Below are 86,038 nucleotides of genomic sequence, written 5' to 3'. Positions count from 1 at the left end.
CAGGGAGCAATGTGAGGCCACGCTTTACGGAGAGCAATGTAAAGCCACGTTCTCAGCGGCTGGTGGGGCTCTCATCACCGGCGTCGGACAGATCCGCTGCCGGACTCGCGCCCCGCTGCCGGTCGGCTTCGAAAGACAGAGCACGGGTGGCCCGTGCGGTGACCTCAGGCGCCACCGGTTTGCGTGCCACTGCCTCTGCTTCGGCGACCGCCTGGGCCACCTTCGGATCCGACGCGAGCGAGAACCAGTCTTCGGTCTCGGATTCGTCGATCGCCGACGGCTCGTCGGCAGTCGGCTCGTAGCGGAACACACCGTCGTCGCCTTGTGCGCCGAACGATTTGGCGAAGCCCTGGAGCGCCGAGCCGAAGTCCGACGGCACCACCCACACCTTGCTGCCCTCGCCCTTCGCCATCTCGGGCAACTGCTGCAGGTACTGGTAGGCCAACAATTCGGGCGTGGGTTTGGCGGCCTTGACCGCCGCAAAAGTCTTCTCGATCGCCTTGGCCTCACCTTGCGCCTTGAGGTACGACGCGGCTCGTTCGCCCTGCGCGCGCAAGATCGTCGACTGCCGATCGGCTTCGGCGCCGAGGATCGCGGCTTGCTTGGCGCCCTCGGCCGCGAGGATCTGACTCTGCTTGTTGCCCTCGGCGGTCTTGATGGCCGACTCACGCTGTCCCTCCGCGGAGAGAATGGTCGCGCGCTTCTCCCGGTCGGCCTTCATCTGCTTCTCCATCGATTCCTGGATCGACGGCGGCGGCATGATGCTCTTCAGCTCGACACGGGCCACACGCAATCCCCAGCGTCCGGTGGCCTCGTCGAGCACACCGCGCAGTTGGCCGTTGATGGAGTCGCGGGAGGTGAGGGTTTCCTCGAGCGTCATACCGCCGACGACATTGCGCAGCGTGGTGATGGTCAATTGCTCCACACCTGCGATGTAGTCGTCGATCTCGTAGACCGCCGACCGTGGATTGGTCACCTGGAAGTAGACGACGGTGTCGATGGACAGCGTGAGGTTGTCCTCGGTGATCACCGGTTGCGGGGGGAACGACACGACGCGTTCGCGGATGTCCACTCGGGCGCGGATGCGGTCGATGAAGGGCAGCAGCAGGGTCAGCTGACCCGAGACGGTACGGGTGTAGCGACCGAGTCGTTCGATGACCGCGGCCTCGGCCTGCGGAATGAGGGCCACCGACTTCGCGAGCACCACCACCACGAGCAGTACCAGCACGGCGACCACGATCAGTCCGATGTACTCCATGAGCTACGTCAACCCTTCCATCCGGTCAGCCCTTCCATACGACTGCGGTTGCACCGTCGATCTGCACCACGGTGACCTCGATACCCGGTTCGATGACCTCGCCGGGATCGAGGGTCCGCGCCGACCACACGTCACCGCCGATCTTGACCCGGCCGTCGTGTTCGTCCACCCGTTCGGTGACAACCGCGTGCCGCCCCTCGAGGGCTTCGGTGTTGGTGAGCACCGAGGGCCGATTGAGCATGTGCCGCCGGGCAACCGGGCGAACCACGCCGAGCAACAGCACCGAGGTGACCGCGAACACGACACCGTCCACCCAGATCGGTGTGTCCAGCGCGAAGCTCACACCCGCCGTCGCCAATGCACCCCCACCGAGCATGAGCAGGACCAGATCGCCGACGAACATCTCGGCGATCACGAGGAGCATCGCGGCCACCAACCACAGCAGTGCGGTCATGTCTCCAGTGTGCCAGAGACCACAGGCGGCGCGTTTCGCCCGAATCGGGCAGCGGTCACTGATCCCCGTCGGCGGCGGTGACGAAGTCGATGAGCTCTTCGACTGAGCGCAGAAGTTCGACCTCCAGATCGCGATAGTCGTTGACACCGGCCAGTACCCGACGCCATCCGTCCTGCGGAGTACCCCACCTCAACTGGCTGCAGATGCCTGTCTTCCAGTCGATTCCGCGCGGGATCTGCGGCCAGGCCTCGATGCGTACCGACGCCGGCTTCACCGCCTCCCACACGTCGATGAACGGATGCCCACACACCAACACGTGCTCGCCGACGGCACCGGTCAACCGCATCTCCTTGGATCCCGCGACCAGGTGATCGACGAGCACGCCCGCACGGCGATGCGGTGCCGGCCCGAACTCGGCGAGCACTCCGGCGAGATTGTCGAGACCGTCGAGACTCTCCACGACGACACCCTCGGCGCGCAGGTCGTCGCCCCAGACCCGCTCGAGCAGCGTCGCGTCGTGCACCCCCTCGACGAATATCCGACTGGCCCGTGCCGTCCTGGCCCGGGTGCGTGGCGCTGACCGTGACCCCGACGCGGTGGTGGACGAGACCTGCGGTCCCCGGGTACGCGGGCGCACCAGGGTCACCGGCCGACCGTCGATCAGGAATGCGGCGGGATGCATGAGGAACACCCGGGTGATGCCATGGCGGTCCTCCAACCGCACGAGATCACCGGAGTAACTCTTCTCCAGGCCGACGACAGCACCACAGAATCCGGTCGCCGCGTCCTCGACGACCAGATCGCGCTCGGCGGCGACCTCCGGTGCACGAGGTTTGGCGCGGCGGGGGTTCGCCAGCACATCACGTCCGTATCGGTCTTCGCTCACGATGAGCCACCGTAGAACCCCGCGCCGCCGATTCGGCGCGGGCACGCCGAGTCGGCTGCCAACCCGTGACTCACCTATCGTGGAGAAGCCATGACCAGTACCGACCTCATCACCTCCGGACCACCCGCGTGGCCCGGCTGTGCGCTGGGAACGTGGGCCGCGGCGTGGTTGGCGGGTCGCTGCGCGCCCGACGACGTGACCGACACCCTGAGCGAGTTCGCCGACCGGCACGACGTCGTCCGCACCGCCGACACCAACGGGCCCGACGAACACGCCCGTCTCGGACTCCTCGCCCTGCTCCGTGCCGGCCAGGGACTGTCGGTGCGGCTGCCGACGGCCGGTGATCCGCAAGGCCTGCCGCCGGGTCCGGCCACCGCCGCGGCGCTGATCGCCGGGGAGATTCTGTTGGTGGAGGAACAATCCGACGGCACCACCCTCGGCCTGGTACCGACCTTGGTCGGCGAGACGTGTCGATGGTCGGCGCACCGGTACGACCGCCCGGTGGCGGTCGCCGCGTCGAACTCGTTGGGCCAGATCGAATACGACCTGCGAGAGGCTGTCCGGGAGACCGCCGACATCGTGGGCACGCTGGGCAGCAGCGGAATCCGGATGAATCCGTCCGCACTGCGCTCGGCCCTGGCCATGCTCACTGCGCGCCACCAGATCACGCTGCCACCCCACGACGACGCGCGGGCCGGTAGGGTGATCGACTCGGCGGCGCGTGTGGAGGCAATCGTCACCCTCGCCGGCGCGCAGGCACCGACATTCGGGATGACCGCGGGACACGTCGAACTCGCCGACGCCCGCCTACGCCGACTCGGTGCGCTGGCGCGGTCCGCCCGTGCGACGGCGGTCAATCAGGTGATCGCCGAGTATCGCCGGCCGAAGTAGGCTCCACTGCGCCAGGCGCGGCGGACGGTCGTGACACCGGCACGCAGCACTCGGAGCGGCATGTTCGGCCGTTGTCGGCACACCCCAGCGCCGTCAAATCCCCACCGCCGTCGGCGTAGTCGGCCACCAGATCGGCGATCATCTCGATGAAGCGCGGGTCGGTGCCGACAGTGTCGGCACGGACGTAATCCAAGCCCAGCTCGCGCGCCTTCTCGGCAGCCTCGTTGTCGAGATCCCAGACCACCTCCAGGTGATCCGAGACGAAACCCACCGGCTGCACGACGACCTGCCGAACACCTTGGGCCCGAAGACTTTCCAGGTGGTCGCAGATATCCGGTTCGAGCCAGGGCACCTGCGGTGGGCCCGAACGCGACTGCCATACCTGATCGAAGTCACGGTAGCCGGCTCGGGTGGCCACCGCGCGTGCGGCGGCCGCGACCTGACGCGAGTACAGCCCTCCCCCGTCCGCGGCCGGGCCGGCCGCGCGGTCCGCGGACAACGGAATCGAGTGCGCTGTGAACACCAGTCGCGGTGCGACGTCGGCGGCCGACAGCTCTCCACGTGCTCGTCCGATCGCGTCTGCAGCGGCCGCGATCATCGCCTCGGCATCCCAGTATTGCGGGATCTTGCGCAGCAGGATCGGGTCGTCGTCGATACTCGCGGGCACGCGCTGCCCGAGAGCGGCGAGCGCACGCGCGATGTCCTCGTGATACTGACGGCACCCGGAGTACCCGGCCCATGCCGACGTGGGGAAGACCAGCACCCGGCGATGACCGTCGCGATAGATCTTCTCGACGGTGTCCTCGGCCAACGGATGCCAATTGCGATTGCCGAAGTACACGGGCAGGCCAATGCCGCGTGCGGTAAACACCGCGCGCAGGGCGTCGATCATCTCGAGATTGAGCCGATTGATCGGCGACACCCCACCGAAGTGCAGGTAGTGTTCGGCCACCGCCTCGAGACGTTCGGGCGGCACGCCCCGGCCCCGGGTGACGTTCTCCAGGAACGGCATCACGTCCTCGGGTCCGTTCGGTCCCCCGAAACTGAGGAACAGGACGGCGTCGAAAGCCTCTCCGGAATCGCTCACTGTGCCGAAAAGTTCTCCGGGAACCAGGTGTTGTGGCTGGCGCCGCCGTCGACGTAGACGATCGAGCCAGTGGTGGCCGGTAGCCAGTCCGACAGCAGCGCGCACACGGACTTCGCGACCACGGTCGGATCCTCGACGTCCCAGCCGATCGGCGAGGCACCGTCCCAGTAGGTGTTGAGCATGTTGAGCTGTTTCGCGTCGTCGGTGGCAGTGCCCGCGATGGCCTTCGCCGCCAACGTCTTGATCGGCCCGGCCGCAACGAGATTCGATCGGATCCGCTTGGCGGTGCCCACTTCCCGGGCAACATAGCGGTTCACCGATTCCAGTGCGGCCTTGGCCACGCCCATCCAGTTGTAATACGGCAGGGCGGTGCGTGGATCGAAGTCCATACCGACGATGGAGCCGCCCTCGTTCATCACCGGTAGCACGGCGCGGGCCAGCGAGGCGTAGCTCCACGCGGAGATCTCGAATGCCTTGGCGGCGTCAGGTCCCGGACCCTCCAGGAACGGCTTGGCATCCGGCCCCATCAGCGTGCGGGGGGCGAACGCGATGGAGTGCATCACGCCGTCCACACCTTCGGGGGCATGTTCACCGATGCGGTCGGCGAGCGCGGCCAGGTCGTCCTCGCTGGTGATGTCGAGGCCGATGGCCGGCGGCACCTCCTGCGGCAGGCGCTTGGCGATCCGGTCGATCAACCGCAACCGCTCGGGAATACCGGTGATGATGACCTTCGCACCCTGCTCCTGAGCCATCGCGGCAGCGTGGAAGGCGATCGAGGCATCGGTGATGATGCCGGTGATGAGGACGGTCTTGCCGTCGAGAATTCCGGTCACGGTTCGCTCCTGAATCTGAGGTGGTGGGTTCGGCGTGCCATCGATGTCAGTTGCCCATGCCCATGCCGCCGTCGACGGGCAGCACGGCGCCGGTGATGTAACCACCTTCGTCGGAGGCGAGGAAGCTGATCGCGGCGGCGACGTCTTCGGGTTTGCCGGTCCGGCCCAGCGGGATGGCCTGCTTGGCCATCTCCACGTAGCGGTCCTCCATCGCAGCGGTCATGTCGGTGTCGATGAAGCCGGGGGCGACGACGTTGGCGGTGATGTTGCGTGAACCCACCTCGCGGGCGATCGACCGTGCCAGCCCGATCAGTCCGGCTTTCGAGGCAGCGTAATTGGCCTGTCCCGGAATGCCCGAGGTCGCGACGACCGAGCCGAGGAAGATCATCCGGCCCCACTTGGCGCGCTGCATGCCCTTCGTCGCGCGTTTGGCGCAGCGGAATGCACCGGTGAGGTTCGCGTCGACAACCTTTTCGAAGGACTCCTCCGACAGTCGCATCAGCAGCATGTTGTCGGTGATCCCTGCGTTGGCGACCAGCACCTCCACCGGACCCTGATGCTCGGCGACCTCGTCGAACGCCCGTTCGACCGATGCGTTGTCGGTGACGTCGCACTGCACTGCGAACAACCCGTCGGGGGCACCGGAGCCGCGATGGGTGACCGCCACCTTGTGTCCGTCGGCGGCCAGGCGCCGCGCCACGGCGAGGCCGATGCCGCGATTACCACCGGTCACCAGGACCGAGCGAGAGACCTGCTGAGCTTCGTTGCTGTCTGCCATGTGGGCCAACTTATCCGTTCGTGCTCTGCGCCAGAGGCGGTGGGATGGGTTTGATCGGTCGCGCGGCTCAGGGCAGGCGTCGGTTGATGGCCAGCGCGGCGAACGCCGAGAGCAGCGCCAACAACGTACCGGCGATCAGCCATGGCCGGGAGTTGTCCCCACGGCGTTTCTCGTAACCGATCTGCTGCTGCAGGGTCTCGTAGACCTTGTTGAGCTCGTCGAGGCTGGCCGCGGTGAAGAACTGACCACTCGAGAGGTTCGCGATCTTGCGCAGCGAATCGTCGTCGACGGGCACCGGCACCTGATCACCTTCGAGGTCAACCGTTCCGGTCATCGTGCCGAAGGAGATCGTCGAGATCGGAATCTTCTCCTCTTTCGCCTTGCGCGCGGCGGTGAATGCGCCACGCGGATCGTCCGGGTCGTCCGGGACGGTTTCCTTTCCATCCGAGAGCAGCACGATCCGTGCGGGCGGCGCCGCCTCGTCCCCACCGAGCACCGCGTTGAGGGTCTTGATCTGCTGGATGGCCGCGAAGATCCCCTCCCCTGTCGCCGTGCGGTCGTCGAGCCGCAGTTTGTCGACCGCAGCCTTGGTGGCGTTGTGGTCAGGCGTCGGCGACACCAGGGTCGACGCGGTACCGGCGTAGGAGATGAGACCGAGGTTGATGCCGTCGGTCAGTTCGTCGGCGAAGGTGCGCGCCGCGTCCTGCGCAGCGCGGATACGCGACGGCGCGACATCGGTCGCGTTCATCGATCGCGACACGTCCATCACCAGGATCACCGTCGCCTTGTTCCGCGGCACGCGTCGGTCGGCCTGAGGCGCGGCCACTGCGACCACGAGCAGGGTGAGCGCCACCAAGAGCAGCGCGATGGGAACGTGGCGCCAGCGGTTGCGCTGCGCCGGCGCGACCTGATTGAGCAGGTCCAGATTGGCGAACTTCAGCGCACGCTTGCGCCGCAGCCGCTGAACGTAGATGTAGGCGGCGGCCAGCCCGGCCACGACGAGCAGCAACAGGAGCCACCACGGGCTCGCGAGAATCGACACCCGCTCACCCGACCCCGGCGGCCAGGCCGCGCCGACGCTGCGCGACGAATTTGACGGTGTCGGTGATCCAGTCCCGGTCGGTCTGCAGACTCAGCACCGGCCCGCCGCAGCTGCGGACCGTTCGATGCACCTTCAGTTGGTGATCGCGGGCCGCGGCAGCGAAGTCACGTCGCACCGCGGGGGTGACCGTGATGTCGCGCACCTCGCCGGACTCCGCGTCGGCCAAACTCACCTCACCGACGTCGGGCAGCGTCAGATCACGCGGGTCGAGGACCTCGACCGCGAGCAGTTCGTGATGGGCACCGATGGCCCGCAACGACCGCTCCCAGTCGATCGGGCCGAGGAAGTCACTGACGACGACCGCGAGACCTCGTCGACGTTGCGGTCGGCGAAGCGCCTCGATACCGGCGTGCAGGTCGCCCCGCACGCCGCTCGACGCCCGCGTGGTGGTCGCGAGCGCCTTGAGTAGATTCTGCGCGTGCGCCCGGCCGGCGCGGGCCGGTATCCGCACCACCTGATCGCCGGTCACGACGATTGCACCGTGCCGGTTGCCGCCGCCCGAGGTGAGGTGGACGATGGCTGCCGCGGCCGCGACCGCGAGGTCGCGCTTGGTGCAGTTGACTGTGCCGAAATCGAGGCTTGCCGACGCATCGACCACCAGCCATGTCTCGAGCTCACGGTCGGCGATCATCTGTCGTACGTGTGGCTGGGTGGTCCGCGCGGTCACCGACCATTCCATCCGTCGGATGTCGTCGCCGGGCTGATAGGCCCGCGCCTCGCCGGGTTCAGAACCCGGGCCGGGGATCAGACCTAGGTGTTCGCCCTGCAGGACGCCGTCCAGTTTGCGCCGCACGGTCAGCTCGAGCGTCTTGAGCGCAGCGGTCAGCTGCGGTTCGGACAGCAGGCCGGCACCGAGCGACGGCAGATCGCTATTGGCCGGCATACCGTGGCGTCTGGTTCACCGTCGCGCCGTTCGGGTGACCCGGATGCTGTTGTGGCCCAGGGGTAGTCGGATGTTGTCCCGGCGCCGGACCGGTGTTGACCGGTTGTGCGCCGACCTGTGGCAGTCCCACTGTCTGCAACACCCGGGTGATCACCTGATCGGCATCGACCTCGTCGGCGAGCGCGTCGTAGCTCAGCACAAGTCGATGCCGGAGCACATCGGGCACGATTTCGACGACGTCCTGCGGGATCACGTAGTCGCGGCCGCGGACCAGGGCCAGCGCGCGGGCGGCGGCGACGATACCCAGAGTCGCGCGCGGCGATGCCCCGTAGGACAGCCACGCCGCGACGTCACTCAGGCCCAACTCGGCGGGACGGCGAGTGGCGTTGATGACCCGGACGACGTAGTCGACGAGGGCGTGATGAACGAAGACGTTCGCCGCCGTGCGCTGCAGCCGGATCATCGCCTCCGGGTCGAGGACCTGCGATGCCGACGGCGGCACGTTGCCCATCCGGTAGACGATCTCGCGCTCTTCCTCGACCGACGGGTAGTCGACGAGGACCTTGAACAGGAAGCGATCGCGTTGTGCCTCGGGCAGCGGGTAGACGCCTTCGTTCTCGATGGGGTTCTGGGTGGCCATCACCAGGAACGGATCCGGCATCGGGTACGTGGTGCCGCCGATGGACACATGCCGTTCGGCCATCACCTCGAGCAGCGCGGACTGCACTTTGGCGGGGGCTCGGTTGATCTCGTCGGCGAGCAGGAAGTTGGCCACCACGGGACCGAGTTCGGTGTCGAACTCCTCTTTGCCCTGCCGGTAGATTCGCGTGCCGATGAGGTCGGTGGGGACCAGGTCCGGCGTGAACTGAACGCGGGAGAAGGTGCCACCCACCACGGTCGCGAACGTCTCCACCGCGAGGGTCTTGGCGACGCCCGGCACACCTTCGAGAAGGATGTGTCCGCGTGCCAGCAAGCCGACGAGGATGCGTTCGACGAGCTGATCCTGCCCGACGATGACCCGCTTCACCTCGTAGATCGCGCGTTCGAGCAGCTTGACGTCACTGTCGGACAACATGACCGATCCGTCGGGGCCGACTCCGCCCGCGGAATCGGCCGGGGGTTGCGATGAGGTCAACCGGTACTCCTGTTCCATCTGCGTGCGCAATCTCGGGTCACGTGCGCCGTGCCTCAGTAGGACCTGCCCCGTCCGGGCGGCCTGTCGGTGCCAGCGTAGTCGCGTTGGCTGAACTGCGGCCAAGAAGGTGCCGCGACCGGCAGCGTCGATTCAGAGCAGGCGAACGACGTTGGGCATCGCTCCCGCGGTGCGCAGCGGCGAGACCTTGACGACACTGCCCGACTGCGGCGCCTCGATCATCTTGTTGTCGCCGAGGTACAACGCGACGTGCTGGCTGGCGTTCGGGCCGTAGAAGATCATGTCGCCGCGTTGCATCTGCGACAGCGGGAACTGTGGACCGGAGGTGTACTGGTAGCCGGTGTAGTGCGGCAGTTCGATGCCCACGCCCGCGAAGGCGTAGATCATCAGTCCCGAGCAGTCGTACCCGATCTTGTTGTAGTCGCCGTAGCTGTCGGCGACACCCCCGTCACGGATGCCCCGGGTGGGACCGTTGGCGTCGCCGCCACCCCACGCATATGGCACGTTGAGCTGCGAGAGCGCCCGATTCACGACGATCTCGATGGCCTGGGGACCGCGGAGACCGGGCCTTACCATGCCGCCGCCGCCACCGGACGAACTGCCGAACAGCGAACCCAGGCTGCCGTTGCCGATCACCGAGCTCAGCGAGTCGGGGCCGCTACCGGTCATGTCGGAACCGCCGATGCCGAGCTCGTCGAGGAGTTCTGAATGCGGCATCTGCTGTTGCCCGACGAGTTCGGCCAGCACCTTCTGACCGACATCGAGAGCGAGTTTGGCCGCAGCCGTGGCCGCCACGGCCAAGGCCTGGTTGTCGCCGCCGGGCTCCGCGGGCGCGCCGGGCGCCGCGGGTGTCTGCGGCGAATCGGGGAAGAGGTTCTGCAAGAGCTCGCCGGCCGTGGGGCCCTCGACCGTACGTCGCGGCGCGACACCCCGGATCTTGTCGAGCGACTGCTGGACCTTGTCGCGCTTCTGGATGAGGGCGGACCGACGCTGCTGCTCCGAGGCGACCGCCGAACGCGCCTGGCTGACCGCGGCGAGCGCGTCGTCCTTGCGGTTGGCTGCGCTCTGGGTGGCGAATGCTGCCTGGCGTTGCGTCGCCTGGACCGCGGAGACCCGGTTGGCCTGTTGGTTTCGGGCCACCTCGAGCCGCTCGATGGTGTCGCGCTGCTGCTTGCCGAGTCGGTCGATGACGGTCATCCGGTCCAGTACGGCGCCGGGGTTGTCCGATGAGACGTACTCGGCCATGGAACTGCGAGCACTCCCCTGCCGGTAGACGTCGCGCGCGAACTCGTCGAAGGCCTTCTGCGCCTCGGCGACCTTGCGCCGCGCGTCGGAAAGGGAACGTTTCGCCGACTTCGCGGCGACACTCGCCAAGTGTTCGGCGGCCACGGAGTTCTGGTAGTCCACCAGTGCGCGATTGACGTTTTCCTGACGGACTGCGACCGCGTTGTCGAGATCGGCCAGATTCTGGTTCGCCTTGGCGATTTGATTGATCAGACCGGAGACCTGCGATTGTGCTCCGGTTTTCGGCGCTGCCTGGGCCTGTCCGGCTCCTACGAACCCGAGCACCGTGATGGCCAGCAATGCGCCGACCCGGGCCGCAATCGCGCGTCGGCGGGACCGTTGCGCTCGCGGCGCCGGTGACCCACCGCGCGCCACGCCGGTAGTAGCTCGCCTCACCAGTTCTCCCTCGTCGTTCGCGGCTTACCCGCCACAGCGGATGCGACCTCGCGGTCCGCGCGCTGTGAAGTGATGGGTGCCTGCCCGATCCCGACCCGCCTCGCGACGTGCACCATGCACCACTCGTGGTGCCCTCCATCACTTGGGCACCACTCGTGACAACAGAACCGTACGTCACATCGAACACATCGGAAAACAGCAGTCACGAATTACATTGGCGTGATTACCAGGCAAAATGCCGTGAACTGCCGAAAGGGCGCCGATCGACAAAGGTCTCGAATCGGCAACGAAGAGCGCATCCGGGCGTGCCGCCTACAACTGATGCGGGCGAAGCGATGTATGGGCTACCTCTCCACCGAAATGGACGCGCGTCTGCGACGGAGTGGGCCGACGCGGTCGCGTCAGGGTAGGTCGCGCGAGAGGTCGGTGGTGCCGGACGCCTGCGCGGTCGATTCCACCGGTGCCGCACCCTCGCCACCGGCTCCCCGGCGGTCCGCACGGGTCGATCGCAGCCGGGCGATGGCCGCCCCGGCCACCACGATGACGATGAGCAGCAGGCTGATGACCGTCCAGTTCAGAGACGGCTCGTTCATCTGATCCCACATCTGACGCGCGGCGAGTGGCGGATCGGTCAGGGTCAGATTGTCGGTCGCTTCTTCCTGCTGGACGCGACTGAAGTGCGGCGAAGCACTGCCCACCGATTGTGGACCGAGCACGATGACGGTCCCACCGACGTCGGCTTGGAGATCGGTGGCGATATCGCGGTAGTACTCGAACTTTAGGGGCCGATCGATCACCACGAAGCTGACCTCTTGCCCATCGGCCTGAGCCTCGGCGACCACTGCGCGCAGGCCGGCGACCTGGCCGGCCGGCGCGGCGACGCCGTCTTCCTGGATGTCGCGCAGGATCGCGGGCATGTCCACGCTCTCGGGAATGACCGAGGGCGCCATCACACCCATCGGCGGCAGGGCCAAGACATGCTGCGTCGTCGCATCCGGACTCATCTGGCCATCCTCACATCTCTGGGCACCTGAGGGTCGCACACCGCGACACGCAAGGCATCAGCTCGCCGGCAAGGTTTCGCGAGCATTAAATTCGCACGCACAGCGGTGGCCCACCAAACCTCCTGCAGCACCGTACGACAGAATGGGATGGTCCGGAGAATCCCGGGTCGGCTTCGCGCGCCCCGATCCGACACGAGGCGAGCGAGGCTGTTTGTTAACAGTACGTGCGTACTGTTAACATCGGAACTGTCGCCACCTGCCGACGAACAGCGTCAACGCTGGTCGGACATCGGGCGGTGGCAGCCAACGCAGCGAGGTCACACGTTGCTGTAACCACCGACGCAGCCCGTCGGATGAGCAGGCCGGCGCAGCCCGCCGGCACGTTGAGGAGAGTGGACAAGACGTGAGTATCGATTCCTTTGGCGCCAAGGGCACCCTCGAGGTGGGCGACAATTCATACGAGATCTACCGACTGAATGCCGTCGAGGGCACCGGCAAGCTTCCTTATGCGCTCAAGGTCCTCGCCGAAAACCTGCTACGCACCGAAGACGGTGCCAACATCACCTCCGAACACATCGAGGCGATCGCGAACTGGGATCCGAACGCCGATCCGAGCATCGAGATCCAGTTCACCCCGGCCCGCGTGATCATGCAGGACTTCACCGGCGTGCCGTGCATCGTCGACCTCGCGACCATGCGCGATGCCGTCAAGCAGCTCGGTGGGGATCCGGACAAGGTCAATCCACTCGCCCCCGCCGAGATGGTCATCGACCACTCCGTGATCATCGAGGCCTTCGGCAACGCACAGGCCTTCGAACGCAACGTCGAGATCGAATACCAGCGCAACGAAGAGCGCTACAAGTTCCTGCGGTGGGGCCAGGGCGCCTTCGACGACTTCCGCGTCGTCCCGCCGGGCACCGGCATCGTCCATCAGGTCAACATCGAGCACCTTGCCCGGTCGGTCATGGTGCGCGACGGTGTCGCCTACCCCGACACCTGCATCGGCACCGACTCGCACACCACCATGGAGAACGGGCTCGGCGTGCTCGGCTGGGGCGTCGGCGGCATCGAGGCCGAGGCCGCGATGCTGGGCCAGCCCGTGTCGATGCTGATCCCGCGCGTGGTCGGCTTCAAGCTGACCGGCGCCACCAAGCCGGGTGTCACCGCCACCGACGTGGTACTCACCATCACCGACATGCTGCGTAAGCACGGCGTGGTCGGCAAGTTCGTCGAGTTCTACGGCAACGGCGTCGCCGAGGTGCCGCTGGCCAACCGCGCCACCATCGGCAACATGAGCCCCGAGTTCGGCTCCACCTGCGCGATGTTCCCGATCGACTCCGAGACCGTCAACTATCTCAAGCTGACCGGTCGCTCGCAGGAGACCCTGGACCTCGTCGAGGCCTACGCCAAGGAACAGGGCATGTGGCTGGAAAAGGACGCGGAAGAGGCCCAGTACTCCGAGTACATGGAGCTCGACCTGTCGACGGTCGTCCCGTCCATCGCCGGCCCGAAGCGCCCGCAGGACCGCATCGAGCTCTGGGACGCCAAGAATGCGTTCCGCAAGGACATCCACAACTACGTCGAAGAGGGCAACACCCCTGCCCACAATGGTGTCGACGAGGCCAACGAGGAGAGCTTCCCCGCCTCCGACGCACCGTCGGTGAGCCCCGACGCGGCCAAGCTGTCCTTCGCCGACGACGACGAACCCGCCCACAACGCGTCGAAGGGCGCCGAGGGTCGCCCGTCGAAGCCGGTCAAGGTCTCCTCGCCCGAGCGCGGCGACATGGTTCTCGATCACGGCATCGTCACGATCGCGTCCATCACCAGCTGCACCAACACCTCGAACCCGTCGGTGATGCTGGGCGCCGGACTGCTCGCCAAGAAGGCCGTCGAGAAGGGATTGACCGCCAAGCCGTGGGTCAAGACCTCCATGGCCCCGGGGTCGCAGGTCGTGACCGGGTACTACGACAAGGCCGGCCTCTGGCCCTACCTGGAGAAGCTGGGCTTCTTCCTCGTCGGCTACGGCTGCACCACCTGCATCGGCAACTCGGGTCCGCTGCCCGAAGAGATCAGCAAGGCGATCAACGACAACGATCTGACGGCGACCGCGGTGCTCTCGGGTAACCGCAACTTCGAGGGTCGCATCAACCCCGATGTGAAGATGAACTACTTGGCGTCGCCGCCGCTGGTCATCGCCTACGCGCTGGCCGGCACGATGGACTTCGACTTCGAGACCGACCCGCTGGGCACCGACGCCGACGGCAACGACGTCTTCCTCAAGGACATCTGGCCGTCCAACGAGGAGATCTCGCAGACGATCGCGTCGTCGATCTCGGCCGAGCAGTACGCGGCGGACTACGCCGATGTTTTCAAGGGCGACGAGCGCTGGCAGAACCTGCCGACGCCGGACGGCAAGGTCTTCGAGTGGGACGACGAGTCGACCTACGTCCGTAAGCCTCCGTACTTCGACGGCATGCAGACCGAGCCGGAGCCGGTCGCCGACATCTCCGGCGCGCGCGTGCTGGCGAAGCTGGGCGACTCGGTCACCACCGACCACATCTCCCCCGCGTCGACCATCAAGCCGGGAACGCCTGCTGCGCAGTACCTCGACTCACACGGTGTGGCACGCAAGGACTACAACTCGCTGGGCGCCCGTCGCGGCAACCACGAAGTGATGATCCGCTCGACGTTCGGCAACATCCGGCTGGCCAACCAGCTGGTCGACGTCACCGGTGGCTACACCCGCGACTTCACCCAGGACGGCGGCCCGCAGTCGTTCATCTACGACGCGGCGCAGAACTACGCCGCAGCCGGCACCCCGCTGGTCGTGCTGGGCGGCAAAGAGTACGGCACCGGGTCGTCGCGTGACTGGGCCGCCAAGGGCACGAGGCTGCTGGGCGTCAAGGCGGTCATCACCGAGAGCTTCGAGCGCATCCACCGCTCCAACCTCATCGGTATGGGTGTCATCCCGCTGCAGTTCCCCGAGGGTGAGTCGCACAAGTCGCTGGGACTCGACGGCACCGAGACCTTCGACATCACCGGCATCGAGCAGCTCAACTCCGGTACGACGCCGGAGACCGTGCACGTCACCGCCACCAAGGAGGACGGCGCGAAGGTCGAGTTCGACGCCAAGGTGCGCATCGACACCCCCGGTGAGGCCGACTACTACCGCAACGGAGGCATCCTGCAGTTCGTGCTGCGCAACATGATCAAGAGCTGATCACCTCAGCCCTTGACCACGACAGCATGAACACGACAGGGAGCACGAGAAGTGCCCAAGGTCAGTGATGACCGGCTGGCCGCGCGCCGTCGAGAGATTCTCGACGGCGCGCGGCACTGCTTCGCCGAATACGGTTATGACGGCGCGACCGTCAAACGCATCGAAGAGTCCACCGGGCTGTCCCGGGGCGCGATCTTCCACCATTTCCGCGACAAGGAAGCGCTGTTCCTCGCCCTTGCCCAGGAGGACGCCGAGCGGATGGCCGATGTCGCGGCCGAACAGGGTCTGGTACAGGTCATGCGCGACATGCTCGCGCGTCCGCAGGATTTCGACTGGCTCGGCACGCGACTGGAGATCGCCCGTAAACTGCGCACCGACTCGTCGTTTCGTTCCACCTGGCTTGCGTTCTCGGGTGACGTGGAGGCCGCGACGCTGCGGCGTCTCGAACGGGGACGACAAGCAGGCAGACTCCGCGATGATGTCGACACCGACGTCCTGGTGAAGTATCTCGACCTCGTTCTCGACGGTCTGATCACCAGACTGGCCACCGGGCAACCGACCGACGATCTGCACGCTGTGCTCGACCTCGTCGAGGAATCGGTGCGCACGAAACGCTGACACTCCGGGCCCGGAGGCGAGCGCGATTTCGGCGTCGAAGGTCCGGCCAGGCCCGTAGAATTGCTCGGGTGGACCGTGCGGCGGCCGGGCGCACACCGATCACATGCAGAGCGCTGATTCGGGGCTCTGCGGGTTTCGGCGCGCTCGGTGCCCTCGCTGCCGTCACATCCCGCACCTCGGCTGCCCAGCCGGCCTCGGCCATCGTGATCGGCAGCGGCTTCGGCGGTGCGGTCGCCGCATTGCGACTCGGCCGTGCCGGCATCCGCACAACCGTCCTCGAACGCGGCAGGCGCTGGCCGATTCGCGCAGACGGCAACACTTTCGCCACCTTCACCAGTCCGGACAAGCGGGCCGCGTGGTTCAGCCCGACCGCCGGGATCTCCGGCCTCCTGCAGATACCCGTCGAGCCGTATCCCGGTGTGCTTGAGAAGATCCAGGGCAACGGGATCGAGGCGGTGTACGGTGCCGGTGTCGGCGGCGGTTCGCTGGTGTTCGGCGCGTTCGCGGCGCAGCCCGACAAGCCCGATTTCGACATGGTCTTTCCCGGTGGCACGGACTACGACGAACTGGCACGGACGTACTATCCGCGGGCGCGGCAGATGATTCGGGCCGCGCCGCTAAGTCCGGACATCCTGGCTCATCCGAATTACGTGGGTGCTCGATCCTGGATCCGGACGGTTGCCCGATATGGCGTGGCGCCGAGCTTCATCGACTATTCGGTGAACTGGGACATCGTCCGCAGCGAACTCGCCGGAACGGCCCCGCCCGGGATCAGCAACGGCGATCTGTCCTATGGCGTCAACAGCGGCGCGAAGACATCCGTGGATCACAACTACCTGCCCGCCGCCGAGGCGACCGGGCACGTCACCATCAAACCCATGCACGAGGTCTTCGAGATCCGACCTCGCAGTCGGCGGCCCGGCTTCGTCGTGCGGGCCCGACTCATCGACGAGCGCCGCACCACGCTGCGGATCGTGACGATGGAGTCCGACTATCTGTTCATGGCGGCCGGCTCATTCCACACGACATCGCTGCTCGTGCGGGCGCGTGCGCTCGGACACCTGCCGCGTCTGTCCCCACACATCGGCGACGGCTTCGGCGCCAACGGAGACTTCGTGGTCCTGCGCACCGCCTTGCGTGACCCCTACGGGCCGATCCAGGGCGGGCCCGGTTACGGGCGAATTCGCGACGATCAGCTCTCGGGCGGACCGGCCGCAATCGTCTATCAGGCCAGTCCCTTCCCGTCGCCGCTGGGCGGGGTCGCGACCACCCACCTGATCCAGGTCCACACCGATGAGCGCGGGAGCATCGATTTCGACCACGCGACCGGCCAGACACGTCTGACGTATCCCTTCGCCGAGGGGACCAGCGTCCTCGACCGACGCGCGTCCGCGTTCGCCGGGCATTTCCATCGCATGACCGAGACGCGACACGGACACCCGCGCAATGGCATCCCGGTGTACAGCCGCGCATCCGGGTTCGGCTCGGGAAGCACCTATCACGGCCTCGGTGGGGTCGTGATCGACCGTGCCGCACGGTCAGACGGATCGGTGATCGGCTATGACAACCTCTATGTCGTGGACGGATCCTTCGCGCCGGGCGCCGTGGGTCTGGTCAACCCGTCGCTGACCATTCTGGCCCTGGCCGAACGCACGATGGACAGGTTCGTCGCCACCCTCTGACAATCGAGGTTCGATCGGGTGGGGTACTGTGATGCACGACACCCCGATCGATCGTTCGGTAACAGTCGACACAGATGTGCAGAGTCGTCCCTTCGTCAGAGGAGTACCACGTGTTCCCCGGAGTCTTCGCCGCTTCCACCCCGGACAAGCCCGCCGTCATTCGCGCCTCCACCGGCGAACAACTCACCTATCGCCAACTCGACGACAACTCCACGCGCCTCGCCAATCACCTGGAATCGCTCGGCCTACGGCCTGGCGACACCGTCGCGATGATCTCGCAAAACGACCTGCACATGTTCGAGGTCTATTGGGCGGCGCTGCGTAGTGGCCTGTATGTGACCGCGATCAACCACCACCTGACCGCCGGGGAGACGAACTACATCCTCGGCGACTGCAACGCCAAGGTGGTTTTCGCCGGCGCGTCAGTGGCCGATGCGGTCGCCGAGAGCGACCAGATCCCAGCGCTGGCCGAGCCCGGTCATCGTCTCGCCTGGGGCGGCGAGATCGCCGGATTCGAATCGTATGATGCCGCGCTCACCACCGCTTCCGATGCCCCGCGCACCGATCAGCCCCGCGGCACCGACATGCTGTACTCGTCCGGGACCACAGGCCGTCCCAAGGGAATTCAGACTCCGTTGCCCCAAGGACAGGTCGACGAGATCCCCGATACCTACACGGCGATCTTCGCCCCGATGTACGGCTACGACGACAACGCCGTCTACCTCTCCCCTGCACCGCTGTATCACGCTGCGCCACTGCGCTACTGCGGAATGACCAACTCGGTCGGCGGGACGGTCGTGTTCCTCGACCGGTTCGACCCCGAGACCGCCCTGAGCGCCATCGAGAAGTTCCGGATCACGCACAGTCAATGGGTACCGACGATGTTCATCCGGATGCTCAAGCTGCCGGCGGATGTCCGCGAGAAGTACGACGTGAGCAGCATCAAGCTCGCCATCCACGCGGCCGCCCCGTGCCCGGTCGACGTCAAGCGCGCGATGATCGAGTGGTGGGGTCCGGTCATCCACGAGTATTACGCCTCCACCGAGGCCGCCGGCGCCACCTTCATCGGACCGCAGGAGGCGCTTGATCATCCCGGCTCGGTCGGCAAGCCGCTGCTGGGTGTGGTGCACATCTGCGACGAGGCCGGCAACGACCTACCCACCGGCGAGGTCGGCCTCGTCTACTTCGAACGCGACGAACCCGCCTTCGAATACCACAACGACCCGGAGAAGACCCGCAGCGCACAACATCCCGAGCACGCGAACTGGGCGAACACTGGCGACATGGGATACGTCGACGGCGAGGGCTATCTGTACCTCACCGACCGCAAGGCGTTCATGATCATCTCCGGCGGGGTCAACATCTATCCGCAGGAAGCGGAGAACGTTCTGGTCAATCACCCCGCCGTGTTCGACGTCGGAGTGATCGGGGTCCCCGACGAGGAGCTCGGCGAAGTCGCGAAGGCCTGTGTCCAACCCGCACCGGGCTACGCGCCATCGCCGGAGCTCGCCGATGAACTGCTCGACTACACCAAGGAGTCGATCGCGGCGTACAAGGCGCCTCGTTCGGTGGACTTCGTCGACGACCTGCCGCGCACACCCACCGGCAAACTGGTGAAAGGTGAACTGCGCAAGCAATATTGGCCCGAGAAGGTGCACTGACGGACAGCTGATCTGGTAGTACGAACCGTGCGGGAACCGCCGGTTCGTACTACGAGATCGCGTGGGTCAGGCGAGTTCGATGAGCTCCTGGTATTCGTCGGACCAGTGGTCCTCGGTGCCGTCCGGCAACAGGATCACGCGCTGCGGGTCCAGTGCGGCCGCGGCGCCGGGGTCGTGGGTCACCAGCACCACCGCACCGGTGTAGCTGCGCAGCGCATCGAGCACCTGTTCACGGGAGATCGGATCGAGGTTGTTGGTCGGTTCGTCGAGTAACAGGACATTCGCCGACGAGGAGACCAACCCGGCCAGGGTCAGTCGTGTCTTCTCGCCGCCGGACAGCGTGCCGGCCGGCTGGTCGAGTTGCGCGCCGCTGAACATGAAGGCGCCCAGTAGACCTCGAAGATCCTGCTCGCCCGCGTCCGGTGCGGCATGGCGGATGTTCTCCCAGACCGTCGCCATGTCGTCAAGAGTGTCGTGCTCCTGCGCGAAGTAGCCGATCTTGAGCCCGTAGCCGGGTTCGATCGAGCCGATGTCAGATTTCTCGACCCCCGCCAGGAGCTTGAGCAGGGTGGTCTTGCCCGCACCGTTGAGGCCGAGCACAACCACCCGGCTGCCCTTGTCGATCGCCAGGTCGACGCCGGTGAAGATCTCGAGCGACCCATAGGTTTTCGTCAAACCGCTGGCCATGAGCGGAGTCTTGCCGCAGGTGGCCGGTTCCGGGAACCGGATGCGTGCGGTGCGGTCGGACACGCGTTCCTCGTCGAGCGAGTCGAGCATGCGATCGGCGCGTTTGAGCATGTTCTGTGCGGCGGTGGCCTTGGTCGCCTTGGCGCCGAGTTTGGCCGCCTGCGCGCGCAACGCGCCGGCCTTCTTCTCCGCGTTGGCACGTTCGCGCTTGCGTCGTTGTTCGTCGGTGGCACGCGCGTCGAGGTAGCGTTTCCAGCCCATGTTGTAGACGTCTGCCTCACCGCGGACGGCGTCGAGGAACCACACTCGGTTCACGACGTCGGCCAACAGCTCCACGTCGTGGCTGATCACGACAAGGCCGCCCTCGTGGTTCTGCAGGAAGCCCCGTAACCAGGCGATCGAATCGGCGTCGAGGTGGTTGGTCGGCTCATCCAGCAACAGGGTGGTGTCAGACTTGCCGGCGTCATCGGAGGCGGCGAACAGGATGCGCGCCAGCTCGATACGACGTCGCTGACCTCCGGAGAGCGTGCCGAGCGGCTGACCCAGAACCCGGTCCGGCAAACCGAGGCTGTGGCAGATCCGGGCCGCATCCGATTCGGCCACGTAACCGCCCAGGGCGGCGAACCGCTCCTCGAGCTGCCCGTACTTATGCACCGCCTTGTCACGCACGCGGTCATCGGCCGCCTCGGCCATCAGCGCTTGCTGCTTCTCCATCTGACGCAGGATGGCGTCGAGTCCGCGGGCCGAGAGCACCCGGTCCTTGGCGAGGACGTCGAGATCGCCCTCCTTGGGGTCCTGCGGGAGATATCCGAGGTCGCCGCTGCGCAGCACGCTGCCCGCATACGGCTCGGTCTCACCGGCCAGGATGCGCAGGGTGGTCGTCTTGCCGGCCCCGTTTCGGCCGACGAGACCGATACGGTCGCCGGGCTGAATGCGCAGCGCATCGCCGGGCGCCGCCAACAGTGTCCGCGCGCCCGCTCGAACTTCCAGGTCAGTCGCGGTGATCACGGCGAACCAGTCTACCTGCGCAGCGGCTCAGACCTATCCGGCCGACTCTGCCCGAACGATCGATCGGCCCGATACGGTGAGTGCGTGAGTGAACCGCAACGCACCTCGACCATGATCAACGCCCCTGGCGACCTGACCGGAAAGTGCGCCGTGGTGACCGGCGCCAGCCGTGGTATCGGGCTGGCCATCGCCACCGAACTGGCACGATGCGGAGCTTCGGTGGTGATCACCGCACGCAAACCGGATCCGTTGGCCGCCGCCGCCGAGGATATCCGGGCCGCCGTGGCCGGTGCCACCATCGTCACGTCCCCCGGCAATGCCGGTGACGAATCTCACCGCGCCGAGGCGATCGCCGCTGCAGTCGAACTCGGTGGTGTGGACATTCTGGTGAACAACACCGGCATCAACCCGATCATGGGCCCCCTGATGGACGCCGATCTCAGCGCCGTCCGCAAGATCTTCGATGTCAACGTCGCCGGCACCCTCGGATTCATCCAGGAGGCCTATCGCGCCGGGATGCGCGAGCACGGCGGGTCCATCGTCAACATCTCCTCGGTGGCCGGACTGCGGTCGACCGGCGCGATCGCCGCCTACGGGGCGTCGAAGGCGGCGTTGATCCGGTTGACCGAAGAACTCGCGTGGGAACTGGGGCCCGGGATCCGGGTGAACGCGATCGCCCCATCGGTGGTGCGGACGACCTTCGCTTCCGGACTGATCGCCGGTGACAACGAGGCGCGCATCGCCGCCGGCTACCCGATGGCCCGTATCGGCGAACCCGTGGACGTGGCCCGCGCGGCCGCATTTCTCGCAGGCGACGCATCGGCCTGGATCACCGGAGAGACCATTCGCGTGGACGGCGGCATGATGGCCACCGGCGGCGCGTGAGGATGTGACAACGCACGTCGCAGTCCTCGGTGCAGGACCCTCGGGCCGCGGCCTCGCCCATCGACTCCTCGTGGCCGGCCTCGACGTCACGGTGGTGGAGGCCCACCCGAGCCGGCCGTGGTTGGCGACCTATGCCTGCTGGAGCGACGAACTCCCGGCCTGGCTGGACCCGTCCACGATCGCCGCCCAGGTGAGTGCTGTCGGAGTGATCGGCCACACCGCAACCGAACTCGCTCGCGGATACAGCGTGTTCCACACCGCCGCGCTGCAGCGCAAGCTCACGCTCGACGACGCGCGGGTGGTCGGCGGACGCGTCGCAGACGTCGATGGTGGGCGCATCCGCCTCACCGACGGAACAACTGTCACTGCCGACGTGGTGGTCGACTGTCGCGGATCGTCGGCGCGCCACGCGCCGCGCCAGACGGCTTTCGGCATCGTCGTCGACGCGGCCACCGCGCGCCGCCATCTCGACAGCGCCGACGCCGTTCTGATGGATTGGCGTGCCACCGAGCGTGATCCGGGTGCCCTGCCGTCATTCCTGTACGCCATCCCGCTCGGTGATGACGAGTTTCTCCTCGAGGAGACGTGCCTGGCCGGTCGGCCCGCACTGTCGCTCGACGTGCTCGAGCATCGTCTGCGCAGTCGTCTCCGGGGCACCCCAACCGGCGTCCGACGAACCGAGCGGGTGTCGTTTCCGTTGACGGCGACGTCCGGACGACCCTGGCGACCCCGGCCGTTGCGCCACGGAGCCGCCGGTGGCCTCCTGCATCCCACCACCGGATACAGCGTCGCGTCGGCACTGTGCGAGGCCGATCGGCTGGTCGGGGCGATCTCCGCCGGCCGCGACCCGGCGTCGACCCTGTGGCCTCGGAGCGCACGGGCGGTGTACCGCCTCCGCTTGCGGGGGCTCGCCGTGCTGCTCCGACTCGACGCCGAGGAGACCATCGGCTTCTTCGACGCCTTCTTCGCCATGCCGTTGACCGCCCAACGCAGCTATCTCAGCGACCGTGGCGACCTGTCCGGGACCCTGGCCGCCATGGCGCGAGTGTTCGCCGGTCTCGACATGTCCGTGCGAGCCGACGTCGCCCGAGGGTGTCTGGACCGGCCACCACCGTCCGGCGACGTCCCCGATTGAGCTGCTGCCCGACCATCGCCTACTCTAGGTTAGCCTTGCCTTGCCTAATTGAGGTTTCTCAAGGTGACCAAGGTTTCGTTGGACGTTCAGAGGAGACGGTCGGTGACCAGTTCTGCCACCGGTGTACACAGTCCCGCTCGATCCGGCCCGGTCTCGATCTGCGCGGTGATCTGCTGCTACACGACCGACCGGTGGTCGGTGGCCACTCGCGGCATTGACGCGGTGGCGCGACAGCTCGCGCCGACCGATCGGCTGCTCATCGTGGTCGACCACAATGCGGCTCTGCGCCGGCGATTCCTCGACCACGTCGACGAACAGCGGCCGGTAGGCGTTGCGACCGATCAGATCGTCGTGGTGGACAACGCAGGTGAGACTGGTTTGTCCGGCGCGCGCAACACCGGACTGGCCAACGCCACCGAGGACGTGCTCGTCTTCCTCGACGACGACGCGATCGTCCGACCGGGCGGGCTCGACGAGGTACGGATCGCGTTCACCGATGCCGCGACCGTGGCGATCGGCGGTGGCGTCCACCCCGCGTGGGACGGTCGGGCCCCGAGGTGGTTTCCCCGTGAGTTCGGCTGGGTGATCGGATGCGACTATCGCGGAATCGCGGCCGACGGCGGCGAGATCCGTAACCCGATCGGTGCCGCGATGGCGGTTCGACGTGCCGCACTCGAGACGATCGGGGGCTTCGCCACCGAACTGGGGCGAGTCGGCACGATCCCGGCCGGCTGCGAGGAGACGCTGATGGGAATCGAGTTGCGCCGGGCCTACCCCGACGGCCGGATACTGCGACGGGTCGCTTTCGCGGTCGACCATCACGTGCCTGCGCAGCGTGCCGACCTACGCTACTTCCTGTCCCGCTGTCGTCACGAAGGCCAGTCGAAGGCGCTGCTGAGTCGCATCGCCGGACCATCGCAGGCGCTGTCCGCCGAGATCAGGTTCGTGGCGGCGACGGTGACCACCGCAGTCGCCCGATACACCGCCCGGTTCTTCCACGGTGACCGCAGCGCCGCAGCGCGCCTGGCCGTTATGGTCCTCGGCGTGGCCGTGACCGCGATCGGCACACTGATCGGATCGCTTCGCGGCGCCCCGTCGGCTGCCCGGCCCTCGGTTCCCGGAAGGTCACACACCCCGGTGACCGCCGACGATCTGGTGTCGATCGTGATCCCGTCGGTCGGCCGAGACCTGTTGCCGCTCACGGTGCACGCGCTGCTGGCACAGGAGAGCCCGAACATCGAGGTGATCGTGGTGGACAATCGTCCCGCGCGGGGTGACGCCCGCGCGCTGGTCAGCGCGATCACCGACGGTCGGTTACGCGTCGTCGACCAGCCCCGCGCTGGTGTGTCCGCCGCCCGCAACGCCGGCATCGCGGCGGCGTCCGGGCGCATCATCGCCTTCACCGACGACGACGCGATCCCCGATCCCGACTGGGTGACACGGATTCTCGACACCTTCGCCGCCGACTCCACCGGCAGCCTGGGCGCGGTCAGTGGTCGCGTGTTCAGCACCGAACAGACGACCGAGATCCAGGGATGGTTCGAGGCCACCGGAATGTTCGACAAGGGCCCCACCGCCACCGTCTGGTCGATGGCGCCGCAGCCCGCCCACCGGGTGCTCGGCGAACAGGGGCCCACCGGGGTCTTCTTCCCTTACGTGGCGGGGCAATTCGGCTCCGGCAACAACATGGCGTTCACCGCGGAAGCGCTGTCACGCATCGGTGGGTTCGACGAACGACTGGGAACCGGGACGCCCTCGCGTGGGGGTGAGGATCTCGATGGCTTTCGCTCGGCGATCCTCGCCGGATGGACAGTCTGCTATCGCCCGGAGATGATCGTGCGTCATCATCATCGCGACACGATGGCGGATTTGCGTGCCCAGTGCTACGGCTACGGCACCGGCATGGCCGCGTCGTTGGCCAAGGTACTCGGCTCGCGTCATGCGCTCGGCGTGCTTCGGTGCCTACCGCTGGGGCTCTGGTTGTTGTTCGCACCGGGGTCGACGCGCAACGAGATCTTCCCGGACGCCTGGCCTCGGCACCTGCGCGCTCTCGAACAGCTCGGATACCTCACCGGTCCATGGCTGTTCGTGCGTACGCATCTGCAGCTGCGTCGACGCACCGTGGCCGGCCCGAGGAGGCGGCAGTCGTGACCACCACCGTCGCCGAGCCGGTCGGTACGCATACGAACGCCGAGTCGACCGCCTACGGGTGGTCTCCGCGCGTGGGGTTGTATTCCGCTGCTCTGCTGGGTCTCTCGCTGCTGCTGATCACGCTGTGGCAGTCGGTCATGCCCGATACCGCGCCGCCCACGGCAGTCCGGGTGGTGCTTGTCGTCGCCGGGGTGATGTTCCTGCCGGGTATTCCCGTGGTGATCGCGCTGCGGATCCCGGGGCGGGCCTTGAGCACGGTCTTGGCTGTGTCGGTGTCCGTGTCGATCAATGCGCTCGCCGCACAGGTGAGCATCGTCGCCGAGGCGTGGAACCCGCTGCGCACCCAGAGCATCGTCGTGATCCTGGGCCTGGTGGCGTGCGCCGTCGCCTTCCGTACGGTCCCGGCGCGTACCTCGAGCGGTCCGATCGGGTTCGCCCGTCACCGGTGGACGGGCCGACGAGGATGCGAACTGCTCGCACTCGCCGTCGCGGTGGTGATGTTCGTCGCCGCGGCGCGCAGCATCGATGTCCTCGACGCCGGCCACTACGGCGTCATCGCCCTGGTGGGCCCCTGGTACATCGTCGGCATAGCCATCGTCGCCGGCGTCCTCGTGTCGGCGTTGCGAGCCCGGCGTCTCGACACGGTCGTGCTCGGCGCGCTCACCACCGTGATCATCCTCTTCAACACCATGCTGGTGGGACTGGCCACCGGCCAGACCTCGATCCCGACGTCCTTCGTGCACCGTGGATTCATCTCGATCCTCGCCGAGTCGCATCACCTGCCCAGCCAGATCGACGCGCGGTTCAGTTGGGCCGGGTTCTTTGCGCTGAGCGCCGGAATCCAGGACCTCACCGGATTGTCCGACGTGACCGCGTTGATGATGTGGGCGCCTCTGGTCTCCGGGATCGTGTTGTCGTTCGGGCTCTATGCCATCGCCATCGCGATCACCGGTCGCGCACGCCTCGCGTGGCTGGCGGTGTTCCTGTACCACGCCACCAACTGGTACCAGCAGGACTACTTCGCCCCGCAGGCGATGGCGATGATCGGCTACACCGCGATCATCGCGACACTGTTCTGGCAGCTACGCCGCGCCCCACTGCCACCGCTGACCGGTGACACGCGCGGACAACGCATCCGACAGGCGATCTCCCGCACCCCCGGCCGCGTCCCCGGCTTCGGTCCCGGACGCACACTCGCCGTGGGCGCCGTCGTGCTGGTGATCATCACGGCGAACACCGTGACCCACCAGATCACACCGATGCTGACCGTGCTGGCACTCGCCGCCTTCGCGCTCACCGGGGCCACCCGGTACCGAACACTCTGGCTGGCAGCGGGTCTCATCTTCGCGGCGTGGTTCACCTACGGCGCGACGGACTACTGGTTCGGGCATCTGCCATCGGTGGTCAGCGAGATCGGTCAGGTCGGGCAATCGGTGAACGCGGGCGTCGGTGATCGCCTCAACGGAGATCCCACCTACCAGCGGATGCAGTACCTGAGGATGGCGGCCTCCGGCGGTTTCGTGCTGCTGGGGCTGGTGGGGTGGAGTCTGTGGCGTGGCAGACGGTCCTGGGCGGTGGGCGGCATGGTGTGCGCGTCGCCGTTCGTCCTCGTCTTCCTGCAGAGCTACGGCGGCGAGATGATCCTGCGTGCCTTCCTGCTCGCCTCCCCCACCGTGGCCCCGTTCGCCGCACTCGCGCTGGCCCTCCTCGCGCCCCGGCTGCGCCGGATGTTAGCACCCGCAGTCGTGGTCGGCGCGATGGTCCTCGTGACCCTGCTGGGTGTGCTGGAGACGACCAATCGCGGACTCAACACCGCTTTCGAGGCCACCACCCGCGACGAGGTGGCCGTGACAGACGCGTTCATCGCCGCCGCGCCACCCGATGCGCGGGTGTTGAGTTTCGGCTACGCACCGCAGAGCGTCGGGGTGCGCCGCACACTCGACCCGGCCGGCCCACAGTTGTTCACCGTCGACAGCTACGACTGTCTCGACGATCTGGCGAGGTGCGCCGACGAACACGGTCCCGACTACCTCTACATTCCCAATCAGGGACTGCAGATGATCGCCTTGCAGTACGGCGTGCCACTGGCCGAGGTACACGATGAGATCGACGCGATCCTGGCGTCCGGCACCTATGTCACCGACGTCGACACCGACTCGGTGACGATTCTGCGGCGCGTCACCGAACCGTCGATCGACTACTCCGGAGTACTCGGGCCCAACTATCGACGGGATCTGCCATGAACGTCTCGATCGTGTTCTTCATCACCTGCGGACTGCTCCTGTTGTGCGGGGACCTGCTGCGCGAGTTGACCGTCGCCTCGACCGGAACGATCGGGCGGCAGGCGTCGGCGCACCGCTTGACCGCGGTGCTGGCCATCTGCACGGTGGCCACCGCCTACGTCACGCTCATGCGGTTGGCCGAGGCCCTGTGAGGGTGGGCCCTGTGAGGGTGGGCGCGGTGAGGGTCGGCGCGGTGAGGGTGGGCGCGTCACGTCGCCTGCTCAGTACCGCACTGGTCCCGCTCGTCGCCATGGTGTCCGCCTGCACCGCGGCATCGGGGTCCGCCGATGAAGCAGCGACCACCGGTGGCGCAGCCTGTCCGCAGCCCGATGCGGTGAATGCAACGGCACCGGCACCATCGGCGGCGGGACCTGCGTGGGAACAGGTCTTCGTCGACGACTTCGATCGGTGTTCGCTCGGCGAACAGTGGGGTACCTATGCGGGCAGCCCGGGCGGCAATCCCGTGGGGACATGGGACGAGTCGATGGTCACGCTGGCCGACGGCACGCTTCGGCTCGCCGGCCAACGGACACCCACCGGATGGGTGACCGGCGGTGTCTCCAATTATCCGGTGACCCAGACCTATGGGCGGTGGGAGGTGCGCATGCGCGCCGATCCCAGCGCCGACCTGTCCTACCACCTACTCCTGTGGCCGCAGAACGAGCAGTGGCCGCCGGAGATCGACTTCGCCGAATCGGTGTCGGCGATGCGCGACGAGATGTCGGCGTTCGTGCACTGGCAGAGCGCGGGCCAGAACCGAAAGGCCAACGCCGACATCGCGGGTCGCTTCATCGACTGGCACACGGTCGGGGTCGAGTGGCTGCCGGGCCTGATCCGCTACCTGCTCGACGGCCAGGTGTGGGCCGAGGTGCGTTCGGCCGACATGGTTCCGAACACGCCCATGTGGCTCGGCATGCAAGTCGAGGCAGGTGCCTGCGAGCGGCGCCTGGACTGGGGTATGACGCCGTGCGGCGATGATGAACCGAGGCCGCAGAGCGCGGATCTCGAGGTGGACTGGGTCAGTGTGTACCGACCGAGCGCAGAGTTCGCCTCGGCCGCCGAGGGCTACTTCAGCCCCACCCCCGGTGCGATACAGATCGGCGAGTGAGTCACCCCGGATATCGCCGCGGTGGCCGATCGAGCAGGGCGCGGGCCACGGGAATGGCCACCAGCACGGTGGTGATCGCCTCGGCCACGATCATGGCCCATCCCGCGCCGGCCAGTCCGTCCCGGGAGATCCACAGCGCACAGAGGGTGAGCATCACGACGGCATTGAGCGACTGGACCAGCAGTGCGGGAAGCAGTCTGCGCCGCATCCGGCAGATCGCGGTGAACGCCAGTCCGGCCACGGCGCAGGGAATCGCGATCGCAGCCAACCGCATCAGCGGTGTCCCCGCATCACTGTAACCGGGCCCTGCGAGTCGCAGGAGCAGCGGCCCGACGGTCAGCAAACCGAGCGACGCGACCCCCGCCACCACCGCCAGGATCGCTACGAAACGTCTCGTCAACGACACCACGTCCTCGGGCGCCGCGCTGACCGCGGCAACATAGGGTCCCATCAGCATCGTCATCAGCACCAACACGGCACTCACCAGCGACCATACGATCGCGAAATAGGCGTTGGACTCGGCGCCGAGAAGTCCGATCACCACCGGCGGCAACAGCAGCGGCGTCAGCGAACTCGCGACGTAGATGCCGTAGTTGCCGGCGATGAAGCGCCACTGCTGCGACCACGGGGGCAGATCCACGTCGACGGCCGCGGGTGTGCGCGCCGCCTGCACCAACGCGCGGCGTGCCACCACCCACAGAGCACCGCTCAACAAGGCTGCGGTCACCACCCAACCGAGAATCATGCCCAGACGTCCGGCCACCGCCGCCACACCCGCCGCCACAAGGAGTTTCAGGACGGCGTGGGCGATGTTCTTGCGCGCCGCCCAATCGGCGCGTTGCATCGCGATCGAGATGTGGTCGAGCAGCGCGAACCCCGACAGCACCACCACCACAACCGGAAACAGTGCCATCTGCGCCGGCGAGGCGAACATCTCTGAAGTGGGGCCGACGAGCAGGAAGCCGAGTCCGAGCAGAGCTCCCACCGAGGCGCCGACGGCGAGTCCTCGGATGGGGAGCCGCACGCTGCGAGCGCCCGCGATCGGCAGGAACCGCTCGAAATACGCGCCCAACCCGAGATTCCCGAAGGCCGACAACATCGTCGCGGTGGTGATGACCGCTGCCGCAGCGCCGACCTCGCCGGGCGGGTAGAGACGGCCCATCACGATCCAGTAGACGAGCCCGACCCCCGCGGTGACGACGCCGGAGATCGCGAGCGCCAGGGAGTTCCGCTCGATTCCGGGTGCCACCGACGTCCGCGACCCCATTGCTTCCCCATTTCGTGTAGGAGATCCCACAGCGCAGCTACCGAGCCGCCCCGCTCCGACAGGTAACAGTAGGCTAACCTAACCAATGTCTCGCACGTACCTCGCCGCGAGCACGAACAGGGGGTCCAGTCCGGTGACACCACAAGCAGTCCTGAGCGACAGGTTCGCTGCTGTGGTGTCCGCACACGCCGACCGCACGGCGGTGCACACCGGGCAGGCCTTGATCACCTACGCGGAACTGGGACGGCAGGTCGCACAGCGCAGCGACCGGATCGGCGGGGCCGACGACCCGCGGCCGCTGGCGGTGCGTCTCGACGGGTCCGGCGACGCGGTGGCCGCACTGATCGCCGCGCTGCTGTCGGGCCGTCCGGTGGTTCCCGTCGACGCCGCCCTGCCATCCGAGCGGGTGCGCGCCATGGTCGGCGCGGTGCACGCGCGTGCGTTCCCGGGCTGCGATCTCCCGGGCTGCGACCTCCCGGCTGCGGCGACCGCCGCCGGGCCACCGCCCCCGACCGTGCGGATACCGCCGTCGTGCCTGGTGATCGCGTTCACCTCGGGTAGCACGGGTCGGCCGAAGGCCGTCTTGCATCCGGCTGCATTGTGGCTCAACCAGATCGAGGAACTCGGTGAGGAACTCGGCCTGGGCCCCGACCACCGGGCCGCTCAGGCCCTGCCGGTCGGATACGGCGGCGGGCTCGACATCACCCTGGGCGCCCTCTTCAACGGTGCGACGCTGCACCTGGTGGAACCCCGCCTCGACGGCGTCGACGCGGCAGTGCGGGCGCTGCGGCACCACGCGCCGGACTCTCTGCACCTGAGTCCGGCCCTCCTCCGTGCGATCTGCGGCGCACCCGACGCCCATGCGGCACTACACGCTGTGGGTGTGGTCGCCACCTGCGGCGAAGCCGTCCACTCGGCGGATGTGCGGGCGCTACGCGCACTCGCCCCCTCGGCGACGTTCATCAATAGATCGGGTTCTTCGGAGACCGGGAACCTCACCTTCAACGTGGTTCCGCCCGCATGCCCGCTGCCGGACGGGATGCTCAGCGCCGGCCGACCGGCGCGGCACAAGCAGATCCGCATCGTCGACGACGCCGGAACCACGTTACCCGACGGCGAGATCGGGCACGTCCATGTCACTTCGGCCCACATCGCGTCGGGCTACGTCGTCGACGGCCGGGTAGAGCTCTTCGAATCCGCTGCTGACGGGCGCCGCGACCACAGACTGGGTGACCGGGGTCGCTTCCACGATGGCGAGCTGCATCTCGTGGGCCGCACCGACGACACCATCAAGATCCGCGGCTACCGCGTGGACATCGCCGAGATCACCTCGGCCGCGATGGCCGTCGCGGGCATCGACGATGCGGTCGTCACGATCACCACGACGCGGGGACGTCCCGAGATCGTGGCCCATCTGGCCCCGACTCCGGGCAGGCGGCCTCCCGCGGTCGCCGACGTCCGTGCCGCGCTGGGCACGGTGCTGCCGACCTGGATGCAGCCGACCCATCTCATCATGGTTGCGGCACTGCCCCGCACCAGCAGCGGCAAGGTCGACCGCACCGCCCTGCCCGACCCGGTCGATCGTGCGCCGCGGGTGGCGCCGAGAAGTGTGACGGAGGGTCTGCTGGCGCCGATCTGGGCGGATCTGTTGTCGGTGAGCGATATCGGCGCCGACGACGACTTCACGTCTCTCGGCGGTGACTCGTTGACCGCTGTCGAACTGATCCGGCGGATCGAGGACACCTTCGGCGTCCGGATCTCCCCGTCGACCGTTGTCAGCGCCGGCACCCTGGCCGCGCTGGCCACGCGCATCGATGGACAAGCCGACCATGCCGGCGCCGGAGTTGTTGCCGAACTCCCGTCCGTGGACGACAACTTCATTCGATGGGCCGGGCGACCGCTGGTCTTCGCGTTCGCCGGCGCCGGCGAAGCTGCGCTCGCGTTCGCACCGCTGTCGCGTCGGATGCGGGGATACCGAGTGATCGGATTACAGGCGCATGCCCTGGAGCGCCGCGGACTGCCCGATTGGACCATCACTCGCGCGGCCCGTCGGTGCGTCGACCACATCACCGCGATCGACCCGACCGGACCGTATCAGTTCGTCGGACACTCCCTCGGCGGCGTGATCGCCATGGAGGCCGCGCGCATCCTGGCCCGATCCGGCCGAGAGGTCAGTCACATCGTCTGCCTCGACACCATTCTCACCGGTCCGCTGGGCACCCGCAGCAGTGTCGCGTTGACCGACTGCACCGCGTCGGCGGCGCACGCGGCGCAGTCGCGCGCCCCGGCCCGGCGCACCGAGTTGTGGCGCACCCGCATGGCTCTGTTGACCGCCGGGTGGTGGCGGCGACCAACCGAAGCACAGTGGGCGCTGTTCCACGAGCTCGGCCGCCGTTCGGCGATGCTGCATCGACTGCGGCCCTATCCCGGTGCCCTCACCGCCGTGCTGGCCGAGGACAATCCGGATCTCGCGGAGTGGTGGTATTCGGTGGCACCCGAGTGCCGCGCGGTCCACCGCGTCGGCGGCGATCACAACGGCATGCTGCGCTCACCGCATGTCGATCGCACCGCCGACCTCGTCCGATCCGCATTGTCGGGAGTGCCGGTGTGAGCGCACGATTCGCCGCACACATCATGGCGCACGACAAACCTCAGCTGCTCGGCGCTCTCGTCGAGTCGTTGCACCACGCCCGCATCGACGTCTACATCCACATCGATGCAGGTGTGGCGCAACCGATGTTCGTCGATGCGCTACCCCGCGGGATCACCGCACACTTCGTGCCGCACCACCGACGGGTACGGGTCCGGTGGGGCGGGCTGAGTCAACTGCGCGCCACCTTCGCACTGCTCGACCAAGCCCGAGCCAACGGCGGCCGCTATCACCGGCATTCACTTCTGTCCGGGACCGACGTGCTGCTGCGCGACCTGCCCGAACTGATCGACCTGTGGTCCGGCGACGACGAACTGATCCGGGTCGACCGACGGATCGACAGCCCCGATCAGCCGATGGCGCAGAAGATCACCACGTACCACTTCCCCGACCATCCCCTGCTCGACCGGCTTCGGCTCTCCGGCCGGATACCACGCAGGACGGACATCACCCTGCCGATCTTCCAGGGATCGCAATGGTGGTCGCTCACCGATGACGCGGTCGCCGCAGCCCGCAAGGTGATCGACGATCACCCGAAGTGGCTGCGACGCCACCGCTTCTCGCACTGTCCCGACGAATTCGTGATCCACTCGGCGCTGATGGCGACCCGCTACCGGGAAATGATCGCGCAGGAGTACTCCGCGCTCACCGAGTGTCCTGATCACACGGTGCACGGTCAGCATTTCATCGACTGGTCGGATCCGACGGCACTGCGACCGCCCGAGCTGACCGCCGAATCGCTTGCGCGCGCACGCGCCGGTCCGGCCATGTTCGCCCGCAAGGCCGGCGCCGACTGGACCTGGCGGATGGCACCCACATGCTGAACCGTTCCACCAACACCGCCAACCGGGTCACCGCCAACCGATTGGTGGTCAACGCCGGTGCGCTGATGATCTCGTCGCTGGCGACCGGGCTGCTGGGCCTCGTCTACTGGGTTGTCGCGGGGCGATGTTTTCCCGCGGCGGCAGTCGGCCAGGCCTCTGCGGTGGTCAGCACCGCCACCGCGTTGGCATCGCTGTCATGTCTGTCGCTCGGTGGCGCCTTCCAACGGTTCCTGCCCATCGCCGGCGACCGGTCGGCGAGGTTGGTGGCCGGCGGCTACGCGATCGTCTGCACCGCCGCGGTGGTCTTGGGCACCGGATTCGTGCTGACGGGATTCGGCGACCGCATCCTGCTGACCACCGTCGAGAGGGCCACGTTTCCTCTGGTGGTGATCGTGTTCGCCCTCTACGCGCTCACCGATCCGATCCTGACCGGCCTACGGCGCGCACCAGCCGTGGCCACCAAGAACATCACGTTGTCGGTGATCAAGATCGTCCCGTTGTTCCTACTGGCCGGCAGCGGTTCGGCACTGTCGATCACCGGATCGTGGACGGTGCTGGCCGCCGTCATCACCACCGCCTTCGTGTTCCACGCGGTGCGTCACGCAGCCGCCCGGCGCGGCGAGAGGGGCGACCAGCTCCCGCCCGCCCGCGAGATGCTCGCCTTTCAAGGCGCCTTCTTCACCATGACCCTGGTCAGTTCCACCACGCCGTTGGTGGTGCCGTTGATCGTCGTGCACGAGTTGGGCACCACCGCCAATGCCTACTTCAACCTCGCGTGGACGATGTGTACGGCTGCCGGGCTGCTGCGCAGCGCGGTCGGTTCCGCGTTCGTAGTGGAAGCGTCCCAACCCTCTGCGGATCGTCCGGCGCTGCTTCGTCATCTGCGACGCATGCTGACCGGCGTCACCGCGCTGACCGTTGTCGGCGTGGCCATCGGCGGACCCATCGTCCTGCTCCTCGCCGGCCGCGAGTACGTCGAGTCCGCCGGCTGGTTGATGGTGATCATGGCAGGCACCGCGGTCGTGGAGACGGTGGTGCTCACCTACTTCCTCATCGCGCAGTTGCAGCGGCGAATGCGGCTGATGCTGATCACGCAGATCGTGATGGTGATCGTCACCGTTGGCGGAGCATTCGTCCTGATCGGACCTCTCGGCCTGACCGGGGTCGGGCTTGCCTCGCTGTCATCGGCCACCGTGGCGTTGGCGCTCGTCGCACGGCCCCTCGCACGCGGCGTTCGGGAGATGGCGGGCGAACCGTCACCGGTCGCACCGGCCCGCCCGCTGGTGGGGTGAGCAGGCTCAGCAAGCCGCGGTCAGTCCTTGACGGCGTTCAACGTTGCCTCGACCACCCGGCGCCCGCCGAACCGAGCCGTTTCCATGCCCGGCCGGCGACGAAGGGCGGCGGCCGCTGCAGCCGCCGTCGACATGGTGGTCCGGATCACCGGTGCGGGGGCCGGCCACATCAACTGGCGGATGGTGGCCTCCGACACCGGCCGCCTCCCCGTCCGCTCGGCGTATGCGGCGGCCACCCGGAGATGAGTCGCCCGCTGGATCTCGGCGTGCCGTGCACTGACCTGCGCGCTGTGTGTGCGATACCGGTAGCCGACCATCGGGAGGTTGCCGAGTTCACCATGCTCGGCCAGCCGGGAGAAGAACTCGTAATCCTCGGCGTGCGGATACTTGGGGTCGAAGCGTAAGCCGTTCCGGGCGAGTACTTTCCGACGCATCATCACCGACGCGCCGCAGTGACAACTCGCCAGCAGCAGCCGCTCCCGACAAGCCCGATCGCCACGGGGCATGCGCACCCGACCGGTCATCGTCCCGAACATCTCGTAGTCCGTACCGCACACGACCGCTGTCGGTCGTTCCTCGAGCCAGCGCACTTGTGCCGTCAGTCGTCCCGGGACGGACAGATCATCGGCATCCATCCGAGCCAGGTACGCGCCACGCGCCTCGTCCAACCCGGTGTTCAGGGCCGCGATCAGCCCGGAGTTCGGCTGACGCACCACCCTGATGCGCGGATCGCCCAGCGCTGCGAGTTCATCCATCCCGGCGTCGGTCGACCCGTCGTCGACGACCAACAGTTCGAGGTCGATGTGATCTCCGGCCATCACCGAACGAGCCGCATCAGCGATGTAGCCCGCCGCGTTGTACACCGGCATCAGGATGGTGATCAGCGGTATCCGTGTCGGCGCCATTGCCCATCCGCTCCATCCGACGACCCGTTGAGACAACCAACTTAGGTTAGCCTAATAGCCTCTGGCGGCGGCAGGCGGGAGCACCCCTGGGTCAGCCGAGGATGTCAGTGTCGTTGGCCCGGTGTCACCGGCGCGATGGCCTCGGTTTCGTCGCTGACGGTGTCGTGGCTGGTGGCCGGGTAGTCGTCATCGCCCTCATCGACCTCCATCGACTGCTCGATGAGATCGGCGTCATCGGCAGACGGGATCGGATCGTTGACGGTCATCGCGCACCTCTTTCGAAACTCGCGTTGGTCCGTACGTCTCCCAGCGTAGCAACGCCCACCGCGCCCATCGACCCGTCAACGGCGACGCAGGATGGCCGAGTACATGCCGGGGAGGTACTTGACCAGCCCGGCGAACACCATTTCCCGGTAGTGCCTGCCCTGCCACAGTATCGGGATGTCCCGGAGCGCGATCCGGGTGCGCACCTGGCTGATGGCGGTGTGCTGCAGACCCGATCGTGTCCCCTGGGCGTGCTGGTCACGCATGGCCAGATGTGCGACCGAGGTCAGGACCTCCCGATACCGGAATCCAGTGAACTCGCGGCGCCAATCGTGCTCGAGCGATGACTCGCACAACAGCTTGCGGATGTCGTCTTCGACGGTGAACAGGTCGAGGGTCGCCGGCGACAAGGTGGTCGAGATCGAACCCTCCCGATAGAGGTAGTGGTACAAGGGTCGATCGACCATCGCCACGCGTCGTGACGACAGCGCAATGCGCACACTGGTACCGATGTCTTCGTAGGCTTGGCCCTCCGCCCAAGGACGTGCACCGAGCACCTCCCGGCGAAACATCTTGGTGCATGCATATCCCTTGGCGCCGCCACTGATCAGCTCGCGTGCGTAGTGCGTTCCGGTGACCACGGGCGCCCGAACATGCTCCTCGTCGATCTGCAGCGTGTTCCCTGCTTCATCGACACGCCGCGTGCGGGTGACCGCGAAATCTGCGTCTGCGGCCTCGAGTGCGTCGACGAGTGTTTCGACGAACTCGGCGTCGACCTGGTCGTCGCTGTCGAGGAACCACACGAGGTCGGTGGTCAGCGCGGCCAGACCTGTGTTACGTGCGGCGCCGAGCCCTTTGTTGTGCGGCTGCGTGAGGAGGATGTAGGAACGCCCCTGTCCATCGAGGGTGGCGGTGGCGATGCCGACCGAGTCATCATCGCCACGATCGTCGACGAGAACAATCTCATCGATCGGCCGGGTCTGGGCGAGCACGGATTCCAGACACCCCCGAACGTAGGGCGCGCACCGATAGAGCGGGATCACGACGCCAACGGTCGGCATTCGACACCCCCATCACCGAAGACCGGACGATCTGGGATTAGGCTACCCTAATCTTGCGTTCCGCTTCCGGCCGGGCCCCTGTCAGCGCTCGCGTAGCGTACGCCAGCGCAACACCAGGGCATCGACGTCGACGGTGTGCGCGGTCACCAGCGTCGGAAGTCCGGCCCGACTGCTCAGATGGGCTTCGCGCACACGACGATTGAAATCGATCAGGATCTCCCGCACCGCGACCTCGTCGGCGATGTGGCGCAGCGACTCCGGAAAGCCCTGCGCCTCTTTTCTCAGTTGCAGTGGCATCGGGAGCAATGCCGAGGAGTCCAGATTCTCGTCCCGGATCTTGCGTTTGACCCACCAGTCGGGGTCGTCGGCGTCACTGAGATCGAGGGGCTTGCCCATACCGTCCAGGTTGTCGAACTCGCCACGTTCGGTCGCCTCCCGGATCATCTTCTCCACGCGTGACTCGTAGACGGGCGGTTTCCAGCGCCGCACGCGCCGAAACCGCCCGTCCGATGCCGCATGCTCATCCGACGGTTCACCCACGTGTGCAGTTCTACACCGCGCATCGACCCGGGGCGTCCCCACGACCGAGAATGCCCTCGTCGACGCGTGCATCTGCCGGTAGGTCACCGGCCACCCGCGCCACGAGCCCGTGTCGGTTCGGGCATCCCGTCTTCGCAAGAATCGCTTTCACGTGATCGTTGACGGTGTGCTCGGACACCGATAATTCCTGCGCGATCGCGTGAGTGTCCGCGCCGCGCAGCACCGATTCGAGCACGTCGACCTCGCGGCGGGTGAGACCGTGTACCCGACCGAACACCTCACGCCGATCGGTGAATCCGGATGGTTCGATCGTGACGGCGATGTCGCGCTCGTCGACGGGTGCCGGGCCCGTCATCCGATCGGCCTGAAGCGTGAGCCAGCCCAACCCGGCGATGTGCACCCGCGCACGGGACGGCCGGGCGTCGACACCGCGCTCGCGCGCAACCAGTTGCGCAGCAACGTTGTAGGCAGCTGCAGGAATGGCCGGCACATCCGGCGGCGCACCGTCGGGACCGGGATCGGGAGGATTTAGCCGATACAACTGTCGCCCCGCTTCCGCGGTCTGCCCGCGGACCGACAAGTCCGGCGCCAGCACGAGTACCGACGGACCAGCACGTGCACCGTCGACGCGGTCCCCGAAGCATCGGGCCTGACACCCGCGCAGCGCGTGTGTCACGGCGGACCGGATCTGCGCGAGGAGCTCCAGATCGGCATCGTCGAACGCTCGGCGGCCGTTCGATCGCCAGAGATCGAGCCATCCCCAATACCCGTGTTTGTCGGCGAAGACCACCGAGGCGATGTCGACGACGCCGAGCTTCGCCAATTCCGTTCGCCACAGTTGCGACCCGGCGAGCTCGGATTCGGTTGCCGCAGAGAGCCTTCCGACCTGCCGGGGGGACGACGTCAACGCCGTCCAGCGGTTGGCGGTGGCGAGATAGCGTGCGGTGATGAGCGCCGGAAGCCGGTGCCACGGCAAACCGGGAATCGCGGCCAACGGTGATGTCCCGACGCTGGTCTGTGGATCGGTGAGCAGCCATACGTAGCCGTCGAAGGCGAACTCGTCACGCAGGTGCTCGAGGACTGCCAATCGCAGTCCTTTCGCGTCCTGGCGCCGGGAGCAGGTTCGTTCCACCCGCGCCACGAGATCGGCACGCATGATCTCACCCTATCCTGCCGGCGACCGGGCGAAGATCCCCAGAGTTGGGGATGGTGGCACCGCAGACCAGGGCTCTACGTTGAGGTCACACGGACACCACAACAACAGGGAGAGAGTCATGTTCGCACTGCATGTCGCCACCGTGACCGACGACTACGGCCGCTGGCACGACGCGTTCGCACAGGCCGAAGGGTTCCGCGCGGGCGCGGGAGTCACCGCATACCGAGTCACGCGGAACCTCGACGATCCGACAAAGGTCTACGTCGACCTCGACTTCTGCGCGAAAGAGCAGGCCGAGCACTTCATCGGCGTACTGCAGAACATCTGGGACAGCAATCGATCACGATGTGTGGCACGCGGCCATGACCGGCCACAGGTGCGCGAGATCCTCGACGTCCACCAGTATGCTTCGTCGCAGCATCGCTGACAGCTATACCGTGAAGCCGAGCGCCCGCAGTTGTTCGCGGCCGTCATCGGTGATCTTGTCCGGACCCCACGGCGGGATCCAGACCCAGTTGATCTCCAGGTCGGTGCACAACCCGCTGCTGACGAGTGCTCCGCGCGACTGATCCTCGATCACATCGGTCAGCGGGCACGCTGCCGAGGTGAGGGTCATGTCGATCTTGGCCACCGCCTCGTCGGTGACCTCGATGCCGTACACCAGACCGAGATCGACGACGTTGATACCGAGTTCCGGGTCGACGACGTCGCGCATCGCCTCTTCGACATCCTCGAGTTGAGGCAGCGACGTGTTCGGCGCCTCAGGCTGTGCTGTTTCGGGCGCCTCCGGCGCGGTGATTTCCTCGCTCATGCTGACTCCTTTGCGTCGACCGTTTGTGACAACGCGTCTTTGAACGCCATCCATCCCAACAGCGCACACTTCACCCGCGCTGGATACTTGCTGACACCAGCGAACGCGATGCCGTCGCCGATCAGATCTTCGTTTCCTTCATCGGCACCCCGCGAGGTCATCATCGAGTTGAACGACTCGACGGTGGCCAGTGCGTCGTCCACCGACTCCCCGACCAGCTGGTCGTAGAGCACCGAGGTGGAAGCCTGTGAAATCGAACAGCCCTGACCGTCGTAGGAGATGTCCTCGATCGTTGTGTTGTCCGCCGAGACCGCGACGCGCAGGGTCACCTCGTCGCCGCAGGTCGGGTTGACGTGGTGCACCTCGGCACCGAATGGCTCACGCAGGCCACGACCGTGCGGATGTTTGTAGTGATCCAGGATCACCTCCTGGTACATCTGCTCCATCCGCATCAGCGCACTCCGAAGAAGCTCTGGGCCTTGACGATCGCGTCGACCAGCGCGTCGACCTCGGCGGTGGTGTTGTACGCGGCGAACGATGCCCGAGCGGTCGCGGCCACACCGAAACGTCGATGCAACGGCCAGGCGCAATGATGTCCCACGCGAATCGCCACACCCTCGTCGTCGAGGATCTGCCCGAGATCGTGTGCATGCACACCCTCGGTCAAAAACGCGACAGCACCGCCGCGATCAGTGGCCGTCTGTGGGCCGATGATGCGTAGCCCATCGATTGTGCCGAGGCGTTCCAGGGCGTACACGGTGAGTCGATGCTCGTGGGCCGCGATCGCATCCATGCCGATCTGGTTCAGATACTTGACGGCTGCCCCCAGCCCCACCACCTGCGAGGTCATCGGCACGCCGGCCTCGAAGCGCTGCGGTGCCGGCGCATACGTCGAGGTCTCCATCGTGACCAACTCGATCATCGAACCGCCGGTGACGAAAGGTGGCAGGGACTCGAGCAGTTCCGGCTTGCCGTAGAGCACTCCCACGCCCGACGGGCCGAACATCTTGTGTCCGGAGAACGCAGCGAAATCGACGTCGAGCGCCGTGAAATCCACCGGTGCATGCGGCACCGACTGGCACGCGTCGAGCACCACCCGGGCGCCCACCGCCCGTGCGCGCCGGACGAGTTCGTCAACGTCGGACACTGCCCCGGTGACATTGGACTGGTGGGTGAAGGAGACGATCTTGACGGTCTCGTCGAGCTCCAGCGAGTCCAGGTCGATACGTCCGTCGTCGGTTACGCCGTACCACTTGAGGGTGGCTCCGGTCCTGCGGCACAGCTCTTGCCACGGGACGAGGTTGGCGTGATGCTCGAGCTCGGTGATGACCACGGTGTCCCCGGCACCCAGGCGCCGCCCGCCCAGCAGGGCGGCTGACCGGTCGTCGGAGAGTGTGTAGGCGACGAGGTTGATGGCCTCGGTCGCGTTCTTGGTGAACACGATCGTCTCCGAGGTCGCACCAACGAACTCGGCGATCGCGGCACGTGCATCCTCGTAGGCGTCGGTGGCCTCCTCAGCCAGCTGATGCGCCCCGCGATGAACAGCAGCGTTGTGTGTGGTGAGGAAGTCGCGTTCGGCGTCGAGCACCTGGACCGGGCGCTGCGATGTCGCGCCGGAATCCAGGTACACCAACCGTTTCCCGTCGCGAACCGTGCGCGCCAGGATAGGGAAGTCGGCCCTCAGACGGTCCACATCGATAGGCTGCGACGCCACCACATCCGGTGAGATCGTCACGTCTGCACCTCCTTCGACTGGGCTCAGCCCGCGGCAGCTGCCGAGGTGAACCGCACGTAGCCGTTCTCTTCGAGTTCGTCGGCGAGTTCGGGACCGGCCGACTCGACCACGCGACCGTTGACGAACACGTGGACGAAGTCCGGCTTGATGTAGCGCAGGATGCGCGTGTAGTGGGTGATCAGCAGGATGCCGCCGTGTTCGGTGGCCTTGTAACGGTTGACACCCTCGCTCACCACGCGCAACGCGTCGACGTCGAGTCCCGAGTCGGTCTCGTCGAGGATCGCGATCTTCGGCTTGAGCAGATCGAGCTGCAGGATCTCGTGACGCTTTTTCTCACCACCGGAGAAGCCCTCGTTGACGCTGCGCTCGCCGAACGACGGATCGATCTCCAGCGCGCTCATCGCCTCCTTGGTCTCCTTGACCCAGTGGCGCAGCTTCGGGGCCTCACCTCGTACCGAGGTGGCCGCCGTGCGCAGGAAGTTCGACATCGACACGCCGGGCACCTCGACCGGGTACTGCATGGCCAGGAAGAGACCGGCGCGGGCCCGCTCGTCGACGCTCATCTCTAGGACGTCCTCGCCGTCGAGGGTGATCGACCCCTGGGTCACCTGATACTTCGGGTGTCCGGCGATGGCGTAGGACAGCGTCGACTTCCCCGAACCATTGGGTCCCATGATCGCGTGCGTCTGATCGGACGACACGGTGAGGTCGACACCCTTGAGGATGTGGATGGGTTCGGCGTCGGTGTCGCTCTGCGCGACGTCGACGTGCAGGTCACGAATTTCCAGTGTGGTCATGTGGTGTGTTTCTTTCTAGGGCTGGTGATCTCGATCTCGATACGTCCTCGGCTAGCGCCTCGGACTACTCGATCAGCGGGTGGTGTCTCGGGTGGTGCCTCGGACTACTCGATCAGCGGGTGGCGTCTCGGGCTACTCGATCAGCGGAGGTACGGGTCAGGCGCCGGCGAGTTCGAGTTCTTCTTCGATCGCGGCTTCGAGCCGTTCGCGCAGGTCCGGGACGCCGATCTTGGCGATGACCTCGCGGAAGAAGCCCCGGATCACCAGGCGACGCGCCTGATCCTCGGGGATGCCGCGGGCCTGCAGATAGAACAGCTGTTCGTCGTCGAAACGTCCGGTGGCGCTGGCATGTCCGGCGCCGACGATCTCTCCGGTCTCGATCTCGAGGTTCGGCACCGAGTCGGCGCGGGCGTTATCTGTCAGCACCAGGTTGCGGTTGAGCTCGAAGGTGTCGGTGCCCTCGGCTTCCGCACGGATCAGGACGTCACCGATCCACACGGTGTGGGCTTCGCGGGTGCGATCGCCGGTCGTATCACCTTGCAGCGCACCCTTGTACACCACATTCGAGCGGCAGTGCGGCTGACTGTGGTCGACGAGTAGACGCTGCTCGAGGTGCTGGCCGGCGTCGGCGAAGTAGAGCCCCCACAGTTCGACGTCGCCACCTGGTGCGTCGTAGTGCACCACCGGCGAGAGCCGGACCAGGTTGCCACCGAGGCTGACGGCGAAATGACGAATCGTCGAGTCACGACCCGCACGCACATGGTGGGCGGCGACGTGCACGGCATCGTCGGCCCAGTCGTGCACGTTCACCACGGTCAACGATGCCTGGTCGCCAACGACGAACTCGACGTTCTCCGCGTAGGTGCCGCTGCCCTTCTGGTCGAGGACCACCACGGCGCGGGCGAACGGTTCGAGCCGGATCTGGATGTGACCGAAGGCCACCTCGTCGACGCCCGGCCCGGTCACGGTCAGCGTGATCGGGTCGGTGTGATCGACCTCTTTGCCGACGGTGACCACGGTGGCCTGAGTGAACGACGTGTACGCCTGCGCTGCGATGCGATCGAACGGGACGCCGCCGTCGCCGAGCCGCGCGTCGTCGCGCCCTACGGTCTGCACCGAGGCGCCGTCACCGGCGCCCTCGACCGTGACCTGCGCTTCGGCGGTGCGGGTGGCCTTGCCGTCGTGCAGTCCGCGCAGGCGGCGGAACGGCGTGAACCGCCAGACCTCTTCGCGCGGGCTCGGGATCTCGAAAGCGTCGACGTCGAACGAGGTGAACATCTCACCTTTGTTGACGGCCGTCGTGGTCAGTCCGGGGGTGCCGGCAGTGCTGTTGGTTGCCGGGCTGCCGGTCGTCGGAATAGTCGGATCGGCCATCAGCCGACGGCTCCTTCCATCTGCAGTTCGATGAGGCGGTTGAGTTCGAGGGCGTACTCCATCGGGAGTTCCTTGGCGATCGGCTCGACGAATCCGCGCACCACCATGGCCATCGCCTCGTCCTCGGTGAGGCCACGGCTCATGAGGTAGAAGAGCTGATCGTCGCTCACCTTGGAGACGGTGGCCTCGTGACCCATGGTCACGTCGTCCTCACGGATGTCGACGTACGGGTAGGTGTCGCTGCGGGAGATCGTGTCGACCAGCAGCGCATCGCATTTCACCGTGGACCGACTGCCGTGTGCACCGTTGTTGACCTTGATCAGGCCGCGGTACGAGGCTCGCCCGCCGCCGCGCGCAACGGACTTGGAAACGATGTTGCTCGACGTGTTCGGGGCCAGATGCACCATCTTGGAGCCGGTGTCCTGATGCTGCCCCTCACCGGCGAACGCGACCGAGAGGACCTCGCCCTTGGCGTGCTCACCGGTCAGCCACACGGCCGGGTACTTCATGGTGACCTTGGACCCGATGTTGCCGTCGATCCACTCCATGGTGGCGCCGGCCTCGGCCTTGGCACGCTTGGTGACCAGGTTGTAGACATTGTTCGACCAGTTCTGGATGGTCGTGTAGCGGCAGCGTCCGCCCTTCTTCACAATGATTTCGACGACCGCCGAGTGCAGCGAGTCGGTCTTGTAGATCGGCGCGGTGCAACCCTCGACGTAGTGCACGTAGGCACCCTCGTCGACGATGATCAGCGTCCGCTCGAACTGCCCCATGTTCTCGGTGTTGATGCGGAAGTACGCCTGCAGCGGGATGTCGACGTGCACGCCCGGCGGCACATAGATGAACGAACCACCCGACCACACCGCGGTGTTGAGCGCGGAGAACTTGTTGTCCCCGGCCGGGATGACCGAGCCGAAGTACTCCTGGAAGATCTCCGGATGCTCACGCAGCCCGGTGTCGGTGTCCATGAAGATGACGCCCTGCTCCTCCAGGTCCTCGCGGATCTGGTGGTAGACCACCTCCGACTCGTACTGGGCGGCGACGCCAGCGACCAGACGCTGCTTCTCGGCCTCCGGGATGCCCAGCTTGTCGTAGGTGTTCTTGATGTCCTCGGGCAGGTCGTCCCAGCTCGCCGCCTGCTTCTCCGTGGAGCGGACGAAGTACTTGATGTTGTCGAAGTCGATCCCGTCGAGGTCGCCACCCCAGTGCGGCATCGGCTTGCGATCGAAGATGCGCAGCGCCTTGAGTCGCTGCTCGAGCATCCACTCCGGCTCGTTCTTCTTGCCGGAGATGTCGGCGACGACGGCATCGGACAAGCCGCGCTGCGCGCTGGCGCCGGCGACATCCGAGTCGGCCCAGCCGTAGCCGTAGTTGCCGAGCGACGCGATGGTCTCCTCTTGGGTCAGCGGAGCAGGCTTCGTCGGTGTTCCGGTATCGGTTGCGGTCGGGTCGGTCACTGTCATCGCGAGGCCTTTCGACTCGTCTTCTGTGTTCGAGCGGATGCGGGCTGTGCATCACTCGCTTGCGTCGTGGTGGTCCCGGACGGGACCTGGGCACTCTCCGGCGGAGGGTGCAGCGGCACGTGGGTGGTGCACGCGCAGTCGCCGTTGGCGATGGTCGCCAGACGTTGCACGTGCGTGCCGAGGAGTTCGGTGAACACCGCGGTCTCGGCTTCACACAGTTCGGGGAACTCGGTGGCGACATGTGCGACCGGGCAGTGATGCTGGCAGATCTGCATCCCGGTACCCACCTGACGCGTGTTGGCCGAGAACCCGGCGCTGGTGAGCGCGTCGGCGATCTCGTTGACCGTGTCCGCGACCGAACCGGATTCCTGCGCGGGCACGACGTCGGCCACGATCTCCTCCACACGATCGCGCGCGAACTCCTCGACCGCGGCCTCGCCGCCGACGGCGCGCAGTCGGCGCATCGCCGCACCCGCGAGATCGTCGTAGGCGTGCCGCAACTTGCCCCGGCCGGTGGCCGTGAGCTGGAACCACTTGGCCGGTCTTCCCCGGCCGCGGTGAGCTCGGCCGAAGCCCGACGACGAGGTCTCGACGTCACCGGCGTCGGCGAGCGCCTCCAGATGGCGGCGCACACCGGCAGCGCTTATCCCCAACCGATCGGCGATCTCCGAAGCGGTCAAGGGTCCGTCTTCGACCAGCAGTGACACCACCGCAGCACGGGTCTGGCCATCGGGATGACCGAGGCCGGCCGCTCCCCCGTCCACGGGGGCGGCATGCGCTGCTGATCGCAGCGTCGTATCGCTCCGCATGGTTTTCACAACACAAGTGTGACGTAATTGCTTCCCCGGTGCCAGCAAGGGTCGCCTTAGTGTGGTGAATCCGACCGGTTCGCGCCCCGTCTGTCTGTGGCGGATCCGCCGCGACCACCCGGGGCATTAGAGTCGTCGGCGTGCCAGACACCACAGTGACGGGTGGTCGGGCCCGTTCGCTGGGTCCGCGCCTGCGGGGGGCAGTGGACTACCTCGGCCTGCGCCGGTCCCGCCCCCGCCGAGACAACGGCGCCGCCGATGACGCCACCGAACGGCGCGGCGACTACGGCAGGACGGTCGCCCGGCTCCACGACGACGAGCGCGAAGTCGGCCCGCTCAACGAAGCGGAGAACCGTCGGCTGCTGCGCATCAAGCTGTTCGGCGCCACCGGGTCGGTTCTGCTGCTGATCGGTTCGCTCGGCACGGGCGCGATTCCCGTGCTGCAGAACCCGGTGGCCGGTATGCGGGTGCTCTCGCTGCCCTCCCGCATGTGGAGCACGGCGCTGACCTTGTCGATCGGCGGCACCATCATGCTCGTGGTGGCATGGCTGCTGATCGGCCGATTCGCCGTCGGACGGTTCGGTGTGGAGGTCCTGCACGGACGCAGCCCCGACCGTCGGATGACCCGCCGACAAGCCGACCGCACCCTGATGCTGTGGATCGCGCCGATCATCGTCGCACCGCCACTGCTGTCCAAGGACATCTACTCGTATCTGGCACAGAGCGCGATCGCGTTCCGAGGGATGGACCCCTACGTGATCAGCCCGGTGCGCGGCCTCGGGGTCGACCACGTACTGACGCGGTCGGTGCCCAACCTGTGGCGCGACACCCCGGCCCCCTATGGCCCCCTGTTCCTCTGGCTCGGCAAGGGCATCACCGCTGTGACCGGGGAGAACATCACGGCTGCGATCTTTTTGCATCGGCTGCTGGCGTTGGTGGGCATCGCGCTGATCGTGTGGGCACTGCCTCGGCTGGCCCGCCGCTGCGGGGTGTCCTCGGTGGCCGCGCTGTGGCTCGGTGCGATGAACCCGTTGCTGATCCTGCATCTCGTCGGCGGCATCCACAACGAAGCCCTGATGCTCGGCATGATGCTGGTGGGTCTCGAACTGTGCTTCCGCGCCATCTACGGCAGCGATCGATTACGCAGACCCGGGTCGATCTGGCCATCGTCGGCGGGTTGGATCCTGATCGCCGGCACCGCGGTGATCTCCGCGTCGGCCATGGTGAAGGTGACGTCGATGCTGGCGCTCGGGTTCGTCGGCATCGCGCTCGCCCAACGCTGGGGCGCGTACCTGCCCGCGCTGCGTCACGCACCGGTGCGCCAGTGGTGGGATCGATCGCGTCGATCCATCGCCGCGCTCGCTGCTTCGGCGGCCACCCTGGCCGGTGTGCTGGTGACGGTGATGGTGGGCATCTGCGTCGGTACCGGCCTCGGGTTCGGCTGGACCAGCACCCTGTCCACCGGCGACGTGGTGCGTTCCTGGATGTCGATGCCGACCTTGCTGTCGGTCACCACCGGCCGGCTCGGCGTCGCATTGGGTCTCGGCGATCAGACGCAGGCGATCCTGGAGGTCGGTCGACCGTTGGGCCAACTGATCGCCGCGGTGTTCATCGTCCGATGGATGCTCGCCTGCCTCGGCGGACGGCTGCATCCACTCGGCGCACTCGGTGTGTCAATGGCCACAGTGGTCGTCTTCTTCCCGTTCGTGCAGGCCTGGTATCTCCTGTGGGCGGTCATCCCACTGGCAGCGTGGGCGACCCGCCCGTGGTTCCGCATCTCCACCATCGCGGTATCGGCGATCATCGCCATCGTGGTGATGCCCACCAGCTCCAACACCAGCGGAGTGGTTCTGGCACAAGGACTTCTCGCCGGCGTGATCATGGTCGCGGTGATGACCGCCTTGTTCTTCGAGGATCTGCCGATCCAGCGCTGGTGGCGGGCGCGGCGCGGCGCCCACCGCGACCGGGAGTCGGCACGAGACGATGCGCACACCGGCTGAACCGACGCGATTCCTCGGTTCGACGCAATTTTTGGCCGACGGCCCCCTCCGCATACTCTGGCGGGTGTGCACGGCACGACGATGCGGGAGCGGTACCACGGCGATGATCGGCGAGATGAGCAACGGTCGGCCGACGGTCGCCCGATGAACACCGATCGCGCCGCGAGGACCACACCGGCTCTGCACGTCACCGGCCTGGTCAAGAGATACGGCACGCACACCGCGGTCGACGGCCTCGACCTCCACCTCGCGCCCGGCTCGATCCTCGCGCTGCTCGGGCCGAACGGTGCCGGGAAAACCACCACCGTCGAGGTCTGCGAGGGCTTTCTGACCGCCGACGCCGGCTCCGTCCGAGTGCTGGGCCTCGACCCCATCGAGAACAACGATGAACTGCGGCGGCGCATCGGCGTCATGTTGCAGGGCGGTGGCGCGTACCCGGGCGCGCGGGCCGAGGAGATGCTCCGACTCTGCGCGTCCTACAGCGCCGACCCCGTCGATCCCGGCTGGTTGCTGGACGTGCTGGGTCTCGCCGATTGCGCGCGGACACCATTTCGTCGACTCTCCGGTGGCCAGCAACAACGGCTGTCACTGGCGTGCGCGATCGTCGGACGACCGGAGTTGGTCTTCCTGGACGAACCGACCGCGGGCCTCGACGCCCACGCCCGGATCCTGGTGTGGGAACTGATCGATCGCCTGCGCAGCGATGGGGTGGCGGTGCTGTTGACCACACATCTGATGGATGAGGCCGAGGAGCTCGCCGACGACGTGGTGATCATCGACCACGGTCGGGTGGTCGCCGCCGGGACACCTGCCGACCTCACCAGCCGCGGCGCCGAGAACGAATTGCGATTCTCCGCACCCCGCGGCCTCGACGTCTCACTTCTGCTGCTGGCATTGCCCGAGGGCTATCGCTGTACGGAGACGGCGCCGGGCAGCTATCTGGTCCGGGGGCCGGTGAGTCCGCAGGTCCTGGCGACCGTCACCGCGTGGTTCGCGAAGATCGATGTGCTCGCCACCGATCTGCGGGTGGAGACCCGCAGCCTGTCGGACGTGTTCCTCGACCTGACCGGGCGGGCGCTGCGCTCATGACCACCGCCGCCAATCGGTTCGCCCCCGGCACGTTCGCACCTCGCCCACGCGCGTCATCGCTGCCGACGATCCTCGTCGCGCAGTCGCGGATGGAACTGAAGCTGCTGCTGCGTAACGGCGAGCAATTGCTGCTCACCATGTTCATCCCGATCACGCTGCTGGTCGGTCTGTGCCTGCTGCCGTTGGACACTGACCTCGGCGCGTCGACGGCCGAACGGGCGACCACGTTCGTCCCGGCCATCATGACGGTCGCGGTGATGTCGACGGCCTTCACCGGCCAGGCGATCGCACTGGGCTTCGACCGGCGGTACGGCGCACTCAAACGACTGGGCGCCACACCGATCCCCCGCTGGGGCGTCATCGCGGGCAAGTCGATCGCGGTCGTGCTCGTGGTCGCCCTGCAGGCCGTCATCCTCGGGGCCATCGGTCTCGCGTTCGGCTGGCGACCATCGGCGCTCGGCATCGTCCTCGGAGCGCTTGTCATCGCGGTCGGGACCATCACCTTCTCGGCGCTCGGCCTGCTGCTGGGCGGCACACTGAAGGCCGAGGTCGTGCTGGCGCTGGGCAACCTGCTGTGGTTCGCGATGGTCGGTGTCGGCAGCTTGGTGGTGATGGGTGATCGGGTTCCCGACGCGATGCAGTGGATCGCCCGCGCCGTCCCATCCGGCGCGCTGACCGAAGCCCTCGGCCAGGCGACCGCGGGTTCGATCGATTTCTTCGGCATAGGTGTATTGCTCGCATGGGCGGCGGTGGCCGCTGTGCTCGCGGTGAGGTGGTTCCGGTTCGAATGACAACGTCCAACACGCGGTCGGCCGGATCGGCCGCCGATCCTTCGACAACCGAGACATCGGCGACCGAGACGTCGGCATCGACATCCGACCGGCCCGGCAGGTTCACGCGGGTTCCGGGCTTCGGGCGCCCGACCGCTCGTTTCGTGTGGCTGTGGAGCATCGCACTGCTGGTCGCGAATGTCGGGATCGTCGCGACCGGCGGCGCCGTCCGACTGACCGGTTCCGGACTCGGATGTCCCACCTGGCCGCGCTGTACCGACGATTCGTTCGTACCCCACGGCGCATTGGGCATGCACGGGGTGATCGAGTTCGGCAATCGCATGCTCACCTGGGTACTGGTGGTGATCGCGATCGCCACCTTCACCGCTGTGTACCGATACGCCCGCTCCGAGCGCCGCGACCGCTGGCTCGCCGCACTCCTCGCCCTCGGCATCCCTTTTCAGGGCGTCATCGGCGGGATCACCGTGCTGACCCAGCTGAACCCCTGGGTCGTCTCGCTGCACTTCGTGTTGTCGATGGTGCTGGTGTCCGGTGCGACAGTGCTCGTGTACCGGATGCGTCCGCGGACCGCTGCAACACCGGTCGCCGACCTCGCGTCACGTCTGGGGCATCGGCTCGCGTGGCTGCAATATCTCGTGGTGTGGGTGGTCATCTATCTCGGCACCGTGGTCACCGGTTCCGGTCCGCATGCAGGTGATGCCGACGCCCCCCGTAACGGGTTGGCACCCGACAACGCCACCCAGCTACACGCCGACGGGGTCTTCGTACTCATCGGTCTTGCCGTGGCGCTCGCGGTGGTCACCCACCTGATGCGCCAACCCGAACGCCGAACGGCCGATGTGGTGCTCGGATTGATCACCCTGCAGGGTGTGCTGGGTGTCGTCCAGTACAACACCGGTCTGCCGATCGCCCTGGTGATCGCGCACATGACGGTGAGCGCGTTGCTGCTCATCGCCGCCACGTGGATGATCCTGCGGTTCGGCGACCGTCCACGGCCGGTGGACCGGGAATCGGTGCACGACGACGGGGAGGTGTCGGCCACCGCCGGCACCCTGCGGGCCGAGCGTCTCCGCTAGAGCGCCCGCAAGGCCCGCGCCGGAACGCAGACCGCGAACCTCACAGAATCGCCCGATTACGCGGCTTCGGGAAGCGCTTCTGGTTGGCCACCCAACCCGCCATCTTCGTGTAGTGCGACGGTGAGACATTCGCCGCCGACGTGAGGTCACGGTCCCACTCTGCGGTCTCGAGACCGTCCACCGCCGCAACCACGGCGTGGGCCACGGCCATGTCGGACACCACTCGGTCGCCGAGGATGCCTCCGCTCTCACCGACCAGCGTGATGCGTACCCCGGCTGCTCCGATCGGCTGCAGAACCACCTTCGCCGAACCCCCCTCGCGTTCGACGAAGCCCTTGATGGACGCGACGACGTCGTTCGGCACCTCGACGGCGGGGGCGGAGGCGTCGACGGAATCGGTTGCGGGCTGATCGCTCATGGTGCTTGAGCATACCGGTGCCCACCCGCCGTGATGTCGACCCACCGGTGGCCGGCACGCTGCGCATGGCACGCGCGATCACCTCTCGGCCGATGGGGTACAACGGTGCCATGCGTGCAATCCAGGTGGTCCGCCACGGCGGCCCCGACGTCCTCGATTTCGGCACCGTCGATGACCCCATACCCGCACCGGGAGAGGTCATCGTGCGCACCGCCGCGGTCGGGGTCAACTTCATCGACACCTACCTGCGCCGCGGCCTCTACCCGTCGGTGCCGCCGTATGTGCCCGGCACGGAGGGCGCCGGCGAGGTGACCGCGGTCGGCGCCGACGTCGACGATGTGGTCGTCGGACAACGGGTGTGCTGGGTCGACGCGCCGGGCAGCTATGCCGAACTGGTCGCGGTGCCCGCCGCCCGCGCTGTGCCGATCCCGGACGGGGTGGCCGACGATGTCGCCGGATCGGCCATGCTCCGCGGACTCACCGCGCACTACCTACTCGACGGGAGTGCTCGACCGGCCACGGGTGAGACCGTGCTGATCCATGCCGGCGCCGGCGGAGTCGGTCTGATCCTGACGCAGATGGCCAAGCGTCGTGGCCTGCGGGTGATCACGACAGTGTCCTCGGACGACAAGGAGACCCTCTCCCGAGCGGCAGGCGCCGATCACGTGGTGCGATACGGCGACGCGCTGGCCGAGGAAGTTCGGTCACTCACCGACGGCCGCGGGGTGTCGGTGGCCTATGACGGTGTGGGGGCCGACACCTTCGAACAATCGCTGGCATCGACCGCGGTACGCGGCATCATCGTGCTCTTCGGCGCGGCGTCCGGACCGGTTCCTCCGTTTGATCTGCAGCGTCTGAATCCGGCCGGTTCGCTGTCGGTCACCCGGCCGACCCTGGGGCATTTCATAGCCGACACCGAAGAACTGCGTTGGCGCGCCGGCGAGTTCCTGGGTGCTGTCGCAGACGGTGACATCGACATCAGGGTGGGACAGCGCCATCGCCTCGCCGACGCCGCCGAGGCACACCGGGCGCTGGAGTCACGCCTGACCACGGGAACGACCGTGCTGATCCCGGGCTGACCCCGGTCTGGGCGTCACCGCCCGGCGACTGATGCCGACCGGCGAGGATGCGGAGGGGTCAGAAGTAGCTGGTGATCAGCGGCAGGTTCACCACCGCATCGATGGCGAGACCGCAGAACAGGATGGCGAGATACTCGTTGGATTGCAGGAAGATCTTCAATGGCGCCACTTCGGCACCGGCCCGGGTCTCCTTGTACAGCTTGTGCACACGGCTGGCAAACCAGCCGCCGGAGAGCACCGCGACCGCAGCGTAGATCCAACTCGTGCCGGCGATCAGCGCAAGCGAACTGAGCACCGTCGCCCAGGTGTAGAGGACCATCTGGCGGGTGACGCGCTCCTCGGTGGCGATCACCGGCAGCATCGGCACGCCGGCCGCCCGGTAATCCTCCTTGTAGCGCATCGCCAGCGCCCAGGTGTGTGGCGGTGTCCAGAAGAAGATCACCAAGAACAGCACGATCGGCTGCCAGCCGATGGATCCGGTCACCGCTGCCCAGCCGACGAGGGTCGGCATACATCCGGCGGCCCCGCCCCACACCACGTTCTGCCAGGTGCGACGCTTGAGGATCATCGTGTAGACGCCTACGTAGAACGCGATGGTCGCGGTGACCAGCAGCGCACTGAGCAGATTCGCCGCCGACCACAGCACCGCAAACGACGCGATCCACAGCACGATGCCGAAGATCAGCGCGTTGCGCGTGGTCACGGCGTGACGCGCCAGCGGCCGGCGCGCGGTGCGCTTCATCTTCTGGTCGATGTCGGCGTCGGCCACCATGTTCAGGGTGTTGGCACTGCCCGCGCCGAGCCAGCCGCCCAAGAGGGTGGCGGCGATCAACGCGATGTCGACGTGGCCACGGTCGGCCTGCAGCATCACCGGGATCGTGGCCACCAACAGAAGCTCGATGACCCGCGGTTTGGTGAGCGCGACGTAGGCGAGCACCGTCGCCTTCGACCGGGCCAAGAACGAGTCCCCCGCGGCGGCTGGTGCCGGCGCGACCGACCCATGGGACCCGCGGGATGCAGCGGACAGATCTCCGCTCACACGTTCCCCAATCCTCACGGCCTCTCCTCGTCTGCCCCGACGACGTCGGAGCACGGCGGATTCGGATACTTCGGCGCGGAACTCGACGAGGGGCTACTACAGAGCATGGTAGACGGTGGGTCGGGCGATCGAAGAATCGCCTCCCGGGTCCATTCGGGTCACTCGACGCGCAGTCGCACAGCGAGGGCGACTAGGCTTGACGACGTGGCTGCCGTACTCGCGGCCGGTGTGGTTGCACCCCGCCATCGTGGCGACGTCGCCGACAGGGCGATGGTCGTGCGAATCACACCGTCGAGCACCTTGTGGACTTGTACATACTGTTGATGGCAGGACCAGACAACCTGCGATCGGATCGCACCGACTAGGCACAGGAGACACCACGACCGTGGCGCTGACAGATGACATTCGCGCGTTGACCCAGCCGGCTTACCCCGACGATTGGACCGACGTGGACACCCGCGCGGTCGACACCGTGCGGGTACTGGCCGCCGACGCCGTCCAGAAATGCGGAAGTGGCCATCCCGGCACCGCGATGAGTCTCGCTCCCCTGGCCTACACGCTGTTCCAGCGTGTGATGCGCCACGACCCCGCCGACACCGCGTGGGTCGGGCGCGACCGTTTCGTGCTGTCGTGCGGGCACTCGAGCCTCACCCTCTACATCCAGCTCTACCTCGGTGGCTTCGGCCTCGAACTCGCCGACCTCGAGGCGCTGCGCACCTTCAAGTCCAAGACCCCGGGACACCCGGAGTTCCGGCACACCCGTGGCGTGGAGATCACCACCGGACCGCTCGGACAGGGCTTGGCGTCGGCGGTGGGCATGGCGATGGCCGCCCGCCGCGAACGGGGCCTGTTCGATCCGGAGCCGGCGTGGGGTGAGAGCCCGTTCGATCACTACATCTATGTGGTGGCCTCCGACGGCGACATCGAGGAGGGCGTCACTTCCGAGGCGTCGTCGCTGGCGGGTACCCAACAACTGGGGAACCTGATCCTGTTCTACGACGACAACGAGATCTCGATCGAACACGGCACCAGCATCGCGCTCTCCGAGGACACCGCCAAGCGCTACGAGGCATACGGCTGGCACGTCCAGGTCGTCGAGGGCGGCGAGGACGTGGTCGCCATCGAGGCCGCGGTAGCCGAGGCCAAATCGGTCACCGATCGACCGTCGATCATCCTGCTGCGCACCATCATCGGCTACCCGGCACCCACCAAGATGAACACCGGTGGCGTGCACGGCTCGGCATTGGGCGCCGATGAGGTTGCGGCGACCAAGAAGATCCTGGGTTTCGACCCCGACAAGTCCTTCGAGGTGAGCGACGAGGTCATCTCGCACACCCGCGGTCTCGTCGACCGCGGTCGGACGGCGCACCAGGAATGGGAGTCGTCGTTCAACGCGTGGGTCGAACGCGAACCGGCGCGCAAGGAGCTGTTCGATCGGGTCAGCCAGGACCGGCTACCCGCCGGCTGGTCCGACGTGCTGCCCAGCTGGGAGCCCGGCGGCTCGGTCGCCACCCGATCCGCATCCGGTGACGTGCTCAACGCCGTTGCCCCCGTACTGCCCGAGCTGTGGGGCGGTTCGGCCGACCTCGCCGGCAGCAACAACACGACCATGAAGGGCGCGAAGTCCTTCGGTCCCGAATCGATCTCCAACGCCGACTGGGACGCCGAGCCCTACGGGCGGACGCTGCATTTCGGCATCCGCGAGCACGCCATGGGTTCGATCCTGTCCGGCATCGTGCTGCATGGACCGACCCGCGCCTACGGTGGCACCTTCCTGCAGTTCAGTGACTACATGCGTCCGGCGGTCCGGTTGGCCTCGCTGATGGACATCGATCCGATCTATGTGTGGACCCACGATTCCATCGGGCTCGGCGAGGACGGACCCACCCACCAGCCGATCGAACACCTGTCGGCCCTGCGCGCCATCCCGAATCTCAGCGTGGTCCGTCCGGCCGATGCGAACGAGACCGCGTTCGCGTGGAAGACGGTGCTGGAAAAGTCCAGCAGCAGCGGACCGGTCGGTCTGTGCCTGACCCGCCAGAAGGTCGGGGTGTTGGAGAACACCTCGGCCCAGGGCGTGGAGAAGGGCGGCTACGTCCTCGTCGAGGCATCCACACCCGTCCCCGACGTGATCCTCATCGCCACCGGCTCGGAGGTCGAGATCGCCGTCGCCGCCGGCCAGAAGCTGGAGGCGCAGGGCATCGGCGCACGGGTCGTATCCATGCCATGCGTCGAGTGGTTCGAAAGCCAGGACCAGAACTACCGCGATCAGGTACTGCCGCCGACAGTGAAAGCCCGCGTCTCCGTCGAGGCGGGTATCGCCATGTCGTGGCACAAGATCGTCGGCGGCTTCGGCGAATGCGTTTCACTCGAGCACTACGGGGAATCCGCCGACTACCAGACGCTGTACACCGAGTTCGGCATCACACCCGACGCCACCGTCGCCGCCGCACAACGCTCGATCGCCAACGTGAAGGGATAGCAGCATGACGCAGAACGCAAAGCTGGCAGAACTGTCCGAGGCCGGCGTCTCGGTCTGGCTCGACGACCTGTCGCGAGAACTGATCTCCTCCGGTGGCCTCAAGGAACTGGTCGAGACCAAATCCGTCGTCGGAGTCACCACGAATCCATCCATCTTCCAGGCGGCCCTGTCGAAGGGAACCGCCTACGACGGCCAGGTCAACGAGCTGGCCGCGCGCGGAGCCGACGTCGACGCGACGATCCGGACCGTCACCACCGACGACGTACGCAACGCCTGCGACGTGCTCGCACCGGTGTTCGAGGAGTCCGACGGCGTCGACGGGCGCGTGTCGATCGAAGTGGATCCGCGACTGGCCCACGAAACCGACGCCACCGTCGCACAGGCCGTCGAACTGTGGAAGATCGTCGATCGGCCGAACCTGCTGATCAAGATCCCCGCCACCAAGGCGGGGCTGCCCGCGATCACCCGTACGCTGGCCGAGGGCATCAGCGTGAACGTGACGCTGATCTTCTCGGTGGAGCGGTACAAGGAGGTGATGGACGCCTACCTGGACGGCCTCGACGCGGCCGCCGCTGCGGGCCATGACCTCTCGACCATCCATTCGGTGGCCTCGTTCTTCGTCTCGCGGGTCGACACCGAGGTCGACAAGCGTCTCGATGCCATCGGTACCCCGGCCGCGACCGACCTCAAGGGCAAAGCCGCACTGGCCAACGCACGACTCGCCTATCAGGCCTATCAGGAGGTCTTCGAGGTCGAGTCCCGCTTCCCCGACCTTCTCGCGCAGGGCGCCCGCCCACAGCGTGCCCTGTGGGCGTCGACCGGGGTGAAGAATCCCGACTACCCCGACACCCTGTATGTCAGCGAACTCGTCGCCCCCAACACGGTGAACACCATGCCGGGCAAGACGATGGATGCGTTCGCCGATCACGGCTGGGTCAACACCGGATCCATCGTCGGCCTGGCGAACGAGTCGCAAGAGGTCTTCGACAGTCTCGCCGCTGTCGGCATCGACGTCGCCGACGTCTTCAAGGTCCTCGAGGACGAGGGCGTGGAGAAGTTCGAGGTGTCGTGGAACGAATTGCTCGACGCCACCGCCGAGCAGCTCACGGCCGCGAAGGGCTGACCCCGAGTGCCCGGCGGCGGTACCACCTGGAACAACCCGCTCCGCGATCCCCGGGACAAGCGGCTGCCACGGATCGCGGGCCCGTGCAGCCTGATCATCTTTGGCGTGACGGGCGACCTCGCCCGCAAGAAGTTGATGCCGGCGGTCTACGACCTGGCCAATCGCGGTCTGCTACCGCCGTCGTTCGCGCTCGTCGGTTTCGCTCGTCGCGACTGGGACGACGAGGACTTCGCCAAGGTCGTCCACGATGCGGTGCGCGACCACGCACGCACGGGGTTCCGCGAGGAGGTGTGGGAGCGACTCGCCGAAGGCTTCCGGTTCGTCCAGGGCGCCTTCGACGACGACAGCGCGTTCGACCGGCTCAAGGAAACCCTGGAGGGGCTCGACAAGGAACGCGGCACCGACGGCAACCACGCCTTCTATCTGTCGATCCCGCCCAAGGCGTTCCCCACCGTCTGCGAGCAGCTGGACCGCAGCGGTCTGGCCAAGGAAGACGGCGACCACTGGCGCCGCGTCGTGATCGAGAAGCCGTTCGGGCACAACCTGGAATCGGCCAAGGAACTCAACGCGATCGTCAACGGGGTGTTCCCCGAGTCGTCGGTCTTCCGGATCGACCACTATCTCGGCAAGGAGACGGTGCAGAACATCTTGGCGTTGCGCTTCGCCAACCAGATGTTCGATCCGCTGTGGAGTTCGCATTACGTCGATCACGTGCAGATCACCATGGCCGAGGACATCGGACTCGGCGGCCGGGCCGGCTACTACGACGGTATCGGCGCAGCACGTGATGTGATCCAGAATCATCTGCTGCAACTGATGGCGCTGGTCGCCATGGAGGAACCGATCTCCTTCGAACCCAAACAGCTGCAGGACGAGAAGATCAAGGTGCTCGCGGCGACCCGCAACATCGAACCGCTCGACGAAAACACCGCGCGAGGGCAGTACGGCGGTGGCTGGCAGGGCAGCCAGAAGGTGCCGGGACTGCTCGATGAGGAGGGCTTCGCGAAGGACTCGACCACCGAGACCTTCGCCGCGATCGCCCTCGAGGTGGACTCCCGACGCTGGGCCGGTGTCCCGTTCTACCTGCGCACCGGCAAACGCCTCGGACGCCGCGTCACCGAGATCGCACTCGTGTTCAAACGGGCTCCCCATCTGCCGTTCGACAAGACCATGACCGAGGAACTCAGCCAGAACGCGCTGGTCATCCGAGTACAGCCGGACGAAGGGATCACCCTTCGGTTCGGGTCCAAGGTGCCGGCGTCGAGCATGGAGGTCCGCGACGTCAACATGGACTTCAGCTACGGCACCGCGTTCACCGAGGCGTCGCCGGAGGCCTACGAGCGACTGATCTTGGACGTGTTGCTCGGTGAGCCGTCGCTCTTCCCGGTCAACGAAGAAGTCGAACTCTCCTGGAAAATACTCGACCCGGTCATAGAACACTGGGCCGAGTCCGGCACGCCCGACACCTACGAGTCGGGGACCTGGGGCCCGGCGTCCGCCGACGAGATGATGTCGCGCGTCGGCCGAACCTGGCGCCGACCATGACCGCGACGCCCGTGCATCCGCCGGTAGACCAACGACAGAATGGCTGACGATGATCGTCGAGTTGCCCAACACCTCCACCACCGATGTCGCGAAGAAAATCGTCGAAGTCCGGGAGGCCGGCGGCGCCATCAGTCTCGGTCGCGTGCTCACGCTGGTCGTGTGTGCCGAACACGGCGAACCCACCGAAGGTGCCATCGAGGCCGCGATCGGTGCCAGCAGTGAGCATCCGAGCCGAGTGATCGTGGTGACCCGCGGCGATCGCTCTGCCGACTCCCGGCTCGATGCCGAGATTCGGGTGGGTGGCGACGCCGGGGCGTCGGAAGTGGTGCTGCTCTCGCTACAGGGTGAACTCGCCGATCACCCGCGCTCGGTGGTCACCCCGTTCCTGTTGCCCGACACACCGGTTGTCGTGTGGTGGCCCGGCGAGGCGCCCACTGCGCCGGCATCCGATCCGATGGGTTCACTCGGGCGCCGTCGCATCCTCGACGCCAACCGGTGTGCCAATCCCAAGACGGTGCTTGCCCGGCGGTTGGCCACGTACTCGCCGGGTGACACCGATCTCGCCTGGACGCAGATCACGCATTGGCGGGCCCTGCTGGCCTCGGCAGCGGATCGACCGCCGCACACGCCGCTCACCGAGGTCGTGGTGGCAGGCCCCGCCGACTCCCCCGGCATCGACCTGCTCGCGGGCTGGCTACGGTCGGCGCTGTCGGTGCCGACCCGGCGGAGCGTGGGAAGCTTCGAGGTCCGTCTGATGCGCGAAGACGGCCCGACCGTCCTCTCGCTCGACATGAACAACAACGCTGTGCTGAGCATGCCGGGCAAACCCGACGGGCGCGTCGCGATGACCCGCCGCGAACTGCCTCTTCTGCTGGCCGAGGAACTACGTCGCCTCGACACCGACGACGTCTACGCACTGGCACTGCAGGGTGTGGTGGACGTGGAGTTCGAAGGACAGGCGGTCGCCTAATGATTCCGGAAACCCTGGTGTTCGACGACAAGAGCGACCTGGTCGCGACCGCGTCCAGTCGATTCGTGGATCTGGTCACCAAGGCCCAGGCCGACCACGGTGTCGCCTCGGTCGTGTTGACCGGCGGCAGCAACGGGATAGCGATCCTGCGTGCGTTGGCGGCCGACAGCGGTGACGTCGACTGGTCACGGATCGAGTTGTTCTGGGGCGACGACCGATTCGTGCCCGCCGACGACCCGGAGCGCAACTACGGACAGGCGCGCGAGGCGTTGCTCGATCATGTTCCGGTCGACCCGGCGCGAGTGCACGCCATGGCACCGTCGGATGGCGAGTTCGGCGATGACATCGAGGCCGCCGCCGCCTCGTATGCATCGGTGTTGACGCGGACCAGTGCCGGCCGTGTGCCGCATTTCGATCTGCACCTGCTCGGGATGGGCGGTGAGGGTCACATCAACTCGCTGTTCCCGCACACCGCGGCCACCGCCGAGACCGAGAAGACCGTTGTCGCCGTGGAAGACTCGCCCAAGCCGCCACCCCGACGCATCACCCTGACGCTCCCCGTGGTCAACCGCAGCAAGGCGGTGTGGTTCCTGGTTGCCGGCGAGGACAAGGCCGAGGCGGTCGCGGCAGCCCACACCGGCGCGCACGCAGCCGACTGGCCCTGCGCCGGTGCGCACGGAACCGACGAGACGGTCTGGTTCCTGGATCGTCCCGCCGCGTCGCGCCTCTGAGGCGGTCGTCGTCGGGCCATGCTCTTCGCATGGACCAACTGGGCGGCCGGCGGGTACACGTCGTCAGGCCCCGGTCACGTCACGAAGCGATGAGCGGCGTTGCCGGTGAGCCCAGGTGAGACACCCTCGCACAACCGAATCGAGTGATCGTAGAACTCCTCGTCGAGGGGTAGGAATCCGATCGGTTCCTCGTCGGCAACACTGCGAAGTCTGTCGGCCAGCTCGCGTTCGACCCCTTCGATGGTGGACGCATTCACGTCGCGCGCCTGGGTGATGAGATGCGGACGGAGTGCGGACATCCCGGTGTACCAGAGGGTTCCGTGCAGCGTAGGCCACAGCACGTCCTCGATGTCGCCGCTGATCCCGCGCGGGCCGAGGCTACCGGGACGGTCGCCGGCGGTGACGATCGTCAGCGCACGTCGTCCGACCAACCCGCCGTCGCCGTACTTTCGGGCTCTCCCCGTGGCCGGATCCATCACGTCGTAGGCGAAACCGCGCTCGAAGACCCGGTCGATCCATCCCTTCATGATCGCCGGCATGCCGTACCACCAGAGCGGGAACTGCAGCACGACGAGGTCGGCATCGGCCAGTTTGCGCTGTTCGGTTTCGACGTCGGCCCCGCCCTCCTCGCGCAGAACCGGATCCCAGTCCATCGCGTAGAGATCGGATTCGGTCACCTGCCACCCCTCGGCGTGCAGAGCCCGTACACCGAATTGATGGAGATGGCAGTTGAGAGACCCGCGATCGGGATGTGCACTCACCCACAAAGCCTTCATGCCGGGTGCAACACGGACAACCGACTGCCGCATTCCGCGCGAGGGAACCGCCTGCGCCGGTCGGGGCGCCCAGTCAACAAGAATCAGTGCCCAATCGACGGGAAAGGCGCCCAGTCGACGGGCCGGGGACTAGCCCGAGTTGCGTAGGGCGGTGGCGAGGCCGTTCATCGTCAGCTGGATCCCGCGGCGTATCCGTGGCTCGTCGTCACCGGCACGGAACCGGCGCAGCAGCTCGATCTGCAACAAGTTGAGCGGCTCCAGATACGGGAACCGGTTGTACACCGAGCGTTTCAGCGCCGAGTTGTCCGACAGCAGGTCCTCGGTACCGGTGATCTTCGCGCACATCGCGATGGTGCGTTCGTGTTCGTCGACGATCATCCCGAACACCGTGTCGCGTAGGTCCTCGTCCTCGACGAGCTGGGCGTAGCGGTGCGCCAGTCCCATATCGGACTTCGCGAGCACCTGCGCCATATTGGATATGACGGTGCGGAAAAACGGCCAGGTCTCGTAGTAGCGGCGCAAGGTTTCCAAACGCTTCTCGTCGTCGCCCACCCATTGTTCGAAGGCAGAACCGGTGCCGTACCACCCGGGCAGCATCACCCGCGATTGCGTCCAGGACAGCACCCACGGGATGGCCCGCAGATCGGAGATCTTCTCGGTCTGCTTACGCGACGCCGGCCGGCTGCCGATGTTCAGCGCGCCGATCTCCGACAACGGTGTCGACGTGGTGAAGTACTCCACGAAGCCGGGCGTCTCGTGAACCAACTTGCTGTAGGCGGAACGTGCGAGGGCCGCGATCTCGTCCATGTTGCTGTAGACGTCCTCGGATTCGTCGCCGAGTCCTTCCACATCGAGCAGCGACGACTCTATGGTCGCTGCCAGCAAGGTCTCCAGATTTCGTTCGGCCAGGACGGGTTCGGCGTACTTGGCCGCGATGATCTCGCCCTGCTCGGTGATTCGCAGAGAACCCTGCACGGCTCCGGGCGGTTGCGCGAGGATGGCGTCGTAACTCGGGCCACCACCGCGCCCGACGGTGCCACCACGTCCGTGGAACAGTCGCAGTCGGATTCCGGCCTTCTCGGCCGCCTCCACCAGGTCGAGTTCGCCGCGGTACAACGCCCAGTTCGCGGCCATGTACCCGCCGTCCTTGTTCGAGTCGGAGTAGCCGAGCATCACCTCCTGCATACCGGCCTGACCTTCGACGAGGTCGCGATAGAGGGGGATGTCGAGTGCCGCCAGTAGTGTCTCGGCCCCTTGCTGCAGATCCTCGATGGTCTCGAACAGCGGCACGATACGCACCGACGACGACAGCTTTCCGGTCTCCGGATCCAGATCGATCAATCCGGCTTCCTTCAGCAGGATCATCGGCTCGAGCATGTCGCTCACCGACGTACACATGCTGATGACGTAGTTCGGCACCGACTCGGGGCCGAACATATTGACGGCCTTGGCGGCTGCCCGCACGATGTCGAGTTCCTTGGTCGCGAGCTCGCTGAGCTCCGCGTCCAGTCGGGTGAGCGGACGTCGTGCGGTGAGCTCGCGTGTCAGGATCTCCACCCGTTGCGCCTCGTCGAGTGAGGCATAGTCCGGGTGCACGCCGGCCCATGCGAGCAACTCGGCAACGACCTCTTCGTGCATGTCGGAGTTCTGCCGCATGTCCAGGCCGGATAGGTTGAAACCGAAGGTACGGACCGCTTCTCGCAGCATGAGCAGGCGGTCGTCGGCGATGATGTCGTCGTGGGTGGATCGCAGCGCGGCGTCCACGATGTCCAGCTCGGCGAGCAGTTCGTCTGCGTCGGAATACGGCTCGGCCCCGTCGAGCTCGAAGAGATCCGATGCCTTCATGACCTCCTCACCGAACATGTGGACCGCGGTGGCCACGAGACGAGATCGGATCTTGCCCAAGGCGAGTCGGAACGGCTCGTCGGCTGCGGGATCGGCCCGGTCGACTCCCCCGAGTTCATAAATCCGGTCGTCGGGCGACATGAGGCGCGTCGACATGCTCAGTTCTTCGGCCAACAGGCGCAGTTCCGACAAGTGGTGACCGATGGCCGTACGCGCCGCGAGGGTGGTGGCCATCTCCACGATCTCCCCGGTGACGAAGGGATTGCCGTCGCGGTCGCCACCGATCCAGGAACCCATCCGCAGCATCGGATCGTCGTCGAGCCCGGCGTCGGGGTACGCGCTGCGCAGCGCCGCACGGACACCTGTGTTGATCTTGGGTACCACCTCGAAGAAGGAGGCGTCGTAATACCGCAGGCCGGAGCGGATCTCGTCCTTGATGTTGAGTCGCTCGAGACGGATCAGCGCCGTCTGCCACAGGGTCAGGATCTGCCGGCGGAGGCCTTCGAGCACCTCGGCCTCTTCGGCCGGCGTCAGTTCTGTCCGGCTGCGGAAACGCATGAGTTCGGTGATGCGGTTCTGAGCTTCGAACACGGTGCGGCGGCGCGTCTCGGTCGGATGAGCGGTGATGACCGGCACCACCGTCGCGTCCGCCAGCGCCTTGCCCACCTGAGCATCGGTCAGCCCGGCTTCGGCCAGCTTTGCGTAGGTTGCCGCCAGGGTGCTGTCCTGGGGCGGATCGCCCGCTCGCACATGGATGGCGCGCCGCCGTTCGCGGTGGATGTCCTCGGCGAGATTGGCCAGCAGGGCGAAGTTGCAGAACGCACGGATCACGGGCATGGCAACCGACAGGTCGACATCGGCGAACATGTCGGCGAGGGTGTCGCGATCGATCTCCGCGCGACGGATGCGGAATGCGGCGATCCGCGCGTTCTCGACCAGATCGAAGACCTCGTCGCCCGAGTGTTCGCGAACCATGTCACCCAGCAGGCCGCCGAGCAGGCGGATGTCCTCACGCAGTGGCTCGGTGAGAGCGCGGCCCTCGTCGTCGATGATGATGTGGTCGGCGATTGTCATCGTGGGACGCCACGCAGGCGCTCCGGCGGACCGAGTGGACTCAGACGAGATCGATTCGCTCATGAGGTCAGTATCCCGGTATTCACACGGTGCGTCATCTCGGGGCGCGTCGGGGCGCGTCGGCCCGGCGGCCGGTATCGGGCACCGTGGCGGGCGCGGTCAGCGCGAAAACGGCGACCCATACCTCCGCACTGATGCGGAAAGGCAGGGTCGCCGAATGTTTCGACGTCTGATCGTCAGGAAAGTTTGATGTCGACTCCGATGCCGATGATGAAGATGAACCAGATGATGCCGACGAAGACGGTCAGCCGATCCAGGTTGCGCTCGACGACGCTCGAACCGGACAGACTCGACTGCACACCGCCACCGAACAGCGACGACAAGCCACCGCCCTTACCGCGGTGCAGCAACACCAGCACCACCATCAACACGCTGGTGATGACCAATCCGATGTCGAGTGCGAGCTTCACGTGTAGTCAGTCCTGTTCGGTCGGTGCAAAGCAACTGTGGCAGGTCGCGCGGAGCGTCGAACTCCGCACAACCTGCCACAGTCTACGCGCTCGTCGCCGGTGCTCAGAGAATGGGGTGACGGGGGTCAGCGGAACCAAACCCCTGCCGCCCTCAGGAGGCCCGGAGCTTGCGAGCAGGAGCCGTCACGGCAGTGGCCCGCCGGCCGCGATGGCCGACAATGTCGCGAACTCGTCGGATTTCAGCGACGCACCGCCGACGAGGGCTCCGTCGACATCGGTCTGGCCGACGATGTCGCCGACGTTCTTCGCGTTCACCGAGCCGCCGTACAGCACCCGAACCGAATCTGCGGTCGCATCGTCCGAGATTTCGGCGAGTGCACCCCGCACGGCCGAACACACCTCCTGGGCGTCCTGCGCGCTGGCCACTCGCCCCGTGCCGATGGCCCACACCGGCTCGTACGCGATGACCACCTTGCCGACCTCCTCGGCCGACAAACCCGCCAACGACCCCTTGAGTTGGGTGACGTTGTATGCGACGTGTTCGCCCGCCTCCCGGATGTCGAGACCCTCACCGATGCACACGATCGGCGTCAGGCCGTGCTTGAGCGCCGCCTTGGTCTTGGCCAGGACGACCTCGTCGGTCTCGGCATGCATGGTGCGACGCTCGGAGTGTCCGACGACGACATAGGTGCACCCCAGCTTGGCCAGGAAGGCACCGCTGATCTCACCGGTAAACGCCCCCGAATCGTGTGCCGACAGATCCTGCGCACCATAGGTGAGCAGCAACTTGTCGCCGTCCACGACGGTCTGGACGCTCCGGATGTCGGTGAACGGCGGGATGACCGTCACATCGACCTTGTCGAAGTACTTCGCGGGCAAGGCGAACGCGATCTTCTGGACGAGCGCGATGGCCTCCAGATGATTCAGGTTCATCTTCCAGTTGCCCGCAATGAGCGGTGTACGCGCCATCAGCTCTCCAGCACTTTCAGTCCGGGCAGCTCCTTGCCCTCGAGATACTCCAGGGATGCCCCGCCACCGGTCGAGATGTGCGAGAAATCGCTGTCGGGCAGACCCAGGGTGCGCACGGCGGCCGCCGAGTCGCCGCCGCCGACGACCGTGAACGCGCCGCCCTTGGTGGTCACCGCGATCGCTTCGGCGACCCCGCGGGTACCCGATGCGAACTTCTCGAACTCGAACACGCCCGAAGGCCCGTTCCAGAACACCGTCTCGGCTCCGGAGAGGACCGCGGTGAAACGTTTGACCGATTCGGGCCCGATGTCCAGACCCATCCACCCCTCTGGGATCTCCGTTACGGAGACCGTCTTCGCCTCGGCGTCGGCGGCGAACTTGTCGGCCACCACCACGTCGACCGGCAGCCGAATCACGTCACCGAACTGCTCGAGCAGGCCCTTGCAGGTGTCGATCTGATCTTCCTGCAGCAGCGAGTTGCCCACCGAGTGTCCCTGCGCGGCAAGGAAGGTGAACGCCATGCCGCCACCGATGACCAGGGTGTCGACCTTCGGGGCCAGCGCTTCGATAACGCCGAGCTTGTCCGACACCTTCGACCCGCCCAGGACGACCGCATACGGCCGCGCCACCTCGTGGGTCAGCTTCGACAACACGTCTACCTCGGCCGCCACGAGTTTGCCGGCGTAGTGCGGCAGGAGCTTCGCGACGTCGTACACCGACGCCTGCTTGCGATGCACCACACCGAAGCCATCGGAGACGAAGGCACCGTCGTCGCCGACCAACTCGACGAGCGCCTTGGCCAGCGCTTCCCGTTCGGTCTCGTCCTTGGAGGTCTCGCGCGGATCGAAACGCACGTTCTCCAGCAGCAGGACATCGCCGTCGGTGAGGCCTTCGGCCCGGGCGAGCGCATCGGTTCCGACCACGTCGCCGGCCAACTGCACGTTGCGGCCGAGTTCAGCGCCGAGTCGCTCGGCCACCGGGGCCAGCGAGAACTTCGGATCCGGTTCGCCCTTCGGACGACCGAGATGCGCGGTGATGATGACCTTTGCACCGGCATCGACCAGCGCCGACAAGGTCGGCAGGGAGGCCAGGATGCGGCCCGGGTCGGTGATCGTGGTTCCGTCGAGCGGAACGTTGAAATCCGACCGGACCAGCACTCCCCGACCCGAAACGCCTTCTTCCAGAAGGTCTTTCAGTGTGGGTACGCCCATGGTGGCGTTGCTCCTAGTGACTCGAGGGCGATTACAGCGACTTGCTGACGAGACCGGTCAGGTCAACCAGGCGGTTGGAGTAGCCCCACTCGTTGTCGTACCAGGAGACAGCCTTGACCTGATTGCCGATGACCTTGGTGAGGCCGGCGTCGTAGAGCGACGAGTGCGGATCGGTGACGATGTCGCTGGAGACGATCGGCGCGTCGTAGTACTTCAGGATGCCCTTGAGCGGTCCCTCGGCAGCAGCCTTCATCGCAGCGTTGATCTCGTCGGCGGTCGCGGACTTCTCCAGGATCGCGGTGAGGTCGGTGACCGAGCCGGTCGGGATCGGCACGCGCAGGGCGTAACCGTCGAGCTTGCCGAGCAGTTCGGGCAGCACCAGGCCGATGGCCTTGGCCGCACCGGTGGAGGTCGGGACCACGTTCAGCGCGGCGGCGCGGGCGCGGCGCAAATCCTTGTGCGGGCCGTCCTGCAGGTTCTGGTCCTGGGTGTAGGCGTGCACGGTGGTCATCAGGCCGGAGACGATGCCGAACTCGTCGTTGAGCACCTTGGCGAACGGGCCGAGGCAGTTGGTGGTGCACGAGGCATTGGAGATGATGTTCTGGCTGCCGTCGTACTTGTCGTCATTGACGCCCATCACGATGGTGATGTCCTCGTTCTTGGCGGGCGCGGAGATGATGACCTTCTTGGCACCGGCGTCGAGATGCCCCTTGGCCTTGGTGCCGTCGGTGAAGATGCCGGTCGACTCGACCACGACATCGACGCCGAGATCACCCCACGGGAGTGCCGACGGGCCCTCCTTGATCGCCATCGCCTTGATCTTCTTGTCGCCGACGACGATGGTGTCCTCACCCTCGAGGCTGACGTCCTCCGGGAGGCGGCCGAGGATGGAGTCGAACTTGAGCAGATGAGCGAGTGTCGCGTTGTCGGTCAGGTCGTTGACCGCGACGATCTCGATGTCGGTGGTACCCAAAGCCTTCTGTGCTTCCACGGCGCGGAAGAAGTTGCGGCCGATCCGGCCGAATCCGTTAACGCCTACCCGAACAGTCACTGTTGTGCTCCTTAGCGGTATTCATCATCAAGGCCTGCGGCCGCAAACGGGGGCGACATTCACGATGGTGAACATCACCCGTGGCCCACCTCAGCCTAGTAGGAGGCTCACCGAACAGCATGCGATGGGTACGAATCGCCCGACACGCGGGTTCGACTGCGCTCAGGCGTCGTCGAGCAGGTCCGAGGTCACGGCCGATTCGGTGTCCGGTATGCCGTCGGTGCGGGCCTTCTTGTCCGCCATCGACAGCAATCGTCGAATGCGCCCGGCGACGGCATCCTTGGTCATCGGCGGATCGGCGAGCTGACCGAGTTCCTCCAGGGAGGCCTGCCGATGGGTGATGCGCAACTGGCCGGCGGCCACCAAGTGATCGGGCACCTCATCGCCCAGGATGTCGAGGGCCCGCTCGACCCGGGCGGCCGCCGCGACGGCGGCCCGAGCCGAACGACGCAGGTTGGCATCGTCGAAGTTGGCGAGGCGGTTGGCGGTTGCGCGGACCTCGCGACGCATGCGCCGCTCCTCCCACACCAGCCGGGTGTCGTTGGCACCCATGCGGGTCAACAACGCACCGATGGCCTCCCCGTCCCGGATGACCACCCGGTCGGCTCCGCGCACCTCACGTGCCTTCGCGGACACACCGAGCCGGCGGGCCGCGCCGACCAACGCGAGGGCCGCTTCGGGGCCGGGGCAGCTGACTTCGAGTGCTGAGGAGCGACCCGGCTCGGTCAACGAACCGTGGGCCAGGAAGGCACCGCGCCACGCGGCCTCGGCGTCGGCGACGCTGCCGCCGACGACCTGAGCCGGGAGGCCCCGGACCGGTCGGCCACGCAGGTCGAGCAGTCCGGTCTGGCGCGCCAGACCCTCACCGTCCTTGGTGACCCGCACGATGTAGCGGGCACCTTTTCGAAGACCGCCGCTACGCAACACGTGGACGTCGGAGTTGTAGCCGTACAGGTCGAAGATCTCCCGCCGCAGCCGTCGCGCGACGTTGCCGAGGTCCACCTCCGCCTCGACCACCACCCGCCCCGCCACGATGTGCAGTCCGCCGGCGAATCGCAACAGCGCCGACACCTCGGCCTTGCGGCAACTCACCTGGGTCACGGTCAGACGTGAAAGCTCATCCTTCACCGCCGCGGTCATCGCCACCGGTCCCTGCCCTCCTGTCACGGTTCTTCTGTCCGGGTCGCGCCGTGGCACGCCAGGAGCATTGAACCCATCCCCGGTGATCACCGCGTCGGCTCCGAACGCCGTCGCCGGTGCACACGACTCACTCACGATTCTTGCGCTCGGACAGCGTATCGACTCAATTCACCTTCGCACAGTTGCTTCACCAGAGTGGCGACTTTCTCCGGGTCGTGCACGTGCCGACCAGGTATTGCGAGGTCACCTACGTGCAGGCGTGCGCCGAACAACTCAGCCGCCCGGATCAGGTGATCCCGCTCACGCCCGGCGGGTACCGAGGCCGCGTCGACCACGATGTCGTCGACCTGGAACACGTCGGCGTGGGCGTGCAGCACATGGAGGTGGCGTTCCACCGAGAATCCGGTCGTCTCACCGGGTTCGGGTGCCAGGTTGACGAACAGCATCCGCCGCGCGCGGGTCTCCCGCAGCGCCCGGAGCTGCTCGGGTACCAGCACGTGCGGGATCACGCTGGAGAACCAGGACCCCGGGCCCAGCACCACCAGATCTGCCTCGCGGATCGTCTCGACGGCATCCGGGCACGCCGGCGGGTCTGCCGGGAGCAGACGAACCCGCCGGACCTTTCCGGGTGTGGTCGCGACCGCGACCTGCCCGCGGATGCACCTGCTGATGCGCGGGTCGCTCTCCAGCCCGGAGACGTCGGCCTCGATGTCGAGTGGCACCGCCGACATGGGCAGCACGCGGCCATCGATGTCGAACACGGCGACGAGCTCGTCGAGCGCCGCCACCGGATCCCCGGTGACCTCGGTCAGGCCTGCCAGCAGCAGGTTGCCGACCGGGTGACCCGCCAGAGCTCCCCGACCGCCGAATCGATGCTGGAAGATACTCGCCCACAGTTCGTGTGCCGACGGGCCGTGCGGGGTGGGTCCGTCTACCCTGTCGGCCAGCGCAGCCGGCGCAGACATTAACGCCGACAATGCCATTCGCAGATCACCAGGCGGGATGACGCCCAACTCGGCGCGCAGCCGTCCCGACGATCCACCATCGTCGGCGACAGTGACCACTGCCGTGACATCAGGGCTCAGATAGCGCATCGCCGTAAGCGTCGCGTACAGACCGTGCCCCCCGCCGAGCGCCACGATCCGCATGTCGCGCGCCGCGGGTTCCTGCGGGGCACTCATTCGCGCCCCAGATCACGATGGATCACCCGCACGTCGTAGCAAGGCGTGCCGTGCGTGTCGGTCGCCGCCGCGAGCCGACGGCCGACCTCCTCCGAGATCGCCACGCTGCGGTGTTTGCCGCCGGTGCACCCGATGCTGATCGTCATGTACCGCTTGCCTTCTCGCAGGTATCCGGGAGCCACCACCGCCACGATCTCGAGATGGAGATCCACAAAACGACCCGCACCGTCCTGACCGAGCACGTAGTCCCGGACCTCGTCATCACGACCGTTCTGCGCCCGCAGGTCGGCGATCCAATACGGGTTCGGCAGGAACCGGACGTCGGCCACGTAGTCGGAGTCGATCGGCAGACCGTACTTGAATCCGAACGACTGCACGGCCACGCTGAGGCGGTTGTCGGTGTCGTGCGGGTACACCCCCTCCACCACCTCGCGCAGTTTGGCTGCGGTCAGCGCCGATGTCTCTACGACAAGGTCGGCGGAGTTCTTGATCGGCGCCAGGATGGCGCGCTCGCGGGCGATGCCGTCGACAAGTGTCTCGCGGCCCTGCAACGGATGGCGTCGCCGCACCTGTTCGAAGCGGCGCACCAGGACATGGTCACTGGCGTCGAGGAACAGCAGCTTGGTGCGCGCGCCGGACGTTTCCAGTGACTTGCGGAGATCGTCGAGTTGACCGCCGATCTCGTCGTCGGACGCGCGGATCACCATCGCCAGGCGCGAGATCGTCGGGTCGCTCTCGCGTACCATCTCCACCATTGTCGCGATCAACGACGGCGGCACGTTGTCGGCGACGTACCACCCGTCGTCCTCGAGCACGTTTGCGGCGGTGGAACGGCCGGCCCCCGATAGACCGGCGACGAACAGGACGGTGAGGTCCGTGGCCTCTCTGCCGGTCTCGGCGGTCGGTTCGGCGTCAGGTGGGTCGATCACCGGTCGTCTCCTCCACTCGTTGCTCCGTCGATTCGCGTTGAGTTGTTGCAGCTCCCGCGCCGGCGTGCTCCGGCCCAGCAGGGTCGCGCACAGCAGGGTCTGGCCCATCGTGATCGGCCCCAGCGGGATCCGACACCGCGGGGTCGGGTGCCGCATCCTGGGCCAGTGCGGCTCGGACGGCTCGTGCGGTCGCCGACCCGATTCCCGGGACCCCCGAGATCTCCTCCAGAGACGCCTCGCGCAGGCGGGCGACCGACCCGAAATGCGTGACGAGCGCCGTGCGGCGGGTACGACCGAGCCCCGGCACACCGTCGAGAACGGATTCGGTCATGCGTTTGCTGCGCTTGCTGCGGTGGAAGGTGATCGCGAAGCGGTGCGCCTCGTCGCGCACGCGTTGGAGCAAGAACAACGCCTCGCTCGTCCGCGGCAGGATCACCGGTTCATCATCACCCGGAATCCACACCTCTTCCAGCCGTTTGGCCAGTCCGACGACCGCGACGTCGGTCACGCCGAGCTCGTCGAGCACCGTGGCGGCGGCGTGCGCCTGCGGCGCACCACCGTCGACCACGAAAAGGTTTGGTGGGTAGGCGAACTTGCGGGCGCGACCGGTATCGGGGTCCACCGCGGAGGTGATCGGACTCTCCTGATCCTGCCGATGCCGCAGGAATCGCCGTCGGGTCACCTCGGCGATCGAGGCGACGTCGTCGGAGCGGCCGTCTCCGGCAGCGTGCCGGATCGAGTAGTGCCGGTAGTCAGATTTGCGGGCGAGGCCATCCTCGAACACGACCAACGACGCCACGACGTCGGTGCCCTGCACATGGGAGATGTCGACGCACTCGATTCGCAGCGGCGCCTGGTCGAGGCCGAGTGTCTCCTGTAGCTCGGTCAGGGCGGCCGACCGCGTCGTGAGGTCGCCGGCACGCCTGAGCTTGTGCTGCGCCAGTGCCTCGGCGGCGTTGCGCGTCACGGTGTCGAACAGCGCCTTTTTGTCACCGCGTTGCGGCACACGCAGGTCCACCCGGCTGCCCCGCAGATCCGACAACCACTGCTGGAGATCCGCGTGATCGTCGGGCAGCGCCGGGACCAGCACCTCGCGCGGGATCGACTCGCCGTGCGCACGGTCGTCGTCGATCTCGACGGTGGCGTCGAGATCGACCTGGGCACCGTAGAACTGGGTCAGGAACTGCCCGACCTCCTCACCGGCGGAATCGTCGTCGGACCGCTCGACCACCCATCCGCGTTGGCCACGGACCCGGCCATCGCGAACGTGGAAGACCTGGACCGACACCTCGAGTTGATCCCCGGACATGCCGACCACATCGGCGTCGGTACCGTCACCGAGGACCACTGCCTGCTTCTCCATCGCGCGCCGCATCGCGCCCACGTCATCACGCAGTCGAGCGGCCCGCTCGAAGTCGAGTTCGTCGGCAGCGGTGGTCATCTCACGCTCGAGTCGGCGGATCATCTGATCGGTGCGGCCGGCCAGGAAGTCGCAGAAGTCGTCGACGATCTCACGGTGCTGCTCGGCGGTCACGCGCCCGACGCACGGCGCCGCACACTTGTCGATGTACCCGAGCAGGCAGGGCCGGTCGATCTGTCGGTGGCGTTTGAAGACGCCGGTCGAACATGTGCGGGCCGGGAACACGCGGGTCAGCAGATCCACGGTCTCGCGGATGGCCCAGGCGTGCGAGTAGGGCCCGAAGTAGCGCACCCCGCGCCGTCGCGGGCCACGGTAGACGAACAACCGCGGGTACTCCTCGTTGAGGGTCACCGCGAGCACCGGGTAACTCTTGTCGTCGCGATAGCGGACGTTGAACCGGGGATCGAATTCCTTGATCCAGTTGTACTCGAGCTGCAGCGCTTCCACCTCGGTGCCGACCACGGTCCACTCGACTGCCGCGGCGGTGGTCACCATCTGGCGAGTGCGCGGATGCAGCCCGGTCAGGTCCGCGAAGTACGACGTCAGGCGCGACCGCAGATTCTTGGCCTTGCCGACGTAGATGACCCGGCCGTGTGCGTCACGGAACTTGTAGACCCCGGGTTCGGTCGGGATGCTGCCCGCGGCGGGGCGATAGGTTGACGGGTCTGCCACACAGTCCAGGCTAATCGGTGCCTACGACTGCTCGACCGGACCCATCTCGCCGCCGGAGTCCGAGCCGTAGCGCTCGGCCAACTCACGAAACGAATTCATGGCCGACACCGCGCGATCGGCGTCGGCTGCCTGCACCGCGAGAACCGGCACGTGCTCGTCGTCGGGCAGCAACAACCGTGCGGAGAAGCCCTTGTCCGGATAGGTCATGCCGCGCACCCGATCCCAGCCGAACAGGCGCTCACCCACCAAGTTGCGTACCGCGACACCCGACGGACCCACCCGCAGCCGTGGCTGAGTGAACAGCAGGATGGCGGCGGCCTCGACGACCCCGATGAGCGCGAGACCGAGCTGGTCGGAGCCACCGATGTGCACGCCGGTGTCGGAGATGGTCAGCAGCGCGGCGAAGACGATGTGGATGGCCAGCACCACCGCGGCCGCCGCGATCGCGATCCGCGGCATCCGCCGGGGACGGTAGATCAGGTCCCACTCCACGGCTGTGTCCGCACTCATCCCAGCGACTCGCCCCGAGCCAGCGCACGCAGGGTCAGCGCTGATGCGAGTGCCGCTGTGGTGGCCTGGGCGCCCTTGTCCTCTTTCGAGTCCGGCAGGCCCGCTCGGGCCAATGCCTGCTCCTCGGTGAGCGTGGTCAGCACCCCGTTGCCCACCGGCGTGGACTCATCCAACGACACCCTGGTCAACCCGGCGGTGACAGCGTCACAGACGTACTCGAAGTGGGGGGTCTCCCCCTTGATCACCACACCCAGCGCGACCACGGCGTCGTGGGTGCGTGCCAACGCCTGCACGATGACCGGCAGTTCGATCGCCCCGGCCACCCGGACCACGGTGGGGTCGACGACGTGATGGGACTCCGCCACCCGCAGCGCGCCCTCGAGTAGTGCAGTGCAGATGGTGTCGTGCCACTGGGAGGACACTATTGCCAGCCGCAGAACACTCGCATCGGCGAGGTCGAGTGTCGGCTCACCGTGTCCGCTCACGCCGGATCCGCCTCATCGTTGCGCTCCACCCAGTCCTCCAGTCCCACCAGGTCGTGGCCCATCCGGTCGCGCTTGGTACGCAGATAGTGCAGGTTCTCGGAGTTCGCGCGGACCGGCATCGGTACCCGGTCGACGATCTGTAGTCCGTAGCCGTCGAGACCGACGCGTTTGGCCGGATTGTTGGTGAGCAGGCGCATCGAACTCACGCCGAGGTCAACCAGGATCTGCGCCCCGAGCCCGTAGTCGCGTGAGTCCGCGGGCAGCCCCAACTGCAGGTTCGCGTCCACCGTGTCCGCACCGGAGTCCTGAAGCTGGTAGGCCTGCAATTTGTGTAGCAGTCCGATGCCGCGGCCTTCATGACCACGCATGTACAGCACCACGCCGCGGCCCTCGGCAGCGACCATCTCCATCGCCGCATCGAGCTGTGGCCCGCAGTCGCAACGCAGGGAGCCGAAGACATCACCGGTCAGACACTCGGAGTGGACCCGCACCAGCACGTCGTGGCCGGCTCCGTCCGGGCCCGTGACGTCGCCCTTCACCAGCGCGACGTGTTCGACGTCGTCGTAGATACTGGAGTAGCCGACAGCGCGAAAATCACCGTGCCGGGTGGGGATCCGGGCCTCGGCGACGCGGACCACGTGCTTCTCGTGCCGCCGACGCCAGGCGATCAGGTCGGCGATCGAGATGAGGGCAAGATCGTGATCGTCGGCAAAGACCCGCAATTCGTCGGTCTGCGCCATCGACCCTTCGTCCTTCTGGCTGACGATCTCGCAGATCACGCCGGCAGGCGCGAGTCCGGCCAGCCGCGACAGGTCCACCGCGGCCTCGGTGTGGCCCGGCCGTCGCAGCACGCCCCCCTCCTTGGCGCGCAACGGCACGACGTGGCCCGGTCGCGTGAAATCAACGGCGCTGCTGGCCGGGTCGGCGAGCAACCGCATGGTGGTGGCACGGTCGGCGGCGCTGATGCCTGTGCCGATCCCCTCCCGGGCGTCCACGGTCACTGTGTAGGCGGTGCCGTGTTTGTCCTGGTTCATGGAGTACATCGGGGGCAGGCCGAGCCGATCGCAATCGTCGCCTGCCAGCGGGACGCACAGGTAACCGGAGGTGTAGCGAACCATGAAGGCGACGAGTTCGGGCGTGGCCTTCTCGGCCGCGAAGATCAGGTCACCCTCGTTCTCACGGTCCTCGTCGTCGACCACCACCACCGCCTTGCCGGCGGCGACGTCGGCGATGGCCCGCTCGACCGAGTCGAAACGCACCTTCTCACGAACCGCCGGATCTGCCGGACCCGTCATGCCCTCACCACCTACCGTTGCACTGCTGATCATGTCTACTCCGCCGCCGATCCGTCTCGTCCACCAGTGTCGCCCACCGGTTGCGCCGGCGGGGAGTGCGCCTCCTGCAGAGCGGGATGGAGACGTTCGACGTACTTGGCGATCACATCGACCTCGAGGTTCACCGGGGCGCCGACGGCCGCCGCCCCGAGGTTGGTCTCCTGCAATGTGGTGGGGATCAGCGATATCTCGAACCAGGGCCCCGAGGTTCCGGGCTCGGAGGTTGCGGGCTGGGAGATCGACGACACGGTCAGTGAGACGCCGTCGACGGTGATCGATCCCTTCTCCACGATGTAGCGCTCGAGTTGGGTGGGTACCGCGATCCGTACGACGGTCCAGTTCTGTGACGGGGTCACCGACAGGATGCGTCCCACCCCGTCCACGTGGCCCTGCACGATGTGGCCGCCGAAGCGGCCGCCGGCCGCCATCGCGCGTTCGAGGTTGACGTGGTTGCCGGCAGTCAGGTCGGCGAGCGAACTGCGACGCAACGTCTCGGCCATCACGTCCACGGTGAACTCGTCGGTCTGATGCTCCACGACGGTCAGGCACACGCCGTTGACGGCGATGGAATCGCCGAAGCCGGCGTCGCTGGTCACCAGGGGGCCTCGGACGGTGAGTCGGGCCGCGTCGGCCAGGTCGTCTCGGCGGACGATCGTGCCGAGCTCCTCGACGATGCCGGTGAACACGGTGTGTACTCCTCACAACTCGCTCGGTGCATACGGCGATGTGAGAAGGAGGGCAGGCACTGGCCGGCCCGGTTCTCTCACATCCGGACTATGACCGTCGGCTCCGGATTCACACCGGATCTGCTGTCCCTGCCGGAGGGCAGGCGCTCGCGGGCTCGGCATCCTCACGAGGTATGAGTACGCCATCACCGCCGGTGGGGAATTCCACCCCGCCCCGAGAACTCTGACATCGAAATTAGCACGCACTGACCCGCGACGGCACGCGGCGTCCCTGTGCGGCATGAGAGCGCGGACCCGTCGGCTGACGCCGGCGACGGTCAGACCGCGTCATCCGTGCGGGTCAGCCTCACGAGCACGTCATCGCCGAGGGTGTCGACCGCGGCGAGTGAGAACCGGTGCGCATCGGTCAGGGTGGTGATCCCCGGGATCTCCACCGACGCGGCGCCCCCGCCGAGCACCATGGGTGCGAGATAGGCATCGATCTCGTCGACGAGTCCCGCGGCGAGAAAAGCACCGATGATCGACGGACCGCCCTCCACCAGCACCCACAGCGCTTCGTCGAGCGCGTCGAGCACGGCCGCCGGGTCGTGGCTGCGGATGTGATGCAGGGGCGCGATACCGTCGGCGACCCGCGCACCGACCGGGATCGCGCGCCGGCCCATCACAGCTCGACTTGGCTGATGCGGGAGCAACGCCCCGTCGTCGGCGCGGGCGGTCAGCGCCGGGTCGTCGGCGAGCACTGTTCCGGTACCGACGACGATGGCGTCGAGCCGTGCTCGCTGTGCGTGCACACGCCGTCGACTCTGCTCGCCGGTGATCCAGCGACTCGTCCGGTCGGGCGCAGCGATCCTGCCGTCGATGGTGGAGGCGAGCTTGACGGTGACCAGCGGTCGACCACGGCGTTGGCGGAAGAGCCACGGTCGCAACGGGCCTGATTCCGCCGCGCAGCGCTCCACCCCCGCCTCAACGTTCAGTCCCGCCGCCCGCAAGGTCGCGGCGCCACCTGCTGCCGTCGGGTTGGGATCCGCGACCGCGAAATACACGGCGGCCACACCCGCATCGATCAGGGCCGCCGTGCAGGGTCCGGTACGTCCGGTGTGATCACAAGGTTCCAAGGTGACCACGGCGGTGGCACCCTCCGCCGCGGCGCCCGCCGCTCGCAGCGCCATCACCTCTGCGTGCGGACCGCCGGGCGGTTGGGTGTGGCCGCGCCCGACGACGGTGCCGTCGCGGCCCAGGATGACCGCACCGACAGGCGGGTTCGGCGAGCTGACACCCTGCGCGGCCGCCGATTCGTCGATCGCCATTCGCATCGCGCGAGCGATGTCGATCTCTGTCGGCCGACGATTCGCCACCACGTCGTCACGCGCGCGTCGTGCGCGCGGCGAGCGCCTGGTCGCGCAGCGCGGCAACGGCCGCCCCCGGGACGTCGGCGCCGTAGACCGCCGACCCGGCGACAAAGCAGTCGATGCCCGCCTCCGCGGCCTGTTCGATGGTGTCGGCGTTGATCCCGCCGTCGATCTCGACGAGCAGACGCAGGTCCTCGGTGTCGATGACCTTGCGGATCGCCCGCGCCTTGGCGAGCACCTCGGGCATGAACTTCTGCCCACCGAAACCCGGTTCGACACTCATGATGAGCAGGGTGTCGAAGTCGCGGATGATCTCCAGGTACGGGTCGAGTGGTGTGCCGGGTTTGATGCTCAGCCCCGCTTTGGCGCCGGCGGCGCGGATATCCCGGGCAACCGCGAGCGGGTCGTCGGTGGCCTCGGCGTGGAACGTCACATTGTGGGCGCCGGCCTCGGCGTACGGCGGCGCCCACCGCTGCGGATTCTCGATCATCAGGTGACAGTCGAGCGGTATGTCGGTGGCCTTGAGCAGGCTCTCCACCACCGGCAGCCCCAGGGTGAGATTGGGCACGAAGTGGGCATCCATCACGTCGACGTGCAACCAGTCGGCACGGTCGGCGCCCGGCCCGCCGACGGCCTGCGCCTCGGCGGCCAGGTTGGCGAAGTCGGCGGAGAGGATGGACGGGGCGATCATCGGGGCACCGGTGGCACACATGAGCACAGATTGTAGGGCGAGCTCGGACGACGACGATCGTCAGCGCCGCAGGACGGCCAGGAACATCGCATCGGTGCCGTGGATGTGCGGCCACAGCTGGACGTGGGGGCCGTCGCCGAGATGGTCGGCGGGTACCAACGCCCGGGCGTCGATCTGCTCGACCTCGGGCTGCGCAGCGAGGACGTCGGCGACCACACCGACGGTCTCCGCCGGGTGCGGCGAGCAGGTCGAGTACACGACGACACCACCCGGACGGAGCAGCCGCACGGCCTCGGTGAGCAACTCGCGCTGCAGCGTGACCAGCCCGGGGGTGTCCGCCGGGCCACGGCGCCACCGCGACTCGGGTCGCCGCCGTAGCGATCCGAGCCCACTGCACGGCGCGTCGAGCAGAATCCGGTCGAATCCGGGAGTCAACCCGCTCTCTCGCGCATCGGCGACATGGACGTCAACGGGCAGGTCACGCACCACCTTGCGGATGAGTTCGGCCCGGTGCTCGGAGACCTCCACCGCGTCGAGGTGGGCACCGTCGATGTCCGCGATGGCCGCGACCAGCGCGGCCTTCCCGCCGGGGCCGGCGCACATGTCCAGCCAACGGCCCGCGTCGTCGGCCACCTCGGCGACGGTCAGCGCCCGTCCCACCAGTTGGCTTCCCTCGTCCTGCACACCGGCGTAACCGTCGCGAATCGCGTCCAGCTCCCCCGGGTCGCCGCCGGGCAGGTAGACGCAGTATGGCGAGTACCGGCCGACGTCGCCGCCGCTGACGAGCGCCAGTTCTTCGGCGGTGATCAGTCCCGGTCGGGCCACCAGGTGTACAGGGGGCCGTTCGTCGTCGGCGGCCAGCGCGGCCTGCAGCGCTCCCGCGGACCCGCCGAGCGCCTCGGCGAACACCTCGGCGATCCAGCGCGGATGGGCGTACCGGAAGGCGAGGTTGCCGACGAGGTCGTCGGCCATCGACGGTGCGAGTTCGTCGACCCAGAGATCCTCGTCGCGCTGCGACACCTTGCGCAGCACGGCGTTGACGAAACCCGACGGCCCCATGCCCATCTCGGACCGGACGAGGTCCACCGACGTCGACACCGCCGCATGGGAGCCGATCCGGGTGCGCAGCAGCTGATATGTGCCCAGGCGCAGCACATCGAGGACGGCCCCGTCGATCTCGCCAACCGGGCGGTTCGCCGCCGCGGCGATGACCGCGTCGAGCAACCCCTGCGCTCGCGCGGCCCCGTAGGCGAGTTCGGTGGCCAGCGCGGCGTCACGACCGGTGATCCCGCGGTCGGTCAGCATCCTCGGCAGCACCAGGTTGGCGTAGGCGTCGCGCTCCCGCACTGCGCGCAGGGTGTCCCGGGCGGCTTCCCGGGCCGGGTCGACCGCCTTGTCCCGCAGCGCCGCCTTCTTCATTCGCCCGGCTTCGGCGGGTCGCGCACGACCCGGGCGCGCACTGTCGGGCCGTCTGTGCCGGTCGCTCATGCCAGTACCGTCCCGTCGGTCAGCCGCGTGCCACGCGCCCAGTCGGCCGCCGGCATCGCCTTCTTCCCCGGAGGCTGTACCCACGACAACCGCACCGGTCCCGTCGCCGTCGCGACATCGACCCACTTCTTCGCGACCCGCAGCGACCCCGCGGCACCCGGTGTCGGAGCCGTGTCGCCACCTGCGTCGAGAATCTCGACCGGCCCGACCTTGATCCGCGCTCCGTCCAGCGTCGTCCAGGCACCGGGCGCGGGGGTGTGTGCCCGGATACGCCGGTCGATGATGTGTGCGGGCAGATCCCAGCGAATGCGTGCGTCGTCGACGCCGACCTTCGGTGCGTGGCTGACACCTGTTGAGGACTGCGCAACCGGGGTCAGCGAGCCGTCCTCGATGCCGTCGAGGGTGGACACCAGCAGGTGGGATCCGGCCCCGGCCAGTCGTTCGAGCAGATCACCACTGGTGTCGGCGGACCCGATGGCCTCGGTGATGATGCCGTAGACAGGTCCGGTGTCGAGTCCTTCCTCGAGCTCGAACGTCGTGGCACCGGTGACCTCGTCGCCTGCGGCGATGGCGTGTTGCACCGGTGCGGCCCCGCGCCACGACGGCAGCACCGAGAAGTGCAGATTGATCCATCCGTGGGTCGGCAGCGTCAGCAGGCCGGGCGGTACCAAGCCGCCGTAGGCGACCACCGCACCGCAATCCGGACGCCACGAGCGCAGCCGATCCAGCACGCCGGCGTCGCTGAGTCGGCGCGGGGTGATCACGTCGATGCCGTACTCATCGGCGAGTGCCGCGATCGGCGACCGGACCTCCTTGCGGCCCCGCCCGGCGGCTGCGTCGGGGCGTGAGATCACCCCGACCACCTCGTGCTGCGGGGACTCGATCAGCAGGCGCAGCGACGGCACCGCGACGTCCGGAGTTCCGGCGAATACGACCCTCATATGACCCTTTCACGGCGTTCGCGACCTGCATCGAGGTCACCTCTGCGGCGGATGGCCTCGGATTCGTCTCGGACCACGACGATGTCCGCGCTCATCCGATCGTAGGCGGATCGACCTGGACGCGGATCGGTCCGGTCTCGTGCTGGGCGTTGCGATGGACCTGCGCGGCGGTCAACGCCGCACTCAACTGCCGGCCGTCGCGTCGCGGCACCCGCACCAGTATGCGTTCCACGGCTCCGTCGAACGCGTCGCCCGATCCGGCCGGCGGACGAACGCCGACGGGCAGCGGAACCGGACCGAGGAGTTCACCGGTCGGCGGCAGCACCATGGCGTCGACGAACGCCGACACCGTGTCCCGAGCCCCATCGACCGACGCCATGGTCACTGCGGGTGGGAAGCCCAGCTCGCCTCGTTGATTCAGTTCTTCGTCGGCGAAACCCACCGGGTCCCAACGAATCACCGCTTGCACCGGTGCCAGGCCCGCATCGGCGACGATGACGAGGCTGCCACCGTCGGTGTGTGATCGGACCATCGACCCGACCGCCATCCAGTGCCGGACCGCGTCCTCGGCGGCGCGCAGGTCCGCTCGGTCGAGTTGCGCCCAGGTGTCGAGCAGAATCGCCGCGCCGTACCCGCCGTCGGCGATCGGCTCGGCGCCCGGCGTCGCGACCACGATGCGGGCGCCGTCGGGCACCGTCGCGGCGATGTTCGCTCCACCCGAGGTGGTGATCGGCACGCCGGCGAAGGCACGACCGAGTTCCTCTGCGGTCCGTCCCGCTCCGGTGGTCAGCGCCCGCACCTGCGAACCGCCGCACTCCGCGCAGCGAAACGCCCGTTCGGCGCGCCCACACCAGCGACACGAGATCTGATCGCCTACGTCGAGTTGCAGGGGCCCGTGGCAGGCGCGACAACGCGCGTGCGCCCGACACCGCGCACACGCCAGCGACGGCACGTATCCGCGGCGCGGCACGCTGAACAACACCGGCCGGTCGGCGGCGACGGCCCGCCGAGCCGCATCGAAGGCGATACCCGGGATCCGGGCCGACCGGGCCAATGGATCGCCGGCGACCCGACGGTCCTCGGCGCTCAATGCCAACACGCGCGCGGTCCGCGCACGGACGGTGGTGCGGTCGGCGAGAAGATCGTGCGCCCAGCCGGCGGCCACCAGCGCATGGGCTTCGGTCGTGCGGGCCAGTCCCCCAACAACCAACGCGCTGCGCTGCTGATGGGAACGGATGACCGCGACCTCCCGCGGATGCGGATAGGGCGCGCGCGGCTCGTTGAGACTGTCATCGCCGTCGTCCCACACCACGAGCAGGCCGAGATCGTGTACCGGCGCGAAGATCGCGCTGCGGGTACCGAGCACCACGTCGGCCGCCCCGCGCCGGACCGCGAGCCAACGCCGGTACCGCGCGGTGGGCCCGAGTCCGGCGGCCAGTGTCACGCACCGGTCGCCGAACAGCGGTGCACAGACCCGTTCGAGCCGATCGAGATCCCGCTGATCGGGCACGACGATGATTGCTCCGCGGCCCGCCGCCGCGGTCACCGCGGCCAATTCGGCCAACCGCGTCGGCCAGTCCTCACCGGCGGTGGCCTGCCAGACCGCGCGAGGATTGCCGGCCGGCAGCAGGTCGATGAAGGACGGGGCGGCGGGGTATGCCTGCCATGCCGTCAGGTCCGGCACCGCTGCGACTGCACTCGCCGCATTCGGTGGGTCTTCTTTCTCGGTCCGGGCGTGCCGCGGCGGTACGGCCAGGCGCAGCACATCCGACAGCGTTCCCGCATACCGGTCGGCCACCGCCCGACAGACTCCGATCAGTGCCGGATCGAGAACCGGTTCGCCCGATACGACCCGCTCCAGCCAGCCGAGCCGACCGGTGTGGTCGGTCTCGTCGACCCGGTCGAGCAGGAAGCCGTCGATCAGTCTGCCCGAAAATCGCACGCGCACACGCACTCCCGGAGTCGCGACCTCATCCTGCTGTTCATCGATGAGGTAGTCGAACTCACGGTCGAGGTGCGCCAGTCCGAGCATCGGCAGCACTTTGCCGATCGGCTTGCGCGTTGCGGGCACCCGCGACCCGCCGCGGGCGGACACAGTGCTCAGACGATGCGGCAGCTCAGAGTCCGGCCGCAGCGCGGAGCTTCTCGGCGCGGTCCGTGCGCTCCCACGGCAGATCGACGTCGGTCCGTCCGAAGTGGCCGTAGGCCGCGGTCGGCGCGTAGATCGGCCGCAGCAGATCCAGGTCGCGGATGATCGCGAGCGGACGCAGATCGAACTCCTCGGAGATGACCTTCTCGATCACGGTCGGATCGACGCGCTCGGTGCCGAAGGTCTCCACGAACAGGCCGACGGGCGCGGCCTTGCCGATCGCGTAGGCGACCTGAACCTCGATCCGCCCGGCCAGACCGGCGGCGACCGCGTTCTTGGCCACCCACCGCATCGCATAGGCGGCGCTGCGGTCGACCTTCGACGGGTCCTTGCCGGAGAAGGCCCCGCCACCGTGGCGGGCCATGCCGCCATAGGTGTCGACGATGATCTTGCGGCCGGTGAGGCCGGCATCACCCATGGGCCCGCCGAGCACGAACTTGCCCGTCGGATTCACCAGCAGCCGCACCTCGGAGGTGTCCAGAGTCGGCAACGCCAACTCGGCGAGGACCGTGTCGACGACCTTGCTGCGGATGTCGGGGGTCAACATGTTGTCCAGATCGATGTCGGCCGCGTGCTGGGTGGACAGGACGACGGTGTCGAGCCGTACCGGCTTGTCCTTGTCGTACTCGATGGTGACCTGGGTCTTGCCGTCGGGCCGCAGGTATGGGAGCACGCCGGATTTACGGACCTCGGTGAGTCGGCGCGAGAGTCGGTGCGCCAGCGCGATGGGCACCGGCATGTACTCGGGCGTCTCGTCGGTCGCATAGCCGAACATCAGGCCCTGGTCGCCGGCTCCCTGGCTGTCGATCTCGTCCTCGGAGATACCGCTGCGGCTTTCGTGGGAGGTGAACACACCACCGGCGATATCCGGCGACTGGGCACCAATGGCGACGTTCACACCGCAGGAGGCGCCATCGAAACCCTTGGTCGACGAGTCGTAGCCGATCTCGAGGATCTTGCTGCGCACGATGTCGGGGATGTCGACATAGGCACTCGTGGTGACCTCACCGGCGACATGAACCTGCCCGGTGGTGACCAGGGTCTCCACCGCCACCCGCGCGGTCGGATCCTTGGCCAGCATCGCGTCGAGGATCGAGTCACTGATTGCGTCACAGATCTTGTCGGGATGCCCCTCGGTGACGGATTCGCTGGTGAACAGGCGTGACGCAGAGGTGGTCATCTGATCCTCTCAGGCTCTTTCCGGGCCCCGTCTCGGGCGCGTGTGCCGACGACGGGTGCCGTCGATTGTCTCTTCTGCCGAGCATTCTCGCAGCCCGGGAATCGCCCGGCTGTGAACGCGTTCCAACCTACACATCGGCTCCGACGGCCGTGCCGTCAGGCCACACCATCTCCTTCGGGCAGCAATGCCCGTACCTCGTCGAGGATTCGGCTCGACATCAACGTCTTGGACCCCAACGGCAGCGCCGTTTCGGTACCGGTGGCCGACAGCAGCCAGCCGGTGTTGTCCTCGGTGCCGAATGCCTTGCCTTCCCCCACCGCGTTCACCACCAACAGATCGCAGCCCTTGCGACGCAACTTGGCGCGCCCGTGATCGAGGACGCCGCCCGTTTCGTCTCCGGTCTCGGCGGCGAAGCCCACAATGACCGTCTCGGCCGGGATACGCCCGGCGGATCGGTCGGTGACGAGCCCGCGCAGGATGTCAGGGTTGGTGGTGAGCTCGATCGGTGCCGGTCCCGCATCGGTCTTCTTGATCTTCGACTCGGTGAACGCGACGGGCCGGAAGTCGGCGACAGCAGCCGCCATGATCACCACATCGGCCTCGGCAGCGCGTTTGGTCATCTCGTCGGCCAGTTGCTGCGCACTGGCCACACGGACGATGTCGACACCGGCCGGATCACCGGGGTCGGCCGTCGACCCCGCGACGACGGTGACGGTGGCGCCGCGTTGGGCTGCGGCACGCGCCAACGCGAAACCCTGCTTACCCGAACTGTGGTTGCCCAGGTAGCGCACCGGGTCGAGCGGCTCGCGGGTACCTCCGGCGCTGATCACCACCCGCACCCCGGCGAGGTCGTAGGGCAACGCGTCGGGACGGTCGAGCAGGAGTTCGCCGATCATCGCGATCTCCTGCGGATCGGGCAGCCGTCCACGACCACTGTCGGTACCGGTGAGCCGGCCCGACGCCGGTGTCATCACCGTGTTGCCGTGGGCGCGCAGGGTGGCGACATTGGCCTGGGTGGCCGGGTGCTCCAACATCTCGGTGTGCATCGCGGGCACGAACAGGACCGGACAGCGCACCGTGAGCAGTGAGGCCGTCAACAGGTCGTCGGCACGCCCCGACGCGGCGCGGGCCATCAGGTCGGCGGTGGCGGGTGCCACGATCACCAATTCGGCGCCCTGCCCGAGGCGGACATGGGCGACCTGGTCGACATCGTCGAAGACGTCGGTGGAGACCGGGTTACCCGACAGGGCCTCGAAGGTCGCCGCGCCGACGAACTTCAGCGCGGATTCGGTCGGCACGACGCGCACGTCGTGACCGGCCTCGGTGAAGTGCCGGATCACCGAACAGACCTTGTAGGCGGCGATACCGCCGCCTACGCCGATGAGGACCCGACGGTGATTGCCGGGAGTGCTGGTGTGCGCCGTTGCCATCCCCGCGCCCGAGGCTCTTATTCGCCTTCGGTGTGCTCGAGGAGATCGGAGTGGATCTCCCGCATCGCGATCGACAGCGGCTTCTCCTGCAGGCCTGGCTCGACCAGCGGACCGACGTACTCCAGGATGCCGTCGCCGAGCTGGTTGTAGTAGTCGTTGATCTGCCGGGCACGCTTGGCCGCGTAGATCACCAGTGCGTACTTCGACGACGCGCGCTCGAGCAGCTCGTCGATGGGCGGGTTGGTGATGCCCAGCGGGGTGTCATAGGCCGGGGCGTCGGCAACTTCGGTCAGGTCGAAATTGGTGGGGGTGCTCACGCAAACTCCTGCATCACTGTGTGCTCTGGTGGCGCCGGCCTGCCGGGTTCGACAGGTGTCGGCGATGGAAACGTCTTCACGTCGACTGTCGGGTGGACGACGGCGCCGGGCTCGACCCATCGACTCGTGACGGATCAGTTGTTGAATCGTCGGACCCGACCAGCAAGGATACCAACTCCGAGGCCACCTGGTCGACTTCGTGGTTCACCAGGACGTGATCGAACTCGTCCTGGGCAGCCATCTCGACCCGCGCGGTCTCCAACCGGCGCGCCACGGCGTCGGCCGATTCGGTCCCGCGTGCGGTCAACCGGGCAACCAGGTCGTCCCACGTCGGCGGCGCCAGGAACACACCGGTCGCCTCCGGAATCCGCCGCAACACATTGCGCGCCCCGACGAGGTCGACCTCCACCAACACGGGCACGCCACGCTCCATCGCCTCGATGACCGGCCGGCGCGGCGTACCCGAGCGCTGCAGTCCGCCGTGGATGTCCGCCCACTCCAGCAGCTCATCGTCGTCGATCATCCGGTCGAACTCGGCGCGGTCGACGAAATGGTAGTCACGTCCGGCTGTTTCTCCGGGGCGCGGTGCCCGGGTGGTGGCCGAGACACTGAAGAACAGTTCCGGTAGTAGCTGACGTACCCGGGAGACCACGGTCGACTTCCCCACGGCCGAGGGGCCGACCAGTACAACCAGTCGGCCCCTCGGGGGCGTGGATTGCGGCTCTCCCGGTGTCGGGCGGCTCACCGCCGAACCTGTGCCGTCATCACGCTCGTCTCGTTCACTCGGTCAGGAGCTGAACTTCTCGAGCAGCGCCTTGCGCTGACGATCGCCGAGGCCACGCAGGCGGCGGGTCGGGGCGATCTCGAGCTCGGTCATGATCTCCTGTGCCTTGACCTTGCCCACCTTGGGCAGTGCCTCCAGCAGCGCCGAGACCTTCATCTTGCCCAGGATCTCGTCGTTCTCGGCATCCTTGAGCACCTGCTCGAGGTTGGTGCCGCCGCG

The 86,038-nt window shown here is 67.2% G+C and carries 76 protein-coding genes and 1 riboswitch (1 of these 77 running past the window's edge); of the genes, 25 read left to right on the top strand and 51 right to left on the bottom strand.

The annotated features are described in order from the left end of the window. Positions 1 to 52: 52 nt before the first annotated feature. From OSB52_RS13845 to OSB52_RS13835, 3 genes are read right to left on the bottom strand one after another with little or no spacing between them, the layout of a single operon-like run. Entirely contained in the window at positions 53 to 1,258 is a 1,206-nt protein-coding gene (locus OSB52_RS13845; protein WP_266062235.1) for an SPFH domain-containing protein, read from the bottom strand. A gap of 25 nt (positions 1,259 to 1,283) precedes the next feature. Beyond that, positions 1,284 to 1,712, bottom strand: a complete 429-nt coding sequence (locus tag OSB52_RS13840) for an NfeD family protein (protein ID WP_235724866.1) — start codon at positions 1,710 to 1,712, stop codon at positions 1,284 to 1,286. Positions 1,713 to 1,767: 55 nt separating this feature from the next. After that, a complete protein-coding gene (locus OSB52_RS13835) occupies positions 1,768 to 2,598 on the bottom strand; it encodes a DUF3097 domain-containing protein (protein ID WP_235724867.1) in 831 nt (276 codons plus the stop codon). A 90-nt stretch (positions 2,599 to 2,688) separates the two neighbouring features. Here OSB52_RS13835 and OSB52_RS13830 point away from each other — a divergent pair, with 90 nt between their 5' ends. Then, complete coding sequence (locus OSB52_RS13830; protein ID WP_266062232.1) at positions 2,689 to 3,489, top strand: Rv1486c family protein; 801 nt, start codon at positions 2,689 to 2,691, stop codon at positions 3,487 to 3,489. On the opposite strand, the gene OSB52_RS13825 is transcribed toward OSB52_RS13830, so the two are convergent. The 8 genes from OSB52_RS13825 to OSB52_RS13790 all read right to left on the bottom strand — a co-directional run bounded on the left by OSB52_RS13825 (position 3,452) and on the right by OSB52_RS13790 (position 12,009). Further along, positions 3,452 to 4,576 (bottom strand): ferrochelatase, encoded by a 1,125-nt coding sequence (locus tag OSB52_RS13825; protein WP_266062231.1) that lies wholly within the window; start codon positions 4,574 to 4,576, stop codon positions 3,452 to 3,454. The two genes, OSB52_RS13830 and OSB52_RS13825, sit on opposite strands and share 38 nt — an antisense overlap. Further along, positions 4,573 to 5,409, bottom strand: coding sequence for an NADH-dependent enoyl-ACP reductase InhA (inhA, locus tag OSB52_RS13820; protein WP_235724870.1), 837 nt, complete (start codon positions 5,407 to 5,409; stop codon positions 4,573 to 4,575). The genes OSB52_RS13825 and inhA overlap by 4 nt, the downstream gene beginning before the upstream one ends. A 46-nt stretch (positions 5,410 to 5,455) precedes the next feature. Then, complete coding sequence (gene fabG1, locus OSB52_RS13815) at positions 5,456 to 6,187, bottom strand: 3-oxoacyl-ACP reductase FabG1 (protein WP_235724871.1); 732 nt, start codon at positions 6,185 to 6,187, stop codon at positions 5,456 to 5,458. A gap of 67 nt (positions 6,188 to 6,254) precedes the next feature. Next, positions 6,255 to 7,223 (bottom strand): VWA domain-containing protein, encoded by a 969-nt coding sequence (locus tag OSB52_RS13810; protein WP_235724887.1) that lies wholly within the window; start codon positions 7,221 to 7,223, stop codon positions 6,255 to 6,257. 10 nt (positions 7,224 to 7,233) lie between these two features. Continuing rightward, positions 7,234 to 8,172: a DUF58 domain-containing protein gene (locus OSB52_RS13805; protein WP_235724872.1), complete on the bottom strand. Its 939-nt coding sequence runs from the start codon at positions 8,170 to 8,172 to the stop codon at positions 7,234 to 7,236. Further along, on the bottom strand, positions 8,159 to 9,247 hold the full coding sequence (locus OSB52_RS13800; protein ID WP_235724888.1) for an AAA family ATPase: 1,089 nt from the start codon (positions 9,245 to 9,247) through the stop codon (positions 8,159 to 8,161). Before OSB52_RS13800 ends, OSB52_RS13805 begins: the two co-directional genes overlap by 14 nt. Positions 9,248 to 9,457: 210 nt before the next feature. Then, positions 9,458 to 11,005: an NlpC/P60 family protein gene (locus OSB52_RS13795; RefSeq protein ID WP_235724873.1), complete on the bottom strand. Its 1,548-nt coding sequence runs from the start codon at positions 11,003 to 11,005 to the stop codon at positions 9,458 to 9,460. A 401-nt stretch (positions 11,006 to 11,406) separates the two neighbouring features. Further along, positions 11,407 to 12,009 (bottom strand): Rv1476 family membrane protein, encoded by a 603-nt coding sequence (locus tag OSB52_RS13790; protein ID WP_235724874.1) that lies wholly within the window; start codon positions 12,007 to 12,009, stop codon positions 11,407 to 11,409. Between the two features lie 403 nt (positions 12,010 to 12,412). Here OSB52_RS13790 and OSB52_RS13785 point away from each other — a divergent pair, with 403 nt between their 5' ends. The 4 genes from OSB52_RS13785 to OSB52_RS13770 all read left to right on the top strand — a co-directional run bounded on the left by OSB52_RS13785 (position 12,413) and on the right by OSB52_RS13770 (position 19,190). Further along, on the top strand, positions 12,413 to 15,229 hold the full coding sequence (locus OSB52_RS13785; RefSeq protein WP_235724875.1) for an aconitate hydratase: 2,817 nt from the start codon (positions 12,413 to 12,415) through the stop codon (positions 15,227 to 15,229). A 51-nt stretch (positions 15,230 to 15,280) separates the two neighbouring features. Then, on the top strand, positions 15,281 to 15,847 hold the full coding sequence (locus OSB52_RS13780) for a TetR/AcrR family transcriptional regulator (RefSeq protein WP_266062227.1): 567 nt from the start codon (positions 15,281 to 15,283) through the stop codon (positions 15,845 to 15,847). A gap of 68 nt (positions 15,848 to 15,915) precedes the next feature. Next, on the top strand, positions 15,916 to 17,529 hold the full coding sequence (locus tag OSB52_RS13775; protein WP_266062225.1) for a GMC oxidoreductase: 1,614 nt from the start codon (positions 15,916 to 15,918) through the stop codon (positions 17,527 to 17,529). Between the two features lie 110 nt (positions 17,530 to 17,639). Continuing rightward, positions 17,640 to 19,190, top strand: a complete 1,551-nt coding sequence (locus OSB52_RS13770; protein WP_266062224.1) for an acyl-CoA synthetase — start codon at positions 17,640 to 17,642, stop codon at positions 19,188 to 19,190. A gap of 66 nt (positions 19,191 to 19,256) precedes the next feature. Here OSB52_RS13770 and OSB52_RS13765 read toward each other — a convergent pair whose 3' ends face one another. Then, the gene (locus OSB52_RS13765) at positions 19,257 to 20,885 is read right to left on the bottom strand and encodes an ABC-F family ATP-binding cassette domain-containing protein (protein WP_235722026.1); all 1,629 of its coding nucleotides are present in this window, start codon (positions 20,883 to 20,885) and stop codon (positions 19,257 to 19,259) included. Between the two features lie 111 nt (positions 20,886 to 20,996). Here OSB52_RS13765 and OSB52_RS13760 point away from each other — a divergent pair, with 111 nt between their 5' ends. From OSB52_RS13760 to OSB52_RS13735, 6 genes are all read left to right on the top strand, one after another. Beyond that, on the top strand, positions 20,997 to 21,770 hold the full coding sequence (locus tag OSB52_RS13760) for an SDR family oxidoreductase (protein ID WP_235722355.1): 774 nt from the start codon (positions 20,997 to 20,999) through the stop codon (positions 21,768 to 21,770). Between the two features lie 4 nt (positions 21,771 to 21,774). Beyond that, on the top strand, positions 21,775 to 22,905 hold the full coding sequence (locus tag OSB52_RS13755) for a lycopene cyclase family protein (RefSeq protein ID WP_235722027.1): 1,131 nt from the start codon (positions 21,775 to 21,777) through the stop codon (positions 22,903 to 22,905). A 102-nt stretch (positions 22,906 to 23,007) separates the two neighbouring features. Further along, positions 23,008 to 25,056: a glycosyltransferase gene (locus OSB52_RS13750; RefSeq protein ID WP_266062222.1), complete on the top strand. Its 2,049-nt coding sequence runs from the start codon at positions 23,008 to 23,010 to the stop codon at positions 25,054 to 25,056. Beyond that, a complete protein-coding gene (locus tag OSB52_RS13745; protein WP_266062221.1) occupies positions 25,053 to 27,299 on the top strand; it encodes a hypothetical protein in 2,247 nt (748 codons plus the stop codon). Before OSB52_RS13750 ends, OSB52_RS13745 begins: the two co-directional genes overlap by 4 nt. Then, entirely contained in the window at positions 27,296 to 27,490 is a 195-nt protein-coding gene (locus OSB52_RS13740) for a hypothetical protein (RefSeq protein ID WP_235722030.1), read from the top strand. Before OSB52_RS13745 ends, OSB52_RS13740 begins: the two co-directional genes overlap by 4 nt. A 26-nt stretch (positions 27,491 to 27,516) precedes the next feature. Beyond that, the gene (locus OSB52_RS13735; protein ID WP_235722031.1) at positions 27,517 to 28,446 is read left to right on the top strand and encodes a glycoside hydrolase family 16 protein; all 930 of its coding nucleotides are present in this window, start codon (positions 27,517 to 27,519) and stop codon (positions 28,444 to 28,446) included. Between the two features lies 1 nt (position 28,447). Here OSB52_RS13735 and OSB52_RS13730 read toward each other — a convergent pair whose 3' ends face one another. Next, a complete protein-coding gene (locus tag OSB52_RS13730; RefSeq protein ID WP_266062219.1) occupies positions 28,448 to 29,713 on the bottom strand; it encodes a lipopolysaccharide biosynthesis protein in 1,266 nt (421 codons plus the stop codon). A gap of 175 nt (positions 29,714 to 29,888) precedes the next feature. On the opposite strand from OSB52_RS13730, the gene OSB52_RS13725 reads away from it, so the two are divergent. Genes OSB52_RS13725 through OSB52_RS13715 form a run of 3 tightly spaced genes read left to right on the top strand, consistent with a single transcriptional unit; the run spans position 29,889 to position 34,479 of the window. Beyond that, entirely contained in the window at positions 29,889 to 32,324 is a 2,436-nt protein-coding gene (locus tag OSB52_RS13725; RefSeq protein ID WP_266062217.1) for an AMP-binding protein, read from the top strand. Continuing rightward, a complete protein-coding gene (locus OSB52_RS13720; protein WP_266062216.1) occupies positions 32,321 to 33,187 on the top strand; it encodes a beta-1,6-N-acetylglucosaminyltransferase in 867 nt (288 codons plus the stop codon). The genes OSB52_RS13725 and OSB52_RS13720 overlap by 4 nt, the downstream gene beginning before the upstream one ends. Continuing rightward, positions 33,181 to 34,479: a lipopolysaccharide biosynthesis protein gene (locus tag OSB52_RS13715; RefSeq protein WP_235722035.1), complete on the top strand. Its 1,299-nt coding sequence runs from the start codon at positions 33,181 to 33,183 to the stop codon at positions 34,477 to 34,479. The genes OSB52_RS13720 and OSB52_RS13715 overlap by 7 nt, the downstream gene beginning before the upstream one ends. Positions 34,480 to 34,499: 20 nt before the next feature. Here OSB52_RS13715 and OSB52_RS13710 read toward each other — a convergent pair whose 3' ends face one another. From OSB52_RS13710 to OSB52_RS13690, 5 genes are all read right to left on the bottom strand, one after another. Further along, complete coding sequence (locus OSB52_RS13710) at positions 34,500 to 35,384, bottom strand: glycosyltransferase family 2 protein (protein ID WP_235722036.1); 885 nt, start codon at positions 35,382 to 35,384, stop codon at positions 34,500 to 34,502. A 104-nt stretch (positions 35,385 to 35,488) separates the two neighbouring features. Further along, complete coding sequence (locus tag OSB52_RS13705) at positions 35,489 to 35,650, bottom strand: hypothetical protein (protein WP_235722037.1); 162 nt, start codon at positions 35,648 to 35,650, stop codon at positions 35,489 to 35,491. A 75-nt stretch (positions 35,651 to 35,725) separates the two neighbouring features. After that, positions 35,726 to 36,709 (bottom strand): glycosyltransferase family 2 protein, encoded by a 984-nt coding sequence (locus OSB52_RS13700; protein ID WP_235722038.1) that lies wholly within the window; start codon positions 36,707 to 36,709, stop codon positions 35,726 to 35,728. 81 nt (positions 36,710 to 36,790) lie between these two features. Beyond that, positions 36,791 to 37,153, bottom strand: a complete 363-nt coding sequence (locus OSB52_RS13695) for a DnaJ family domain-containing protein (RefSeq protein WP_235722356.1) — start codon at positions 37,151 to 37,153, stop codon at positions 36,791 to 36,793. Positions 37,154 to 37,259: 106 nt separating this feature from the next. Further along, positions 37,260 to 38,405, bottom strand: coding sequence for a helix-turn-helix transcriptional regulator (locus OSB52_RS13690; protein ID WP_235722039.1), 1,146 nt, complete (start codon positions 38,403 to 38,405; stop codon positions 37,260 to 37,262). A 118-nt stretch (positions 38,406 to 38,523) separates the two neighbouring features. Between OSB52_RS13690 and OSB52_RS13685 the strand changes: the two genes are divergently transcribed. Continuing rightward, positions 38,524 to 38,832: a hypothetical protein gene (locus OSB52_RS13685; protein ID WP_235722040.1), complete on the top strand. Its 309-nt coding sequence runs from the start codon at positions 38,524 to 38,526 to the stop codon at positions 38,830 to 38,832. Between the two features lie 3 nt (positions 38,833 to 38,835). Here the strand turns inward: OSB52_RS13685 and OSB52_RS13680 are convergent, their stop codons facing one another. The 7 genes from OSB52_RS13680 to OSB52_RS13650 form a co-directional block, all read right to left on the bottom strand. Further along, complete coding sequence (locus OSB52_RS13680) at positions 38,836 to 39,216, bottom strand: metal-sulfur cluster assembly factor (RefSeq protein ID WP_235722041.1); 381 nt, start codon at positions 39,214 to 39,216, stop codon at positions 38,836 to 38,838. Then, complete coding sequence (sufU, locus tag OSB52_RS13675) at positions 39,213 to 39,668, bottom strand: Fe-S cluster assembly sulfur transfer protein SufU (protein ID WP_235722042.1); 456 nt, start codon at positions 39,666 to 39,668, stop codon at positions 39,213 to 39,215. Before sufU ends, OSB52_RS13680 begins: the two co-directional genes overlap by 4 nt. Next, the gene (locus OSB52_RS13670; protein WP_287014803.1) at positions 39,668 to 40,951 is read right to left on the bottom strand and encodes a cysteine desulfurase; all 1,284 of its coding nucleotides are present in this window, start codon (positions 40,949 to 40,951) and stop codon (positions 39,668 to 39,670) included. Before OSB52_RS13670 ends, sufU begins: the two co-directional genes overlap by 1 nt. Before the next feature lie 23 nt (positions 40,952 to 40,974). Then, positions 40,975 to 41,748 carry a Fe-S cluster assembly ATPase SufC gene (gene sufC / locus OSB52_RS13665; RefSeq protein WP_235722043.1) on the bottom strand — a complete coding sequence of 258 codons (774 nt, stop codon included), beginning with the start codon at positions 41,746 to 41,748 and terminating at the stop codon, positions 40,975 to 40,977. 156 nt (positions 41,749 to 41,904) lie between these two features. Further along, a complete protein-coding gene (sufD, locus tag OSB52_RS13660) occupies positions 41,905 to 43,122 on the bottom strand; it encodes a Fe-S cluster assembly protein SufD (RefSeq protein WP_235722044.1) in 1,218 nt (405 codons plus the stop codon). Next, positions 43,122 to 44,585: a Fe-S cluster assembly protein SufB gene (sufB, locus tag OSB52_RS13655; RefSeq protein WP_266062209.1), complete on the bottom strand. Its 1,464-nt coding sequence runs from the start codon at positions 44,583 to 44,585 to the stop codon at positions 43,122 to 43,124. The genes sufD and sufB overlap by 1 nt, the downstream gene beginning before the upstream one ends. After that, positions 44,582 to 45,394, bottom strand: a complete 813-nt coding sequence (locus OSB52_RS13650; RefSeq protein ID WP_266062250.1) for a helix-turn-helix transcriptional regulator — start codon at positions 45,392 to 45,394, stop codon at positions 44,582 to 44,584. The genes sufB and OSB52_RS13650 overlap by 4 nt, the downstream gene beginning before the upstream one ends. A 191-nt stretch (positions 45,395 to 45,585) precedes the next feature. Here OSB52_RS13650 and mptB point away from each other — a divergent pair, with 191 nt between their 5' ends. From mptB to OSB52_RS13630, 4 genes are all read left to right on the top strand, one after another. After that, a complete protein-coding gene (gene mptB, locus OSB52_RS13645) occupies positions 45,586 to 47,394 on the top strand; it encodes a polyprenol phosphomannose-dependent alpha 1,6 mannosyltransferase MptB (RefSeq protein ID WP_372512428.1) in 1,809 nt (602 codons plus the stop codon). A gap of 144 nt (positions 47,395 to 47,538) precedes the next feature. Then, complete coding sequence (locus OSB52_RS13640; protein ID WP_235722046.1) at positions 47,539 to 48,483, top strand: ABC transporter ATP-binding protein; 945 nt, start codon at positions 47,539 to 47,541, stop codon at positions 48,481 to 48,483. Next, entirely contained in the window at positions 48,480 to 49,274 is a 795-nt protein-coding gene (locus OSB52_RS13635; protein ID WP_266062208.1) for an ABC transporter permease, read from the top strand. The genes OSB52_RS13640 and OSB52_RS13635 overlap by 4 nt, the downstream gene beginning before the upstream one ends. Then, positions 49,271 to 50,350, top strand: a complete 1,080-nt coding sequence (locus tag OSB52_RS13630; protein ID WP_266062207.1) for a COX15/CtaA family protein — start codon at positions 49,271 to 49,273, stop codon at positions 50,348 to 50,350. Before OSB52_RS13635 ends, OSB52_RS13630 begins: the two co-directional genes overlap by 4 nt. A gap of 40 nt (positions 50,351 to 50,390) precedes the next feature. On the opposite strand, the gene OSB52_RS13625 is transcribed toward OSB52_RS13630, so the two are convergent. Beyond that, entirely contained in the window at positions 50,391 to 50,768 is a 378-nt protein-coding gene (locus tag OSB52_RS13625; protein WP_266062206.1) for a hypothetical protein, read from the bottom strand. 110 nt (positions 50,769 to 50,878) lie between these two features. On the opposite strand from OSB52_RS13625, the gene OSB52_RS13620 reads away from it, so the two are divergent. After that, positions 50,879 to 51,847, top strand: a complete 969-nt coding sequence (locus OSB52_RS13620) for a quinone oxidoreductase family protein (protein ID WP_266062247.1) — start codon at positions 50,879 to 50,881, stop codon at positions 51,845 to 51,847. A 58-nt stretch (positions 51,848 to 51,905) separates the two neighbouring features. On the opposite strand, the gene OSB52_RS13615 is transcribed toward OSB52_RS13620, so the two are convergent. Beyond that, positions 51,906 to 52,886 carry a heme o synthase gene (locus OSB52_RS13615; RefSeq protein ID WP_372512426.1) on the bottom strand — a complete coding sequence of 327 codons (981 nt, stop codon included), beginning with the start codon at positions 52,884 to 52,886 and terminating at the stop codon, positions 51,906 to 51,908. Between the two features lie 385 nt (positions 52,887 to 53,271). Between OSB52_RS13615 and tkt the strand changes: the two genes are divergently transcribed. Genes tkt through pgl form a run of 5 tightly spaced genes read left to right on the top strand, consistent with a single transcriptional unit; the run spans position 53,272 to position 59,737 of the window. Continuing rightward, complete coding sequence (tkt, locus tag OSB52_RS13610) at positions 53,272 to 55,368, top strand: transketolase (protein WP_266062204.1); 2,097 nt, start codon at positions 53,272 to 53,274, stop codon at positions 55,366 to 55,368. 4 nt (positions 55,369 to 55,372) lie between these two features. Then, positions 55,373 to 56,491 carry a transaldolase gene (tal, locus tag OSB52_RS13605; RefSeq protein ID WP_235722052.1) on the top strand — a complete coding sequence of 373 codons (1,119 nt, stop codon included), beginning with the start codon at positions 55,373 to 55,375 and terminating at the stop codon, positions 56,489 to 56,491. Positions 56,492 to 56,497: 6 nt separating this feature from the next. Next, positions 56,498 to 58,036, top strand: coding sequence for a glucose-6-phosphate dehydrogenase (gene zwf / locus OSB52_RS13600; protein WP_266062202.1), 1,539 nt, complete (start codon positions 56,498 to 56,500; stop codon positions 58,034 to 58,036). Between the two features lie 49 nt (positions 58,037 to 58,085). After that, the gene (locus OSB52_RS13595; protein ID WP_266062200.1) at positions 58,086 to 59,006 is read left to right on the top strand and encodes a glucose-6-phosphate dehydrogenase assembly protein OpcA; all 921 of its coding nucleotides are present in this window, start codon (positions 58,086 to 58,088) and stop codon (positions 59,004 to 59,006) included. Beyond that, positions 59,006 to 59,737 carry a 6-phosphogluconolactonase gene (gene pgl, locus OSB52_RS13590; RefSeq protein WP_266062199.1) on the top strand — a complete coding sequence of 244 codons (732 nt, stop codon included), beginning with the start codon at positions 59,006 to 59,008 and terminating at the stop codon, positions 59,735 to 59,737. Before OSB52_RS13595 ends, pgl begins: the two co-directional genes overlap by 1 nt. A 74-nt stretch (positions 59,738 to 59,811) precedes the next feature. Here pgl and OSB52_RS13585 read toward each other — a convergent pair whose 3' ends face one another. The 24 genes from OSB52_RS13585 to mihF all read right to left on the bottom strand — a co-directional run. Then, positions 59,812 to 60,513, bottom strand: a complete 702-nt coding sequence (locus OSB52_RS13585; protein WP_266062196.1) for an NAD(P)H-dependent oxidoreductase — start codon at positions 60,511 to 60,513, stop codon at positions 59,812 to 59,814. Positions 60,514 to 60,642: 129 nt separating this feature from the next. Next, positions 60,643 to 63,495 (bottom strand): phosphoenolpyruvate carboxylase, encoded by a 2,853-nt coding sequence (gene ppc / locus OSB52_RS13580; protein ID WP_266062195.1) that lies wholly within the window; start codon positions 63,493 to 63,495, stop codon positions 60,643 to 60,645. A gap of 173 nt (positions 63,496 to 63,668) precedes the next feature. Then, positions 63,669 to 63,902, bottom strand: coding sequence for a preprotein translocase subunit SecG (secG, locus tag OSB52_RS13575; RefSeq protein WP_235722058.1), 234 nt, complete (start codon positions 63,900 to 63,902; stop codon positions 63,669 to 63,671). Between the two features lie 183 nt (positions 63,903 to 64,085). Next, positions 64,086 to 64,874 (bottom strand): triose-phosphate isomerase, encoded by a 789-nt coding sequence (gene tpiA / locus OSB52_RS13570; protein WP_235722361.1) that lies wholly within the window; start codon positions 64,872 to 64,874, stop codon positions 64,086 to 64,088. Next, positions 64,871 to 66,082, bottom strand: a complete 1,212-nt coding sequence (locus OSB52_RS13565) for a phosphoglycerate kinase (RefSeq protein WP_266062194.1) — start codon at positions 66,080 to 66,082, stop codon at positions 64,871 to 64,873. The genes tpiA and OSB52_RS13565 overlap by 4 nt, the downstream gene beginning before the upstream one ends. Before the next feature lie 31 nt (positions 66,083 to 66,113). Further along, positions 66,114 to 67,133: a type I glyceraldehyde-3-phosphate dehydrogenase gene (gene gap / locus OSB52_RS13560; protein ID WP_235722060.1), complete on the bottom strand. Its 1,020-nt coding sequence runs from the start codon at positions 67,131 to 67,133 to the stop codon at positions 66,114 to 66,116. A gap of 162 nt (positions 67,134 to 67,295) precedes the next feature. Next, a complete protein-coding gene (gene whiA, locus OSB52_RS13555) occupies positions 67,296 to 68,273 on the bottom strand; it encodes a DNA-binding protein WhiA (protein ID WP_235722362.1) in 978 nt (325 codons plus the stop codon). Positions 68,274 to 68,404: 131 nt separating this feature from the next. Then, positions 68,405 to 69,454, bottom strand: a complete 1,050-nt coding sequence (locus OSB52_RS13550; protein ID WP_277615133.1) for a gluconeogenesis factor YvcK family protein — start codon at positions 69,452 to 69,454, stop codon at positions 68,405 to 68,407. After that, positions 69,451 to 70,383 carry an RNase adapter RapZ gene (gene rapZ, locus OSB52_RS13545; RefSeq protein WP_266062192.1) on the bottom strand — a complete coding sequence of 311 codons (933 nt, stop codon included), beginning with the start codon at positions 70,381 to 70,383 and terminating at the stop codon, positions 69,451 to 69,453. The genes OSB52_RS13550 and rapZ overlap by 4 nt, the downstream gene beginning before the upstream one ends. Further along, complete coding sequence (gene uvrC, locus OSB52_RS13540; protein WP_266062190.1) at positions 70,367 to 72,475, bottom strand: excinuclease ABC subunit UvrC; 2,109 nt, start codon at positions 72,473 to 72,475, stop codon at positions 70,367 to 70,369. Before uvrC ends, rapZ begins: the two co-directional genes overlap by 17 nt. A gap of 21 nt (positions 72,476 to 72,496) precedes the next feature. Beyond that, complete coding sequence (locus OSB52_RS13535; RefSeq protein ID WP_235722063.1) at positions 72,497 to 72,985, bottom strand: PH domain-containing protein; 489 nt, start codon at positions 72,983 to 72,985, stop codon at positions 72,497 to 72,499. Continuing rightward, complete coding sequence (ribH, locus tag OSB52_RS13530; RefSeq protein WP_235722064.1) at positions 72,982 to 73,470, bottom strand: 6,7-dimethyl-8-ribityllumazine synthase; 489 nt, start codon at positions 73,468 to 73,470, stop codon at positions 72,982 to 72,984. The genes OSB52_RS13535 and ribH overlap by 4 nt, the downstream gene beginning before the upstream one ends. Continuing rightward, positions 73,467 to 74,765: a bifunctional 3,4-dihydroxy-2-butanone-4-phosphate synthase/GTP cyclohydrolase II gene (locus OSB52_RS13525; protein WP_235722364.1), complete on the bottom strand. Its 1,299-nt coding sequence runs from the start codon at positions 74,763 to 74,765 to the stop codon at positions 73,467 to 73,469. Before OSB52_RS13525 ends, ribH begins: the two co-directional genes overlap by 4 nt. Before the next feature lie 35 nt (positions 74,766 to 74,800). After that, entirely contained in the window at positions 74,801 to 75,490 is a 690-nt protein-coding gene (locus OSB52_RS13520; protein ID WP_235722065.1) for a riboflavin synthase, read from the bottom strand. Between the two features lie 67 nt (positions 75,491 to 75,557). Beyond that, a riboswitch (FMN riboswitch) is annotated at positions 75,558 to 75,716 on the bottom strand. Positions 75,717 to 75,807: 91 nt separating this feature from the next. Then, positions 75,808 to 76,803: a bifunctional diaminohydroxyphosphoribosylaminopyrimidine deaminase/5-amino-6-(5-phosphoribosylamino)uracil reductase RibD gene (gene ribD, locus OSB52_RS13515; protein WP_266062189.1), complete on the bottom strand. Its 996-nt coding sequence runs from the start codon at positions 76,801 to 76,803 to the stop codon at positions 75,808 to 75,810. A 49-nt stretch (positions 76,804 to 76,852) separates the two neighbouring features. Beyond that, positions 76,853 to 77,551, bottom strand: coding sequence for a ribulose-phosphate 3-epimerase (gene rpe, locus OSB52_RS13510; RefSeq protein WP_266062188.1), 699 nt, complete (start codon positions 77,549 to 77,551; stop codon positions 76,853 to 76,855). A gap of 39 nt (positions 77,552 to 77,590) precedes the next feature. Further along, on the bottom strand, positions 77,591 to 78,949 hold the full coding sequence (locus tag OSB52_RS13505; RefSeq protein WP_266062243.1) for an RsmB/NOP family class I SAM-dependent RNA methyltransferase: 1,359 nt from the start codon (positions 78,947 to 78,949) through the stop codon (positions 77,591 to 77,593). Positions 78,950 to 79,014: 65 nt separating this feature from the next. Next, positions 79,015 to 79,959, bottom strand: coding sequence for a methionyl-tRNA formyltransferase (gene fmt, locus OSB52_RS13500; protein ID WP_266062187.1), 945 nt, complete (start codon positions 79,957 to 79,959; stop codon positions 79,015 to 79,017). A gap of 91 nt (positions 79,960 to 80,050) precedes the next feature. After that, positions 80,051 to 82,063 carry a primosomal protein N' gene (locus tag OSB52_RS13495; protein ID WP_504925956.1) on the bottom strand — a complete coding sequence of 671 codons (2,013 nt, stop codon included), beginning with the start codon at positions 82,061 to 82,063 and terminating at the stop codon, positions 80,051 to 80,053. Positions 82,064 to 82,076: 13 nt separating this feature from the next. Further along, positions 82,077 to 83,288: a methionine adenosyltransferase gene (gene metK / locus OSB52_RS13490; protein ID WP_235722069.1), complete on the bottom strand. Its 1,212-nt coding sequence runs from the start codon at positions 83,286 to 83,288 to the stop codon at positions 82,077 to 82,079. A gap of 155 nt (positions 83,289 to 83,443) precedes the next feature. Continuing rightward, positions 83,444 to 84,718, bottom strand: coding sequence for a bifunctional phosphopantothenoylcysteine decarboxylase/phosphopantothenate--cysteine ligase CoaBC (gene coaBC / locus OSB52_RS13485; protein ID WP_266062186.1), 1,275 nt, complete (start codon positions 84,716 to 84,718; stop codon positions 83,444 to 83,446). Positions 84,719 to 84,735: 17 nt separating this feature from the next. Then, positions 84,736 to 85,035: a DNA-directed RNA polymerase subunit omega gene (rpoZ, locus tag OSB52_RS13480; protein ID WP_160902411.1), complete on the bottom strand. Its 300-nt coding sequence runs from the start codon at positions 85,033 to 85,035 to the stop codon at positions 84,736 to 84,738. Positions 85,036 to 85,111: 76 nt separating this feature from the next. Next, positions 85,112 to 85,780, bottom strand: coding sequence for a guanylate kinase (gene gmk, locus OSB52_RS13475; protein ID WP_266062184.1), 669 nt, complete (start codon positions 85,778 to 85,780; stop codon positions 85,112 to 85,114). Between the two features lie 42 nt (positions 85,781 to 85,822). Continuing rightward, positions 85,823 to 86,038: the 3' portion of an integration host factor, actinobacterial type gene (mihF, locus tag OSB52_RS13470; RefSeq protein WP_160902413.1), read on the bottom strand. Its footprint extends 99 nt past the window's final position; only the last 216 of its 315 coding nucleotides appear in the window; its start codon lies off the right edge, out of view; it ends in the stop codon at positions 85,823 to 85,825.

Source organism: Gordonia aquimaris (assembly GCF_026262595.1).
Lineage (GTDB): Bacteria > Actinomycetota > Actinomycetes > Mycobacteriales > Mycobacteriaceae > Gordonia > Gordonia tangerina.
This window is presented reverse-complemented; position numbering and strand designations above follow the sequence as displayed.

Coding starts and splice junctions, on each gene's coding strand:
- OSB52_RS13805 (WP_235724872.1), bottom strand. CDS start 8,172: ATGCCGGCCAATAGCGATCTGCCGTCGCTCGGTGCCGGCCTGCTGTCC.
- OSB52_RS13740 (WP_235722030.1), top strand. CDS start 27,296: ATGAACGTCTCGATCGTGTTCTTCATCACCTGCGGACTGCTCCTGTTG.
- sufC (WP_235722043.1), bottom strand. CDS start 41,748: ATGACCACACTGGAAATTCGTGACCTGCACGTCGACGTCGCGCAGAGC.
- OSB52_RS13715 (WP_235722035.1), top strand. CDS start 33,181: ATGCTGAACCGTTCCACCAACACCGCCAACCGGGTCACCGCCAACCGA.
- coaBC (WP_266062186.1), bottom strand. CDS start 84,718: ATGGCAACGGCGCACACCAGCACTCCCGGCAATCACCGTCGGGTCCTC.
- OSB52_RS13710 (WP_235722036.1), bottom strand. CDS start 35,384: ATGGCGCCGACACGGATACCGCTGATCACCATCCTGATGCCGGTGTAC.
- OSB52_RS13840 (WP_235724866.1), bottom strand. CDS start 1,712: ATGACCGCACTGCTGTGGTTGGTGGCCGCGATGCTCCTCGTGATCGCC.
- whiA (WP_235722362.1), bottom strand. CDS start 68,273: ATGACCGCGGCGGTGAAGGATGAGCTTTCACGTCTGACCGTGACCCAG.
- OSB52_RS13830 (WP_266062232.1), top strand. CDS start 2,689: ATGACCAGTACCGACCTCATCACCTCCGGACCACCCGCGTGGCCCGGC.
- ppc (WP_266062195.1), bottom strand. CDS start 63,495: ATGAGCGAATCGATCTCGTCTGAGTCCACTCGGTCCGCCGGAGCGCCT.
- fmt (WP_266062187.1), bottom strand. CDS start 79,959: ATGAGGGTCGTATTCGCCGGAACTCCGGACGTCGCGGTGCCGTCGCTG.
- OSB52_RS13650 (WP_266062250.1), bottom strand. CDS start 45,394: ATGCGGAGCGATACGACGCTGCGATCAGCAGCGCATGCCGCCCCCGTG.
- sufU (WP_235722042.1), bottom strand. CDS start 39,668: ATGCGGATGGAGCAGATGTACCAGGAGGTGATCCTGGATCACTACAAA.
- OSB52_RS13625 (WP_266062206.1), bottom strand. CDS start 50,768: ATGAGCGATCAGCCCGCAACCGATTCCGTCGACGCCTCCGCCCCCGCC.
- OSB52_RS13550 (WP_277615133.1), bottom strand. CDS start 69,454: ATGAGTGCCCCGCAGGAACCCGCGGCGCGCGACATGCGGATCGTGGCG.
- OSB52_RS13595 (WP_266062200.1), top strand. CDS start 58,086: ATGATCGTCGAGTTGCCCAACACCTCCACCACCGATGTCGCGAAGAAA.
- OSB52_RS13705 (WP_235722037.1), bottom strand. CDS start 35,650: ATGACCGTCAACGATCCGATCCCGTCTGCCGATGACGCCGATCTCATC.
- OSB52_RS13525 (WP_235722364.1), bottom strand. CDS start 74,765: ATGACGGGTCCGGCAGATCCGGCGGTTCGTGAGAAGGTGCGTTTCGAC.
- sufD (WP_235722044.1), bottom strand. CDS start 43,122: ATGGCCGATCCGACTATTCCGACGACCGGCAGCCCGGCAACCAACAGC.
- sufB (WP_266062209.1), bottom strand. CDS start 44,585: ATGACAGTGACCGACCCGACCGCAACCGATACCGGAACACCGACGAAG.
- OSB52_RS13620 (WP_266062247.1), top strand. CDS start 50,879: ATGCGTGCAATCCAGGTGGTCCGCCACGGCGGCCCCGACGTCCTCGAT.
- OSB52_RS13635 (WP_266062208.1), top strand. CDS start 48,480: ATGACCACCGCCGCCAATCGGTTCGCCCCCGGCACGTTCGCACCTCGC.
- tal (WP_235722052.1), top strand. CDS start 55,373: ATGACGCAGAACGCAAAGCTGGCAGAACTGTCCGAGGCCGGCGTCTCG.
- OSB52_RS13565 (WP_266062194.1), bottom strand. CDS start 66,082: ATGGGCGTACCCACACTGAAAGACCTTCTGGAAGAAGGCGTTTCGGGT.
- OSB52_RS13845 (WP_266062235.1), bottom strand. CDS start 1,258: ATGGAGTACATCGGACTGATCGTGGTCGCCGTGCTGGTACTGCTCGTG.
- OSB52_RS13730 (WP_266062219.1), bottom strand. CDS start 29,713: ATGGGGTCGCGGACGTCGGTGGCACCCGGAATCGAGCGGAACTCCCTG.
- OSB52_RS13800 (WP_235724888.1), bottom strand. CDS start 9,247: ATGTTGTCCGACAGTGACGTCAAGCTGCTCGAACGCGCGATCTACGAG.
- OSB52_RS13690 (WP_235722039.1), bottom strand. CDS start 38,405: ATGCGTGCCGATCTCGTGGCGCGGGTGGAACGAACCTGCTCCCGGCGC.
- pgl (WP_266062199.1), top strand. CDS start 59,006: ATGATTCCGGAAACCCTGGTGTTCGACGACAAGAGCGACCTGGTCGCG.
- OSB52_RS13700 (WP_235722038.1), bottom strand. CDS start 36,709: ATGCCGACCGTTGGCGTCGTGATCCCGCTCTATCGGTGCGCGCCCTAC.
- fabG1 (WP_235724871.1), bottom strand. CDS start 6,187: ATGGCAGACAGCAACGAAGCTCAGCAGGTCTCTCGCTCGGTCCTGGTG.
- OSB52_RS13695 (WP_235722356.1), bottom strand. CDS start 37,153: ATGATCCGGGAGGCGACCGAACGTGGCGAGTTCGACAACCTGGACGGT.
- OSB52_RS13535 (WP_235722063.1), bottom strand. CDS start 72,985: ATGAGTGCGGACACAGCCGTGGAGTGGGACCTGATCTACCGTCCCCGG.
- OSB52_RS13505 (WP_266062243.1), bottom strand. CDS start 78,949: ATGAAGAAGGCGGCGCTGCGGGACAAGGCGGTCGACCCGGCCCGGGAA.
- OSB52_RS13630 (WP_266062207.1), top strand. CDS start 49,271: ATGACAACGTCCAACACGCGGTCGGCCGGATCGGCCGCCGATCCTTCG.
- OSB52_RS13685 (WP_235722040.1), top strand. CDS start 38,524: ATGTTCGCACTGCATGTCGCCACCGTGACCGACGACTACGGCCGCTGG.
- OSB52_RS13640 (WP_235722046.1), top strand. CDS start 47,539: ATGAACACCGATCGCGCCGCGAGGACCACACCGGCTCTGCACGTCACC.
- OSB52_RS13680 (WP_235722041.1), bottom strand. CDS start 39,216: ATGAGCGAGGAAATCACCGCGCCGGAGGCGCCCGAAACAGCACAGCCT.
- metK (WP_235722069.1), bottom strand. CDS start 83,288: ATGACCACCTCTGCGTCACGCCTGTTCACCAGCGAATCCGTCACCGAG.
- OSB52_RS13790 (WP_235724874.1), bottom strand. CDS start 12,009: ATGAGTCCGGATGCGACGACGCAGCATGTCTTGGCCCTGCCGCCGATG.
- OSB52_RS13760 (WP_235722355.1), top strand. CDS start 20,997: ATGATCAACGCCCCTGGCGACCTGACCGGAAAGTGCGCCGTGGTGACC.
- ribD (WP_266062189.1), bottom strand. CDS start 76,803: ATGCGAATGGCGATCGACGAATCGGCGGCCGCGCAGGGTGTCAGCTCG.
- rpe (WP_266062188.1), bottom strand. CDS start 77,551: ATGTGTGCCACCGGTGCCCCGATGATCGCCCCGTCCATCCTCTCCGCC.
- OSB52_RS13585 (WP_266062196.1), bottom strand. CDS start 60,513: ATGAAGGCTTTGTGGGTGAGTGCACATCCCGATCGCGGGTCTCTCAAC.